We start from the raw sequence: 115,343 nt of genomic DNA, 5'->3' as shown, positions 1-115,343 counted from the left end.
CCAGTATCAGAGCCCGCAGGCGCCGGCTCCGCCTGCGGCGAGGGCTTGACCGGCTGCTCAAACGCACCCGGGAAGACCTCAAGGTCCGCCGCAGACAGAGCCGGTGCAGAGGGCGCAGCCTCGGGCGCATCAGGCACATCCGACCCAGGCTCAACTGCCCTCGCATCGCCCTCCGACTCTGAAGGCTCGCCGGCAACCGGCAGCGCGCTATCGGCGGCAGTCTCGCCGGCAACCGACGGCTCATCAGCAGCGTCAGCCCAATCCACGGTCGGCGACGCATCGGCGGCAACGGCCACCTCGCCCACAGCCGCAGGCTCCTCTGCTACCGACGACACCCCACCGACAGTCACGTCGTCCGACGTTGGCACCCCAGGGGCACCCGCCCCACTGGTCGCGCCCGTCTCGTCCGCCCGACGCGGCTCGTCCGGGTTGCAGCTCGCCTTCTCTTGCTCGTCCATCTCGGCCCCTTCACCACATGGCGGGCCCCACGGACCGCCGCTCATTGTGCCACCATCATAGCCAAAGCGTCTCCCGCTACCTGCGCAACGTGGCGGAATTCTGGCGGACGGCGCCGGCGCTGGCCCGCGCCCGCACGATGCGGTATCGTGGGAGCGCTCCAAACCACACCCCATCGGCGCCCCGCGCCGCAGAAAGCGAGACCACATGGCACTCACCGGACGCCAGATCAGGCAGCTGCGCAGCCTTGCGCACCACCTCGAGCCCGTCGTCATGATCGGCAAGGCGGACATCAACGACGGCATCGTCGCACAGGCCAACGACAACCTCGAGGCCCACGAGCTCATCAAGTGCTCCGTCCTCGACAGCTCCATGCTCACCGCTCGCGAGGCGGCCGACGAGCTGGCCGACCGCTGCGGCGCCGAGATCGTGCAGGTTATCGGGCGGCGTTTCTCGCTCTACCGTCTGAGTTCGCGCAAGAACGTGGAACACATCAAGCTCGACTAGAACCACTGATCAAGGGCTTCTGCTCCCCAGAATGGGTCACTTGGAACACGTCCCCCACCGACCCATTTCGCGAGAAGCCCCCGGGGACGCAGGGCAGCAGGGCGGCAGCAAAGGCGCGACGAGTTATCAGCTTCTGGCGCCAAGGTGTCAGGATGGCCGCGGGTGCCCCGGCGCCCGCGGCCGCACCCTATAATGGCGGCAACGCGTCCGTAGCCCCGAGGAGGACCCATGCTCGCCGATTACCACCTGCACACCGAGTTCAGCGACGACTCCGTTTATGCCGTCGATGACGTCTGCCGCGATGCCATCCGCCTCAACCTCAACGAAATCTGCATCACCGACCACGTGGATTACGGCATCAAACCCGACGTGGACCATCCCGAGCTTGCGCCCATCGTGGAGGGCGAGCCGGCGCTCAACGTCGATTACGAGCGCTACTTCCCCGCGCTCGCCGAGGCGCGCGACCGCTACGCCACCGACCTCACCCTCAAGCGCGGGCTGGAGCTCGGCGTGCAACGGCACACCATCCCCCGCTACGAGCAGCTCCTCGAGCGTTGGAGCGGCGAGATGGACTTTGCGATCCTCTCCGTCCACCAGGTGGATGACGCCGAGTTTTGGACGGGCGACTTTCAGCGCGGGCGCACGCAGCGGGAGTACAACGACGCCTACTACAACGAGCTGCTCGAGGTCGTCTCGCACTACTCGGGCTACAGCGTGCTCGGCCACCTCGACCTCATCAAGCGCTACGATCCGGCGGGCATCTACCCCTTTGAGAAAAACCGCGACGTTATCGCCGAGATCCTGACGCGCGTAATCGCCGACGGCAAGGGTATCGAGGTCAACACGTCGAGCTTTCGTTACGGCCTGCCCGATCTGCAGCCCTGCACCGAGATTCTCGCGCTCTACCGCGACCTCGGGGGGACGATCGTAACGATCGGGAGCGACTCGCATAAACCCGAGCACCTGGGCTCCTATCTCGCGCTCGTGCGCCGACGGCTCGCCGCACTCGGGTACACCTCCTGGTGCACCTTTGAGGGCTGGGAACCCGTCTTCCACCCGATGAACGCGTAAGGGGAGACGAGCGTGATTCCGCGACGGATTGCCCTGGTGAGCGCCATACCCGCAAGTGGAACGGCATGCGCGGGAGATGCGGGCGTCAGCGAGCACGATGGTGCCGCATCGTTGGATGCAACCGCGCGGTTTGTGCTGAGCGACCTCGCCGAAGCGTACACCGTCTACACAAGGATGGGTGCCGTGGACGGCAGTGCGCCCGAGGTGGATAGCGAGCTGCCGCCCGCTTGCCACCTGCTTGAGATTCGCGATGGGTACCAGGGCGGAGCTGGAGCTGGCTCCGCCCCCGCTTCCGCAGGCCACAGCGAGCCGTTCGACGCGCTCGTCGTCGCGCTCGCGCTTGACCTCCCCGATCCAGACGCACCCATCGCCGCACTCAGCAGCACCCTCGATCACCTTGGCAGCGGGCTCTTGTCAGGATCCCCGGTTTACGCCCTTCTCTTAACCCCATCCGCCCAGCTCGGCTCGCTCGACCACCTCTCCCCCGCTCTCAGCAGTACTTGCCAGGCCCACGGCCTTTCTTGGAACGGCGCCCTCGTCATAGCCGATGCCGCCATCCTCCCCGCACTCGCCCGCAGCCCTCGCATGGGCATGTTCCGCCGCCCCGTCTCCGAGGCCATCGACCGGCTCATCCTCGCCCTGCGCACCGGCTCCGCCAGCGCCGATGAGGTCGTTTGCACCCGCATCCCCTGTGTGGCACGCCACTGGTTCACGCGGCGGCGCTAGAGAAACAGACCGATTCTCCCCGCGCTCCAACCTACCACGGCCGGAGTCTCAGGCCTCCGGCCGCATCGGCGCAGCGCCACCGATTCCCGCCCTCAGGCCAATCCGCCGCGCCGCCACCTCCCCGGGCGCAACGGTCTTAAATCGGTATTTCCCGGGGCGAAATCTGCGGCCGAAAAAACTCGACCCCCGATGTGAGTGCATCTTTAGAAAAGGCGGAATAGACCACCCATATTCGGTCTATTCCGCCTTCAAAAGCCCAGTTGAGTGCTTTAGCGTACTACAGTGCTACTCGCCGATCCCAAAAGATGCACTCACATCAAGGGTCGAGATGTTCCGCGCCCGCAAAAACGCGCGCCGACGCTACTTAACCGCAAAGAACGCAGCGCTTGCCGGGGGCATGCGGAGCGTCCCGCCCGCGAGCTCGGGCGCATCGCCGAGCGTATAGAGCACGGACTTCGCCTCAAAGGCGCACGGAATCTCGACGGGCCGGCCCGCCGGGTTGAGCGCCACGAGCACGCGCTCATCGCCCGCCGTACGCAGGTACACGAGCGGATAGGCATCCTTCTCGCAGTAGACAAACTCGATTCCGGCCGTCACGCCGAGCGCCGGCGTGGCCTGACGCAGCGCGATCAGCTTCTGAACCTCGTGCCAGAGCGAGTGCTCGTCGGCCATCTCGGCCGCCACCGTGGGGGCGTCGGCCGCCGGGTCTTCCGGGATGTAGAGGTCGTCTGCCGCCGCGCCCGAAAAGCCGTGGTTGGCAGAGTCGTCCCACTGCATGGGCGAGCGCGCGCCCGTGCGCATGTAGCCGCCCTCCACCGAGGTAACGTCGAGGTGGCGCATGCCGATCTCGTCGCCGTAGTACACAAACGGGCAGCCCGGCATCGACATGATGAAGGCGAAGGCCATCTTCATCTCGTCCGGGTCGAGGTAGCGGCGCATGCGCTCCATGTCGTGGTTGCCCGAGGGGATGCACATGAGTCCACGGCCGTTGGTGAGCTCGAGGTTGCGCTTATAGGTGGCCACAAACTCGCTCGCATCGCCCTTACCCTCGCGGCTAAAGAACGGGTGCGGCTCGGCTGTGCTGTGCTCGGGGCGGCGGAACAGGTCCATGTAGTGCGACGTGCCAAACTGCAGCAGAAAGTCCATGTGAAAGCCCGCGCGGATGGTCTTGTCGGGCTCGCCCCACTCCGAGATGAGCACGGCCTCGGGGTACTTCTCGTCGAGGAAGGCACGCATGTCCTGCCAGAGCGCGATCGTGGCCTCCTGGCCGGGATCGTTCTTAACGAGCGAGCCCGCCATGTCGACACGGAAGCCGTCGACGCCGCGCTCGAGCCAAAACGCCATGACGTCCTTCATAGCCTGACGCGTGGCGAGCGCCTCGGGGCTGTCGACCGCGCTCTGCCAGGGCTCGGTGATCTCGGCAAAACCGTAGTTGAGCGCCGGCTGGAACGAGAAGAAGTTGACGCCCACCGCGCCGTTGCGCTCCGAGATGCCGCGCAGCACTCCCGAGATGCCCTTGACCTCCATGGGCGCCCAGACGTTGTCGTTCCACACGTAACGGCCGGTGCACTCGTTGGGCGCAGCCTTGCACGACTCCTTGAACCACGGGTGCTCGATGGAGGTGTGCCCGGGCACCAGGTCGAGTAGCACGTGCATGCCGCGCTCGTGGCACGCGTCAAAGAGGCGGACAAGGTCGTCGTTGGTGCCGTAGCGCGGTGCAACCTGACAGTAGTCGGCCACGTCGTAGCCGGCATCGCCAAACGGCGAGACAAAGCACGGGTTCAGCCACAGGGCGTTGCAGCCGAGCTCCTGGATGTAGTCGAGCTTTTCGATGATGCCCGGAATGTCGCCGATACCGTCGTTGTTGGTATCGTTGAAACTCTGGGGATAGATCTCGTAGAAGACGCCGTTATCGAGCCATGTGCCCATGTGCCGCTCCCTTCGCGCTGCCTCCCGCCCCGCAGGCGGGCCTGAGTGCATGGTACCCCCGCGGGGGCGGTCGGATGCGGGTGCATCGGCGGGCGAAACGTTTTTCGGGCGATTGGAAATCGTTGCCGGCGCGGGCCTGCGCTGCCGCCGCCGAGGACGGGTCCCACCGCGCGGGCGGATGGGGCCCTGCCGGGGCTCGACGGCCTGCGGGCTCGCTTCGCGACTCGCCCCGGTAGGACCCATCCGCCCGCGCTGCGGTGCCTGGGGCGCAGGGTGCGGGCCGGAGCGTTACCGGGGGAGGCGCTGGCCTTCGGCGCGCCCCCACATGGCGAGTGGAGGCGGACTTGGTTGATACTACCCCAATCAGGTAATGGTTACTTTGGGTCAGCTGGGGACGTGTTCCGTCTGCCCCATTTTTGAAAATGGGGCAGACGGAACACGTCCCCAACTGACCCATAAATGTGGAGGGATTGGTTGGTGTGGTTGGGAGCGGGCGCCTCAGCCTCGCTCGGGGCACAATGGGGCTAGCAATGTTGTTGAGAGGAGCACGTCATGGCAAGCCGCAAACCTTCTGCCCGCGCTAAGCGCGTCGAGGCGTTTCGGGCGGAGCTTGGTGGCTTTGACGACCTCTTTGCGCGCGAGGAAAAGCGCCACGATCAAGTTGCCGAGCGTCGCGAGCAGGCACGCTATGAGAAGGCCTGCGCCTCTAAGAACCGCTATGCCACGCGCGCCGAGGCGCTTGCGGTGATTGACGAGTGCGCCGCGCACGGCCGGCGCGGGCTCAGCTGCTACAAGTGCGACTACTGCGGCGGCTGGCACCTCACCTCGCACCCGTGGCACGACTGACGGGCCGCTCAACCACCATATAACCGTATGTTCACCACAACCGAACGAGCACCCCAGGGCATGCCAAATCGAGCGCCGCTGCCCACCTAGCTGCGCGGAGGCACGATCACGTCGTAGCGCACGGCCTTCCCCAAAATGGCGTAACTCGGCTTAACACCAGCGAGCACCGGACCCTTGATCGGGCGCTTGACCACAATCTTGCGCGGACCAGCTCCGAGTGCCGCCTCGATGAGCTCGGCCTCGTTGCCGCACGGGTGCTCGAGGTTGTGCAGAAGCTGGAACTTCTTCTTAACCGCCGCGCGCTTGCGCCGCTCGGGAAACATCGGGTCGAGGTAGACCACATCGGGCGCATTGCCCGCCTCTGCACGTTCGCGGAGCGCCACAAGACTGTCGCCCTGCGTTACGCGCATGCGAGCGACGATTGGTTCCAGCTCGGGTACCGCACGGGCACGCTCGAGCGCATCGCACAACAGCGCCGCGATCACCTTGTCGAGCTCGTAGAGCTCCACCGTAAAACCGGCGGCCGCCAAGAGCAGCGAGTCTTCGCCGAGCCCCGCCGTGGCATCGAGCACCGTGAGCGACCCGTCTCGCGGCATGCCCTTGATGCGCGCCGCCCGCACAAGCAGCTCGCGCGCGAGCGCTCCCTCGCGGAGACGCGGCAACAGCTCAGAAAAGTCCGCCCGGAGCTCCATGCCCTCGCCCACAAGCGTAAGCCCCTCGGGCCGGCGCATCAGCTCAAGGCCGGCGGGTGGCGTGGGCAGGCAATCGTGCATAGGGCCTCCTTACGAGCAATCGGGCGGTCAGATACGCCGCCCCACCATACCATGTGCAGCCGGAGCGCGCTTGTGTGACAATCGGAGCAAGCGCCCGCCGCGAGAAAGGACCGCCATGCCCACCGCCTCCGCACCCCTGAGCCCAACTGTCCAGCAGATCCTCGCGCACAACCGAACCTTTGTTGCGCGCGGCGCCGGCGAGGCGCGCCCCGCCTCCGGCCGGCCGGCGCGCGGACTCGCCATCGTCACCTGCATGGACGCGCGGCTCACGCGGCTTTTGCCCGAGGCGCTCGGCCTTGCGGACGGCGACGCCGCGATCATCCAGGTAGCCGGCGCCACCATCGTGGACCTCTACGGCGAGGCGATGCGCTCGCTCCTTGTGGCGGTCGCCGAGCTCGGCGTGCGCGACGTGATGGTCATCGGCCACACCGACTGCGGCACCTGCGGCATGGAGCCGGAACACCTGATGGAAGCGCTGGTAGATACCGGTGTCTCCCACGTGGCGATTGAGGAGGAGCTTAACCGCTCGTCCCAGGCAAACCGCGTGCTCACCGGTTTTGCCGTCTTGGAGGACGAGGTTGCCCGGAGCGTCCGGACCATCCGCGAGCACCCACTCATGCCTGCCAGCGTTGCGGTCGCAGGCTTTACCATCGACATCAAGACCGGCGAGCTCTCCCCCGTCGCCGTCTAAGAGTGGGTCATTTGGGGACGTGTTCCGTCTGCCCCATTTTTGAAAATGGGGCAGACGGAACACGTCCCCAAATGACCCATTCGCTATTAGCTGGCTTTGACCACCAGTCTCGAACCGGCAGAAGTGTCTTCGATGACGACGCCCATGTCGCGCAGCTGGTCGCGGATGGCATCGGCGCGGGCCCAGTCCCGGGCGGCGCGGGCCTCGGCACGAGCCGCGAGGATCTTCTCGGCCGCCTCGTTCACATCGTCGCCCGTGTAGCCCACAAGGCCCGCAGCGACGCCCAAGAGCCCCACGGGCAGTTCCTCTTCGACCTTGGGCAGCTCGATACCCAAGATGGTGAGCGCCCCCGCGATGCCCACCGCGCAGCCGGCGCACACATCCGCGTCCACCGCGGAACCCGCCTGGTCGAGATAGGTGTTGGCCTCCGTCACCAGCTGGAAGTAGGCGGCGAGCGCGCCGGCGGTGTTGAAGTCGTCATCCATCTGGCGCTCGAACTCGTCGCGCGCGGCGATGACCGCTCGGTCGAGCTTCGCCGCGAGCGCGGCGTCCGGCTCGCCCTCCGCGTGGCTCGCCGCCCACATGAGGTTCTTGACCGTGCCCGCAATGCGCGCGAGCGAGTTCTCGGCGCCCTCGAGGCGCTCCCACGAGAAGTCGAGCGGGCTGCGGTAGAGCGTCTGCAGCATAAGCAGGCGCAGCGCCGCCGCCGAGTGCTTCTCGAGCACCTCCTCGAGCGTAAAGAAGTTGCCGAGCGACTTGCTCATCTTCTCTCCGTCCACGAGGAGCATCCCCGTGTGCATCCAGGTGTTGGCAAAGCCCTCGTGCCAGGCGCACTCGGCCTGGGCGCACTCGTTCTCGTGGTGCGGAAAGGCCAGGTCGGAACCGCCACCGTGGATGTCGATGGGGCAGCCGAGGTAGCGGTGCACCATCGCGGCGCACTCGGTGTGCCAACCCGGGCGCCCCTCGCCCCACGGGCTCTTCCAGCTGGGCTCGCCGGGCTTGGCGGCCTTCCACAGGGCAAAGTCGAGTGGGTCGCGCTTCTCCTCGCCCGCCGCGATGCGCGCACCCACCATGAGCTCGTCCACCTTGCGGCCCGAGACCTCGCCGTAGGCGGGGTCGCTCCGCACCGAGAAGTAGACGTCGCCGTTCTCGGCCGCATAGGCGTGACCCTGCTCGATGAGCGTCTTAATCATGCCGATCATGGGACCGATCTCTTTGGTGGCGCGCGGGCGCACATCGGGGTCCATCACGTTGGCGGCGCGCATGACGGAGATGAACTTCTCGGAGAACTCGCCCGCCACCTCGGCCGCGGTGCGGCCCTGCTCGTTGGCGCGGTTGATGATCTTGTCGTCCACATCGGTGAGGTTCTGGGCAAAGGTGACCTCGTAGCCGCTCGCGATGAGCCACCGGCGGATCACGTCAAACGAAATGAACGTGCGCGCGTTGCCGATGTGGATGTTGTCGTAGACGGTCGGGCCGCACACGTACATGCGGACCTTGCCCTCCTCGATGGGGCGAAACTCCTCTTTGCGGTGCGTGGCGCTGTTGTAGATCTTCATGCAAAGTCCTCTCGGGAGGCTGGGGCGCGGCAGGCGTAGCGAGCAGCAGGGCTGCAGACGGTGTGCACGGCGCCGGGCGAACCTCCAAGCACGTCAAACCATACGGGTAATGGTACTCGACCGACGTACCCGCGGAAAGCGCGGCACCAAAAGCGCGCGCCCTCCCCAAAGAAGGCGCGCGCTGCATATCACAGAATGCTCGCTGCTCGGAAAGCTCGGCGCGACCCGGGCGCGGTTGGAGCACTCGGCCTAGGCGCGGTTGGCGCGCCAGGTGTTGACGAGCTCGGCCGCGGCGGCGTACGGATCGGGCGCACCGGCAACGGCAGATACCACAAAGAACCCGTCGACCCCGGTCCGCGCGAGCCCGGGGATGTCCGCCGCCTTGACGCCGCCGCCCACCACGATGGGCTTGGGCGAGACGCGGCGCAGTTCCGCGAGCTCCTCGAGGCTACGGGTGATGATGCGCCCGTCGTCGTCCTTGCCGCAATCGGGCTTGGTCGCCGTCTCGTGCAGCGGCCCCACGCCCAGGTAGTCCACCGTCGAGAGGTCGGCCGTCTCGATGTAGGCGCGCATCTCGTGCGCGGCGGCCGAGAGACCCACGATCGAGTCTTCGCCCAGATAGCGGCGGCAGACCTCTACGGGGATGTCGCTCTGGCCCACGTGCACGCCATCAACCTTGATGCCCATATCGCGCGCCGCGAGCACGGCGTCGAGCCTATCGTCGATGAGGAGCGGCACCTCGTCAGCCTTGCCAGCCGCAGCGATTACGTCGGCAACGCTCCGCGTGCACTCGATGAGCTCGCGGGCACCGGCCACCTTGGAACGCACCTGCACGATGGTAAAACCGGCGTCGAGCGCCTGCGCCACCACGTCCGCCACCGGGCGGCCAAGGGTGTTCTCGGGGCCGATGACGAGGTAGGCGGTGATATCGAGGTTGTCTCGGATGCTCATGGCTAGCACTCTCCCTTCGGGGCGGCGGGCTCGACCTCGGCGCCCGTGGCCTCGGCCTCCCCCGCACCCTCCAGCAGCTCGTCCACTACGCGTACCTTGCGCTCCATCATGTTCTCAAACCCGGGACGGATATCGGCCTTGAGCACGACCTCCGTGCGGATCCCGCGCTCGGCGAGCACAAACGTCGCGTCGCGCACCACGCGCATCACGTCGTCCCAATCGCCCTCGATCTCGGTGAACATGGAGTTGGTGCGGCACGAGAGGCCACTCGCGCGGATCACACGGATAACCTCCGCCACGTACTCCTTGAGCTCATCGCCCACGCCCACGGGGGCGATGGCGAGCGCAACTAGGGTGTTCATCTACGCCTCCTCGACGTCAAAGGGGTTGGCGGCAATCTCTTCGGGAGTGGCGCGGTAGAGCTCGTCCAAGAACGCCACCTGGAAGCTCCCCGGCGCGCCTACCTTGGCCTCGGCGCGCGCACCGGCCAGGTTGTAGACGTTCACGGCGGCGAGCGCCGCAGCGAGCGGGGTCTCGGCACAGGCGGCATAGACCGCGCAGACGCCACCCAGACTGCAACCCGAGCCCGTGATCTCGGCCATAAAGTGCGAGCCGCCATGGCTCTTGACCACGGTCTCGCCGTCGGTCACCAGATCCACCACGCCCGAGACCGCCACGGCGCCGCCCGTGTAGCGCGCAAGCGCCACCGCAGCCTCGCGCGCCTCGTCCACGGCCTGCGTGGAGTCGACGCCGCGCACCTGCGACTCACCGCCGTCACCCGCAACGCCCCAGAGGTTCGCAAGCGCGATGACCTCGGACGCGTTGCCGCGGATGATCGTGGGCTTCTGCTCCTTAAAACCGGCGAGGAGCTTGGTGCGCATCTCGCCGATGCCCACGGCCACCGGGTCGAGCACCCAGGGCTTGCCGGCCGCCGCGAGGGCGCGCGCGGTGCGCGGCAGGGTCTCCTCGTAGATGGGCAGCAGCGTGCCGACGTTGATGTAGAGCGCAGGGCCCGCGGCGGCCATGGCCTCGCCCTCGTCGGGCAGATAGACCATCGCGGCCGAGCCGCCCACGGCGATCTGCGCGTTGGCGACAAAGTTGATGGTCACCGTGTTGGTGATGGACGGCGCCATGGGGTTGGTCTCGCGCACGGCGCGGGCGGCGCGCTCGACCTGCTCGGCAAGCTTGGTTCTCTCGATCATGAGGGTTTCCTTTCCGGAGCCCGGGCACAAAAAAACGCTTCTGCGGCAACGCGGGTGGCTCGTGCGAGCCCCGCGCACCCGTCAGAAGCGCCTGCACTCGGTTCATGCTCCCTACGACAGTGTTAACTGACAGGTTCGAAGGGTTGGGCATGCGCCCTCTCAACTCGCGTCGCGCCGGCAGCTGCTCCGGCAAAGACGCGGGTACCCCTGCATCCGCCGTCTATGATAGCCCTGCCGCACGCATCTGGCGAGCGTTTTATCGGCGCAGGGCAAAACGTAACATCTGGCACAATGGAGTGGAAACACGGCCAGACAGTCAAAGAGAAAGGGAACGCGATGTCGCTGCATATCGGTCATGGGTACGACGTTCACCGGCTCGTGGAGGGGCGGCGCTGCATCATCGGCGGCGTGGACATTCCGCACACCAAGGGGCTTCTCGGCCATTCCGACGCCGACGTGCTCGCCCACGCGCTGGCCGACGCCATCCTCGGGGCCTGCCGCGGCGGGGATATCGGCAAGCTCTTCCCCGACGACGACCCCGCCTACGAAGACGCCGACTCGCTCGTGTTGCTCGGCCGCGTGATGGCCTACGCCCGCGAGCGCGGCTTTGAGCTGGTAGACGCCGACTGCACCGTGGCCGCACAGGAGCCCAAGCTCGGTCCGCACCGCGAACAGATGCGCGAGAACCTGAGCCGTGCGCTCGGCGTCTCGGTGGAGCAGGTGGGCGTTAAGGCCACCACGACCGAGCGCCTCGGCTGGGAAGGCGAGGGCCGGGGCATCGGCGCCTGGGCCGTCTGCCTGCTCGAGCGAGCGTAGAAGCAGGGCGGAACCTGGCACAGAACGCCGGACGAGCCGTACGCTAGACGCGTTGACTCGGCCGAGCGGAGCCTCGGAAGCGCTGATTATCGGCTTTAGCGTCCCGTGCGAAAACTCGACCCCTAAGTGAGAGCCTCTTTTCGGGGAACGGCAAGTGGACCGCCATAATCAGCCCTAAAACCTCAGCAAAAGCCCAGTTGAGCACTTCAGCATGATGCAGCGTACTCAACGGACTCCAAAAGAGGCTCTCACGTAAGGGTCAAGTTTATTCAGAGGCTCTCGTAGCAAAGGATAGCGGCCCTTCCCAGGGTGCCGCAGGCGTCCCTGGCACAAAGCCTCTGTCCCCTTGTAACGATCGCGCGGGGCGTCGCCCCGGCCGAGCGCAGCAATCTCAGCTACCGCCGCTCCCGCAGCAGCGCCTCCACGAGCGGCAGATCCTCCGGAACGGTCACCTTGATATTGGTGCGCGGCGCCTCAAATCCCAGCACTGTACCGCCCGCGTGCTCCACGAGCGAGGCGTCGTCGGTGCCAAGGTAACCGGCAGCGCGGGCCTCCTCGCAGGCGCGGCGGAGCTCCGCCGTCCAAAAGACCTGCGGGGTCTGCACGGTCCAGTAGCGCGCACGGTCGGGGGTGTCGGTAAAGCGGGTGCCGCGCTCCCCCACCTCGACGAGCTTGAGCGTGTCGATGGCGGGCTGACCGCAAACCACGCCGGCCACCTCGGGGCCCGCCGCGCGCAGCTCGGCCACCGCCGCATCGATAGTCGCGGGCTCAACGAGCGGACGGGCGGCATCGTGCACGGCCACCACGTCGCAGGCAGCCGGTACCGCCGCAAGGCCCGATATCGTGGAGTCCTGACGCTCCGCCCCCGCATCGGCAAAGGTGAGCGGGGTTGCGAGGTGCAGGGGCTCGATGGCTCGCGCGAGCATCTCGTCGCGCACCTCGGGCCGGCACACCACCACGATGTGCCCCACGCTCGCCGCGGCGTCAAACGCCGCAAGCGCCCAGCTCATAAGGGGGCGCCCCGCACACGGTACGAGGAGCTTCCCCCCGGGGTTGCCAAAGCGCCGGCCCACGCCGCCTGCCACGATCACCGCGCATGCGCGGCCACTGCTGCTAGCGCCACTATCCGCCACATCACCGCACGCGGCCCCGTCAGCACAGCAGCAGCCGGCACGCGTCTGCACCTGCTCATCCGCGCGCATCGCTAACTCCGCTTGCCCTTGATGCGATAGAGCGAATCGGCCAGGATGGTCGGGTTGTTAACGCCGATGTCCACGAGCCGCTCGGGGTTGGTGCGGATGTCGTCCATGAGGTCCTGGAGCGATCCGTACTCGTCCACGATGCGCTCGGCCACGCCGTCGCGCACGACCGAGACCTGCGAGAGCGTGCGCAGGCCCAGCGGCGTCATGACGGAGTCCTCGTCGAGGTCGTCGTACCCCAGCGCCTCGGCCACCTTCTGCGGGTTGGTGAGGTCCTGCGGCGTCATCTTGGCAAACTTGGCGCGGATCCGCCGCGCGTTCTCCTCCGACGAGTCGCGCGCGTAGTCGCGGATCATGAGGTCGTACTCGCTGTCAATGGCCTCGCCCGCCAGTTGCTCGAGCTGCATGCGCACGAGCTTGCCCTGCGTGCCGAGCTTGACGATGCAGAACTTGAGCTCGCTTTTGGCCTGCTGGAGAATCTCGAAGCTCGAGAAGATGTCGGTGATGTCGGCGAGGGTCACGTAGTCGTCGAGCTCCAGGCCCGTAAGGTGCAGCAGCTTGCGATCGAGCTGGGTGCGCGTGGTCTGTAGGGTCGAGACCAGCTGGTTGACCGTCGTCATGATCTCCGAGACCGGCTGGATCTGGTAACTCTTGCCGTGCACGTAGACGTTCACCACCGCGCGGCGCGCCGAAACCGACAGCACGATGGCGTCGGTGAGCACGCTCATGCGGGCGGCGGTGCGATGGCGCATGCCCGTCTCACTCGTGGCGAGCGACGGGTCGGGGTTGAGGTGAAAGTTGGCGCGGAGGATCTGGGTGACGTCGTCGTCGATGACGATGGCGCCGTCCATCTTGGAGAGCTCAAAAAGGCGGTTGGAGGTAAACGAGATGTTGAGGGGGAAGCCGTCGTTGCCGGCGGCGAGCACATGCTCAACGTCGCCCACGCAGATGAGGGCACCGAGGTGCCCGGCGATGATCATGTCGAGCGCGGCGCGAATCGGCTGACCGGGCGCGGTCAGGCGGATCGCGGCGTCCATACGTTTCTGCAACTCTTCCTTATCCAATGCGCTCCTCCATCTCACACGTCAGCACGCCGGGCGGCAACCGTCGGCGCTTAGCTCGCTTTGTCACAGTCGGGTTCATTTTCGCACGAATCTGCCCTCATCCGGCGCGCGCGTCCACTTTTGACAAAACGCCCCCACGGGGGCGACGGTGCGACGAGGTGAAGGGCTGGCCCATTTCGGCGGGCACAGCGCATCGTCGGCGGGGCGTACAGGGCCCTGCAAAAAACAACCGATTGTCCGTATCACATCTGCGGAAGGCCGAGTAGACGCCCGTTTTGGACTTCAGAATCCTGCGGGTTTGTTATTGGATAACCCCTTGCTACTCGGGCAGTCGCGAATTTGATACGGGCAATCGGTACTTTTGCGCAGGGCACCCTGAGCGAGGCGGGCCGCCGCAGCCTGTGCCGCGACGGCCCGCCCGTCACTCAATCATGTTTGCCAGGGCACGGCAGCCAAAAGCCCATCAGGGCGCGGTGCCCGTCTCCCGGTAGCTTACCGCGTGCCAACGCCCGTCTGGGCCATGCCGCCGGCGCCACCCGTGGTGAGCGCAGGTGCGCCGCCACCATTCCGCGGTGCGGGCTCAAAGCTCGCCCCGAGCGTGCCGGTCGCACGCGGCGCGGGAATCTCGCCCGTGCCGTGGCTAAAGACAAACTCGCCGTCCACCACGTCGCAGAGCACGGTGTCGCCCGCACCCCACTCGCCGGCGAGCAGCTCCTCCGAGAGCGGGTCCTCGATGAGCCGCTGGATCGCGCGGCGCAAGGGGCGCGCGCCGTTGGTGAGGTCGGTGCCCTCGGCCACGATCTTGGCCACGGCGGCGTCGGTAAGACGGATGTTCATGCCGTTGGTGATGAGCCGCTGACGCAAGTCGTCAACCAAGAGCTCGGCGATCTTGGTGAGCGAGTCGCCCGTGAGCTTCTGGAAGACCACAATGTCGTCCACGCGGTTGAGGAACTCCGGGCGGAACAGCCGCTTGAGCTCGCCCATCGCGCGGCTCTTGATCTCGGTCGCCGTGAGGCCGGCCTCGCCCGTGGTGCCAAAGCCCACGCTCGCGTCCTGCGCGATCTCGCGGGCGCCCACGTTGGAGGTCATGATGACCACCGTGTTGCGGAAGTCCACGGTCTTGCCCTGGCCGTCGGTCAGGCGACCCTCGTCGAGCACCTGCAGCAGGATGTTGAAGATGTCGGGGTGCGCCTTCTCGATCTCGTCAAAGAGCACCACCGAGTAGGGGTGCCGGCGCACGGCCTTGGTGAGCTGGCCGCCCTCCTCGTGACCCACGTAGCCCGGGGGCGAACCGATGAGCTTGGAGACCTCGTACTCGCTCGAGAACTCGGACATATCGAAGCTGATGAGCGCGTCCTTGCTGCCAAAGAGGTACTCGGCGAGCGTCTTGGCGAGCTCGGTCTTTCCCGTGCCCGTGGGGCCGAGGAAGATAAACGAGCCACCCGGACGGCGCGGATCCTTGAGCGGCGAGCGCGAGCGGCGGATGGCCTTGGCCACGGCGGCCACGGCCTCGTCCTGGCCGATGATGCGCGTCTTGAGCACGTTCTCGCAGTTGAGAAGGCGGCGGCTCTCGTCCTCGGTGAGCGAGCTCACGGGCACGCCCGAGGTGGCGGAGACGATGTCGGCGATCTCGGCCACGTCGATGACGAGCGGGCTCGCGTCCATCTCGGCGGTCCAGGCAGCGCGAGCCTCCGAGAGCGCGATCTCGGCGGCCTTCTCCTGCTCCTTGAGCTCGGCGGCGCGGTTCATGTCGTCGGCGTCGGTGGCCTCCTCGGCTGCCGCGGCAAGCTCGGCCACGTGTGCCTCGGCCGCCCGCACCGACTCCGGCGCGCGGTTCTTGGCGATGCGCGCCCGCGCCCCGGCCTCGTCCATAAGGTCGATGGCCTTGTCGGGCAGGTAACGGTCCTGGATGTAGCGGGATGAGAGGGTCACCGCCGCCTCAACGGCCGCACGCGTGTAGCGCACGTGGTGGTGCTCCTCGTAGCGCGGCTGGAGCGCCTCCAAGATCCGCACGGTGTCGTCGATGCTCGGCTCGGCCACGTCGATCGACTGGAAGCGCCGCTCAAACGCGGGGTCCTTGGTGAGGTACTTGCGGTACTCCTCGGCCGTGGTGGCGCCGATAATCTGAAAGGCGCCGCGCGCGAGGACGGGCTTGAGCATGGAGCTCGCGTCGATGGAGCCCTCGGCCGAGCCCGCGCCGATGAGTGTGTGCATCTCGTCGATAAAGAGGATGGCGTCGTCTGCCTCGGTGGCCTCCTGGATCACGCCCTTCAAGCGCTCCTCAAACTCGCCGCGGTACTTGGCGCCCGCCACCAGGCCGGGCAGGTCGAGCGACCAGATATTCTGGTTGATGAGGTTCTCGGGCACGTTGCCGGCCGCGATCTCCTGCGCCAGGCCCTCCACGAGCGCGGTCTTGCCCACGCCCGGGTCGCCTAGGATGAGCGGGTTGTTCTTGGTGCGGCGCGAGAGAATCTCCATCATGCGGCTGATCTCGTGCTCGCGGCCGATAACCGGGTCGAGCTCGCCGGCGCGCGCCTTCTCGGTGAGGTTGGTGGCGTAGCGCTTGAGGGCCGAAGTCTCCTCGTCGCCCTTGCCAGTCGACGCCATGCCCGAGAAGAACGGAAGCCCCGCGCCGGGACGGCCCGCACCGGCGCCCGCCATGGGGCGCTTGCCAGCGTTGTCTTTGGCGGTGAGGCGCTCCACCTGCTGGCGCACCGACGCCGCCGTAACGCCAAGGCGCATGAGGAGGTCGAGGCCGCGGCTCTGCGACTCGTCGAGGATGCCGAGGAGCAGGTGCTCGGTAGAGACGTAAGTCTGGTTGTTCTCGCGCGCAAGGCGGAAGGCCCGCTCCATGACGGAGATGACGCGCGGGGTAAAGGCGAGCTTCTGCTTGCCCTGGGTGGGGGCAGCGTCCGAGACGGGAGCGTCGTGCCCGGGCTCAGCGGCGACGTGCGCGGCCTCGGGCGTTGCGTCGCCGGCGGCGGGAGCGTCCTCGTCGGCAACCGTCGAAACGCCGCCCTCGTGCTCGGCAGCCTCGGGCCCGGCAGCCGCGGGGGCCGCGGTAGAGGCGCTGGCGACGGTGGTCGCGCTGTCCTTGAGCTCTTCGAGAATCTCGTCGTAGCTGATATCGAGGGCGCGCAGCGCCTCGGCTGCGATACCCTCCTCTTCTTTGGCAAGCGCGAGCAGCAGATGCTCCGTCCCCACCTTGGTGGTGGAGAGCGCGAGCGCCTCCTGCTTGGCGAGCGCCATGACGCGCCGTGCGCGATCGGTGAATCTATCCAACATAGGTACCTCTTTTACGTGCACAAGCCGCCCGCACAGGCGAGCGGCACCCATGCCTCGGTTGTATCTTGAACGTAGGCTGTGTACCCAGAGTTGTGGAATCATAACCCAACGCGTCACAATTACGCAACACAAACCCCGAGGTTGGAGCCGTGAGAATATGGGGACGGGTGCGTTTTTCTCACTTTTGGGAAAATGGGGACGGGTGCCATATTCCCAAAAGTGAGAAAAACGCACCCGTCCCCATATTCTCACGAGCGGCGTGTGTTCATGATGAGCATCTGCAGGCGGTTCTCCACGTTCGCAAAGCTCACATCTGGATCGTAGTCGAGCGGCAGGATCTGCGCATCGGGGTAGCGCTCCTTGAGCGCGCGCACCAGGCCGCGGCCCACCACGTGGTTGGGCAGGCAACCAAAGGGCTGCAAGATCACAAACGCCCGGCAGCCGCGCGCCGCGTGCTCCAGAATCTCCGCGGGGATGAGCACGCCCTCGCCCGCGTCAAAGGTGTGGTGGAGCACGTCGTCCGAGGCCTTAACGAGCTCGGGCATGCGCGTGGGCGGCTCATAGAGCGGGTGCGCGTGGGCGATACGGTCGCAGCGGTCGTGCGCGATGTCAAAGAGCCGGTCGACCGTGGCGTACCATACGCGCTCGGTGAGGGGCAGGTCCACGTGGTACTCGCGCACCTGGGCATGCTTGTAGAAGTAGCTTTTGCGAATGACGTCGGTCATGCGCGCCTCGATGACCTCCAAGCCGTTGGCCTCGAGGTAGCGCTCGATTTCGTGGTTGGCGCCGGGGTGAAAGTTCAGCAGGTACTCGCCCACAATGAGCACCGTCGGCCGCGGATGTGAGCGGTCGTAGGGCACCTCGCCCATGATCTTGATCGCCCGGCGGAAGCCCTCCTCGGCACCGCGCAGGCCGTGTGTCTCGATCCCGTGCATCACCTCGTCGAGCGCCTGCTCAAAGGCCTGATCGGCCGAGCCGGGTGTGAGCTCGTAAGGGCGGATGCGCCGCAGCAGCGCCTCGAGCGCGTCGATCATGGGCAGACCCCAGGCGATCTCCATGCTCGCGGCAAGCGAGAGCGTAAAGCCCGGGTGCACGCCGCGCGCGTCCACGTCGTCGTTGTCGAGGACCGGCACCTGCGGAAAGCCCGCGTCGTCGAGCGCCTTGCGCAAGAGCGGCAGGTAGTGCGTAAGGCGGCAATCGCCGATGTACTTGCCCGTGATGATGGCCACCTCGTCGGGATTGTAGCGCCCGCTCGTGAGCGCCTCGAGCGACTCGCCGATGGTAATCTGCGCGGGGAAGCAGATATCGTTGTGCACGTAGCGCTTGCCGAGGCGGATGGCCTCCTCGTGCCCCACGGGCAGGGGCTCGGTCCGCACGCCCTCGCGACGGAGCGCCGCCGTCATGAGCCGGCAGAACGCATGGCTCGTGTTGGGCACGAGCACCACCTTGGTCCGGCGCATCTCGCGCGTGTACTTGACCTCGTAGGGGTCGGGCAGCGGGCGCGGGCCGAGAGCCGCTGCGGGGCGGCCTGCCTCGGCGCGGCGCCGACGCTCGGTGGTCTCGATAAACGAGCGCACGCGAATCTTGAGCGGACCGGTGGCATCGGACTCATCGATCTTTAAGATGAGCGGCGCCTTGTTGCTCGTCTCGCGGAGCATGCGAGAAATCTCGTCCGAGAGGTAGGCGTCGTGCCCGCAGCCAAAGCTCACGAGCTGCACGTACTCCAGCTCGGGCGTGGCTGCGGTGATGAGCGCGGCGGAGAGCATGCGCGCGTGGAAGTTGTTGACGATGTCGAGCCGGCTCCGGGAGAGGTCCTGCTCGCGCACGCCGGGCAGGGCATCGGGCGTGAGCACGGCGATGCCCTGGCTCGAGAAGAGCTTGGGAACACCGTGGTTGACGAGCGGATCGTTGTGGTAGGGCCGCGACGCGATGACGACGGCGTAGCTCCCGCGGCGGCGCACCTCGGCGAGCACCTCCTCGCCGCGGTGGGTGAGCGCCTCGGTAAAGGCGCGCTGCGCCTCGTCAGCCTGGCGGATGGCGTCCGCCGCCTGCTCGGTCGTAACACCGTAGGTCTCGCTCAGGTACGCGCCGAGCTGGCGATCGCGGTCGCGCACGGTGTACCAGTGGAAGAGCGGCGCATCAAAGGGAATGCCAAAGCGGCGCTCAGGGTCATCGGAGTTCTTGAGCACGTAGGGGTAGCCCTTTACCACGGCGCACATCCACTCGCTGGTCTTGGCCGTGTTCTCGGTTGGGACGGTGGTGATGATGGGCATGAAGATGCGGTCGACGTGTGCATCCGCAAGGTCGCGGATGTGCCCGTGGACGAGCTTTGCCGGAAAGCACACCGTGTCGGACGTGACGTGGGCGAGCCCCCGCTCGAAGGTGCGGCGCGTGGACGGGCGCGAGATGCGCACGGTAAAGCCGAGCGAACGGAAAAGCGTCGACCAGAAGGGCATCTGGTCCCAGAACTCGAGCACGCGCGGGATGCCGACGGTCTCGCCGCGGGCCGGGGCCACGGGCTCGCACGGCCAGTTTTTAAAGAGGAGCCGCTCGCGCTCGTCAAAGAGGTTGGCGGAGGGCTCGGGGCGGCGCTCCTCAACGGCAGGGCCGGTGGGTGCGGCGGAGGCGCCGTCGGCGCGGGCAGATGCCGTGCGGGCGGACGGGGAGGGACGGACGCTCGCAGCGGGGCGCGCCTCGCCCCCGGACGTGGCGAGCTCGGGTGCGGCGGCGCCCGCGGCGTCGCTCCCCGCGGCAACGGGCGCATCGGCGGCGGGCCCAGCGCCGGCGGTTCCCTCACCCTCCCCCACGAGCGCCCCGGCCGGCGCATCGGCGGCAGCCTCGGGCACCTCGCGGATGAGCTCCATCCAGCTGATCTCCTCGCCGCGCGGGCAGCGGTTGCCCGTTACGTAGAGGGCGCCGTCGCTAAACGCCACCACGGAGCGCGCGCAGCGGTTGCCGCACCGACGGCAGGTCACGCCCGCGTACTCGGTGTGCGCAAAGCCCTCGAGCGCATCGAGCCCGATAAAGCTCGACGCCCCCTCGGCCCCGCGGCGTTCCTCAGACTCCTCGGCATGCTCCTGTGCAAGGAGCGCCACTCCGATGGCGCCCATAAGACCCGGGTGCGGCGCGCGGGTGACGCTCCGGCCCAAAAACTGCTCAAAGGCGCGCAGCACCGCGTCGTTGCGAAAGGTGCCACCCTGCACCACGATGCGCTCGCCGAGCGCGTCCAGGTTGGCAACGCGGATGACCTTGGTAAAGACGTTTTCGATGATCGAGCGGCAGAGGCCGGCCATGATGTCGTCCGGGCCCTTGCCGCGACGCTGCTCGGAGACCACGCTCGAGTTCATGAAGACGGTGCAGCGGCTGCCGAGCGCGGCGGGGTCGGTCGAGCGGAAGGCCGCCGAGGCGATATCCTCCACCGCCACGCCGAGGTTGGCCGCAAAGCCCTCCAAGAAGGAGCCGCAGCCGGCCGAGCAGGCCTCGTTGACCACGATATCGGTCAGAACACCGTGGTCGAGCCAGATGGCCTTCATATCCTGGCCGCCGATATCGAGCACAAAGGTCGCATCGGGCACGCACATCGCCGCGGCACGGGCATGCGCCACCGTCTCGACCGTGTGGTAGTCGGCGTGGAACGCGCGCGCAAAGAGCTGCTCACCGTAGCCGGTGGTGCCCACGGCGTCGATGACGAGCGCAACGCCCGCCTCGTCCCAGCGGCACTTGAGGTCCATAAGGCCCGCGCGGGCCACGTCGAGCGGTTTGCCCTCGTTAGAGGCATAGAAGGAGTCGAGCAGCTCGCCCGCGGCGTTGATGAGGGCAAACTTGGTGGTGGTCGACCCGGAGTCGATGCCCAGGATCGCGTGGACGGTGTCGCCGCGCGAGAAGGCGGCAGGGCCGGGTGCCGGCACCTCGGCGGGATGGCGCCGCGCAAAGTCGGCCCGCTCTTCCTCCGAGGCAAAGAACGGCTGCACGGCGGGCGAGCCGTCGTCTACGGGATGCTCGGCCAGGTCACGCAGGGCCGCGATGCCCGCCGCGAGGTCGATGGCAGCGGCGTGAGCCGCGGACTGCTCAGGCGCGTCGTCGGGCGAAGCAGCGGGCGTCGCAGGCGCGGACTGTTCGCCCTCTGCGCGGACGCCGCCGCCAGCCTGCGCGCCGGCGGCGTCGCCAGCCGCCTGGCCGGCCCCCTCGGCACCCTCCCCTGCGTGCTCGGCAAAGAGCCGGTCGAGCGAGAGCGCCGCGCCCCGGGCGATGATCACCTGCGGGTCGGCGGGCACCACGACCTCGCCGGGCGCAAGCTCCAGCTGCTCGGTAAACACGCGCACGAGCGTGGGGTGGTAGGCGAGCGTGCCGCCCTCAAAAATGACGGGCGCCTCGATATCGATGCCCTGCGCCAGGCCGCCGATGGTCTGGCGCGCCACGGCGTGCAGGGCCGAGAGCGCAAGATCGGCGCGCGAGACTCCCTGGTTGAGCAGGGGCTGGATATCGGTCTTGGCGTACACGCCGCAGCGGCCCGAGACCTCGTACACGCGCGTGCCCGCGGCGGCAAGCTCCTCAAACCCCTCGGGCGAGACGCCAAGGAGCTTGGCCATCTCGTCAATGAAGGCGCCGGTACCGCCCGCGCAGCTGCCGTTCATGCGCATGTCCGAGACCTGCGGCTCGGCATCCGGGCCCTCGGCGTGGAAGAAGAGCATCTTGGCATCTTGGCCGCCGAGCTCAACGGCGCAGCGGACCTGCGGATAGAGCTCGCAGATGGCGATGGCGTTGGCCACGACCTCCTGCACGTAGTCGGCCCCGAGGGCACGGGCGATGTCGCGTGCGCCCGAGCCGGTTACCGCCACGCGCGCCGGCACACCCGGAAAGCGCCGCTGAACCTCTTCGAGCGCCTCGGCCGCACTCGCCGCCTGCCGCGCCCCGTGGCGCTTGTAGCGCCAGTAGAGGACCTCGTGCGTGTCGGCATCGAGCACCACGACCTTGGTGGTGGTCGAGCCGATGTCGAGCCCCACGCGGATCGCGCGTGGCACCGGCGCCGAAGCCGGCTCGGTGGGCTCAGTGGACCCCGTTGCCTCGGGGTGCGCCGAGGCACCCTCCAAATCGGACCGTTCGTCCCGCAGCGGAACGTTCTTCTCTGCCATACCCTGCACCTGCATATCTACTATCTGCATGCAACCGGGCCTCACCTCCCCCGAGGCGGGCCCGGCTTGTTTGCTCCCCATGTGGCACTTGTTCTACCCGGTTGTAACACACGCAAACACCGCCCCGGAGGACTCCGCGGCCGATACCATGAATTTTCTATGGTACCTAACCAATAGCCACACGGGGTCTTTTATTCCCCTGAGCCTCGCCGGAATTGCCGCAAATCGGTACCTCGGCACCCGCTATATGCTGCGTGTATGACCATCCGCGGCAACGGCGGGGGGTACGCCCGGCCCACGGTTACCGGACGGCAAACGACACCGGGCAGCACGGCGCATCTTGCCACCGCTCGCCTACAATGGTGCTCACCAATAGCCCGGCTGAAGAGGACCCCATGCTATACCGCACCCCAACCGCATCCAACCTGCGCCCTCAACATGCCCGTTCAGCGCACCATACCCCGTGCGCCATCACCCCGGCGCAGACCGTGGCGCCGAGGCGCCCGGGCACCCGCCGCACGCCCCGCGGCCTCGCCCGCGCGCTCGCGGTTGCCCTCACCCTGCTCGCCGCGCTCGCGCTCCTCTCGCCCACGGCCGCCCGCGCGCTCACCGACCCGGCCATCGCCGCGGAGTCGGCCCTCCTCGTAGACCCCGCCACGGACACCGTCCTCTACGAGCTCAACGCCGACGAAACCCGCTACCCCGCCTCCACCACCAAGATCATGACCGCGCTCGTCACCCTCGAGAACGCCGACCTCTCCACGCAGGTCACCGTCGAACAGAGCGACTTTGACGAGGTCACGTCGGATAGCTCGGTTGCCGGGTTCCGCGCCGGCGAGGTCCTCACCATCGAGCAGCTGCTCTACGGGCTCCTCCTCCCCAGCGGCAACGACGCCTCGTACATCCTCGCGCGCGCCGTGGGCGGCGACGTGCCGACCTTTGTGCAGATGATGAACGACCGCGCCGCCGAGCTCGGCTGCACGGATACGCACTTTGCCAACCCCTGCGGCCTGCACGATCCCGATCACTACACCTGCGCGCGCGACCTCTACCGCATCACCCGCGCCGCCATGGACAACCCCACGTTTGCCAAAATCGTGGCGACCCCCAGCTACGAGCTGCCAGCCACCAATAAGCAGGGGGCGCGCCTCCTCACCAACTCCAACCTGCTGCTCGACGACGACTCGAGCGCCTATTACGCGCCGGCGATCGGCGTCAAGACCGGCAACACCGCCGAGGCGGGGCGCTGCCTTGTGGGCGCGGCGAGCCAGAACGACGTGACGCTCTACTCTGTGGTACTCGGCTGCGAAGATGCGGCCATCCCTACGAGCATCACCGAGACCAAGCGTCTCTTTGAGTGGGCCTACGCCGAGTGGTCGATGCAGGAGGTAACCGCCGCGCAGAACGTGCTCGAGACCGTTGACGTGGTGGATGCGCACCAAGGTGAGCAGCTCGAGGTCGCCGCGGCGGACGGGCTCGAGGCGCTTCTGCCCGTAGACACCGACCCCGCCGAGATTCAGGTGACCTACGATCTCCCCGACGAGCTCGTGGCACCCTTTGAGGCGGGCGACGAGCTGGGTACGGCAACCTTTACCCTCGGCGACCGCACGCTCGGCACCGTTGAGCTTGTGGCGGGTAACGATGTGCAGCTCGACGCACTCGCCCTGGTGCGCAACATCGTCCTCGCCGTGGTAACGAGCCCCATCACCTGGATCGTTGTGGTGGTCATCGTGGTGCTCGCCGTGTTCTCGGCCCGCCGCTCTCAGCGCCGGGCGCGGCGCCGTGGCCAATACCTGACGCACGCCCCGGTCTCGGGCAGGCCGCGCAGCGTGGCAGGCGCCCGACCGCGCGGCAGCGCGCCCGCAAAGCGCCGGCCCACGCCCGGCGGCCGCCCGCGGCCCGCGACCGCCGGCAAGCAGCTCACATCCGCAAGGCCCCGACCCGCGGGCGCGCAGGCCGGGCAACAGCCCGCGCGCGGCACGAGCCGCCCCCGGCCGACCGGCCCCGACGCCAACCGCGGCACCCATTTCCGCAAGTAAATGGGTCATTTGGGGACGTGTTCCATCTGACCCATTTTGCGCCCCCGCCCCGCCCCCGCGCCGGCGCCTACCGTTCGCCAAACTCTCAGCGCTGCCCCCGCCGCCCGGGTCTAGAGTGGACCTAGTGCGTTGTCTCACGGTCACCCGGGCGCGCCCTCCGCGCCCTCGTATACGGCAAACCGCGACGACGAGAGGAGGCAGAGGCTTATGGCTGGAAACCGTCTCCGCATCATGGACACCACCATCCGCGATGGTCAGCAGTCGCTCTGGGCGACGCGCATGACCACCGCAGAGATGCTGCCCATCCTGCCCAAGATGGATGAAGTCGGCTATTGGGCTATCGAGGCATGGGGAGGTGCGACCTTCGACACATGCCTGCGCTTTTTGGACGAGGATCCGTGGGAGCGTCTGCGCCTCATTAAGGAGCGTTGCCCCAACACCCGGCTCGCCATGCTCGTGCGCGGCCAGAACCTCGTAGGCTACAAGCACTACTCGAGCGACGTGGTGGAGCGGTTTATCGAGCGCTCCCACGCCAACGGCATCGACGTCTTCCGCGTCTTCGATGCCCTGAACGACATAGACAACATCCGTGATTGCGCGGCGGCCATCAAAAAGGTCGGCGCGCATTTTGAACCCGCGATCTCTTACACCAGAAGCCCTGTCCACACGCTCGACAGCTACATCGCCTATGCACGCCAGCTCGCCGAGCTCGGGGCCGACTCCATCTGCATCAAAGACATGGCCGGGCTCCTTGTGCCCTACCGCGCCGCGCAGCTCGTGAGCGCCTTGCGCACCGAGATCGGCCTGCCCGTGCACATGCACTGCCACTTTATCGGCGGCATGGCGAGCGCCAACTACCTGCGCGGTGCCGAGGAGGGCGCCGAAATCGTGGACTGCGCGCACGCCCCGCTCGCCTTTGGCAACTCGCAGCCCGCCGTCGAGATGACGGTCTCGTCGTTCTCGAGCTCGCCCTTTGACACCGGGCTCGACCTCGACCTCCTCTTTGAGATCGCCGACTACTGGGACGCCGTGCGCAAGGCCGGCGGCCATCAGCGCGGCATCACCACGCTCACCCACATGCGCATCTACAAGCATCAGATCCCCGGCGGCATGATGTCCAACCTCGTGGGCCAGCTCGACCTGCAGGGCATGCACGACCGCCTGCCCGAGATCGTGGCCGAGATCCCGCGCGTGCGCAAGGAGGTCGGCTACCCGCCGCTCGTGACCCCCATGAGCCAGATCGTGGGTACCCAGGCCGTCATGAATGTGCTCACCGGCGAGCGCTGGAAGATCGTCTCCACCGAGATGCGCGAGTACCTCATGGGCTTCTACGGCAAGACGCCGGCGCCCATCGACGAGTCCATCCGCGAGAAAGTCTTGGGCCACGTGGACGTGGCCAAGCTCCAGGAGGAGGCCAAGAGCACCCACCTGCAGACCTTTGACGAGGCCAAGGCCGAGATCGGCGACCTCGCCCAGTCCGACGAGGACGTGCTCTCCTACGCGCTCTTCCCCAACGAGGCGCGGGCGCTCCTCAAGAAGCGCGCCGAGGGGACGCTGCGCGACATCACCAAGCCCATCGACGCCGACGCGGCCGCGCCGGGCGCCGCCGACACCGAGGAGGATACCGACATGAACGTTTCACAGATCCGCGACCTCATCGAGGCGCTCGACCAGAGCTCCGTGGCCGAGGTGACCATCAAGGACGGCACGACCGAGGTCGCCATCAAGAAGCCGGCCGCGCTCGCTGCTGCCGCCGCGCCCGCCCCCGCTCCGGCGCCCGCCGCTGACCCTGCGCCCGCGCCCGCCGCTCCCGCACCCGCACCCGTAACGCCCGCCGAGACGCCCGCTCCCGCCATCGACCGGCCGGCCGGCTGGAAGGCCGTCGAGAGCCCCATGGTCGGCACCTTCTACCAGGCCCCCGCGCCCGACGCCGACCCGTTTGTGAAGGTGGGCGACGAGGTCAAGGTTGGCCAGACCCTCTGCATCGTCGAGGCCATGAAGCTCATGAACGAGATCGCGGCCGAGGAGGACGGCATCGTGCGCGAGGTCTGCGGCAAGAACGGCGAGCCGGTTGAGTTTGGCGAGCCCCTCTTCTACCTCGAGCCGACGGCGTAAGGGCAGGCGAGCCACATGTTCAAGAAGATCCTGATCGCCAACCGCGGCGAGATCGCCCTGCGCGTGGTGCGCGCCTGCAAGGACATGGGCGTGACCGCCTGCGTGGCCTACTCCACCGCCGACCGCAACACCGCGGCCGTTGAGGAGGCCGACGAGCGCGTGTGCATCGGCCCGGCCCCCTCGGCCCAGAGCTACCTCGACATGGCGCGCCTCGTGGGTGCCGCCGTCTCGCGCGGATGCGAGGCCGTGCACCCCGGCTACGGCTTTCTCTCCGAGAACGCCGAGTTTGCGCGCAAGTGCCTCGAGAACGGCCTCACCTTTATCGGCCCCGACCCCGACGTTATCGACCGCATGGGCGAGAAGTCCAACGCCAAGCAGACCATGAAGGCCGCGGGCGTGCCCACCGTGCCCGGCTCCGACGGCGCGGTGGAGTCGGTTGAGGAGGCCGCCAAGTTTGCCGAGGAGGTTGGCTACCCGGTGCTCATCAAGGCGAGCGCGGGCGGCGGCGGCAAGGGCATGCGCGAGGTGCACGACCCGGCCGACCTCGAGCACGAGTACAACGCCGCGCGCTCCGAGGCGCGTGTGGCCTTTGGCAACGACGAGGTCTACCTCGAGAAGCTCATCACGCGTCCCCGCCACGTGGAGATCCAGGTCATGGCCGACAACTTTGGCCATGCCGCCGCAGTGTGCGAGCGCGACTGCTCGGTGCAGCGCCGCCACCAGAAGCTCTGCGAGGAGGCCCCGAGCCCTGCGCTCACCCCGGAGCTCCGCCGCCAGATGTGCGAGACGGCCGTTAAGGCCGTGCGCGCTACCGGCTACACCAATGCCGGCACCATCGAGTTTCTGCTCGACGAGGACGGCAGCTTCTACTTTATGGAGATGAACACCCGTATCCAGGTGGAGCATCCCGTAACGGAGGAGATCACCCGCACCGACTTGGTGTGCGAGCAGCTGCGCATCGCCTCGGGCGAGCCCATGACCATCCCCGACGGCGGTATCGACACGCCAGACGGCCACGCGTTTGAGTTCCGCATCAACGCCGAGGATCCGGAGCACGCCTTCCGCCCGTGCCCGGGCACCATCACCAAGCTGCGCCTGCCCGGCGGCCCCGGCGTGCGCGTGGACACGCACGTCTACGAGGGCTACACGATACCTCCGACCTACGACTCGCTCGTGGCCAAGCTCATCGTGTGGGGCCCCACGCGCGAGCAGGCGCTCGCCCGTGCGCGCCGCGCGCTCGATGAGTTTGAGATCGAGGGCATCAAGACCACGCTGCCGTTCCACCGCGCCATCGTGCGCGAGCCCGACTACGCAGCGGGTATCGTCTACACCGACTTCATCCCCACGCACATGCCGCAGTACCTGGCATAACGCTGCGGCAGCAGCCCTGCGCTTACGAAGGAGGCCGCGCCCCCGGGCACCCGGGGGCGCGGCCTCCTTTGTGGTGCCTTGCGCTTTGGCTGCGCCTTGCGCGGCCAGCTACGGCTAGCCGTGGTTGCGCAGATGCGCGGCTGCCTTACGCCGCAACCTCAGCCGCGGGCTCCTCGAGCACCGTGCCGAGCGGGAACAGCTTGCGGAACGCCCAGCGCGAGAAGGGGCCGGCCACGAGCAGGTTCCACGGGAGCGCCACCACAAAGTTAAACGGAATGTTGCCGAGCCAGATGAAGGGGATGGCAGCGAGGTCGCCCGTGTGGGTCACGGCCTCAAACGCGCCGTAGAGCGACATAAAGAACACCATGGGAAAGACCATCGTGGTGCTGATGGCGAGCGTAATGGCGCGCGGCGAGCTCTTGCCCGGGGTCACGATAAAGCGGAACGCAAACCACTTGGCAAAACGGCTGGCCACCAGCACATCGAGGAGCATCGCGACGATGTAGGCCGGCGGAAAGCCCACCCAGGCCTCGACGATAATGCTGGGGCTAAAGGCCCAACCGTGGACGCGGAGCACGTTGTAGATCGACATCCCGAGCACCATGCAGAAGCACATGATGACGGTAAAGAGCAGGCTTTCGCGCTTGTTTGTGGGCATAAAGGAGTACCTTTCTCGACGAAGACGGGCGCCTCCGGGGGCGCGGGCGAAGCCGTGCAACGGCGAATATCGCACGGCAGCAGCGCATCATTTGAGCACTACCTACCGTTCACCGGCGATATTCGACCGTTCACGGGTTCTAAAACCACCCTAACGGATTGTGCGAATTCTCGTAAGCGAAGAGTTTGTGAAGACGCGCCGCGGTCGGCGCGGCCCGGTTGCGCGGGCACACACCGCAACGGACAATGCTCGCGCCCGAACCCCCTACGACCCGATCGAGGCCCCATGACCGCACCCTCGCCTAAACAGCCAATGGCAGACGCACCAGCTTCTGAACCGGCAGGCGCCGCGACCCAAAGCACGTCCGCCGACGCTAGCCCCGCCGCTGCCGGCCGCACCGCCGCCGGGCCTGCGACTACCAGCACCACCACCTCGCGGTCGCTGCTCACCCGCGGTTGGGTCGTCTGCCTGCTCGCCCTCGTGTGCTGCGCACTCTGGGGCAGCGCCATCCCCTGCATCAAGATCGGCTACGACCTACTGGGCATCGCCTCGAGCGACGTTCCCTCGGAGCTTGTCTTTGCGGGCCTGCGCTTTATGCTCGCCGGTGTGCTCGCCCTTGCCGCTGCCGCCCTCACCGAGCGCCGCATCCCGCGCATCGCGCGCGGCAACGGTCATATGGTCGTTAAGCTCGCGCTCGCCCAGACGATTGTGCAGTACGCCTTCTTCTACGTGGGCGTGTCGCACGCCTCGGGCGTTAAGGGATCCATCGTCAACGCGTCGAGCACCTTTCTCGCCATCCTCGTGGCGGCGCTCGTCTTTAGGCAGGAGCGGCTCACCGCGCGCAAGATCTGGGGCTGCGCGATCGGCTTTGCGGGTGTGGTGCTCGTCAATCTCACCGGCAGCGGGCTCGGCGGAGCGATGAGCCTTACCGGCGAGGGCTTTATCCTCGTGGCGGCGCTCTCCTATGCCACATCCTCTGCGCTGATCCGCATCTATGCGCAGCGCGAGGACCCTGTGGCGCTGAGCGGCTACCAGTTTGTGCTCGGCGGCGCCGTCCTCGCCGGCGCGGGGGCGCTTGCCGGCGGACGCCTGCCCGAGGTCTCGCCGGCGGGCATCGCCATGCTCGTCTACCTTGCCTTTGTCTCCGGCATCGCCTATTCGCTCTGGTCGATTCTCCTTAAGCACAACCCCACGTCGCGCGTGGTGATCTATGGGTTTATGAACCCGGTCTTTGGCGTGGTGCTCTCGAGCATGCTCCTTGGCGAGGCCGCCGCCCTCCCCTGGCAGCAGACCGCCTGCGCCCTGGCGCTCATCGTGGCCGGCATCATCATCGTCAACCGGCCCGAGCGGGGCGCGCTGCGCTAGGAAGACTCTGATTGGGTCAGTTGGGGACGTGTTCCATCTGCCCCATTTTTGAAAATGGGGCAGATGGAACACGTCCCCAACTGACCCATGTCTCGTTCCTTCTAGTAGGAGGAGTCGGTCACGGCGAAGCAAGCTAGGCCGTTACAGATGGCTCACGATGAGCGTCATGTCCCCCGTGAGGAGCAAATCACCGCAGCCGCACGGCGCGAGCAGGTGCGTCCCGCGCGCGACCTCCTCGCCGGCGATGGTGCCGGCGCCCTCAATCACCGAGAGGCACATAAAGGGATAGGGCTGCGCGAGCACGCGCTCGCCGTCCACGCGCACGCGCTCCACCGTGTAGTCGTCGTTGTGCTCGAGCGTGCATACGCCATCCACCTCGGGCGCCGTCACCGCACCGGAGGCAGGAGCCTCGGCCGCGTAATCGATTACATCAAGCGACTGCGCAAGGTGGAGCGAGCGCTTCTGGCCGGAGTCGTCCACGCGGTCGTAGTCGTACACACGGTAAGTGATGTCCGAGGACTGCTGCGTCTCCAAGATCAGCGTCCCCGCCTTGATGGCGTGAACGGTACCCGGGTCGATCTGGAAGAAGTCCCCAGCCTGGATGGGAATCTCGTTGAGGAGCTCACCCCAGCGGCCCTCCTCGACCATCTGGGCAAACTCATCGCGGTTTGCCGCGCGCTGCCCCACCACAATCGTGGCGCCGGGCTCCGCCGCGAGCACGTACCAGCACTCCCGCTTGCCGAGGCTGCCGTTCTCGTGCTCGGCCGCGTACGCATCGTCGGGGTGCACCTGGATGGAGAGGTCGCCCGCGGCGTCGATAATCTTGATGAGGAGCGGGAAGCGATCCCCGCCCGGGGCCGAACCGGGCTCGCCCGCCACCCCGCTAAAGAGCTCGGGATGCGCGTCCCACAGCTCAGAGAGGGTCATGCCCTCGTAGGCGGCGTCGAGCACCGGGCAGTCTCCATTGGGGTGCGCGGAGATGGCCCAGCACTCCCCCACCGGACCCTCGGGAATCTCGTAGCCATAGACGGTCTCGAGCTTGCGACCGCCCCAGATCTTGTTGTGAAATACCGGTTTTACGTGGATGAGCTGCGTCATGGTTAAACTCCTAACCGTTGGTCGCGTATCCATTACGGGTTGGCTGGGGACGCGCCCGCCTCGGCCCCTCGTGACGATGGGGCTGCGCACGGGTCCGGCCGCCCGGTCGCCCACTGCGCTAGAGCACGTTCACATCCTTGAGCTCGTAGCGCGTACCGACATTCCTCGACACAGAGTACTCAAACGGCGTGCCATCGTCAAAGAACTCCACCTGCGCAAGCTCGAGCAACGAATCGCCCGGCGCCACGTCCAGCCGCTCGGCCTCCTGCTCGGTTGCCGCCACCCGCGGATGATGCGGTGGGAGCGGCGCGTTTTGCCCTCCGCTGGACAAAATCCGGAGAAATCAGCGATTGCCTCCGTTGCACGGCTTTGAGCGTTCAGGCTTTCCTGCGGTTTTCTTGTCAAGCTGGCCAAATTCTCGAGAATTCAACGGTTGCTCGGACGTCCAATCGCTGATTTCTCCGGAATTTGACCACGACAGCAGCAAAACCGCTGGAACGTCGGTGCCGGCTCGTACCCGGGTGTGTCTTACTCCTTCTTTCCGCACACCCGGCGCGCAGCCGGCACCCGTCCTTTTGCATGAGTCATTTGGGGACGTGCTCCAAGTGACCCATGCGAGCGCGAGCGGCGGGGCGCTCCCCCGCTCTGGCCCCGCCTACAGCACCCGTTTGCTCACGATGAGCTGTACCAGCAGAAGGGCCGCCACAACGAGCCAGAGCCCCAGGTAGCCGCCCGCGGCGAGCACCGTACCACCCAGCATGGACCCCACGCCGCCGCCGGCAAAGACGCCAAAGCCGATAAGCCCCGTGCAGAGGCCAACACGCTCCGGGTCCGCCTCCATGGAGAGAGTGACGAGCGTCGGCTGCACCAAGATGTAGCCGAGTCCCAGACATGCGGCCGCACCGAGGGCCGGAAGCCACGACGACGTTGCCGCGGCAACGGCGAGAAGCACCGCCGCCGCAATGCCCGACACCTCTCCGATTGCGATCACGCCGGGCAGACCGCGCCGCGCCCCGAGCGCGCCGGAGAGCGAGCCTCCTACCAGACAGAACACTCCATAGAACATCATGAGAAGACCGGCTGCCGTTGAGCTCAGGCCGCAGACCTCGCTGAGGAACGTCCCCATAAACCCGTACGTCCCCAAAAAGAGGATCCCCGTTGCGAGTGCCAGCACAAAGACCGCTCGCCGCGGACCAAAGAAGATGTCGAGCGCGTTGCGAAAGAACGCGACGACGGGATTGGCTGCCGGGGCTACCGGCTGGAGAGGCTGCGACGAGGCAGGGGCAGCGGAGGCCGCCGAGCTGGGCGCATCAGGGACGCCAGGGGCAGCCGAGCCGGGAGCCGAGCTGGGAACCTCAGCGGCCTCGGGCGATTCAGCCTGCCCGAACGCCGCCGCTCCCGGGGCGAGCGCCGGCTCGCGGAGCGTCGAGAGTCCGAGCCACGCCGCAAACGCAAGCGCCCCAAACGCGGCAAAGGCGGCTCGCCAGCCCACGAGGTCGGTCAAGATCCCGCCGAGCCCCGCCGAGAGCCCTTGCCCGGTAAAGGTGATGCCCATGAGGATGCCCACCGCACCGGCGCGGCACTCGGGCCCCACGGCGTCACCCACAAACGCCTGCGAGACCGAGATGATTCCCGCAGCAAAACAGCCCGTCACCACGCGGGCGAGCACCAGTACGGCAAGGCTCGGCGCCACCGCGCACAAAAGCGTCCCCGCGCAGAGCCCGAGCACGATCACCCGCAGCAGGCGCAGGCGGCCGACGGCGTCGCCGATCGCGCCGCACACCGGCTGGAGTGCTCCATAGGGCAGCATGTAGGCGGTGAGGATAACCATCGCGGCCGTGGGCGCCACCGCGAGCGTCTGCGCGATGGCCGGCAGCGCCGGCGAGACAAACCAGTTGTCGGCCGCAGACACCAGCCCGCAGAATCCCAAGGTAACGACGGTGTGTATCTGCGCGGCAGAGAGCCGCGAGGTGTTGGTGCGCTGCATACGAAAACCTCCGCGCACCATTATAGGGATGCGCGGAGGCAATCGACGCGGCGGACGCTGGAGGAACAGGTACGAGCTGCTAGGCACCGCGGCGCAACGGCAATGCAAAGGCCGGAGCTCTCACGTTGGCAACCGCTATGCGGCGGCAGGCTCCTCGAGCACGGTGCCCACGGGGAACGCTCGGCGGAACAGCCAACGCGAGAACGGGCCGGCGACCAAAAGGTTCCACGGCAACGCCGCCACAAAGTTAAAGGGGATGTTAGCAAGCCACATGCCCGGAATGGCAGCAGGAACGCCCACATGCGTGAACGCCTCGATGGCTCCGTAGAGCGACATAAAGAGCACCATTGGGAAAACCATCATGGTGCTGATGGCGAGCGTGATGGCGCGCGGCGAGCTCTTGCCCGGGGTCACCAGGAAGCGAAACGCAAACCACTTGGCAAAACGGCTGGCCACAAACACATCGAGCAGCATAGCAACGATGTAGGCGGGCGGAAACCCGACCCATGCCTCGGCCACGATGCCGAGGTTGAGCCGCCATCCGTGGACGCGCATCACGTTGTAGAGCGACATGAAGAGCACCATGCAAAAGCACATGATGACGGTGAAGATAAGACTCTCGCGCTTGTTGGTGGGCATGAAGGGACCTTTCTCGACGTAGACGGGCGCCTCCGGAGCGAGCGACGCGGGTGGCTCACAGCCTAGATACCGTTCACCGGCGTTTTTCTACCGTTCACGGGCGCTTGTCTACCCTGTCGGAAAACGCGCGTCTTCGTAAGCGAAAAGTTTATGGAGGCGACCCGCTACAACTCGCGCACGAGATACACCATGTCGACAAGCTGCACGCCCGCCTCATAAATGGGGTGGTCGTAGTTGTCGGTGAAGAAATGGGACACCACGTGCGAGCGCTTGAAGCCGCAGCGTTCGTAAAAGGGAACGGTAAGCGGGCTGTCGCCGGTCCCCACCCGCAGCACGCGATAGCGCCCTGCATACGTACGCGCGACGTGCTCGATGAGCGCGCGCCCGTAGCCCCGTCCCTGATGCGCCGGCGCCACCGCGAGGCTCTTCATCTCAAGCACGCCCGCACCCTCGTCGGTAACAAGACACTCCGCAACGGCCGGCACGCCGTCCTTTGACGCATCCTTCGACGTGAGCACCCACATATCGCCCCGGTCGATGTAGCGAGCGACCATCTCCGGCTGCTCATCCGCCAGCAACAGCAAGGGCATATACCGCTTTCGATCACCTTGGACAAGTCGGATCATGGGCACCTCCGCCATCGGGGCAGTCCTGTAATCGTATCTGATCCACAAGACGTCGGGCGCAAAAACAAAACCAGCATGATTGGCGCCCTTCTCCCCGCCCAGCCCTCCGCCCTGCCCCCGTCGCACCACCTACGAGCCGCCCGTCTTACCGCTCACCGAATACTTCCGCCGTTCGCTGAATGCGCTCCCATACCGGAACGGCAGGAACGCCCCTCCCTAGCTGCCCGGTTAGACGCCTGTGCCCGCCGTGTCAGATTGGTGCGAGAGATGCGCGGAAAGCCGTTTGAACCGTCTGCTAGCGTTACGAGTCCGCCCGATAAAGCCGAAGGGAGATGAGGCAGTCGTGGATACGTCGCAGGTACGGCATGCGAGCGACGCCGAGATGTCGCGAGCGTCCGACCTCTCAGCTCAAGATGAGAAGGCCCGACAGGCCCTCGAGCATGCACTCGAGGAGGCTGAGAGCAACCAAAGATTCGTCTTTCCCCGCTCGGGGCACATACTCCAGCAGGCAAAACAACTTTCCATGAACGGCATTCTCGGAGAAGCCTACCCGGGCCACTATGCCCGCGCGACCTATCTTGAATCGCTCTCACCGCGAGGTGAAATGTATCACTTGATCCGCACGCTCGCCCACCGCCACCCCTCTTGGACATTCTGTCTGTACTCGGCAGCAGTCGTTCACGGCCTCCAGGTCCCCTTTGCACTGCTCACTAAGGCACATGTCGGCGTCACCCAGCCGCGCAATCGGCGGTCGGTATCGTCTTGCTATGCCTACCATGCCCTACCGTGCCTAGCATCGACCACCGTCAATGGCATACGCGTCACTCCCCTCGAAGCAACGGTCTTCGATTGCCTGTGCCATACGACATTCCGACAGGGGCTCGCCATTGTCGATTCGTCGCTGCACCATCAACTGACAACTGTTGAAAAGCTCCAGGCATACGCCGAAGAAAACGGGAGATACCGGCACGGAGCCGCCAAGGTCTGGCGTGCGCTTCGCTATGCGGACGGACGAAGCGCCAACGGAGGCGAGTCGGTCGTTCGCTCTGGAATCATCGAACTTGGATTCGTCATACCTGAACTTCAGGTTGAGGTCCCCGACCCTCTCAATCCTAACGTCACCATCACCGTCGATTACTATTGGCGACTTCCCGATGGCAGAATCATCATTTTGGAGCTCGATGGGTTACAGAAGTACCAGCGGGACGACCGCGGCAACGCGCTCACACTCGACGAGACGCAGCAGGTTCTCGCTGATGAACGCTGACGCGAATCGCATCTCAATCTTACGGAGGCAACGGTCGTTCGCCTGTCCTATAGGGAAGCAACGGATGACCTGAAGCTCGAAAGAGCGCTTTCCGTCGCAGGGGTGCCGAAACGGCTCTAAAGTCTTTGCTGCTACACGCCACCGACCCGGAGACATACAGGGACGTAAGCATAGCCGCCGTCGCGCAAGCAGCTCGACGGTACAAGAAATCACAAACGGCGCGAGATTGTGTATAGCGAAATAAATTGTGTGTACTGAAACTTTGCTGCGAAGTGTATGTAAAAGGCGCCTTGGGCCAGTGACCTGCAGAAATGTATAACGACCTTCGACGTGTGCTTCAGTTTCGGTATACACAATGTTTCGCTATACACAATTTCGGCGCTAGCTGTGCTCGAAAACGGGGCAGGACCGCAATCCGCGCCAAAAACACGACGGGCCCCGGGGTAAATCCCCAGGACCCGCCCTCGTTACAAAAGAATCGCTTGCCAGCGGCCACGCTACGCCGCTCGTTGTGCTAGCAGAGCTTGGCGCCCGCGGGGATGCGATCGTCGAGCATAAGGAGGTTCAGGCGCTCCTCGGCCTCTTCGCCCTCGCCCTCTGCGTGCACGGCAGAAATGAGCATGCCGCAGGAGTCGATGCCCATCATCTTGCGCGGCGGGAGATTCACGATGGCGACGCACGTCTTGCCCATCAGATCCTCCGGCTCGTAGAACGCGTGGATACCGGAGAGGATGGTGCGGTCGGTGCCCGAGCCGTCATCGAGCGTGAACCGCAGAAGCTTCTTGCTCTTCTTGACCGCCTCGCAGGCCTTGACCTTCACCACGCGGAAGTCGCTCTTGCTAAAGGTCTCAAAGTCGACATAGTCGGCAAAGAGCGGCTCCACGGCCACCTTGCTGTAGTCGATCGTGGGCACCTTGTTGGGGACGTAGCTAGCGGCGGCGCCCGCACCCGCGGCGCCCTCCTGTGCAGCCCGGGCAGCCGCGGCACCCGCGCCCGAGCCCTTCTCGGGCTTCATGTGCGGGAAGAGCAGCACGTCGCGGATGCTCGCCGAGTCGGTGAGCAGCATCACCACGCGGTCGATGCCGATACCGATGCCGCCCGCCGGGGGCATACCGTACTCGAGCGCACGCACGTAGTCCTCGTCGTACTCCATGGCCTCGTCGTCGCCGCCGGCCTTCTCCTCCATCTGCTTGCGGAAGCGCTCGGCCTGGTCAACGGGGTCGTTGAGCTCGCTAAAGGCGTTGGCGTACTCGTGCCCGGCAATGACGAGCTCAAAGCGGTGGGTGAGCCGCGGATCGTCCTCAAAGCGCTTGGCGAGGGGCGACACCTCCACCGGGTAGTCGCACACAAAGGTGGGGTTCACAATCGAGGGCTCGCCGATCTCGTCGTAGAGCTCGGCGATGAGCTTGCCGGCCGTCCACTCGGGCTTGACCTCAATGCCGGCCTCGCGCGCGGCGGCGGCGAGCTCCTCCACCGGCGTATCGAGCGTAACCTCGCGCCCAAGCGCGTCCGAGACGATCTCGGTCATGGGGCGGCTCGGCCACGTGCCCGACAGGTCAATCTGCGCACCCTGGTACTCAATGACCTCGGGGTTGCCGATCGCGGCGTTGGCGGCCTTGATTACGCCCTCAGCGAGCTCCTTCATGCCCTCGAGGTCGGAGTAGGCGCGATACGCCTCCATGGTGGTGAACTCGGGATTGTGGGTGAGGTCCATGCCCTCGTTGCGGAAGATGCGACCGATCTCGAACACGCGCTCAAAGCCGCCCACCAGCAGGCGCTTCAAGTGCAGCTCGGTGGCGATGCGCAGGTAGCACTCCTGGTTGAGCGCGTTGAAGTGCGTGATGAACGGCTTCGCGGTGGCGCCGCCCTGGATGGTCTGCAGGATGGGGGTCTCGACCTCCATGTAGCCGGTCTCCTCCATGTAGCGGCGGAAGGTCGAGATGATGGCGGAGCGCTTGCGGAAGGTCTCGCGCACGTCCTCGTTTACGATGAGGTCGACGTAGCGCTGGCGATAGCGGGTCTCCTTGTCGGAGAGGCCGTGGAACTTCTCGGGCAGCGGGCGCACCGCCTTAGAGAGCAGGGTGAGCGCGCGGGGCGCCACCGAGAGCTGGCCGCGGCGGGTACGCACCACAACGCCCTCGGCCGCAACGATGTCGCCAAGGTCGAGCTCGCCCAGGAGCTGCCAGGCGTCCTCGGGCATGTCGTTGATGCGGCAGAAGAGTTGGAGGTCGCCCGAGGGGTCGCGCAGCACCACGAACATGATCTTGCCCTGGCCGCGCTTGGCCACCACGCGCCCGGCAACCTTTACCACATCGGTGGTGTCCTCGCCGGCAGCGAGCTCGGCATAGCGGGCCTCAATATCGGCCGCGTGGTCGGTTACCTCGCAGTGCTCCGGATAGGGGTCGCGCCCCGCCTCGATCAGGGCGGCGCGCTTGGCCAAGCGGTGGGCGCGCTCATTGTTTAGCGTGTCGGGCGCAGCGGCGGGCGCGGCCGCGGCGGTCTGCTCGTTCTCGATATCGGTCATGGATCTAGCTCCTCAACTCTCAACAAAAAAGCTCCCCGAGGCCGCGTGACCCCGAGGAGCGTTCGCATCCGTGCGCGGGGCCGGCGGCCTTAGCGCGAGATCTTGGTGATGGTGTAGACGCGGCTCTTGCCGGAGGGCGTCACAACCTCAACGGTCTCGCCCTCGCCATGGCCGATGATCGCGCGGCCGACCGGCGACTCGTTGGAGATCTTGTGCTCGAGCGAGTTGGTCTCGGTGGTACCCACGAGGGTGACCTCCATGGCCACGCCGTCGACGTCCACGAGCTCAACAGTGCAGCCGATGGAGACGGAGAGCACGTGGTCGACGGCCTCGGCGTCCTTGGCGTTGGCGAGGATGGACTGGATCTCGGCGATGCGGGCGGCGTTTTTGGCCTGCTCCTCCTTGGCGTCGTCGTACTCGGAGTTCTCCGAGAGGTCGCCAAAGTCGCGCGCGACCTTGATGCGCTCGACGATCTGCTTGGTGAGGTCGCCCTCGCGCCAGGCAAGCTCATCCACGAGCTTCTGGCGGCCCTCAGCGGTAAGTACGATCTCGCTTGCTGCCATGTTGTGCTCCTTGCTCCTTGGTCTCGCGGCGCGCCCGGGGCGCGTCAGATAAAAAGGCGACCGGGCACCTGGTCGGATGCCGGCCGCCACACGCTCCACGTAAGAGCGGGACTACTCAGCGTCCTGCTCCTCTTTCTTCTTCTTGGCCTCGGCGAGCTGAGCCTCGAGCTCGCGGATCTTGGCGTCTTCCTCGCTCTCCTCCTCGGCCGGAGCCTCGTCGGAGCCCTTGGAGGCGTCGTCGCCCTCCATGCCCTCGCGAAGGTTCTTCACGGTCTTGCCAAGCGAAGCACCGAGCTTCGGGAGGTTCTTAGGCCCAAAGATGACCAGGACGATGATGAGAATGATGATCCACTCGGTACCCTTTGGCAGAAAACCCATGTTTTCCCTCCAGAACATTCAGTCGAAACAACTCGCAAGAGTATACCGCGCCCAATGGGGCGGAACAACCTCGCCACATTTTACACGCGAGCCGGCAACGCGACGGCAATAGAGCCCGGTAGCTCTGCAAACCGCGCGTCGAAGCGCGCGTGGGCGTGAGGCGGCGTGCTGCGGGCGTGCAAGGATTCGGTAAGCTCAGCGTCTGCTTGGGGCGAGGTGCCGCCTGGGGCCACGCTCGGGACGGGGTGTTGCCCGAGTCCACATCCGGGACGGGACTCGCTTGCGGGCTTCGCTTCACTCCGCCCCTGCTTTGTCGCCGACGGGCGGGCGGCCACCGCCCCTGCTTTGACACCGGCGGGCGTGCGGCCGCCACCCCCGTGCGTTTTTGCGTGCAATGAACCCGGTAATGAACCCATTTGTGCACCCTCGACAAAAGGGCAGGTAACGGGGCGTACGTTAAGCCACGTTGTGAACCCGACGCTTGCAGGGAACCCGAATTACGCATTATCGGGTTCATTGCACGCAATAATGCACGGACGATGCGGGTATCGAGCGTGAACGAATCCGACAAGCTCTTCGTCTGCTGGGCGCGCCCCAGCCGCATGCGGCGGATAGGTGAACATACAAGCGCAACTACGCGTAACCCTTTAGCACCCAATTCGCCCGCCGCAAAATAGCCCCATCGAGAGCCGACGCCGAGGCCGTGCCCAAGACCAAGAGGCAATCGTCCCTACCGGCCGCCCTTGGTGGCGCGGTAGGCGTTGGCGAGCTGAGCGCCCGAGTTGCCGTAGCGCGGCACGGACTCGATCGCCCCTTCGCTCCTCAGGCGCCTGATGGCCCGGTCGACGGAACGGATGCTGCACCCAAGCGCATCGGCGAGGTCCCGCTTGGTAAAGCACGACACGCCGTTGCGCGTGGTGTCGCGCTCGACGAGTTCGAGCACGCGCTCGTACACAAAGGTGTGCCGATCTCCACGGCGGGCGCTCACGCCCTCGAGGTCGATCATCGTACCCCCTTCTCTCTATGGCAAGCGGCCCGCCCGGATGCGCTCCAGACGGGCCGCGAACAACGGCGTCCTTGCCAGAATCGAGCCGCTAGCCCTCGACCGGCAACCTGCTTGCCTAGCGGCGGCGCTTGAGGGTCGCGCCGATACCGGCGGCAGCAGCGCCCGCAAACGCCACGGCGCCCGCCGTCATGCCGGCGATATCGCCCGTGCTCGGCAGGGTGGAGTCGCCATCCTTCTGCTCGGTCGTGTCCGCCGGCTTCTCCTCGACGGGCTTGGTCGGCTCCTCGACCTTCTTCCACTGGGCGTAGAGCACGTCATCGGCGTCGGTGAGGGTGTAGGGGTCGCCCGGGGCATACGCGGTGCCTGAGCCGTCGGCGGCGGTGTTCCAACCCGCGAACTCATAACCGTCGAGCGCAAAGCCGTTCTCGGAGACGGTCACCGTGGCGTACTCGTCGTCCGTGACAGACGGCGTTGCACCCGTCGCGCCCTCGGCGTTGGGCTCAAAGCGGAGAGCATCCTGTGCAGGCTCGGGCGTGGGCTCGGGCACGTTATAGGTCACCTGAGGCACCGGGAAGGTCTCGGTCACGTCCCCGCCCGTCGTGGGCTTGTAGGTGACCGTGGCCTTCTCGTTGATCTTGGCGGTGTGGTCGCCCGGCTCGGTCGACTTGTTCACAAGCGTGAGGTTGTAGGAGAGCGTCACGCCCGCCGCGGACTCGACCGGCCTGTTGATGGACCAGACGAGCGTCTCGGTATCGCCCGAGACCTGGTACTCCACGGAATAGGCACCGCTATCGAAGTACACCTTGTTGGGGTTCTCGGCATCGACGGTACCGGCATACTCCTGCCCGCCAACCGTCAGCGTAAATGTGTCGGCCGTGATGTTCCCGCCATCGGTCAGGTCAAAGTCGCTGCCGATCACATCGGTCACAGTTCCGGACTGGAACTCGTAGCGAATAACGTTCTCGATGCTGCTAAACACTTCAGCCGCATCGGCATTGGAAATCTCAGCCTTATCTGAACCGTTGGTGCTAAGGCCGGCGAGATACAGCATCAAATCTTTACCCCAGGGATACCAATCCCAGTTTGAGGTGTTATCGCTACCGTCGGATTTGGCCTCAGGCGCTGCAAAAGCAAAGCTATTGTCGAACTGCTTAACAAGCTCAGCGTAGCCCGTTGCCGACTCATAAAGTGCAAAGTCGGGACTAGTTGCAAATTGCTGATAGATTTTCTTCGTCTTTTAGAAAGCTCGCCCATCGCCACAAGGTTCCGAACATCGGCGTATTCCTGCGGCCGTGCCTTCTCCGGCCGGCCGAAGCGCACGCCGCGCGCCTTGGCCGCCGCGATGCCCTCCGCCTGACGCTGACGGATGTTCTCGCGCTCAACCTGCGCGACGTAGCTCAACAGCTGCAGCACCACATCGGCGATGAACGTGCCGGTGAGGTCGCGCGCGGTCTGGCGCGTGTCGAGCAGGGGCATATCGGGCACCACCACCTGCACGCCCTGCGAGCGCGTGAGGCGGTCCCACTGTGCCAGGATCTCGCTGTAGTTGCGGCCGAGGCGGTCGATGCTCTTTACCACCAGCACATCCCCCTGCTCGAGACGTCGCACGAGCCGCTGATACTCAGGACGCTCAAAATCCGCACCCGTGTAGTAGTCGATGTAGATGCTCGACCGCTCGAGCGGAAACCGCTCCAGCGCATCGAGCTGACGGTTGACGTTTTGGTCTTTGGTCGAGACGCGCGCGTAGCCGTATGTTGCCATGGGTCCTCCCTTACCTGCATGCTGTCGCAATCCAACGCTTGCAGCATGCCCGGAAGTCCCGCCAAGGAGGCTTTGCCCGTGCTTGAAGTGACGGCGACGGCCAGCTTTGGGCATCAACAGGGGGTCAGAATAAAAACTTCGCGCCAATGTAAGGATGGAATTGTCCCTTGCCGAGTAGAGAGGCAAAACACAGAAACAAACCCGCAGGTAAACGAGTTGGGCAAATCTGGTCTACTTCAGAAACTCCGATTCCATCCTTACATTGGCGCGAGGTTTTTATAATCACCCCCTATTTTCAGGGGGTTATCGATAATAACGCCCAAACGGACCGGCTCTTGAGGACATCGCCACTCATAGAGCGTCCCGACCTGCCGGCCACGCGCAGCCGAGATAGCAAAACAGGCCAGAGCGGATACCCACTCTGACCTGCATCTTTGCAATGGTCGGGTTGACTGGATTTGAACCAGCGACCCCCGCGTCCCGAACGCGGTGCTCTACCAAACTGAGCCACAACCCGAAGTGTTGGACATGATAGCACAAAGCCTGACGCAAATGCTAGCCCAAAATTCAGGAGAGAAGGCGCGCGTCAAGCCAAGCGACCCCGTCAGGGGTGGTCGCACCGCCCCAGCCGAGCCACCGCCGGCCACCGGGCAAAACCCGGCACCTACACCGGCGCGCGTCACCCCGCAGCGACAAACGGCCCCGACTTCTCCATCCGAGCCGCGTAACCCCACCAGCCACGCTCCTGCGCTGCAAGGGCAATGGCCTCCGCCGCCATCTGCGTGGTGCAGACGGCAAACACCGTAGAGCCCGAGCCTGCCACGTTGGCAGCGCGCACCTCCGGCTGCTCGCGAATCCACGCGAGGGCCTCGGCCATCTGCGGGTTGAGCTCGCAGCTCGCCGGAGCCAGGTTGTTGGCCACGTGGGCGAAAATCTGCGTCTCGTCATGCAGGCGCAACGCATCGAGCAGGGGCTCGAGCGGCGGCAGCGCGGGCGGGTTCTCGTCAAAACGCCGGTAGGCCTCGACCGTGGAGACACCGGGGCCATCGGCCCGCACGAGTGCCACCGGCGTGCCCGTGAGCGGCCGGAAGAGCTCACGCACCCGGTCGCCGGCACCGTCGCAGAACGCGGGTGGCCCGTAGAGGAAAAACGGCACGTCGGCACCGATGGAACGGGCGACCTCGTCGAGCCTGGGGTCACGCGCGTCGACCCCCCAGTACGTCGCGATGCCCAGAATGGTGGCGGCGGCGTCGGTGGAAGGGCCACCGAGGCCCGCCTGCTGCGGGATGCGCTTGTCAATCAGGATCGCAAAGTTGGCGTCGCGGCCAAACGCCTCCCCCATGGCGCGCGCCGCCCGATAGGCGGAGTTCTGGTCCATGGGAAAATCCGATGGCGGGACCGTATGCACCGAAAGCTCGTCGGCCGGCCCGATCGCAATAACGTCGGCAAGGTCGAGCGTGGTCATCACCGAGTCGACGCGATGGTAGCCCCGCTCGTCCTTCTCGTTGTGGACACCCAAGTACAGGTTGATTTTTGCCGGAGCCGAGATGAGGAGGAACCTGCCCGGCTCGCGGTGCGCGCTAGTGCTCATCGAGCTGGTTGTCGAGCGGCGTGAAGACCTGCTCGCCCGACTCCGGGTCAAAGAGCTCCACGGTGCCGGTCAGCACGTCGACGTACTGGTACGACTGACGCGACGTGCGGCCGCGGCGCTCGGTCGACTCCACCACGAAGACCGACGGGTGCACGGTCTTGATGGTGCCCACGCGCTCGACCACGCGCGTCCGGCCCATGTTGGCCTTAACGCGCACGCGCTCGCCCACCATATCGGCAAGCTTCTCTTTGATCTCGTCAACGTGATTGACCGGCATCTCTTCCATCAACGGCCTCCTGCAAGCAATAGGGCATAGGGCAAATCGATAGCATAACCCCAAGATAGACAAACAGATTAAGTTTAGCAGAAGAGGCTAGAACGTGCACGTTCAACCGCTTGCGGTGGGCTGGCGCAAGGATTTGTTAGGGAATATTGAGGAGCGTGCGCAAGCTGCTGCGCGGTATGGCGGGCGTGTCGACGCGAGGCGCGGCGGGCCTTGGCCAAGCGTTTTACATGTCACATTCGCACCCGTCCCCCTGTGACAGCTAGGCGAGGTCGGCCGTGTCGAGCACGATGGTAAAGGGTCCGTCGTTGACGAGCTCGACCTGCATGTTTGCGCCAAAGACGCCCGTCGCGACCTCGGCGACATCGGCGCGAGCGAGCTCGACAAAATGCTCGTAGAGCTCCGTTGCCAACGCGGGAGCGGCGGCCGCGCTGAACGAGGGGCGCCGCCCGCGGCGGCAATCGGCATAAAGGGTAAACTGCGACACCACGAGCAGCGCGCCGCCCGTCTGCAAAAGCGACAGGTTGGTCTTGCCCGCCTCGTCCTCGCAGATGCGGAGGTTCGCGATCTTGGCCCACAGGCGTTCGGCCTCGGCGCGCGTGTCGCCCTCGCCCACACCGAGCAAGATCAGGTAGCCCTGCCCGATTGCGCCCACAACCTCGCCCTCAACCGAGACGCTCGCCTGCGTCACACGCTGAATGACCGCCCTCATGGACCTCCCCCTTCTTCCTTGCCGCCCCGGCGACGCGGCTGCCACCCGTCTACCGGCACGCTTGTTGCCCGCACGTCGGCGGACGCCCCCGATCAAGCAGGCGCCACCCGGCCAAGCAGGTGCCACCCAATCACCTCTCTGCCGCTCGCCTATGCCTCGTCGGCCAGCTTAGAACACAGGTCTTTGAGCGCGTGGGAGCGGTGGCTGATGGCGTTCTTCTCCTCGGGGGTGAGCTCAGCCATCGTCTTGCCCGGCGTGTCGTTGGGCAGAAAGAACGGGTCGTAACCGAACCCGTACTCGCCGCGGCCCTCAAAACCCACGTGCCCCTCGCAGGCCCCCGTGCCCGTGAGCTCGGTGCCGTCGGCGCGCACCAGCGCCACCACGCTCATAAAGCGCGCCGTGCGCTCGGCCTCGGGCACGTCCGCGAGCTCGCACATTAGCTTGGCGTTGTTGGCCGCATCGTCTCCGTGTACGCCGGCGTAGCGCGCCGAGTAGACCCCTGGAGCGCCGTCGAGTGCGTCCACCACAAGGCCCGAGTCGTCCGCCACCGCCGCAAGGCCCGTCTCGGCCACGGCGGCGTGCGCCTTGATGAGCGCGTTTTCTGCAAACGTGGTTCCCGTCTCCTCGGGGTCGTCAAAGTCGCCGAGCTGCCCGAGCGCCACAAAGCGCGTACCCGGCAGCGCCTCGCTCAAGATCGCCTCGATCTCCACCAGCTTGTGGGCGTTGCCCGTGGCCACCACGATCGTCGCCGCCGGATCGAGCGTCGACGGGTCGATTTTCTCGAGCGCCATGCGTTCCTCCTCGCCTTTGATGTACGTTCGAGTCGCTATTGTGACCCAACTTGGCAGACTGCTGAGTACACACCCCGTTTTTCCAACAAAAGCGCAGGTCGCACGGAGCCAAAACATCGGGCTACTCGGCATTTCAAAAATGAGGGTCGCACTTGCGACTCAAACTTGGCTTGGGGTCTCTTCCGGCGCCGACGCGGGGCCCGCGCCGGCCCAACGTTGCCGAACCACCCCGCGTGCCACCCACTGCCGCTCCAGCAGCCGGGCCGCACGTCGCCGTCTGCCGCACGTCGCCGCCCGCACCCCGCCAGATGCCCACCGCGCCATTCGCAGCTCGCCGCGCCACCGACCGCCGCGCCGCACGTCATCACCCGTCGCCCGCAACTCGCCGCACCGCCGTCCGCAGCCCGCCGCGCCGCACCGTCGCCTGCGGCGCGCCACACCGTTGCACCCCGCCGCCCTCTCCAACAACCCACCGTCCGCGAAACGGCGTCCGCCGCTCGCCGCCTATCCCCGTTGCCGCTGCCGGACCGCGCGGATAGCATAGGCGGTGTCAGCACGGTCAGCCGGCGCACCCCGCGCGCCCGCGGCCACCCCAACCGCCCAAGAGAAGGGACTGTTCATGCACCGTCTGGGAATCTCGCTCTACCCCGAGCACACGACCCCCGAGCGCGACTACGCCTACATGGAGCTCGCTGCCAAATACGGCTTTACCCGCATCTTTACCTGCCTGCTTTCCGTCGACAAGGGCGCCGACGAGACCATCGCCGAGTTTGCCGACTTTATGAAGCACGCCCACGACCTCGGCTTTGAGGTAGCGGTGGACACCAACGAGCACGTCTTTGAGCGCCTTGGCGCCTCCCCCACCGACCTCACCCCCTTTGAGAAGCTCGGCGTTGACATCATCCGCCTCGACGGACACTTTGGCGACTACGGCGACATCATGCTCACCCGCAACTCCTCGGGCATCAAGATCGAGTTCAACGGCTCCGGCATGCTGCCCATCGCCATGCTGGCCGAGCGCGGCGCCGACAAGCGCAACATGGTGACCTGCGCGAACTTCTTCCCCGAGCCGTGGACGGGCATGAGCGAGGAGCGCTTTGTGGAGCTCACCGCCATGTACCACAACGAGGGCTTCCAGACGGCGGCGTTTGTCTCGAGCCAAGAGCCCAAGACCTTTGGCCCCTGGCCGGTCTTTGCGGGCCTGCCCACCTGCGAGGACGACCGTCGTCGCCCCATCGACCTGCAGGTTCGCCACCTTATTGGCACCGGGCTCGTGGACGACATCATCATCGGCAACGCCTACGCGAGCGAGGAGGAGCTCGCCGCGATGGCCGCCGTTGACCTGACGCGCACCACCATGCGCATCGACTTTGCCGACGGCGTGACCGAGGAGGAGCGCCAGATCGTCGCCCTCTCCCACACCGAGCGCCCCGATTGCTCGGCCTACCTGCTGCGCTCGAGCATGCCGCGCTTTATCTACCGCGACAAGTCCGTCCCCGCACGCGACGCCGGCACCGACACCTTCCACAGGGGCGACGTGCTTGTGGTGAACGACAACATGGCGCACTACCGCGGCGAGCTGCACGTGGCCAAGCGCGATATGCCCAACGACGGCACCCGCAACCTCGTGGGCCGCGTGCCGGCCGAGGAGCTCTTCCTCATCGACTACGTGCGCCCGGAAAACCCGTTTGGATTTGTGACGGAGTAGGCCGCACGCCGGTGCGGGCCCGCAGGCGTCCGGCCCGCACCGATCTTTGTGACGGGAGCGGAAGCCTGGCAGTGCCCCGCCACGCACGCAATCGCCCCGACCTATGCAGTACCGAGCTGCGCAGGTCGGGGCGTTGCTTGTGTACGGGTGTTATGGGGCGCGGTGCCACGCAGCCGAAGCTATTCCTCGTCGCGGAAGGCCGTGACCTCGTTCTGCAGGGCGATGAGTTTGCGGATGCCAGCATCGCCCAGATCGAGGAGCCGGCCCAGACGCTCACGGCTAAAGGGCGTCTGCTCGCCCGTGCCCTGGATCTCTACAATCTCGCCGGTGTCGGTGGCAACGAGGTTCATGTCCACCTCGGCGTGGCTATCCTCGCGGTAGTCGAGGTCGAGCAGCTCGGCGCCGTCCACCACGCCCATCGACACGGCCGCGACCTGCCCGGTCAGCGGCAGGCGCGCGATCTTGCCCGCCTCGACCCAGGTCATGAGCGCGTCGTGGAGCGCCACCCAGGCGCCGGTGATGCTCGCGGTGCGGGTGCCGCCGTCGGCCTGGATAACATCGCAGTCCACGGTGACGGTAAACTCGCCGAGCAGGCGCATGTTGGTGACGGTGCGCAGGCTCCGGCCGATGAGGCGCTCGATCTCCATCGAGCGGCCCTTGCGCTGGCCGGTCTCGCGCTTGGTGCGGCGGCCCGTCGAGGCGGGGAGCATCGCATACTCGGCGGTGACCCAGCCCTGACGGCTCGCGCGCCGCCACGCGGGCAGCCCCTCCTCAATGGTCGCGGCGCAGAGCACCTTGGTGTCACCAAACTCAACGTAGCACGAGCCGAGTGCGTTCTTGAGCACCTCGCGTGTGAGCTTGACGGGGCGCATCTCGATGGCGGCACGGCCGCCGGCGCGGTTGACGGGGATGATGTCCATGGGTTCCTCCTCAGATGCGGCGCCGCGCGGAGCTGGCGCCCGTGATCAGCGCACCAGTATAGCAAGAGGGTTTGGCGGCGGCATGAGACCAGGTGAGCCCACAGGACGACGCGGGTGCGAGGCGGACCGGCCGTGGACGCGGGACGGCCGGACCGGTGGCGGCGCGGGCGACGCGGGACGGTGGAGCCCGCAGGGTGAGCTGTTCGCGAGCCCAAAGCGTCACGGCCCGCGCCGAAGCACCAAAACTGTAACATCCCCAACCAATCTGCCGCCTCTTTTGGCCGCCCACCGCTTGCGCGGCACCGCCCCCAAGCATGAGGACTATACTTTGGCCGTTACGGCCTTGCGCCCTCAAGGTGCCCGTCCCAAAGGAGTCATCATGCTCAGAATCGGCCTGCTCACGAGCGGCGGCGACTGCCAGGCGCTCAACGCCACCATGCGCGGCATCGTCAAGACCCTCATCAACCGGAGCCCGGAGCCCGTGGAGATCTACGGCTTTGAGAACGGCTACCAGGGCCTCATCTACGGCCGCTACCGCCGCATGGCCGCACACGACTTTAGCGGCATCCTCACCCGCGGCGGCACCATCCTCGGCACGAGCCGCACGCCCTTCAAGCGCCTCGACATACCCGAGGCCGACGGCGTGGAGAAGGTCCCGGCCATGATCAAGACCTACCAGACCCTCGAGCTCGACTGCCTCTTTATGCTCGGCGGCAACGGCTCCACCAAGACCGCCAACCGCCTCTCGCAGGAGGGGCTCAACGTCATCGCGCTGCCCAAGACCATCGACAACGACACCTGGGGCACCGACATGACCTTTGGCTTTACGAGCGCCGTGGACATCGCCACCAAGTGCATCGACGACATCCACACCACCGCCTCGAGCCACGGACGCGTTTTTGTGATCGAGATCATGGGTCACAAGGTCGGCTGGATTCCGCTGTATGCGGGCGTAGCCGGCGGCGCCGACGTGATCCTCATCCCCGAGATTCCCTACGACATGAAGAACGTCATCGCCACCATCGAGAAGCGCATGCAGACCGGCAGCCGCTTTACCATCATCGCCGTGGCTGAGGGCGCCATCTCCAAGAAGGACGCCAAGCTCTCTAAGAAGGAATACAAGAAGAAGGTCGCGGAGCGCACGAGCCCCTCGATCGTGTACGACATCGCCAAGGAGATCGAGGAGAAGACCGGCCGCGAGACCCGCGTGGCCATCCCCGGGCACACCCAGCGCGGCGGCGCACCCGACGCTCAGGACCGCGTCTTTGCCACGCAGTGCGGCGTCGAGGGCGCACTCGGCTGCCTCGACGGGCAGTTTGGCTTTATGGTCGCGCAGGTCAACGGCAAGATGCGCCGCGTGCCGCTCGAGGAGGTCGCCGGCAAGCTCAAGTACGTCGACCCCAAGAGCGACCTGGTACGCGAGGCAAAGGCACTCGGCATCAGCTTCGGCGACGAATAGGCGTTGCCCTGACCTTGGAAAACACCGGTCAGCGGTCGCCTCGCCCCGGGGCGAGGCGACAGATGCGGTATGCCCGAGCCGGGCGTTGCCCAAGGTAGCGCCCGGCTCGGGCAACCACTCGGAGCGCAAAACCCACCGCAAGGCGGAGCGGAGATGGCATAAAGGCCCATCCCGCCCCGCCTCGCGGGGTTTTGGGCACGCCGGGCGGCCGTCTTTTCTCCAAATTGCCGACCTTTTCTGGGCAGTTCGGACCTTCCCCGGGCCTCCCGTTGACTTAGAGCGCGCTCTAGGCGGTATACCTTAGTAAAGACGCTGCGAAAGGACCGCCATGCGCATTGCCGAAGTTGCCGAGACGTACCAAATCACCCCCGATACCCTGCGCTATTACGAGCGCATCGGCCTCTTGCCCCGCATCCGCCGCAACGCCAGCGGCGTGCGCGACTACTCCGAGGCCGACTGCGGGCGCATCGAGTTCATCAAGTGCATGCGTGGCGCCAACGTCTCCATCGAGGCGCTCCAGGCCTATATGCGCCTGCTCGACCAGGGCGAGGACACCGTTGCCGAGCGAAAGGCCATCCTCGAGGAACAACGCGACCTTGCCGAGGCACGCATCGCCGAGATGCAGGCCGGGCTCGACCGCCTCAACTACAAGATAGAAAACTACGGCAAGATGCTCGAGAACGAGAAGCGCTTTAAGTAGCGCGGGTGCCCACTAGGTGCGGAATACGCTGACCAGCGTTCCCCTGGCGCTCGGCGCGCACCGAGCTAGCCGCAGCAAGCGGCTCAGCCCACGGCAGTGCCCGGCGCCAAGGCTCCAACAACGAGCGCAATCAGCCGATCGATGGGCATGCGGGGGTCCGTTGCCATCCATGTGGTGATGGCGGCAAGTAGGCCGGACAGGTAGAATTCGCGCATGATGGCTCGCTCGTCCTCCGCCAAACCCTGATCGAGCAGGATAAAGCGGTCGAGCAGGGGCGCGATGATGTCTTTCAACCTATCGCCAAACGAGGGGTCGCCCGTCATGAGGCGCGGCATATAGCCGTCAAAACGCTGCGCAAGGTCGATGATGAGCCCCATGTGCTCCGAGAAGTCGAGCGTCTCGCCCGCAAGCAGGCGCTCGTCCACCAAAGCGCGCACCTGCGCGAGCACCCCCTCCTCGAGCTGGGCAAACAGATCGTAGACATCACGGTAATAGAGGTAGAACGTGGCGCGGTTGTACCCAGCGCGCTCAGTGATCTCGCGCACGGTGATCTTCTCGATGGGTTTCTCGAGGTAGAGCGTCCAAAACGCCTCCGTGAGGTTTGCGCGCGTCTGCTCGGTGACCTTCGGCTGCTTGTTCATACCGGCTCCCCAAAAGATCGTCGACGGGCCTGTACAGCGCCCCTCGCAAGCAGGGCCGCGCGCCCATCGCTCGACAATTGGTGCGGCGGTGTCGAGTGCGCATCGCAACCCGTCTTGCGCCCAACTATACTGGGTAGACAACACGATGTCGAGTAATCGACGGTGCATGTTCGGCTTCTTCCGGCGAGGTTGCGCGCTATGGCATATATCGAGTTCCAAAACGTCATCAAGGCATACGGTTCCGGTGAGACCCTCATCCACGCCCTCGACGGCGCAAGCTTTGAGGTGGAGCGCGGCGAGCTTGCCGTCATCCTCGGCGCATCGGGCGCGGGCAAGACCACCGCGCTCAACATCTTGGGCGGCATGGACACCCTCACCTCGGGCGCTGTCACGGTGGACGGCCGCGACATCTCGCACGCGAGCGAGTCCGAGCTCGTGGAGTACCGCCGCACCGACGTGGGCTTTGTCTTTCAGTTCTATAACCTCGTGCCCAACCTCACCGCGCTCGAGAACGTCGAGCTCGCAAGCCAGATCTGCCCCGGCGCGCTCGACGCCGCCGAGACGCTCGCCAAGGTGGGCCTGAGCGGGCGCCTGGGGAACTTCCCCGCGCAGCTCTCGGGCGGCGAGCAGCAGCGCGTCTCCATCGCGCGCGCCATCGCCAAGAACCCCAAGCTCCTGCTCTGCGACGAGCCCACCGGCGCGCTCGACTACCAAACGGGCAAGCAAATCCTCCAGCTCTTGCAAGACACCTGCCGGCGCGACGGCATCACGGTCATCATCATCACGCACAACTCGGCGCTCGCCCCCATGGCCGACCGCCTCATCCGCTTTAAGAGCGGCAAGGTGACGGAGATGAGCCTCAACCCCGCCCCCACCCCCATCGCCAACATCGAGTGGTAGCGCGAGGCTCCCATGAAGGCGTTTACCAAAGACATCATCCGCACGATTGGCCACTCCAAGAAGCGTTTTATCTCGCTGGTGGCCATCACGGCGCTCGGCGCCACGATGCTGACCGGCCTCTCAATGGCCTGCATCGACCTGCGCGAGGCGGCGAGCGCCCTCTATACCCGTCAGCGCCTCTACGACATCTGCGTGCAGTCGACCTACGGCCTTTCGCAGGCAGACCTCGACGAGCTGAGCACGGTGGACGGCGTGGCGTGCGTTGAGGGCGGCTACCAGCAAGACACCTACACCCGCGTGGACGGCTCGCGCGCCACGGTAACGGTCAAGGCGCTCACGGGCACAAGCGAGCTCAACGAGCCGTATGTGGTGGAGGGACGCCTTCCCAAGGCTGCCGGCGAGGTAGCGGTCACCGAGAACTACCTGCACGAATCGGGCAAGAAGATCGGCGACACGCTCTCGTTTGAAAGCACCCCACAGGAGGACCCGACCGGTTTGGCCGACCTGGGCGACGAGGTTGCGGCCGACGACGCCGACACCGGGACCGAGGGCGATGCCGCCGACGCAGACGAGGGCGACCCTGTCATCGAGGGCGGCACGTACACCATCGTGGGTACCGTCATAGACCCCACCAACATCACGCAGCCCGAGGGGCCGGTGGCCTTCCGCGCGGCGACCTCGACCGACTACACCTTCTTTGTGGACGAGAGCGAGGTCGTGGACCCCGCAACCTACACCATCGCCTACCTGAGCGTCTCGGGCACCGAGGGGCTGGGCGCCTACTCCGCCGAGTACGAGGCGCGCGTGGCCGAGGTGCAGGAGCGTGTGGAGGACCTTGCTCCGCAGCGCGAGCGCGCCCGTACGCAGGAGATTCAGGACGAGGCGCTCGAGAGCATTGCCGAGAACGAGGCCGATGCCGAGCGGCAGCTCGCCGACGCCGCGCGCGAGCTCGATGATGCGCAGACGACGCTTGACGAGAGCCTGGCCGAGGCGCTCGACGGCCAGCGCGAACTCGACCGGCAGGAGTCCGATGCGCTTGCGCAGCTCGACAGCGCGCAGGCCGTGATCGACACCAACCGCACGAGCCTCGCCGAGGGGCTGGCCCAACTCGAGCAGGGCCGCGCCGACCTGGAGGCGGGCGTTACCGCCTACAACGCCGCCCTGCCGGACGCGGAGCAGCAGTTGCGCGACGGCCAGGCAGCGCTCGACGCCGCACGGGATGAGTTCTACAACACCACGATTGCGAGCCTCGAGGCGCAGCGCGACGAGGCCCAGGCGGTGGTAGACACGCTGCCGGGGCAGATTGACGAGCTGGACGCCGGAGTCGCGCAGCTGACGGACGGGCTCACGCAGCTTGCCGACGGGCTGGGGCAGTTTGGGGCGGCAGGATCGGGAGAGGCAGCCGGCGGTGAGAGTGAGGGCAGCGGCGATGCCGATACCGGCTCAAGCGCCGACGAAAACGCCGACGCGTCCGCCATGCTCGCAGCGCTTGCCGCGCAACTCCGCAACGCCGCCGCAAGCATAAGCACCACTTGGGACGCCGTTAAAAATGTTGACGCCACCGATGCGGACGCCGTCAATCAGGCAGTGCAGAACTTTGCCCAGGCGGTCAACAATGCGAACACCGTTGTAGAGCAGGCCGCCCCGAAGATTACCGAGGCACTCGACGGACAGCAACAGGTTCTTGCCGCCAAGATCGAGGAGACTCAATCCAGCATCGCGGCCCTCGACCAGCAGCTCCAAGAACTTGCTGCAAACATCTCCGTCACACAGGGCGAGCTCGACGACATCAACGCCAAGCTCGACGGCCTCGCCGAGGACGACCCCGACCGCGCCGATCTTGAGGCTGAACGCGACAAGCGCACTGAAGAGCTTAACCAGTTGCAGGTCAAGCAGGCAGACATGCAACAGTTGAGCGACACCGCCGCATCCGGCCTCGAACAGCTGAACAACGCCCTCGATGGAATCGCCAGCCTCAACAGGGGTCTTGCCAGCCTCACCGAAAACCTCGCCAACCTGGCCAGCCCCGAGTACGAGCAGAACGCCACCTTCCTCGCCAGCAGTCGCATCCAAGCTGCTTCGGGTCTTGCCCAGGCAGAGGCCGCCCTCCCCCAGCTCACCGCGGGCATCGAGCTGGCCACGCAGGCTGCCGAGCAGGAGTTTGCCAAGCAGCAGACCGCGATCGACGCCGGCTGGCAGAAGCTCTGGGACTCCTACGACCAGCTCGTGGCCGCCCGCGAACTCCTCGACGCCAACGCGGCCACCATCGCCGCCGGCCAGACGGAGCTCGCCCAGGGCCAGGCCGAGCTCAACCAGCGCCGCGCCGACACCCTCGCCCAGCTTGCCGAGGCGCGCGCCACGCTCGAGGACGGCCTCGCCCAGATCGCCGACGGCCAGGCCCAGATCGATGACGGCCGCGCCACGCTCGCCGAGGAGCGCCAGAACGCCGCCAACCAGATCGCCGACGCGCGCCAGCAGGTTGCCGACGTGGACCTCGCCACCTGGTACGTGCAGGACCGCTCGGGCCTCGGCAGCTTCTCGAGCGTCGACTCCGACGCCTCGTCCATCGAGACCATCGCCCAGATCATCCCCGTCATCTTCTTTGTCGTGGCCATCCTCGTGAGCCTCACCACCGCCACCCGCATGGTGGACGAGGAGCGCGGGCTCATCGGCCTCTACAAAGCGCTCGGCTACTCCAAGGCACGCATCCTCTCCAAATACCTCGTCTACGCCGTCTCGGCCGCCCTCATCGGCGGGATCATCGGCGACATCGCAGGCTTTGTGGTCATCCCCTTCATCCTCTTCTATATCTTCCAGGCCATGTACCTGCTGCCGCTCTTTAGCCTGCACTTCAACGCGTTCTACGCAGCGCTCGGCATCCTGGCCTTTGTGGTGGGCATTGGCGGCTCAACCTTCTTGAGCTGCCGGGCAGACCTCCGCGAGACCCCGGCCACCCTCATGCGCCCCAAGGCGCCGCGCGCCGGCTCGCGCATCTTCCTCGAGCACATCGGGCCCCTGTGGCGGCGGATGAGCTTCCTCAACAAGGTCACCGCGCGCAACCTCTTTCGCTACAAGAAGCGCCTCGCCATGACGATTTTTGGCATCATGGGGTGCACGGCGCTCCTTATCTGCGGCTTCTCGATCAAGAACACCGTTGAGTCGCTGGCGCCGCGACAGTACGAGCAGATCTACCGCTACGACCTTTTGGCCGCCACCACCCCAGACGACTACCAGACCTGCCTCGAGCGGCTCGAAGGCTCGAACGAGGTAACGAACATCGAGTCCATCGGCGTGGACAACATCACCGTGGAGCACAACGGCGCCAAGGAGAGCATGCAGCTCTACGTGATTCCCGCGGGCGCCTCCATCGACGACTACGTCTCGCTGCAGGAGCTCGACGGCAAGCCGATCAGCCTTGATGACGCGGGCGTGGTCATCACCAACAACGCGGCGACGGTGCTCGGGCTCAGTGCGGGCGACGAGGCCGAGCTCACCACGAGCGCGCTCGACAAGGCCGAGACCAAGATTGCCGCCATCACGCGCAACTACCTCGGCAACGCCGTTTACATGACCGAGGACGTCTACGAAAAGCTCTTTGGCCCGCTCGAGCTCAACGGCTTCTTTGCGCACCTTACCGGCTCGCGCGACGAGCAGGCCGCCTTTGCCGACACGCTCGACGCCGAGGAGGAGTGGCTCTCCATCACGAGCGTGGCCAAGATGCACGAGCAGTTCGAGCAGAGCTTCACGCTCATCAACGTGGTGGTTTACGTGGTGATCGGGCTGGCCGCGGGGCTCGCCTTCGTGGTGCTCTTTACGCTTTCGACAGTCAACATCGGCGAGCGCGAGCGCGAAATCGCCACCATCAAGGTACTCGGCTTCCGCAAGCGCGAGGTGCGCACCTACATCAACAAGGAGACCTTCGTGCTGACCCTTCTGGGGATCATCGTGGGTCTGCCCGCGGGCTGGGCGCTCTCCGAGAGCTTCACCTACATCCTCAAGATGCCGTCGATCTATTTTGACGTGATCGTAGACCCGTGGTGCTATGCCCTGGCGGCGGCGTTTAGCACGGTGTTTGCCATTGCGGTGAGCATGATCTGCAACCGCATGCTCGACCGCGTGGACATGGTGGGCGCGCTCAAGAGCGCCGAGTAACGGGCGCCCCCCTCGATGAGAAGCGCGCCCGTTCCCGTATTCTCAGGTTAGGGAAGGTCGTTGCCCGCTGCCTGATAGAGCTTCCACCACTGCTCGCGCGTGAGCTCGATGTCGGCACCGGCGGCCGACTCGCGGATGTGCTCGGGCGAGGTGGAGCCGCAGATGACCTGCATCTGGGCGGGATGTCGCAAGATCCACGCCGTTGCCACCGCAGTAGGCGTGGTGCCGTGCTCGGCGGCCACCTCATCGAGCGCCGCGTTGAGCTCGGGGAAGTCCGTATGGCCGATAAAGCACCCGGCAAAGGTGCCAAACTGGTAGGGACTCCAAGCCTGGATCGTCATACCGTAGAGGCGCGCGCACTCGATGCAGCCCGTTCCGCGCTCGGCGGCGGTGTCGTCAGCCATGTTGACGTGCAGCCCACTGCTGATGAGCTGTGTGTGGCCGAGACCAAACTGCAGCTGGTTGACCTCGAGCGGAGCGTCGATCGTTGCCTGCACAAGGTCGATCTGCCAAGGGTTCATGTTGCTCACGCCGAGGTGGCGGACCTTGCCCGACTCGAGCATGCCACCGAGGGTCTCGGCAAGCTCGTCGATATCGAGGAGCGGGTCGGGGCGGTGCAGCAGGAAGAAGTCCACGTAGTCGGTCTGGAGGCGCTCGAGCTCCGCATCGAGGGCAGCCTCGAGGTGCGCGCGCGAGAAGTCGTAGCGCGCCCCTGGCACGATGCCCGCCTTAGTCTGGAGGACGACCTCCTCACGCGCTACGCCGAGCTCGCCGAGGGCCGCGCCGAGCACGCGGGTGCTTTCGCCGCCGCCGTAGATGTCCGCCGTGTCAAAGAAGGAGATGCCCGCCTCGAGCGCTGCGGCAACCGATGCGGTGGCAGCCGGCTGCGGCATGCCCGCAAAGCGCATCACGCCGAGCGCCACGCGCGACGCCTCAAGCCCCGACTGCCCGATTTCCTGCGTTCTCATGTGCCATCCTTTCGTCCGCACGGCGAGGTGCACAGCCCGCGCTGCGTCGCGCCCGAATACCTACTTCTCTTTGTACCACGCCCCCACAACTCCCAACCCCCAGGCAAGGAAGACTCTCTACCTTTCCCCACGCGAACGAGCAGGTGAGCGCAGGACCGGCATGGGTCGGGCCCCGGTCTTCCCCGTGGACGCGAGTCGCACAGCGAGCCGAAGGCGCCGAGCGTCCTTGGGGAAGACCGGGGCCCGACCCATGCCGGTCCGCCGGGAGCAAACCTACTCAGTGAGCAACTTTGCGATTTGGACGGCGTTGGTCGCCGCGCCCTTGCGAATCTGGTCGCCGCAGCACCAGAAGGTGATGCCGCTGGCCGTATCGGGGTTGGAAATGTCGCGGCGCACGCGGCCGACCCAGATGAGGTCCTGGTCGGAAGTGTCGATCGGCATGGGGTAGCGGTCGTGCGCGCTCTCTGCCGTACGGTCGTCCACCAGGCGCACGCCCGGGGCCGCCGCAAGTGCCGCACGGGCCTCCTCCACCGAGATGGGCCGCCTAAACTCAAGGGTCACGCTCTCGGAGTGCGAGCGCAGCACCGGCACGCGCACGCAGGTGCAGCACACGGCGAGCTCGGGCAGGTGCATGATCTTGCGACCCTCGTTTTGAAGCTTCATCTCCTCGGAGGTGTAGCCCTCGTCGTCAAAGCCGCCAATCTGCGGGATAAGGTTGCTCACGAGCTGCGCGGCAAACGCCCGCGGCTCAGGGATCGCCTCGCCGCGGCCGAGCGCCTCGATTTGCTGCTCGAGCTCGGCCATGCCCGGAGCGCCGGCGCCCGAAGCGGCCTGATAGGTAGAGACGATCATGCGACGCACGCCCGCCAGCTGATGCAGCGGCCAGGTAGGCACAAGCGCGATGATGGTCGCGCAGTTGGGGTTGGCGATGATGCCGTGGTGCCACGCAACGTCGGACGCGTTGATCTCGGGGATGACGAGCGGCACCTCGGGATCCATGCGGAAGGCGTGAGAGTTGTCGACCACAACGGCCCCGGCCTCAACGGCCGTCGGCAGCAGGCGCTTGGCAACGGCGTCGTCGGCCGCGCCGAGCACGATGTCGCAGCCGGCAAACGCCTCGGGCGTGGCCTCCTCAATCACCAGCTCCTCGCCCCGGAAGGTCATGGTCTTGCCGGCCGAGCGCGCGCTCGCCAAGAGCTTGAGCCGTCCGACCGGGAACTCCTGCTCCTCGAGGCACTGAATCATCTGCGTGCCGACCGCGCCCGTCGCGCCCAAGATGGCAACCGTGTACTCCTTCATGGCACGTACCTCCCATCGGCGGGCGCCGGGCCCGCGTTCGCACTTGTTGGCGGGGCCTGCGCGCAGCAGCCGCTCCCCCACCTGCGCACCCTTGCCAGCGCCTCGGCTCGACGCCGGGTGCGCTACTCCTCCACGCGCGGGCGCGCGTCCTCCTCGGCCTTCTTGAGGTCCTTGAGCTCCAGTAGGTGGTCACCGTCAGAGAACGCCCGGTAGATCGCGCGGATGGCCCGCTCAAAGTCCACGTCGCGCACGCCCACGATGATGTTGATCTCGTCCGAGCCCTGGGCGATCATGCGGATCGAGATGCCCTCGCTGCCGAGCGCCGCAAAGAGCTGGCCCGAGATGCCCGGCCGACCGATCATGTTGCGGCCCACCGTAGAGATGAGCGCCAGGTCGTCCACGACCTTGATGCTGTCGACGTTGACCTCGCTCTTGATGTCGGCCACGATCGACCAGATGGCGTCTTTGACGTCCGCCCCCTGCACCACCACGGCAAACGAGTCGATGCCCGAGGGGATGTGCTCCACCGACACGCGGTAGCGCTCGAAGACCGAGAGCACCCGCCGCACGATGCCCACCTCGTTGGACATGTGGTCCTTCTGGACGTGCACGGCCACGAAGTTGCGCTTGCCCGTGATGCCCGTGATGATGGGCTCATCCTCCACGTAGTCCTCGCGGTCGGAGATGATGGTGCCCGCGTCCTCGGGGCGGTTGGTGTTGCGCACGGCGATGGGAATCCCGGCCTCCATAACGGGGAAGACCGCCTCCTCGTGCAGCACGCTCGCGCCCATGTACGAAAGCTCGCGCAGCTCGGCGTAGGTGATGCGGCTGATGGGCTGCGGGTTCTCCACGATGTGCGGGTCGGCCGAGAGAAAACCCGAGACGTCCGTCCAGTTTTCGTAGAGGTCGGCGTCGAGGCACTTGGCGAGGATGGAGCCCGAGATGTCGCCGCCGCCGCGATCGAGCAGCTTGACCTGCCCCTCGCGCGTGGCGCCGTAGAAGCCGGGCATCACAAAGCCGCCCGGGATCCCACGCTCCTGGATGAGCTCGTGGGTGCGGCGCATGGAGAGCGTGCCATCGTGATGGAAGGCCACCACGTCGGCCGCATCGAGGAAGGGCAGCCCCAGCCACTCGGCCATAAGCTGGGCGGTAAAGTACTCGCCGCGGCTCACCAGCTCGGCAGTAGAGAAGAGGCCCGCCTTGGCCTTCTCGGCAAACGCGGCAAACTCCTCGCGGATGGGGTAGCTGAGGCCGAGCTCGTCGGCGATATCGAAGTAGCGCTGGCCGATATCGGCGAGCAGGTCGTCACACGAAACGCGGTAGCGCACGTGGGCGGCCACGAGGTAGAGCAGGTCGGTGACCTTGGCATCTCCCGAAAAGCGGCGGCCGCACGCCGACACCACGATAAAGCGGCGGGCGGGGTCGGCCTCCACGATGAAGCGGATCTTGCGGAAGTGGTCGGCATCGGCCACCGATGAGCCGCCGAACTTTGCGATCTTTATCATGACGAAGCGGTTACCTTTCCCGGGCGCGACACGTGCTGCTGCGGAGGCTCTGATACCATGGGCCCAACGTACCGTCGCCGATGCCGCCGGCCGGGCATTTAAGGAGCTACCGATATGAGTTTGTACCATAGCACACGTTCGCGCGCGCAGGCGTGCTCGGCAAAGGCAGCCATCCGTCAGGGGCTTGCGCCAGACGGGGGGCTCTTTGTCTCGGACGCGCTGGGCGCAGAAAAACTCGACGTAACGGGCCTTGCCGAGATGTCGTACGCCCAGATTGCCCGTGCGGTGCTCGGTTTGTTACTACCTGATTACACGCCCGACGAGATCGCCGCCTGCGTGGACGAGGCCTATAGCGGCACCTTTGCGAGCGACGAGGTCACGCCGCTTGTGGCGCTTAGGGAGCGCGGGGGCGCGGGGGCCGAGGACGCCGGGTCGCTCGCGGGCTGCTACGTGCTGGAGCTCTTCCACGGGCCGACGAGCGCCTTTAAGGACGTCGCGCTCCAGATGCTGCCGCGCCTTATGGCGCGGACAAGCGGTGCGGGCGCGGGCGCTGCCACGGGCTCGAAGGACGTCCCGACCGAGCGCATCATGATCGTCACGGCCACCTCGGGCGATACGGGCAAGGCGGCCCTCGCCGGCTTTGCCGACGCCCCGGGCACGGGCATCACCGTCTTCTACCCCGAGGGCAAAGTGAGCCGCGTGCAGGAGCTCCAGATGACCACGCAAGAGGGCTCCAACGTGAGCGTGGCGGCCGTGCGCGGAAACTTTGACGACGCGCAAAGCGCCGTCAAGAGCATCTTTGCCGACCGCGAGCTCGCCGAGCGCCTGGCCGCGCAGGGCATTGTGCTCAGCAGCGCCAACTCCATCAACGTCGGACGCCTCGTGCCGCAGGTCGTCTACTACTTTGCCGCGTATGCCCAGCTTCTGCGCGCCGGCGCCATCGAGGCCGGCGAGGCGGTTGAGTTCTGCGTGCCCACCGGCAACTTCGGCGACGTGCTCGCCGGCTACTACGCCAAGCTCCTGGGACTCCCCGTGGCGCGCCTCGTGGTGGCGAGCGACAAGAACAACGTGCTCTACGACTTCCTCACCACGGGCGTGTACGACCGCAACCGACCGTTCTTTACCACCACCTCGCCGAGCATGGACATCCTCATCTCGTCAAACCTCGAGCGCATGCTCTACTACCTCTCGGGTGGCGACTGCGAGCTCATAGCGCGCCTTATGGCCGACCTTGCCGAGACCGGCCACTTTGAGGTGGGTCCCGAGCTGCTCGGACGCATCCGCGAGGTCTTTGCCTGCGGCTGGGCGGACGAGGACCAGGTTGCCGAGGCTATTGCCGACTGCTGGCGCGACCACGGCTACCTCATCGACCCGCACACCGCCTGCGGCTACCACGTGCTCGAGGAGCTTGCGCCTGCCGAGGGCGCCGCGGCGCGCGTGCTGCTCTCCACGGCGAGCCCCTACAAGTTCCCGCGCGCGGTGGCCGAGGCGATTGGCCTTGAGGTGCCGGCCGACGACTTCGACTGCCTGCGCACGCTGGAGGAGGCCACCGGCACGACCGCCCCGGCGCAGCTCACGGCGCTCGAGACGGCAACGGTGCGCCATGCGACAACCGTGGACATCGAGAGCATGGGGAGCTTCGTCGAGGAGGCTTGCGAGAAGCTGTAGCTCATGGGCTGTTGAGCGTCGCGCCGGCCCCGCCTTCATCCGGCGCTTCGGACAGTCCTCGCTCGGCGGGAGGCGCCACTGGCGCCTCCCGTTCGCTGCGGAACTCGCGGCGGACGAAGGCGGGGTCGGCGCGACGCGTGCACGGAGTACGGATTCCCCGATGAGCCTTGTCGCCGCTGGCTGAGAAAAGAGAAAGATGTTGCAGGGTTGCCGCACCTGCAACAGGTAACAGTGCAACATCTTTTCTTTTTTTAAGATACGGGGTTCACGCGTGTCGAGTATGTTGCCGTAGGGCCGGACGCATGGTTTGCTCGGCACGAGTTCTGCACGAGCCGAAGGCGCCTGTGGCGCCTTCGCGCGAGCCCAGGACTGTCCGAAGTGCCGAGCAAGCCATGCGCCCGGCCCGATGAGGAGAAAGGACCTAGAGCATGATTCGCATCACTGTTCCCGCTACCAGCGCGAACCTCGGTATCGGCTACGACACGCTGGGCATGGCGGTCTCGCTCTATGCGCAGATTCAGATGGACCGCGCCGATACACTCACCATCACCGGCTGCCCTGAGGAGTTCCGCAACGCCGATAACATGGTCTACCAGGCCTTTGTATACGCGCTCCGGGCGTGGGGCGAGGAGAGCTTCCCCGTCTCGATCGATATCCAGACCGAGGTGCCCGTCGCACGCGGCCTCGGCTCGAGCTCTACCCTAGTGGTTGCTGGCATCATGGGGGCCGCCGCGCTCACCGGCCACACCATCACCCGCGAGGAGCTTGTCGCGCTCGCCACCGCGCTGGAGGGGCACCCCGATAACGTTGCCCCAGCCATCTTGGGCGCGGCGGTCTGCTCCTTCACCCCCGAAGGCGAGCTGCCGCGCTGCCTGCGCTACGACGTGTCGCCCCGTCTGCGCTTCATTACCGTCATCCCGCCCTACGAGGTGCATACGTCCGAGGCGCGCAAGGTCGTGCCACAGGAGGTGCCGCTCTCCACGGCGGTGTGGCAAATGGGACGCATCGCCGGGCTCACCCGCGGGCTCGAGACGGGCAACCTCGACCTCATCGCCGCTGCCAACGACGACCGCCTGCAGGAGCCGTACCGTCGCGAGCTCATCCCCGACTACGATGCCATCCGCACCACCTGCCTTGCCGGCGGGGCCAAGACGCTCTGGATCTCGGGCTCGGGCTCGACCCTCATGGCCGTGACCGACGACACCATCGTGGCCAAGTTCTTGCAGGTACGCCTGCGCGAGCAGTTCCCGTCTTGCGAGACGCACATCCTCACCTGTGATACCGAGGGCGCCCAGATTGAATACCTCTAGCGTGACCGTGGGGACAGGTTATTTTGTCACGTGGCAAAATAACCTGTCCCCACGGTCACATGGCCGGGAGGGCGATTTTTCCGTTCACTCAGCTAAACGGCGGAATCGCGGCAAAAAGTGCACAACAGGTGAGTGAACGACGTTTTTAGCGTACGCCTCACGCGCCTGAGCGGCAAAACCGCTTGGTCGCAGCCCGACATGCTAGGATGAGGGCACCTTCGACCGAACCGGGAGCCGCACCCATGTCGCACCACAACCGCACCACCCCGCATAAGTCCAAGTCCGAGCGTTCTGGCGGCAAATCCAACTCAACCCGCCCCGCCGGCGGCGCCAAGCCCGGCAACACCCCCGCCCGCCCCAAGCTCGACCCCACCGGGCCCACGGCGCTCGGCTTTACCCGGGCGGACTTTCCCCCGACCACCCGCGCCGACATGCAGGAGCGCGACTGGGAGCAGTGCGACTTTGTCTACGTCTCGGGCGATGCCTACGTGGACCATCCCAGCTTTGGCACGGCCATCATCGTGCGGCTTCTCGAGGCGCACGGCTACCGCGTGGGCGTCATCGCCCAGCCCGACTGGCGCGACCCCGCAAGCGTCACGGTGCTCGGCGAGCCGCGCCTCGCCTTTCTCGTCTCGGCCGGCAACATGGACTCCATGGTGAACCACTACAGCGTGAGCAAGCACCGCCGCCGCACCGACGCCTACACCCCCGGCGGGGAGGCCGGACACCGCCCCGACCACGCCGCTGTAGTCTATGGCAATCTCATCCGTCGCACCTACAAAGAAACGCCCATCATCCTCGGCGGTATCGAGGCGTCGCTCCGCCGCCTTGCCCACTACGACTACTGGTCGGACAAGCTCAAGCGCTCGATCCTGCTCGACTCGGGCGCCGACCTCATCTCCTACGGCATGGGCGAGCGCTCCATCGTAGAGATCGCCGACAGTCTGGCCGCCGGGCTCCCCGTGGAGCAGCTCACCTACATTAACGGCACGGTCTATCGCACCCGCTCGCTCGACGAGGTCTACGACTACACGCTCCTGCCCAGCTGGGACGAACTCGAGGCCGACCGGCTCGCCTACGCGCGGAGCTTTAACATCCAGTACGAGAACATGGACCCCATCCGCGGCGGGCGCCTGGTGGAGCCCTACCCGCACGGCGTCTACGTGGTGCAGAACCCGCCTGCGCGCCCGCTGACCACCGAGGAGTTTGACCAGGCCTACGACCTCCCCTACACGCGCACCTACCACCCCGATTACGAACCGGCCGGCGGCGTGCCCGCCCTCGCCGAGGTCAAGATGTCGCTCATCTCAAACCGCGGGTGCTTTGGCGAATGCTCGTTCTGCGCGCTGACCTTTCACCAGGGGCGCATCGTGCAGGCACGCAGCCACGAGTCGCTGCTCGCCGAGGCGCGCAAGATCACCGCGGAGCCCGACTTTAAGGGCTACATCAACGACGTGGGCGGCCCCACGGCCAACTTCCGCGCGCCCGCATGCGCGCGCCAGCTCGAACACGGCGCTTGCCTGCGCAAACGCTGTCTCTGGCCCAAGGTCTGCCGCAGCATGAAGGTGAGCCACGCCGACTACGTCGCCCTCTTGCGCGAGCTCCGCGAGCTGCCGGGCGTAAAGAAGGTCTTTGTGCGGAGCGGCATCCGGTTTGACTACGCCCTCGCCGACCCGGACGACACGTTTATCCGCGAGCTCTGCGCGCACCACGTGTCGGGCCAGCTCAAGGTGGCCCCCGAGCACGTCTCGGACGCGGTGCTCAGCGTGATGGGCAAACCGAGCCGCGCGGTGTACGACCGCTTTGTGGCCAAGTACCGAGAGGTCAATCGGGAGTTCGGCAAGAAGCAGTACCTCGTGCCCTACCTTATGTCGAGCCACCCCGGCTCCACCCTCAAAGAGGCAGTGGAGCTTGCCGAGTACGTACGCGACATGGGCTACATGCCCGAGCAGGTGCAGGACTTCTACCCCACGCCGTCGACCATGTCGACCGCCATGTACTACACGGGCGTGGACCCGCGCACCATGAAGCCCGTCTATGTGCCGAGGTCGCCGCACGAAAAGGCGCTACAGCGCGCGCTCATTCAGTACCGCAAGCCCGAGAACTACGACCTGGTGCGCGAGGCGCTCGAGCGTGCGGGCCGCACGGACCTGATTGGCTACGGGCCCAAATGCCTTATCCGGCCGGTGCGCCCGCATGGGGTCAAGAGCGGCAAGCACGCCGGCGGCGTGGGCGGTGGACGCGGCGCGACCGCAGGGTCGGGGCGCGGCTCGAGCGGTGGCGCGGCATCCGGCAAGGGCGGCGGGCGCAGCGGCAACAATGCGCAGGGCCGCAACCGCAACGGTGGCAAGCGCGGCAACGCGGGTGGCAGCGGCTCCGGTAAACGCGGTGCCTACGCAGCCGGTCGCAACCGAGCAGGCCAAGGCCGCGAGGCCAACCGCGGCGGCCACCGCGGCTAACAGCCCTTTGGCGCATCGCGCCCCACCGCGCGCTAGCGATGTCTACAAGAAGCGTTCGGCCATGGCTCCGACCGGCGTAGCGCGCCTCGCCCCAGCGGCCTCTGCGCGGTTGTCGAGCTCCTTCTCGTGGCCGTCGGATTCCTTCTAGTAGAATCTTTCGGTCATGATCTCGTCCAAAAGTGACCTATTCCTTCTAGTAGATAGAATCCGACAGTGCGGGGCAGCCAGCTGCAACATGCAGCTGACGCCGACAGGGCCACGGACCCGCCCGGCCGCCGCCCATCGCGCCCGCCGGCAGCCCTACAGGCAGCGCTCGACGATGACGCCCTTGAGGTCGGCGATACCCGTGCCGTCCTCGGCAGACGTAACGATGATGTCCTCGGCCGGCACGTTGAGCTGCCGCTTGATGGCCGCCGCCTGCTGTGCGCGCTTGCCGCGGCTGAGCTTGTCGGCCTTGGTGAGCGCCACCACAAAGGTAAAACCGCCCTCCTGGAGGTACTCGATCATCTGGTGGTCGAGCGCGCTCGGGTCGTGGCGGATGTCCACGAGCGAGACCACGAGGTTAAAGCTGCGCTCGCTCTCAAAAAAGTCGCCGATGAGCCGCGCCCAGCGCTCGCGCTCGGCCTTGGAGCGGCGGGCGAACCCGTAGCCCGGCAGGTCGATAAAGTGCACGCCGTCCGCCTCAAAAAAGTTGATGTTGGCGGTCTTGCCCGGCGTGCTCGACACCTTGACGAGGCCCTTGCGCCCAAAGAGCTTGTTCATGATGGACGACTTGCCCACGTTGGAGCGCCCCACAAAGCTGACCTCGGGGCAGGTCGACGGCGGAATCTGCGAGACCGCGCCGTAGCTCGCCACAAAGTGGGCGAGCTGGTAGTTGATCGTGTCTGCCATGGCCTCCCCCTACATCTCGCGCTTGAGGCCGAGGCGCGCCGCCACGCGCCGCACGATGGCGAGCGTGAGCGAGCTTGCCGTGCGGGCGTACTCGTCGAGGTCGAACTCACGCGCGCTGAGGGCGTCGTAGGCCTCGTCGCAGTTGTCGCTGATGGCACGCAGCACCAGGCAGTCCACGCCGTTCTTGGCGGCGATGTGCGCCACGGCAGCACCCTCCATCTCCACGCAGTCGGCGTGGGTGGCCTCGAGGGCAGCGGCGCGCATCTCCGCACCCGTCACAAAGCGGTCGCCGGTGGCGATGGTCCCTACAAGATAGCGCGCCGGTTCGGCAGACTCCCCCTCACGGCGGAAGCGCTGGAAGGGCGAGCTCGCGGCGGCCTCGCGCGCGGCGGCAAGCGCGGTCTCGTCATCGGCAAGGCCAGCGTTGATAAAGCCCCACGAGGTCAGCGTCTCCTCGGCAACCTCAACAAGGTAATCGGTCGAGGTAAACTCCTCGAGCCCCGGTGCCGACTCGGCAATGAGCGGCGTGTCGGTGTCGAGGTAACGCAGGCGCGCGCCCACCACGATGTCGCCGATGTGAAGCGCCGGATTGAGCCCGCCCGCGATGCCGGAAAAAATCACGGCGTTGGCCCCATAGACGCTGATGAGGTGCTGCGTTGCCGCGGCAACGTTGACCGTGCCCATGCCCGCCGTGGTGGCCACAAGGTTAAAGCCCTGGTAGCTGCCGCCGACGATCTTAAGGCCGACCTCCTCGGTAACGGTGCCGTGCTCGACCTCGGCGTAAATCTGGCGAACTTCCTTCTCGAGCGCGCCGATGATGGCGATGGTTGGCGTCATGGGGACCTCCTCGGTTGCATCTCGCCCAACGATACCAAAAAACGCACCGCGCGGGCCGGCCCCAGACGCTTCTCCGGGCGTTCATGACAACTCGAGTCGATTCTGCAGTCCAAATTTGAGAAGTGTTGAGGTGGCCAGCCTGTTGCTCATTGTTGCCTGCGGTTTCTCTAGCCGGTCGAGCGGCCTGCATTGCGATTTGGAGTGTTGGGGCGTGGCATCGCTTGCGCGTGTCCGAGTGAGTCATTCCCTGTCGCCCCGGCGGCACGCTGCGCGGCGTACCGCGCCCCGCGCCTCCTAGCCCTCGGCGCCAACGCTTCGCCGCCGCCAGTAGGCAATGGCAATCTGCGTGCGGTTTTTGAGGTTGAGCTTGGAGAGGATCGAGCTGATATGGTTGCGTACCGTCCCCTCGCCCATGTAGGCCGCAGCCGCGATCTCTTTGTTGTCGAGCCCCGCCGCGATGCCGCGCACCACCTCGCGCTCGCGGTCGGTAAGGGCGGAGAAGGGGTCATCGTCTCCAGCCGCGCTCCCGTCGCTCGTCGCCGCGGACCCGCCGACGCGACGCGCCCCGAACACCGCCACGCGGGCGAGCACCTCGCCCTCGAGTACGCTCTGCCCGCCCATCACCGCACGCAAGGCAGGAGCTATCGTCGCAACGTCCTGCTTGATGAGGTAGCCGCGCGCGCCGAGCGCGAGCGCGCGAACGATGTACTCGTCGTCCGAAAACGTGGTCAAAAAGACGATGCGCGCCGTCGGGTCGTCGTCGAGAATGCGACGCGCGGCATCGAGGCCGCTCAGATCGGGCATCTGGATGTCCATAAGCATCACGTCCGGCCGCTGCTCGCAATAAAGCGCAACCGCAGCGTGCCCGCCCTGTACCGATCCCACAACCTCGATATCGTCCTGCGCGCTCAGGATAATCTCGAGCGAGTTGCAGATCAGGCCGTCGTCGTCCACGATCGCCACGCGCATGGCTACCTCCCGCCCGCAGGCTTGGGGATGCTCGCAAGCACACGCCATCCGCCAGCCGCATCGTCAAACCCAGCTCGAAACGTTCCGTTGAGTGCCCGGACCCGCTCGGCCATCGAGATCAGGCCGAGACCCCCGCTCGGCACCCCCTCGCCTTCCCGAGCATCGGCGTTGGCGCCGCGACGCCGCCCGCCCCGTCGCCCGACGAACGAGCCCTTCTCCGCGCTTGCCGCCGCGTCCCCAGAAGCGCCCGAGACGGTGGCACCGTTATCGGTAACCACAAGCTGCCAAAAGCCGGGCTGCTCACTCAGACGAATACGGGCCGCCGTTGCGTTGCCATGGCGCGCCGCATTGGAAAGCGCCTCGCGCACGATAGCCGTCAGACACGCGGCAACCTCGGGCGGAGCAACGACCGCCTCGACCTCGCACGAGACGTCGAGCGTGCTCTCCTGCGCGATACGCTCTACCTGCACGCCCACGTCAAGCGTGTCACGATGAAGATCGTGGACGCTCGTGCGCACCGAATCGAGCGCCGCGGACACGCTGGCCTCCACCGCCGCAAACTCCTCGGAGGTTGCGGCGTCGTCCGCATGGACCACCTGGTAAGCCCGCGTCTGAAGCACGGCCCGGGTGAGCAGGTGCCCCACGTTGTCGTGAATCTCGCGTGCGATCCGCGAGCGCTCCTCCAGCACGGCTAGACGAAGCTCGAGCTCACGGCGTGCGGCAAGGTCGCGATGAGCAGCCTCGAGAGCTTGCGAACGCTCGGCAAGGGCATCGCGCTCGGCATGGTTGCGCGCCCGCGCCTCGAGCGAGCGCGCGGCGCGGAGCGACATGAGGGCGGCGAGCGCCATGAGCGCCGCGATAAGTGCCGAGGTGGCAGGCGGCATCGCAAAGGCAGCCGAGGCGCGCAGCCACGCGGCTATCGGGAACAGCACGACGATGCGCCACGGCGCGCGAGCGGCATCGTACGTGGCGAGCGGCAGAGCCCACACGCCCTCAGTGAACACCGCAGCGGCGAACGAAAGCGCCCCGACGAGCACGGTTTGCCACAAGGCGCTGCGGCGCAGCGAGGTTACCGCCTCCGCCGCCAAGCTCAGAGCTGCCACGGCAGCAAGCGCGGCGACCGTCGGCCGCGCGGGCGTTGCGGCAAGCGCCATGGCAGCCGCTGCCGCGCAGGCCAAGAGCACCGTTTTGTCTACCAGTCGTTCCATGGTGCCAGTCTAACGTATGGCAGCGCAGCGAACAGCGTGGGCCGGGCGGGCGGCGGCACGCGGAACGCAAGTCATGACATTTGTCATGGTGGCGTGCACGCCGCACCTGAGCGACCCCGCCGCATGCGCCGCGCCCGACCGGCCCCGTCGCGCGCACTCGCCGCACGCGGCGCGAGCACTCCCGCCCTCGCCCCGAACGTTGTGACATTTGGCACTTCCGCCCGGCCCGCGCGCCCCGCATACTGGCACTATCGGCCGACCATCCGCCACGTTCCAAGGAGGGGCCATGGCAATCGTCTCCGTCCGCAACCTCGTTAAGCGCTATGGCGAGCTCACCGCCCTCGACCACTTTGACCTCACGGTTGAACAGGGAGAGATCTTTGGCCTGCTCGGCCCCAACGGTTGCGGCAAAACCACGGCCATCAACTGCATGCTGTCGCTCCTTGCCTACGACAAGGGCTCCATCGAGCTCTTTGGCGAGCCCATGGCACCCAACCGCTACGACCTCAAGCGCCGCATCGGCATCGTGCCGCAGCAGGTCGCCGTGTTTGACGAGCTCACCGTTGCCGAGAACATCGACGCCTTCTGCTCGCTCTATATCTCTAACCGCGCCGAGCGCCGCCGGCTCGTCAACGAGGCGATCGCCTTTGTGGGCCTCGAGGATTTCCGCGGCTTCCGGCCGCGCAAGCTCTCGGGCGGGCTGCTTAGGCGCCTCAACATCGCCTGCGGCATTGCCCACCGGCCAGAACTTATCTTCTTTGACGAGCCCACCGTCGCCGTCGACCCGCAGAGCAGAAACGCCATCCTCCAGAACATCCTGCGCCTGGTAGACGCGGGAGCGACTGTGGTCTATACAAGCCATTACATGGAGGAGGTCGAGCAGATCTGCAGCCGCGTGATGATCATGGACCGCGGGCGCGCCGTTGCCGAGGGTACGGTGAGCGAGCTCAAGGGCATGATCGACGTGGGCGAGAAAATCACCCTCGAGGTCGAGGAGGTGCCCGCACGCACGCTCGAGGCGCTGCGCTACCTACCCTGCGTGCTAAGTGCGAGCCACCGCGGGCGTGAGCTGCACGTGGCCTGCAGGCACGGCGGCAACGGTCTGACTGAGGTGCTCGAGGTGCTTGCCGCGGACGGCATTGTGCCCGTGCGGGTGTTCTCCGAGCCGCCGACCCTCAACGACGTCTTCCTCGCCATAACCGGGAGCGACCTGCGCGACGGCGATGGCAGTGGCGCAGACACTGGTACCTCCGCACGCGTTGGTGACCCCTCCGTGCGCTCCGGGAGGTGAGCGGCGTGCTTATGCAGGTCTGGTACGACATGCGCATGATGATGCGCAATACCGGGATTGTTATCTGGGCGTTTGCCTTCCCCATCATCATGGCGACCATCTTTATGACCATGTTCTCGAGCGTGGGGTCGGAGCTTGGCATGTTCTCGAGCGTGGGGTCGGAGCTTGGCGCGCACCGCATAGCCGTTGGCGTGGTCGAGAGCGAGGGTTGGGAGCAGGCCGGGGCGTTGCGTGCCACACTTGAAGCTCTCGGCGGAACGGCTGACGAGACGCAGGTTGAAGACGAGCCGGCCGCCAACACAAACCCCAACTCGGAGGACGATGCTCCTGCCAGCGATGTGGCAACCGCTAAGGACGCGAGCGCAGACGCCGCCAACGGCAACAGCGCGAACGGCGACACTGCGAGCCCCGAGCCCGATAACAGCGACACCGCAAACCCCGAATCCGACGCCGCCGTGTCCGTCGCCCTCGACATCACCGTCTACCACACCGAAGCGGACGCGCAGCGCGCCACCCTCGCCGACGACATCTGCGGCTTTATCACCGTCGACGATGCCGGCGCGCCTACGCTCCACGTCTCGCCCGTCAACGCCGGAACCACCAATCAGACCATCGTCCAGGCCATCATCGACCAGTCGCTTGCCGTCTCGGGCACGCTTACCGCCGCGGCCGAGCGCGACCCGGCCCTCGCCAATCCCAACTCACTCGCAACGCTCAGCACCCTCCTTACCGGCAGCAACGCTCAAACAACCGAGCTTTCCGTGCTGCGCGAGCCGCCGCAGCAGATGAGCCGGTTCTACTACGCGCTGCTGGGCTACTCATGCATCATGTGCTCAAACATCGCGCAGATTCTCATCGACCGCACGCGCATTGCCGTCACCCCCGCCGGCACGCGGCGCCAGGCGAGCGCGCTGCCACCCGCGCGCCAGCTCGGTGCCGCGCTTGCCGCAAGCTGGATCATCGCGTGGGCGAGCATGCTCGTTGCCGTCGGCTACCTTTGGCTCGTCGCCGGGGTTTCGTTTGGCGGGCGCATCTGGCTCGCGCCGCTTGCCTGCGCAGTGTGCGCACTCGTCTCGTGCGCGCTCGGCGCCTTTATCGGAGCGCTCCCCGGTGCAAACCCCAACGTCAAGGACGCGCTCATCACCATCGCCACGCTCGTGCTGTCGCTCCCCGCGGGACTCTTTGGCGAGCCGGCCATCGTCTTTGGCAACTTCCTCACGCAACATTTTCCCGTGCTGCAAAGCATCAACCCCGCTGTTCAGGCCACCGAATCGCTCTTTGCCCTCACCTACTACGACTCGCTCGAGCCCTTTGCAGCTTCCGTCGCCACACTGGCGGGAATCGCCCTTGCGCTCGGTGCGGGTGCGGCACTTTTTATGAGGAGGCAGCGCCATGCCTATTGTTAGGATCGCCTACCGGCTCGTCCGTGAGCATTGGGCCCTGTTTGTTATCTACGTCGTTGTGTTCTCGATCTCCGGCGCGCTCATGGGCGTGAGCGTTGGCGGCTCGGGAGGCTCTTACGAACCCGTCCGGCCAACGGCAGCGGTGATAGACCGCGACGGGAGCACCCTTTCGCGGGCGATTGCCGCCGAGCTGGCACGCACCTGCGAGCTCGTGGAGGTGGAGGACTCCACCTTTGCCCTCCAGGAGGCCGCGGCCAATTGTTTTGCCTCCTACGTGCTCGTTATCCCCGAGGGCTATGGGCGAGAGCTGGCGGAGACCGCCCGCACAGGTGCAGACGCCCCAGGGCTCGAGTGTATCGTGAGCTACATGAGCGCCCAAGGCTCGCTCGTCAACAGACGCGTCTGCGCCTACGCGCAGGAGCTCTACGCGCTCACCGCGGCGGGCTTTTCCGAGGCGGAAGCGGTTGCGATGACAGACGAGGCAAGCACCGAGAACGCTACCGTCGTCCCCATCAAAACGGATACGACGGGCATTCCGACCGGCTACCTCGTGTATTGCCAGTTTGCCCTCTACGCACTCTTTGGCGGCGTGTGCGTAATCGTGGGCACGGGGCTCAACTCCCTGCGTCAGGACGACGTGCGCCGCCGCATCGGCGCCTCGCCCGTTGCGGCGAGCTCGCACAGCTTGCAGATCGTCATGGCCATCTTGCTGTGCGGTGTTGCCGTGTGGGCCATCAACGCCGGCGTGGGACTCGCGCTCTACCATGGGGAGCTCTCCCAGACGGCGCCAACGTTTATTGGGCTTATGCTCGTTATCTTGTTTGCCCTTATGCTTCTGGGCACCGCATTTGGGTTTCTCGTTTGGCAGCTCGGCGTGCGGCACGAGCTTATCCACGCTATCGGCAACATCTCGGCCATGGTGCTGACGTTTTTGGGCGGCACGTGGATCTCTATCGACCACTTTGATCCCACGGTGCGCGCCGTTGCGCAGTTTACGCCGGGCTACTGGGCGGTCGATGCCATGCAGGCGCTCGCGCGAGCGACGGAGATCGACGCCGCGCTGGTGAGCGAGGTCGCGGCGAATACAGGCGTTGTGCTGCTCTTTGCCGCCGCCCTTGCTGCCGCGGGTTTGGCTGTGGGAGCCGCCCGGCGCGGCGTGGAGGCGCGGGCAGCTTGACGGCCTTGGGTGACATTTTGCGGCAACCGCAGCAGCGCTGTTCACAGTTGCCGCAGATCGTTGCGTAAGACCCTTGTCGGGCCGCCTTGCGTAACAAAATGCGGCAGCCGCGCAACCGGGGACCCCGCGGCTGCCGCAGTTCGTCATCTTAGGTGGTCTCACGACGGGTTTACGCGACAAAGTGTGGCAACCGGGGCGGTGCCTCTAGCTCCGGCCGGCACGGATACCGCGGAGCACCGCTGCACGCAGCTCCGGGATGCGCGCCTTGTCCATCTCGGGCACGCCGGCGAGCGGATAGTCCAGCCCCATCTGCTCGTACTTGACCACGCCGAGCGTATGGTAGGGCAGCATCTCGAGCCCGGCGACGTTACGCCACGGGGCGATGAGCCTGCCGAGCGCCTCGCACTCCTCGGGCGTGTCGGTGTAACCCGGCACGATCACATGGCGGATGACCACCGGCGTACCGCGGCGGGCGAGCTCGTCGCCAAACGCCAGAATGCGCGCAGGGTCGCGGCCCGTAAGCGCGCGGTGCCCCTCGGGGTCAGCGTGCTTGATGTCGAGCAGCACCAGGTCGCATTCGTCGAGCAGGCGCGCCGTGCGCTCGGGATGCGCCGGGTCGAAGGCGTAGCCACAAGTATCGAGGCAGGTGTGCACCCGTCCGCGCGGCCGGGCGTGCAACTCGGCAAAGAGGTCGGCCACAAAATCAGCCTGGAGCAGCGGCTCGCCGCCCGACACGGTCACGCCGCCGTTGCGGTAGAACTGCCGGTTGCTCTCAAACTCGTCCACCAGGCGCTCAACGGTTACCTCGGAACCCGCACCCTCGCCAGTGGCCCAGGTATCGGGGTTGTGGCAGTAGAGACAGCGCATGGGGCAGCCCTGCACAAAGACAACGAAACGGATACCCGGCCCATCAACCGTGCCCATCGTCTCCACCGAATGGATGCGGCCGAGGGCAAAGCGCGTTGGCTGGGCGCCGTCCTGCGGTGTGAGTTCAATCCGAGCCATAGCCACCCCTTTCGCGGGCGCACATGCCCGTTCCAGCATTGTAGCCCATGCGCGGAACGGGCCGAAGATAGCCGCGCGCGGGCCCCGCGACAACGCGTCGTCACGCACGGGGCGCTTCCGCCTCCGAGGAGCCTTTACGCCGCGCCACCGCGCGTCCCCAAAAAACTCGACCCCCGATGTGAGTGCATCTTTTGGGAAGGACGAGTAGCACTTTAGTTACATAAAGCGCTTTCCTGCGAGAACAAGAGGATTTTTGACGCCGAACGGGCTGTCTACTTGGAGCTGCCAAAAGATACACTCACATCGGGGGTCGAGTTGATTTCTGCACAGAGTGGGCTGCCCCAAGGCGCCTCAAGCGCCCCATTCGCACACCCGCTCCGGCCCAAACGATTGTGTCGCCGGGGTTTCGCAGCCGTATCCAGCCCTTTACGGCTCAGTTTCCATTCAAGGCGCAACATGGCCGAAAAGGGCCGGACACAAAGTCTTTCTACGATGGGGCCATCAAAACCCCAGAGAAGGGACCGACCATGACCACCACTGCCACGCCCACTCGCACCGCCTCTGCTCGCCAGCGCACCGCCGGCCGTCGCGGCGCCACCACGCCCGTCGCCGCCACCACCGCAGCTCCGGCGGCCGCCACCGCGCCGTCGCTCACCTCTCCCACTGCCGCCGGCACCGGCCTCTGGTCCCTCGTCGCCGAGCTCAAGAGCCCACGCTACCGCTGGGTCGACCTCACCCACACGCTTTCCGCCGAGACCCCGCACTGGTTTGGCTTTAGGCCGTTTGCCAGCAAGCTCCTCTTTGACTACCTGCCCGGCACACCCGAAAACATGATGGCACCCATGCGATGCTACGAGTATTCCGTCGCCTCGCAGTACGGCACGCACGTGGACGCGCCGCGGCACTTCTGGAGCAACGGCCGCGCGCTCGACGCTATCGAGCCTCTCGAGCTTGTCATGCCGCTCTGCGTGATTGACCTGCACGAGGAATGCGCCGCCGATCCCGACTACGTTCTCACCGTCGACGATCTCACCGCATGGGAGGCCAAGCACGGGTGCATCCCCGAGGGCGCGTTTGTGGCCTTCCGCTCCGACTGGTCGCACAAGGCCGACCTCGAGAACAAAGATCCCGCTGGTCAGCCGCACTATCCCGGCTGGGATCTCGAGGCCATCAAGTGGCTCGTGGAGGAGCGCAACATCGGCGCCATCGGGCACGAGCCGGCCGATACCGACCCGGCTCGCGTCACCACGCGCGCAGGCTTTTACCCCTACCCCGCCGAGCAGTACATTCTGGCGCAGGACCGTTTTCAGATTGAAGTCATGGACCACCTGGACGAGGTGCCCGAGACCGGCGCGCTCATTGTGTGCGCCTTCCCCAAGCTCCGCGACGGCGTGGGGTATCCTGCGCGATGCTTTGCCATCTGCCCAGTCGAGGACTAAGGTAGACCGGAGCTAGAAACGACAAGAGTGGCCCGGCGCCGCCCCAAACGGGCGCGCCGGGCCACTCCGCACGACCCGCGGACCCGCTAAGCCCGCGGAACCACCACAGAAAAGGAGATTCGCATGCAGATCGAGCGCGCCGCCATCGTGGGCAAAGGGGCCGTGGGGCTCATGTACGGGAGCCTCATCGCCCAGAACATCGGCCCCGACGCCGTGGAGTTTGCGATGGACGACGAGCGCTTCCGCCGCCACGCGGGCGAGGAGGTGCTCGTCAACGGCGAGCTGTGCCAGATCCGCACCGTCCCCATGAGCGAGGCCAAACCGGTCGATCTCGTGATCTTGGCCGTCAAGGCCGGCGGGCTCGACGCGGCGATCGAGAGCATGGCGCCGCTCGTGGGGCCCAACACCTGCATCGCCTCGCTCCTCAACGGCATCACGAGCGAAGAGCGCATCGCCCAGCGCTACGGCTGGGAGCGCGTGGTGCTCGGCATCGCGCAGGGCATGGACGCGGTCTTTCTTAACGGGGAGCTCACCTTTACCCACACGGGCGAAATTCGCTTTGGCGCGGCGGAAGGCACGCTCCCCGGCGTGTGCGACGCAATCGCTAACTTTTACGAGCGCGCGGGGATTGCGCACGTGGTTGAGCCCGACATCCGGCATCGCATGTGGGTCAAGCTCATGCTCAACGTTGGGATCAACCAGACCTGCATGGTCTATGGCGGCACGTACGGCAGCGCGAGCGAGCCGGCGAGTGAGCAGAACCGGAGCTTTATCGCCGCGATGCGCGAGACCCTCGCCGTGGGCCGGGCCGAGGGCGTGAACATGGGCGAGGCCGACCTCACCGAGATGGCCGAGCTGATCGCGAGCCTCGACCCGGCGGGCATGCCGTCGATGGCGCAGGACCGCATCGCGCAGCGGCGCACCGAGGTCGAGGAGTTCTCGGGCACCATCTGCCGCCTCGCCCGCCGCCACGGTATTCTCGTACCGCAAAATGAATGGCTCTACCAGCGCATTCGCGAGATTGAGGAGAGCTGGTAGCCCGGTAGCCCGCCGTTCGGCTGGTCGATGAGCCGGGGAGGCGATGCATCACCCGACAACCCCAGACCAGGCGCAGCGTAACCGCACCAAACGCAAAACCGGCGAGGCGCACCACCCCGCCGGTTTTTGCACAAGAAAGGCCGGCGGAGCTCTCGCACCGCCGGCCTGCACGCTGCCGTCGGCTCACCGCCGGCCGGCCGCGCCTAACAGCCGGCAAGCCCCAAGACCTGCCGACTGCGCATCCATACACCTACAGGCTACATCGCCTGGTGGAACGTACGGCTGATGACCTCGTCCTGCTGCTCCTTCGTGAGGTTGTGGAAGTTGACCGCGTAGCCCGACACGCGAATGGTGAGCTGCGGGTACTTCTCGGGGTGCGCCTGCGCATCGAGCAGCGTGTCGCGATTGAACACGTTGACGTTGAGGTGGTGGCCGCCCTTCTCGGCATACGCGTCGAGCATCTGCACGAGGTTATCGGCCTGGGCCTGGGGTACATCCTTGACCTGCATGGGAACTCCTTTCGGAAGGCGCGCTATCTGTTAGCGCAATCATAGCATTTTTGGCAACCGCCTAGTTGCGGCATCTGGGCCGGGGTCGAAGCGACAACTGCGATGCCATATTTCGACCCCGTCCCCAAATGAATCCCCAAATGAATCACCTAGCAGTCGGCGCACTCCGGTGCGTCGACCGAGAACTCCGCCGTCGAGAAGTCGAGGCTGTCGAGGTCGAGGTCGCCGAAGAACACCTCGTCCTCCTTGCCGAGCGCGCCCGGGATGATGGAGAACGTGTTGGAGATACCGTCCTGCGCGTCGCGGAAGGGCAGCTTGGACACAGAGCTCAGGCTCGCGATGGCGCCGTGCGTGTCGCGCTGGTGCATGGGGTTCGCGCCCGGGGCGAACGGCACGCCCTTCTTGCGGCCGTCCGGCGTGGCGCCGGTGTTCTTGCCGTACACGACGTTGGAGGTGATGGTGAGCACCGACGTGGTGGGGATCGAGTTGCGGTACGTATCGTTCATACGGATGAACTCCATGAACTCGTGCACGATGTCGTGCGCGATGGTGTCCACGCGATCGTCGTCGTTGCCGTACTTGGGGAACTCGCCCTCGATCTCAAAGTCCACGATCACGCCGTTCTCGTCGCGCACGGGGTGGACCTTGGCGTACTTGATCGCGCTGAGCGAGTCGGCAACCACCGACAGGCCGGCGATGCCCGTGGCGAACCAGCGCTTGACGTGCTTGTCGTGCAGCGCCATCTGAATGGCCTCGTAGCAATACTTGTCGTGCATGTAGTGGATGATGTTGAGCGCGTTGACGTACACGCCGGCGAGCCAGCGCATCATGTCGCGGAACTTGGCCATTACGTCATCGTAATCGAGCGTGTCGCCCACTACGGGACGGTACGCCGGGCCCACCTGCTTCTTGGTGATCTCGTCCACACCGCCGTTGAGCGCGTAGAGCAGGCACTTGGCGAGGTTGGCGCGGGCACCGAAGAACTGCATCTCCTTACCCACGCGCATGGAGGAGACGCAGCAGGCGATGGCGTAGTCATCACCGTGATAGACCCGCATGACGTCGTCGTTCTCGTACTGGATAGACGAGCTCGCGATCGAGGCCTTGGCGCAGAACTCCTTGAACTTCTGGGGCAGGTTGGTCGACCAGAGCACCGTCAGGTTGGGCTCGGGGCTCGTGCCCATGTTCTCAAGCGTGTGCAGGTAGCGGAACGCCGTCTTGGTGACGAGCGTGCGGCCGTCCACGCCCATGCCGCCGATGGACTCGGTCACCCACTGCGGGTCGCCGGAGAACAGGTTCTGGTACTCGGGCGTACGGGCGAACTTGACCATGCGGAGCTTCATGATGAAGTGGTCGACGAACTCCTGGATCTGCTCCTCGGTAAACGTGCCGCGGGCGAGGTCGCGCTCGGCGTAGATGTCGATGAAGGTCGAGGTGCGGCCCATGGACATGGCGGCGCCGTTCTGGTCCTTCACGGAGGCGAGGTAGGCGAAGTACATCCACTGGATGGCCTCTTGGACGTTCGTCGCCGGGCCGGAGATGTCGAAGCCGTAGAAGTCGGCCATCATCTTGAGCTGGCCGAGCGCACGGATCTGCTCGGTGAGCTCCTCGCGGTCGCGGATGTTCTCCTCCGTCATGACGACGGGGGTCGAGGCCTTCTGGGCCTCCTTGTCCTTGATGAGGTAGTCGACACCGTAGAGCGCCACGCGGCGGTAATCGCCGATGATGCGGCCGCGGCCGTAGCCGTCGGGGAGGCCCGTGATGATGTGCGACGAGCGGCAGGCGCGCATCTCGGGCGTATAGACGTCGAAGACGCCGGCGTTATGGGTCTTGCGGCGATAGGTGTAGGTCTCGACAACGTCGGGGTCGATCTGGTAGCCGTGCTGCGCCGCGGCCTGCACCGAGATGCGGATACCGCCGTTGACGTGCAGCGCGCGCTTGAGCGGCTTGTCGGTCTGGAGGCCGACGATGGTCTCGCGCTCGGGGTGCGCGGGGTCGATGTAGCCTGCCGGGTGGGCCACGATGCCCGTCACGGTCTTGGTGTCCATGTCGAGCACGCCGCCCTGCGCGCGCTCCTGCGCAAAGAGGTCCATGACCGTCGCCCACAGCTCGCGCGTACGCTCGGTGGGGCCGGCGAGGAACGACTCGTCGCCTTCGTAGGGGGTGTAGTTGCGCTGGATGAAGTCGCGCACGTCGACCTCGTCGGTCCACGTGCCGGGCTCAAAGCCCTCCCAGGCTTCCTGCATCGCATCTGCCATGTGCTAAACCACGCTCCTTGTGCCCGGGCAGGTGCAAGGCTGCCGGGGCGGTCGTCCCGGCAAGAAGCGAGGAAGGGCACGGCGCCGGCACGGGGCCGGTGCGGAAAAGTGTTGACATACCCACAATTTTCGCAGCTCACCGGGAATGTTTGACTAGGGCGCAAGCATACCATACGACCCCGCGGGCACACGGGGCCGCACGGCCGAAAAACCGCGCTTCAAGCGAAGCGCACAAGTTGGAGAAGGCTAACCGCCGCGCCGCGTGACGACCGCTATTGCTACGTTTCGCTGCTCCGATAAGCTGCGTCGTTCCTCGCGGCGCATATCGCCGCGAGCATCATGCGCCACAGCTAGCAACGCGAGCCCCTGCGCCGTCTGCCGGCGGTTGGATGCCGCCTGCCGACATCGCCGCACAATCGGTGAACGGTCGTTGACATGACCTCAATGTGATATCACAATGCGATCAACGCGCGCCACGAGGGCGCCCGCTCGGGGAGCACCCCCCCCCGCCACCACATCAGGGGTAGCGCCGTCTGGGCGGACCGATCTGCCGCCCAGACGGCACGGGTCGCATCGCGCGACCGATAGCGAGAAAGGAACTCTCATGAGTGCCGAGAAGAAGATCAAGGCTGCGTCCGGCTGGGGCATGCTCGCGGTGAGCATCATCGGCCTCGTGGTCGTCATCGCCCTGTTTGCCGGCGGAATCGGCATCGCCATTGCCACGGACGACTCGGGCGAATCCGCCACGCTCCCGGTCATCATGGTCATCGTAAGCGTCGTCCTCTTCATCGCCTGGTGCATCCTCGTCTCCGGCTTCTTCACACTGCAGCCGGGTCAGGCACGCGTCTGTATCCTCTTCGGCGACTACAAGGGTACTGTTCGCGACGAGGGCTTCCGCTGGGCGAACCCCTTCTACAGCCGCAGCATGGGTTCGAGCAGCGCCACTGAAAACGCCACGGCAGAGGTTATCAGCAAGAGCGGCCTCTCGCTGGGCAAGCAAATCGAGACCGCAACCAAGGCTACGTCTGCCCTCTCCACCAAGATCTCGGTCCGCGCCCGCACGCTCAACGGCGAGATCCTCAAGGTCAACGACAAGATGGGCAACCCCATCGAGATCGCCAACGTGGTGGTCTGGCACGTTAAGGACACCGCCAAGGCCCTCTTTGACGTGGACAACTACGAGCAGTTTGTGGCCACGCAGGCCGAGACGGCGCTTCGCCACGTGGCGAGCATCTACGCCTACGACCACGCCGAGGACAGCTCGGACTTCATGGACTCCATCACCCTGCGCTCCAACATCGAGGAGGTCTCGACCGCGCTCAAGCACGAGCTCACCCAGCGCCTGGCGCCCGCCGGCGTGGCGGTGGACGACGCGCGCCTCACGCACCTCGCCTACGCGCCCGAAATCGCCCAGGCGATGCTCCGCCGCCAGCAGGCTGAAGCCGTGATCGCCGCGCGCAAGAAGATCGTTGAGGGCGCCGTGACCATGGTCGAGATGGCCGTGGACGAGCTGGGGCAGCACGGCAAGATCGAGCTCGACGAGGAGCGCAAAGCCCAGATGGCCTCGAACCTCATGGTGGTGCTCTGCGGCGAGTCCGAGGCGCACCCCATCGTCAACGCCGGGTCGCTGTACTAGCGGCTGAGCGCGGACGGGCGCGGGCAGCGGAGCGGGTGCGGACGCCACGTGGGGCGGGCCGACCGATTTGGCCGCGCCGCCCACGCCATCCGCAGACCGCACCGCCCGCGCCCGCGCCCTACGCACGCACCCCTCCCCTCTGAAAGGATCACCATGATCGTTACCACCACCTCCACCATCGATAACTACGAGATCACCGAGTACCTGGGCGTTGTTGCCGGCGAGGCTGTTATGGGCATCAACATGTTCCGCGATATGGGCGCCGGGCTCCGCAACATGTTTGGCGGCCGCTCCGCCGGCTACGAGGAGGAGATGCAGCGGGCCCGCCAGGTGGTGCTCGACGAGATGCAGCAGCGCGCCGAGGCGCTTGGAGCCAACGCCGTGGTGGGCGCCTCGCTGGGGTACGAGACCTTTGAGGGCATGATCATGACGGTCGCCTCGGGCACGGCCGTGCGCGTTCGTCGTCGGTAGGCAGCAGCGCGCGGGGTCTGGTGCTTGGCACCGTCTTCCCGCGCGGCGCCGCCCCCGCTCCACCCCCAAATGACCCCCAAGCAGGTGACCGCCATGGCACGCAAACAATATCCGCTCCGCATCGACCCCGACATCTGGGCCGCCGTCCAGCGCTGGGCCGATGACGAGATGCGCAGTGCCAACGGTCAGGTGGAGTGGATCTTACGCGACGCGCTCAAGCGTGCCGGGCGCCTGCCCAAGAAAGGCGATGGCAACCAGGGTCCACCGCAGGAACAGGACGACGCGTAGTCTCTCACCCTCCTACTCTCAAAAACAAAAACCACCGATTGTCCGTACCATATTCCCGGTCCGCCGAATAGCTGTGAATTAGTCACCGGTAAAAACCGCAGGTCGCGCCAAGCCGCAAGGGCGGTCTACTCGGCCATGCGCAAATTTGATACGGACAATCGGCCAACATCTGCAAGCGCCCGCCGCGGCGGCGCGACATCGAGCCCAAACCGGGCCACAATCGCCGCCACAAATCTCAAGGAGCAACCATGCCCAACAGTAACCTCCCCGGCCGCACCCCGGTGCTCGAGGTCAGCCACTACCAGAAGCGTTACGGCAAGAAGATTGCCGTGCGCGACCTCTCCCTCACCGTCGAGCCGGGCGACATCTACGGCTTTATCGGCCACAACGGCGCCGGCAAGACCACGCTCATCCGCTCCATCGTGGGCGTTCAGACCATCGACGCCGGCAGCATCCGCATCTGCGGCGTCGACGTTTCGGCCGACCCCGTCGCGGCCAAGCGCCTTTGCGCCTACGTGCCCGATAACCCCGATGTCTACGACTTTATGACCGGACTCCAGTACCTCACCTTCATCGCCGATGTCTTTGAGGTGCCGGCCGATGTGCGCAGCCGCCGCATCACCGAGCTCGCCGAGCGGCTCGACCTCACCGCCGCGCTCGGCGACCCTGTGAGCAGCTACTCCCACGGCATGCGCCAAAAGCTCGTGCTCATCGGGGCGCTTGTGCACGAGCCTCGGCTGCTCGTGCTCGACGAGCCCTTTGTGGGGCTCGACCCGCTCGCCTCGCACGAGCTCAAGCAGATCCTGCACGAGCTTGCCGAGCGCGGCGGCGCGGTCTTTTTCTCGTCGCACGTGCTCGAGGTGGTCGAGCGCCTCTGCAACAAGGTCGCCATCATCCGCCGGGGCGAGCTCGTTGCCGCCGGCACCACCGACGAGGTCCGCGGCGACGACTCGCTCGAGGACGTCTTTCTCGAGCTGGCCGAGGTCCCCGCAGGCGCCGACGCTCCCGCAGCGCCCGCTGCCGGCGCCGCGGCGCCCGAGGTATCGCCCACACCCCACGCCGACAGCGCGCTCCGCACGCGCAGCCAGGCCTAGAAGGTGACGTGTATGCGCGCGTTCTTTCTCCTCCTCGGCGTCCAGGTTCGGAGCCTCCTGCACGCCCTCTCCCCCGCTGGCCGCGACGCGGCCCACAAGCGCACCGCTGGCCGCATGGTGCTTCTTGTGCTGGCGTTTGCCGTGCTCGCGCTCCTCGCCGTGGCCTATATGGGACTTCTTGGCATCATGCTCGTGAGCATGGGGCTTGCTAACGCCATCCCCGCGTTTGCCGTACTCGTGAGCTCGCTTGCCGGCGTGGTCTTTACCTTTATGAAGGCCAACGGCACGCTCTTTGGCCTCGTGGACTTTGACCTCGTGATGGCGCTCCCCATCCCGCGGCGCACCGTGGTGGCCTCGCGGCTCGTGGCACTCTTTGGCAGCGCCATCGTAACCGGCGCTGCCTTTGCCCTGCCGCTGTGGGCCGTCTACCTCGTGCTCGTCACCGCGAGCCCCTGGACCATCCTCTGCGCCGCGGCGGGCCTCGTGCTTGCGCCGGCCATCCCCACGAGCATTGCGATCTTTCTCGCCTTCTGCCTCTCCGCCGCCTCGTCGCGCTTTCGCCACGCCAACCTCGCCTACATCGTTATCTCGCTTGTTGCTTTCGCAGCTCTCTTCGTGGGGATGTACGCGTTCTCGTTCGCTGCCAACGCCAACGGTCACGAGCAGACGATGTCACAGGTTGAGGGCGCGCTTTCCACCGCAAGCAACGCGCTGTCGGCCGGGTGGCCGCCCGCTGCGTGGCTGTCGCGCGCCACCGCCACCGGCGATGCGGTGCCGTTTGCCCTCTTTGCGCTGAGCGCGCTCGCTGTAACGGCGCTTGCCGTAGAGATCGTGCAGCGCTGCTACCTCGCTATCAACGGGGCGCTCAGCGCCGGGGCGGGGCGGGGCGACCTCTCGGCCGAGCACCTCCGCAGCCAAAGCGGGCGCAGCTCAACGCCCTTCCGCGCGCTCGTGGTCAAAGAGTACCGCACACTCCTCGGCGTGCCGTCGTATGCCTTTAACTGCCTTTTTGGATACCTGCTCATGATTGTTATGGCGGTGGCGCTCAGCGTGGTGGGCGTGCGCGAGTTTGTGCTCTCCGGTGCCATCGACGGCGTGAACCTAACGTCCGAGACCTACGACGCCGTAAGCGGGATTGTGACCAACCTGCTGCCGTGGGCGTTTGTGTTCTGCGCGATTATGAGCCCGAGCGCGGCCTGCTCCGTCTCGATGGAGGGGCGGAGTGCCTGGCTCATGGCAACCGCGCCGCTCCCCGTGCGCACCGTGCTCGGCGCCAAGCTTGCCGCCAACGCGCTGCCCGTGGCGGGGTCGCTTGCGGTGAGCGCCCTCGTGCTCTTGGCCACGGGGCAGGTCGACGCGCTCGGAGCGGCAAGCGTGCTGGTCACGGGCTTTGGCGCGTTCTATTCCACGGTTAACATCGGCCTTAGCCTCGACGCGCGCCGCCCCAACTACAGCTGGACCTCGCCGGCCGAGGTTGTCAAGCGAGGCTTCCCCATCACACTGGTGGTTATCGTGGGGCTCGTGCTTACGGCCTTGGGCGCGCTCATCGGCTTTGGTCTCTCCGCCGCCGCGGGCGCGGCAGCGGGGCTCGCCTGGAACCTCGCGCTGGGCGCCGTCGGGGTGCTGGCAGGCCAGCTCATCTTCCGCCGGACCTGCGCCACCGTGCGGTTGATGCTCTAGCAGCGGAGTTGCCCCCAGCCGCCTGCGACCAGCCTTTGCTCGCTGGCCACGGGAGCCTGATCGCCCCCTCGCAGGAGAAACTGACGGGGTTGCGCGACGCCTAAAAACAACTCGACCCCCGATGTGAGTGTATCTTTTGGAAAGTCCGAGTAGACCGCCGAAAACACGGGCAATTCGCCATCATCTGCCCAGTTGAATGCTTTACTCAAGTGCAGTGCTACTCGCGACGTTCAAAACATACACTCACATCGGGGGTCGAATTTTCTAGAACGGCCGCTGAAGCCCTCTTGCGCCCCACTCACCGCCGAAAGAGGCGCGCAACAAGCCACACCACGGCGATGGCAACGAGCCATCCGATGAGCGGGAGCCAGAAGCCGGTGATGCTCGCAAGAACCCCGTGCAACGAGACGCTATGCGGCATCCGCCTCACCCCCTGGACCTGTAGCTGCAGGGGTATCGGACAGAGCGTCACCCGCGGCGGGCTTGTCCGCCGGCGGATCGAGCCGTTCCTGGGCCGCAGCGGGAATTTTGTCCCACGCGACCTCCTCCCAGCTCACCACTCCGCGCAGCGCAAGCGTCTTGAGCTGCAGGTAGGCCCCGTCGCGCAACTCGCGGCTCGTGTCAAAGCCGAGCGTCTCGGTCTTTCCCGCAGCGTTTGCAGCCGGCAGGTCGTAGTGATAGTCAAAGCCGTTGTTATTCTCGCCCGCGGCCGAGAGCCGCTCGCCGTCCACCTGCGCGTACCAAACATCGCCCGAGCCAAAAACCTGTCCGTAGCCCCACCACGCCGCACCGGCGGCAACACCGATGACCGCCAGGGCAATCAGAACCTTCAACATGCGTTTCATGAGGACTCCTTTCGATCGATGCCAGATTGATGCGGGGAATTCTTTCTACTAAGTGGATGGAAATTCTTTCTAATAGAAGGATTCGAACGATTTGAGGCCCAAATATGTCTGATTCGTTCTACTAGAAGAAATGGGACCGCAGAGGACTATGACTCATTCTGGGACGGAGTCGTTTTGACTCGCGTTGGGCTCGGAGCGCCGGCCCGGGCTTCTGCGGCGCCCTCCCGCCCGGGCCCGGACGTCCCAGGTGCCGCAGGTCGGGCCGAAGGAGGAGCGCCGCGTACTTAAGGTACGCAAGCAACCGCCGAGCCGCAGCGCCCCGCCGGACTGGACCCGGGCTTCTGTGGTGCGCCAGGTTGCCGCGAAAGAGGAGGGAGCACGCCTCGCGCGCGGCGGCCGACGATTGAGCGGCAAGATGGCGTGCCACAGGAGCCCGGGTCAGCGGGTGCGGACGAATTCGGCCACCATCCCTCGACTCATCAGGTAGGTCACCAAGAAGTACCCGCCATAGGCAACCACAAAGATCAGCGCCGTAAAGCCCACCGTGCCGCCAATGGACATACCGCCAAAGAGCGTCACGAGCTCAATGATCACCGAAAGCGCCACGCACGAGTGCGCAATGCCCACAGCCAGCGGGAACACGAAGAAGATCGACTGCTGCACCAGTACCGAATGGGAAATCTCGCGCTTGGAGGTACCGAGCTCGGCTAGGATCCGGTAGTTGCGCCCGGCGTCGGCCACGCCCGAAAGCTGCTGGATGGTGAGGATCGCCGCGCACGCCACCACGAGCACGAAGCCGATGTAGATGGCCAGATACGAGATGAGTCCGTTCATGGAGTCAACGCTCTCGTAGGTCGAGGTGCGCGTCGCCTCCACGCCGTGCCCGGCAACAACCTCGCCCGCAGCATTGGTGATGTCGCCGTAGAGGCGCGGCTCGGCCACGTAGTCATCGCCCTCGGCCACGCTCACGCCGTCGGCGTAATCGACCAGAAGGTAGCTGTTGTACGGCGGCAGGTCGAGCGTGGCGAGCAGGTCGTCGGGGATCACCACGATGCCGGAGTTCATGCCCATCATGGAGTTGGCAAAGGTGCTAGCGTCCTCGTTGACGCGGTCCTGCACCGGGCGCAGCGTGCACCCGCCCAGCTCAAGCTCCAGTCCCTCGCCCAGCACGGCGTTGTAGACCTTGTTCACCGCCTCGCCCATGTCGGAGAGAACGGTGTAGCCGTCCGAACCAAAATCGACCTGCGGCATGCCGCGAAACGCCAGGTACGCGTTGTAGCTGCTCGCGCTCATCACCAAAAGGCCCATTGACGCGGCGCTGCTGTCGTCCACGCCCTTGGGAAGCGGCAGGTCAACCCGGCGGCAGAGCTCATCGAGCGCGATGAGCGGCTTTGTGGCGCCGCGCGGGGTGGACTCGTAGCAGTCAACCTGCAGGTAGTCGCCCGCAATGCTCGCCAGGTCAAAGTGCTCTCCCTCGCGCTCGCCCTCCATAAACGTATCCGCCTCAAACGCCTTCATCACATCAACCGGACCGTCGGCCGCGGCGTAGCGCACCGGCTCGTCCCACGACGCGGCATCGGCGTTCATCTCGTCCACCGACTGCGGCGAGAAGTAGATCAGCGTTGCGGTGTAATCCACCGGCGTACCGCGCTCCACCGACTCGTTCATAACGCTCGCAAGCGACATGCCCGTGGTAACGGCGGTGATCGCCAAAAAGAGGATCATCGAGATCATGGCCATAGAGAACGACACAGTGTTGACCTTAGCGGCGAGCTGCCGCAGCGTAACCATGTTGAGGCCGCGCCAATAGAGGCCGTGCGCGCTCTGGAGCGCCTTGAGCAAAAAGCCCGAGAGCCCAAAGAAGAAGAGGATCGTGCCCACCACAACCGTGGCCGTGGTAATGAGGAAGGCCGTCATGCCCTCGGGTGAGCCGTCGTAGGGCAGGCCGTCGCTCAGCAGCCGCACGTAGGCCACCACGATCATGGCGAGCCCCACCGCAAAGACCGCGGCCGAGACCCAGGGATTGCGCGTGTGCACGACCTCGTTTTGCCGGCCCGCGCTCATAAGGTCGATCACGCGGGCACGCGCCACCACGCGCAGGTTAAAGACAAGCGTCACCAAAAAGATCGCCACCAGGCAACCCACGGTGGTCATAAAGGCGCCCACCGAGAAGAAGAAATGGAAGTCGGCAATCTGCGTCTTAAAGAGCGACGCGGTAAAGAACACCATGAGCTGCGAGAGCGCAATGCCGAGGAGCACCCCCAGCACGAGCGCCCCGCCCGAAACGATGAGCGTCTCGAGCGCCATGATGCGTGCAACCTGCCCGCGGCTCATGCCGAGCACCTGGTAGAGGCCGAACTCCTTCTTGCGGCGCTTCATGATAAAGTTGTTGGCGTACACCATGAGAAAGCCCATCACAAACGCCAGAAAGACGGTGAGCCCGGAGATGATGCCGCCGAGGAGGTCGCCCACGCCCGCGTTCTCGGCCGCCACGCCCGCGAGGTCAACCTGGATCGAGATGGTGTTAAAGGCGTAGAAGACGGTCACGGCAAGCGTGAGGGTGAGCAGATAGACGAGGTAGTCGCGCCCGGCTCGGCGGACGTTGCCCCATGCGATCTTACAGAGCATCGGAGCCCTCACCGCCCATCATCGCCACGACCTGCATGATGCGCTCAAAGAACTCCTGGCGCGAGGCGGCGCCGCGGCGGAGCTCGGTAAAGATCCGCCCGTCGCGGATAAAGAGCACCCGGTGCGTGTAGCTCGCGGCAAAGCTGTCGTGCGTGACCATGAGCACGGTGGCCGAGAGGCGCTCGTTCATGGCCTCGAAGCTCTCGAGCAGCAGGCGCGCGTTCTTGGAGTCGAGAGCGCCCGTGGGCTCGTCGGCCATGATGATGGTCGGGTCGGTTACGAGGGCGCGGGCCGCGGCGACGCGCTGCTGCTGGCCGCCGGACATCTGGTAGGGGTACTTGTCGAGGTTCTCGCGAATGCCGAGGCGCCCGGCCACCTCGTCCACACGGCGCAGGACCTCCTTGGCCGGCACGCGGCTGATGGTGAGCGGCAGAGCGATGTTTTCGCGCGCGGTGAGCGTGTCGAGCAGGTTGGAGTCTTGGAAGATAAAGCCGAGCTGCTCGCGGCGGAAGCGCGTGAGCTTGGCGGTCTTCATGCGGGTGACGTCGACGCCGCCCACGAGCACCTCGCCCGAGGTGACGGCGTCGATGGTAGAGACGCAGTTGAGAAGCGTCGACTTGCCGGAGCCCGACGCGCCCATGATGCCCACAAACTCGCCCTGGTTAACGGCAAACGAGACATCGTTGAGCGCGCGGGTAACGTTTTGGCGGCTGCCGTAGACCTTCTCGATATGACGCACCTCGAGCACCGGCACGGCCCCTCCAGATGCAGGGGTTTGGGGGAGCTTGCCTGAAGTGGCCCGTGCCGGGCTCGAGGTTTGGGAGGGGGCGGCGTGCGCCGGGGTGTGGGAGAGAGGCATGAGGGAGTCCTTTCTTGAGGGGCGGTTAGGAGCAGGGAACGGACGGGAGCGAAGGGGCAGAGCGGAGTCGAGGGGCGGTGCCGGCGGAGGCGGCTCCCGGGTGCGCGCCCGTCTACTTCGATACGTTCCAGAGCATCACGAGCATGCCGATGGCGAGGGCCGCCATGATAACGAGCCACATGACCATCTCGGCCACCGACATGCCGGCGCGTACGATGCGGTTGCGCGGGCGCTGCTCGTCGGCGGGCTCGGGGTCATAGGGGTTGCGCTTGGTCATTGCGTACATGGTACTCGGGTTACTGGTAGCCATGAAAAACACCTCCTGCGAGTATCTTCGCAGGTGGCATCGGGCGCATCCATCGATTTGGCTTACAGCTAGCTTGCAGTTCTGTAAGGTAGCCTTACGAGAGGCTTAAGCTGCGGTTTGGGCGGGTTGCACGAGCCTGCGGAGGGTCCGCCGGACGCGTCGTCACGCCGGACCCGCGACGGACAGACCGGGCGCGGGCCATCCGAGACCCGCGCACCATTCGGAACATGTGCAGTTGTCTGGCACACGCCATATGCGGCTACTCGGCCCAGGGGGCGAGCGAGGCCGCGGCGGACGAGAACACGTCGCTCTGCACGGTATCGAGGAGCGTGCGGCTGTAGGCGTAGGCCAGGTTGATAAAGCCCGCGTCGGCGGCGGCGATCATTGCGCGCGCCACGAGGCCGAGCATCTCGTCGGTCGGGGCGATCGGGATGTCCGTCGCCGCGAGCACGGCAACCGCGTCATCGGCGTCAAAGGGGTGCTCGATGTGCGCCTCGGCCATGAGCTCGTCCATCTCTTGCTTTGCAACCTGACGCAGTCGCGGGTTGGCCATCGCCCGCTCGTAGCAGACGAGTCCGACGCGCGGGTCGCCGGCGCGCCAGAGCACAAAGGCGAGCCGATAGTAGGTGTAGGTGTACGAGAGCGGCTCGAGGTCGTAGCGCAGGGCATCTTTGAGGAGGCTGGCCGCGCGCTCGAGGTTGCCTAGATCAGCGCAGGCCGTCGCTGCCACGATGTAGGCGCGCGGCGACGTGGGTCCGAGGTCGATGGCCTGCTCGGCATAGGCGAGCCCGTGGGCGGCATCGTGGTTGTCGATGCAGAGCCGCGCGAGGGCGAGCAGCGTGTCGTAGCGCGTGTCGTTAACGTAGCGGTAGCGCGCCTGCGGGTTGGGGTCGTCGAGACTCATGGCGAGGCGGGCCATGCCGCTCGAGCAGTAGAGGCGGCGCGGAGCCGCTGGGGCAGCGGGTGTGCCGGCCGCGGCGGGCTCGCCAGTTGTGGCGACGGCCGGGTCGGGGGCGGCGACACTTGCGTCAGACACCCCAGTCGCGGCATCGGCCCCAGGCTCTGCGGCAGGCGCCGGCTCCGTGGCAACCTCCCCTTCCGCAGCAGCCTCCACCTCGGCCGCAGGGCAGTCGCCGCTGACCTCATCCACCAGGTTCATGACCTCAAGCAGATCGGCGAGCTGCTGGGCCGCCTCACGCGGCTGCGGCTCGGAGAGCTTGATGGCCTCGGCCAGACGCTCCTTGTACGGGTCCTCGCCCAGGTGGTAAACGTCAAGCTCGCGGACCTCGTCGGCATGCAGAAGCTCAGCAAGCTCTGGGGTAAGGCGCCGCTCGTCGAGCCAGAGGGACTGCGTGCGCGCCGGATCGGGGTCAAAGGAAGACTGCACGAGCTCCAGGAGCTCGGGCGAGGCCTCTCCGGGTGCCGCAGAAAGCGCCGGGTTGGTAAGCTCCCCCACTCCGTCAATCGGCTCCAAGCCCAGGCGCTCGCCTAACCGGTAGAAGAGCTTGCCCGGCTGCAGAAGCTCAGCTAAACCGGTCGCGCCCCACGTGAGGCGCGGCTCGGAGAACGTGCCCTTACGGACGGCGTCGTAGATCGACATGATGTAGGCCGTGCGGTCGATCTCTGCAGCAAGCACGGGCTGCTTGAACGCGCGGTCGGTGCAGAGGCGCACGCGCACGCGCGCCACCCCCGCGCCCGAGCCAAAGCCCGCCGCGGCGAGCGCCGCCACCAGGCGCAGGGCATAGGCGCTCGCGGCCACCTCGGCATGGTCGCCGCAGGGGGCAAGGCCCTCGGCTGCCGCAAGCTTGGCGAGCGCGTCGTGCGGGGTCGACTCGCCTGCCGCAGCCGCGCCCGCGCCCGCCGCGGCACTGCCAGCAGCCACCACCTTCGCACCCGCGCCGGCAGCACCGCGCGCCCAGCGCGGCATCGTCTGCGCCGCCGGCACCTTGGCGGCCACCGTAATCTCACCCGCTGCGGCGTTCACCGCAAAGCGGTACGCAAGCCGATACGGCAGCGCAAGCCGCTCCAGAATTCCGGCAAAGCGCGTGCGCAGGTCCCACTCGCCGCCACGCGCACCCGCCACTCCATAGAGCGTCCGCAGCGAGTTTTCCCCATACGCGGCCCCCTTGAGCAGCGGCGCCGTCTGATTGGTGATGGAGCGGAGCGTCCGCCAGTCCTCGTCTGCGCAATAGGCCATCGTCGAGGCGCCGAGAGCGTTGGAATCGTTCTCGCGGGCGCGGCGCGCCATGAGCGCCAGCCGGTTGAGCGCCGCCTCCATGCCCATGAGCGTGTCGAACTCCTCGCCGTTGAGGGCCGACAGGTCGCACGCCAGCCAAAAGAGCCCCGTCGAGCCGAGCCGGCGGAGACTGACCTCGTTGCGGGCGGCAACCGCCCGGAAGGCCGCCGGGTCGGCGTCGGCCAAAATAAGCGCCGCGTAGCGCTCAAAACCCGAGGTACGCGCGCCGCTCACCACCTCGGCAATGAGCGCGTCAACGGCGTCTGCCGGCGGAAGCTGCGTGAATACGGTAAGCGCGTCGTCCATGGTGCGGCCGAGCGTATCGGTGCTGCCGGCGAGGGTCGGCAGGTAGGAGAACGCGAGGAACGAGATGGCCAGCAGCTCGCGGAAGGGCACACGCGCCGCGGTGTAGGCGCGCCCGAGGTCGCAGATCGGCTCCACAAACGAGTAGCCGGCTGAGCCGTGCTGATGGTACTCAGCCGCCTGGCGCACGTTTTCGTCCGAGAGCCGCACGGTGATGCGCCCCGAGTCGGCCTTGTTGCGCCAACGCGCAAGGCCGATCGCGGGTTCGGCATCGGGCACCAGCGAGATAATTCCGTCGACCGCATGGACAAACCCGCCGTCTTGCAGCCACGCGATGGGCCGGCCGGTACGCTTGCCCGACATGTCAAAGACGTAGCCGAGCCCGCCCTCCGGCTCGCGGATGCCGCCACCCCAGGCGACGATGTAGCGCGAGCCCTCGGGCTGCTGCGGCAACGCGTTGAGGTGGATAACCTGGCAGAGCAGGGGAAGCTTCATCTCTTGAGCAGGCATGGCAGAGCCTTTCTCGCAACGGGATGCAGGCGCCGGGGTGTGACGCCGTACGGGCGGCTGCGGGTCGCGGCGGCGAACGCGGGCGCGGGGTGCCCGAGCGGCACGACACACGAGCGGCCGTCTTTTTCTCTCTATGATACCGGCCCGCGGGGACAGGCGCCCTCCAAATGCGGAACGCGGGCGGCAGCGGGCGAGCCAGTGCAAGCCGCGGGCACGCCAGCAGCCGCAGCCCTCGACCCTGCCAACCGATCAACACCCGTAAACTCGGCTATCATGGTCGGGCCCCTGTCGTCATGGCAACGGGGCGCTTAAACAACAAAAACGCAAGGAGGTGCGCATGAAGGTCGTCCATGTGGCTGCGGGCATCATCCGCCGCGGCAACAGCGAGGTGCTCGCCGTCCAGCGCGGCTACGGGCAGATGCGCGGCCTCTGGGAGTTCCCGGGCGGCAAGGTCGAGCGCGGCGAGTCGCCCGAAGATGCCTGCCGTCGCGAGCTTGCCGAAGAGCTCGGCGTAGAGGTTGACCATCCGAGCGCCTGCTACACCGTTGAGTACGACTACCCTGACTTCCACCTTTCGATGGAGTGCTTCTTCTGCCACATCGCCGCAGGTGAGCCCACCCGCTCCGACCGTCAGCTCGACCTGCGTTGGGTTGCGCTCGCAGACCTGCCGAGCCTCACCTGGATGCCCGCCGACGAGGGGCTCGTTGCCGCGCTTGCCGCTATGGCCAGCGGGCAGGACGGTGCGCAAGACCCAAGCGACGGGGACGCCGCGCCCAAAACAGCCTCCACCGGCGAGGAGCCAACCGGCAACGGCGCCGGCCCCGTAGCGCTCGACGCCGCGCTCAACACTGCATCCGCCGCCGACACCGGTGACTCGACCAGCGGCCCCGGCACCGACCAGGAGCCCTCCCCTAACACCTCATCCGCACCGCGCGCCAAAAAGCGCACCGCCAAGTCCACCAAGAAGCGCTCCGGCACGCGCCGCGCCAAGCGCGTCAAACCCAATCTGCTCGACGGTGTCGATACCTCCGGCCTCTCCGAGGCCGAAGTCGAACTCGTGCGTCGCCGGGCTGCCATCCGCAAGTCCATGCAGGGCAACAAGCGTGCCAACACCAAGCCCGAGCTTCTGGTGCGTCAGCACCTACGCGCCGCCGGATACACCGGCTACCGCCTACAGTGGGCCAAGGCGCCCGGCCGGCCCGACATCGCCTTCCCCGGGCGCAAGATCGCGCTCTTTATCAACGGGTGCTTCTGGCATCGCTGCCCGCACTGCCACCCGAGCGTTCCCAAGCGCAACACCGAGTTTTGGGAGGCGAAGTTCCGCCGTAACGTCGAGCGCGACCGCGCGGCTGTGGCGGCGCTCGAGGATGCCGGCTGGACGGTCATCATCATCTGGGAATGCGAGCTCAAGCGCGACAAGATCGACGCGACAATGGAGCGCGTGCTCGGCCAGATCCGAACCGCCTGGTAGCAGACAGCGCAACTCCGATCCGGGTCGTTGTCAACTCAGGCCGGAAAACTGTGTATGATGCGTCGCCCACCGAGTAGGCGCAATACAGCCAATGCTCTGACCTGGGCTTTTCTTTTGCGAATCAGAACACCTACTCAGGCGGTCCCGTTTCTTACACGGTTTTCCGTCCCGAGTTGACCAGGCGACGCCAACGGCTGCTCGATGGCGCATTCCCGCGCCTGCGTTCCACGCGCTCGCCCGGCACGGCAAGGGCCCCGGTCACCCGAAGCCCCACCTGCCCAATCTATATGCTCAAACGGACAATGCTGCCACTCATTGCTCGGACCGCCAAACTAGGAGAGCTTCATCGTGTAGTAGCGATGATCGAAGATCATGCCCTCGCGCTCGTAGAAGCGGTGCGCGCCCTCGCGCCAGCCACCCGTCTCGAGCTCGATCTGCACGCATCCGGCAGCGCGGGCCGCCTCGCAACCCGCCGCAAAGAGCGCATGCCCCACGCCGCCCGACCGCACGGCCGGATCGACAACGAGCTCCAGAATCGCCGCGACGCGCTCCGCGTGGTGGAGCTGCTCCTCAAACCGCATGTTGATAACACCCACGGCCGGAGCCCCCGGCTCCTCGCGCGCCACCAGGCAGCACCACGCCGGGCTCGCCAGCTGCTCGGCAAAAATCCGCTGGCAGGCATCGTGGTCGAGCTCGGTATCCTCCAGGATGCACACGAGCCCCCACACGCGCTCCGCGTCTGCCGCCGTTGCCGCCTCAACGACCATCGCATCTCCTCTCAACATAGGATTTGGCCCATGGTAGCAATAGCGCCGCTCCAGGCGGACAGCCGCCCGGACTCCCCTACTCTGCCCAAAAATTGCCAGCTTTCTCGCTCGGCTGGTCAAAATCCGGAGAAATCAACGATTCGCCTCCCGGCAAGACCCAGCGGAGCAGACCGTTCCATCGGGTTTGTCATCAGCTTGGCCAAAATCTCGAGAAATCAACGATACGCCGTTTGCGCAATCGTTGATTTCTCGAGGTTTTGGCCACGGCACGCTCAAACCCGCAGGAACGCCCGCGGCGTTGAGCTCCGAGCGCGGGACGAATCGTTGATTTCTCTGGATTTTGGCCAGCGCGTGCCCCCGTGCCGATCATCGCGGTCGCTCGCCGGCCGCCCGCACACGGCCGCATCGGGGTAACCCGCACAAAACTCGCGAAAACCGGCGCAGGGGCCGGTTTTCGCGAGTCGCTGAAGAGGAGTGCAAATTGGGGAGTTACAGCATCGCCGCGTGCGCGAGAGGCTGAACGTTGAGCATATCGAGCAATGCGCGGCTCGAGCGCCTGAGGTTCACCACCTGATCGCGCGAACGCTGCGGTGCCAACGCGGAGGAACCAAGGAGACCGAGTCTCTGTGTTGGGGGGAAGGAGAGGTTCTCGGTGTAGGCGTCGCTGCCACGCAGTGACCGCACCGATGCTGCATGTTGGGAGCTATGCATTGCGGCCTCCTTGGTTGTCCGCCGGTACCACACGCGCCCCGGTGCTGCGATTCCGGTGCGCTGATAACAGTATGGCCGAGTAACCTCACGCAAAACTTATGACCGAATGAAGACTTTCTTACACCCTGTTAAAGATGCCTTTTTATGCCATTTACCAGCTCTTTTAATAACCATTGAGACACAGGTGCGGGTGGAGCATTTAGCAAAAGCCCCGCAACTGTGATGAATCTATGGACACTCTGTCAACAAACTCCCTACAAGCGTGTGACCCGCGTCCCTACTCCGCTCTTGAGGGGGCGCATCAAGCAAGCCCAACATGCGCTCAGCAAAAAGCCTCAACCTATTGACCACCCACACGTCCCCTGCGGGCTATGTACCAGGTCGGGCCGAGACGCGGAAGGCCCGGGGTTCCCGCAGGACGTTTCCCACAGCGCACGACGCGCAAAGCGCGATGTGCGCGAGGACCACGTCCGAAGGGAACCCCGGGCCTTCCGCGTCTCGGTCCGACCGGAGCGGGCTACATCAGCTCGCAGACGTTCTTTGCGAAGGCCACCGGATCCTCCGGTAGCAAGCCCTCAACCAGCAGCGCCTGGTCGTAGAGCAGCCCCGCATAGAGCTTGACCTTGTCGGCGTCGCCGGCCTCCTGCGCAGCCACGAGCTTGGCAAACACCGGGCTCTTGCCGTTGAGCTCGAGCACGCGAACGGCCTTAGGCATGCCCTCGACCTCGCCCTCGGGCCCGCGCTTGAGCACCTTCTCCATCTCAAGCGAAAGCGGCCCCTCGGTAGTGATGCACGCCGGCGTATCGCCCTCGCCGAGCCGCGCCGAAACCGCCACCTTCTCCACGTGGTCGCCGAGCGCCTCCTTCATGGCGTCAAAGAGGTCGCCGTGCTCCTTGGTGGTCTCCTCGGCCTCCTTCTTCTCGTCCTCGGAGGCAAGGTCGAGGTCGCCGGTCGCCACGTTCTTGAGCTCCAGGTGACGGTCCTCGGTCTCGGGCTCGGCGCCGTCGGCCACCGCCTTCTCGGCTGCCTCGCGGGCGGCGTCGTCCTCGTAGACCTTCGGGCAGTCGCGCGCCACGTACTCGCGCATGGCCTGGAAGGTAAACTCGTCCACATCCTGTGTGCAGAGCAGCACGTCAAAGCCGCGACCGAGCACACCCGTCACGACGGGCATCTTGGCCAGACGGTCGCGATCATCGCCCGCTGCGTAGTAGATGGCCTTCTGGCCCTCGGGCATGGCCTCAACGTACTCACGCAGCGTCACCATCTTCTGCTCCTTGGCGCTCCAGAAGAGCAAGAGGTCGGCCAGCCCAGAGGCCTTGGCGCCGTAGCTCGCGTAGATACCGTACTTAAGGCCGCGGCCAAAGTTCTCAAAGAACTTCTCGTAGGCCTCGCGGTCGTCGTCGCGCATGCTCTCGAGCTCGGAGGTGATCCGCTTCTCCACGCGGCGCGCGATGGCGTGCAGCTGGCGGTCGTGCTGCAGGGTCTCGCGCGAGATGTTGAGCGACACGTCGGCCGAGTCAACCACGCCGCGCACAAAGTTGTAGTAGTCGGGCAGCAGGTCGGCGCACTTCTCCATGATCATGACGTTGGAGCTGTAGAGCGCAAGGCCCTTCTCGTAGTCCTTGCTGTAGAGATCAAACGGCGCGCGAGCCGGAATAAACAGCAGCGCGTCGTACTCGAGCGCGCCCTCGGCGTGGAAGCTGATCGTGCGCGCCGGGTCCTCAAAATCGTGGAAGGTGCTCTTGTAGAACTCGTTGTAGTCCGACTGCTCCACGTCGCTTTGGCGCTTCTTCCAGATCGGTGTCATGGAGTTGATGGTCTCGAGCTCCTCGTAGTCCTCGTACTCGGGCTTGTAGTCGTCGCCCGCGTCCTCGGGCTTGGGCTTCTGGCGGCTCTTGGTGACCATCATCTGGATGGGATAGCGCACGTAGTTGCTGTAGCGGCGGATGAGGTCCTTGAGCGCCCACTCGCTGAGGTAGTGGCTGTAGTTCTCACCCGGCTCACCGTCGTGACCCGGCTCGTCGTCGCGAAGCGTCAAGATCACGTCGGTACCGTGGTCGGCGCGCTCACCCGGCTCGATGGTGTAGCCCTCGAGGCCGTCGGACTCCCAGACGTTGGCCTCGTCGGAGCCGTAGGCGCGGCTCACCACGCGCACGCGCTTGGCCACCATAAAGGCAGAGTAAAAGCCCACGCCAAACTGGCCGATGATGTCGATGGCGTCGCCCTGGCTGTCGGCGTTCTCGGCCTTGAACTCCTCGGAGCCGGAGTGCGCGATGGTGCCGAGGTTGCGCTCGAGCTCCTCGGCCGTCATGCCAATACCGTTGTCCGAGACGGTGATGGTGCGCGCGTCCTTGTCAAACGAGACGCGGATGGCAAGGTCTTTCTGGTCGACGTGCATGTTGTCGTCGGTCAGGCTCATAAAGTTGAGTTTGTCGACGGCGTCCGACGCGTTGGAGATGAGCTCGCGGAGGAAGATCTCCTTGTTGGTGTAGATCGAGTTGATCATGAGGTCGAGGAGCTTTTTGCTCTCTGTTTTGAACTTACGCATGTGCCGTCCTTCCCGTGCGGGCTCGCGCCCGCCTTGCGATAGATTCCGAGCACCATAGTACCCAGAATCGGACTCATAAAACCTGAGTGATAGAGACTTAGATTATTTCACACATGCGCAAGCGCGCGGCCACAGCGGGAGCGCACCGGTGCGGTCGAGACGCGGCGGCGCGGGCCCCGACCCCACCGCGCCGCGGTCGCCGTGCGCGCAGCCATGGCCGGCACCGTGCGCGAGCGACGCCGGCCGTTGAGCCTGTTGGACGCCTCGCCCCTATGGCGCGAGCAGGCCATCCGATCAGAGGCGCTTAGCCATCCAGCGGTGGGGCTGGCCCTCGTCCTCATAGTCGAGCGGCGTGACGGCCGCATAGCCGCAGGCCGCATAGAGGCCGCAGGCCCGCTCCTGAGCGTGGAGCATCATGGCGCGGGCACCCGCGGCGCGGGCGATGCCATCGCAGGCGTCCACAAGCGGGCGCGCGACGCCGCGCCCCCGGAAGGCCGGCAGCACGGCGACCCGTCCGAGCAGATACACCGTATCGCCCGGCGCGGCGACGCCCGGCACCGACGCCGGCGGAAGCGGGCTCTCCGGCGCGAGCTCGCGCGCGGCTGCAGCCGGATAGGCCCGCGCGCATCCGGCGAGCGCACCGTCCTCGTAGGCGGCAAGATGGACGCAGCGCGGGTCGTCGTCGAGCGCATCGAACTCCCGCTCATAGCCTTGCTCTTCCATAAACACCGCGCGCCGCACCGCGTATGCGTCCGTGCGCGCGCCGCGCACAATCTGGATGTCTCCCATATCCCCGTCTCTCCTAACCGCGCCCTCCCGGACACCGCGCCGCATCGCGACGCCCCCGGCCGGCAGCGCCCCCGAGCGTGCCCCTCACGCGCTCTGCGCGGCGAGGGGGGCGTCGGGAAAGACCTGCACCGGGAAGGTCACCGTGATGCGCGTGCCGCAGTCGGGCTCGCTCTCGAGCTCGATCGTCGCACGGTGAAAGGCCGCCGCGTGCTTGACAATGGCGAGCCCGAGCCCCGTGCCGCCGCGGGCCTTGGAGCGGCTCTTATCCACGCGATAGAAGCGCTCAAAGATCTTCTGCTGCTCCTCGGGAGCGATGCCGATCCCCGTGTCCTCCACGCGGATAAAGGGGCGGCCGTCCTTCATGATCCCGCAGGTCAGCACCACCGAGCCGCCGGGCCGATTGTAGCGGATCGCATTCGACGCCAGGTTGTAGGCGAGCTCGTCCAAAAGGCGCGGCACGCCGATCACCATCGAGGGGTGCGCGTCCAAAAAGAGCGCCACGTCGGCCTTATGCGCCACCGGCTCGAGGCGCTGCTCAACGGTCTCGAGCATGCGCGGCAGGTCCACCGGCTCCGTGGAGCCCAGCACGCTCGCCGCGTCGTTGGACTCAGAGCGCTCGGCCTCGTCGAGGTTGGAGAGGGTGAGGATGTCGTTCACGAGCGCCGTCAGCCGCCCCGCCTCGCGGTAGATGCGCGCGCCGAAGTCCTTGACATCGGCCTCGTCAGTCGCCATGCCCGACGAGATAAGCTCCGCGTACCCCGAGATGGCCGTGAGCGGCGTCTTGAGCTCGTGGGTGATGTTTGCGGTGAACTCGCGGCGCATGCGGTCGTTGTCGGCAAGGACCTTCACCTGCCGCTTGAGCTCCTGGCGCTGGCTCTCGATGCGCTCAAGCATGGGCACCATCTCGGAATAGGCGTTGTCCATGTTGCGCTTGGGGTGGTCGAGGTCCACGTCGAGCAGCGGTGCGATGATGGCGCGCGACTCGCGGCGCGCGGCAAAGAACGACACCACGATCACCACAGCCGCGATCACCAAGAGCGGCCCCACAAACGAAATCAAGATGGTGAGGAGCCCCGCCTGCGCCTGCGCGATGCGGATGACCTGCCCGTTGGCAAGCAGCACTGCCTCGTAGAGCATAACCTCGCCGAGCGTGGACGAGGCGCGCTCGTCCGAGCCGTGGCCCGTGCTGCGCGCGGCGACGACCTCCGGGCGGGTGTTGTGGTTCTCCATGGAGCCTGCCGGCTCCTGGTTGTCGTAGATAACGGTGCCGTTCTCGGCGATGAGCGTGAGACGCGTGTTCTGGATGTCGACGCGCTCGAGCACCGCGATGTCGTTGACGGTGCTGTCGAGCGCCGCGGCCACGATCTCGGCCTCGTCGTGCAGCTCGGTGCGGGTGACCTGCGCGAGGTTAGACTGCAGAAACGCCGAGCCCACCACGGTGAAGACCGCGATCGCCGCAAAGGCGACCACGAAGACCGTGCCGAACACCCGGCGCGAGAGCGTGTGCTTGGATCCCCAGGGGCTCATGCTGCCTCCGCGCGGCGCTTACTCGGAGCGATCGCGGTCGGCAAAGCGGTAACCCACGCCGCGTACCGTCTCGATGCAGCTCGCGTGATCGCCGAGCTTTTGGCGCAGCGTCTGCACGTGCACGTCCACGGTGCGCGAGCCGCCGTCGAAGTCCCAGCCCCAGACGCTCTGGAGGAGCGCCTCGCGGCTAAAGACCACGCCCGGCTTGCGCATGAGGTACTCGAGCAGGTCGAACTCGCGGAGCGTCAGCTTGACCTCCTCGCCGTCCACGCGCACCTCGCGGTGGCTCGGCGAGAGGACAATCCCGCCCGACGAGAGCTCGTCGGAGACCTTCTTGGTCATGCCGCCGCGGCGCAGGAGCGCCCGGCAGCGGCTCGTGAGCTCCATAAGGCTGAAGGGCTTGGTGAGGTAGTCGTCGGCACCGCCGTCGAGCGCCACGACCTTGTCGAGCTCGGTATCTTTGGCCGTGAGCATCATGATGGGCACCGTGGCGGTCTCTTGGTCGGCGCGGAGCCGACGCAGGATCTCGAGGCCGTCCGTGTCGGGCAGCATGATGTCGAGGAGGATCGCGTCGGGCACGCGACGCGCCACGGCGGCTTTGAACTCGCTGTCGGAGGCAAAGCCCTCGGCCTCGATCCCCTGCTGGTGCAGGGCGTAGAGCGTAAGGCCGCGGATGTTGTCGTCGTCCTCAACGTAATAGATCATGGCGAAGGTGCTCCTTGCTCAAACCGTGCTCAAACCGCAGGTACCGTCAGTCTCGCAACCCCCATCATACACCGCCCGCGGGCCCTCCTTCTAACGTAGCAACGGCGACGCTCCGGATTTATCGCGTCCGAAACCCGAGGGAACGCGCCCCACACGCCGCGACCGACGATCGAGGGCGAAGGTGCGGTGCCTAGGGAAGCCAGCCCGGGTTTCCCCAAGTGCGCCAGCTTGCCCCGAAAGCCTTTGGGATAAGCCTTTGCGCCATGCCCGAAGGCTTAAGCGGCAAGATGGCGTGCCTGGGAAACCGGGAATCAGCCAAAGCGGCCGGTTAGGTAGTCGGCCGTCCGCTGATCCTGCGGCGTGGCAAAGAGCTGCGCGGTGGGCGCGTGCTCCACCAGCTCGCCAAGCAGGAAGAACGCCACCGAGTCGGAGATGCGCGAAGCCTGCTGCATGTTGTGGGTCACCACCACGAGGGTATAGTGCTCCTTGAGCTCGAGCGCCAGCTGCTCGACCATCTGCGTAGAGATGGGGTCGAGCGCCGACGTGGGCTCGTCCATGAGCAGCACCTGCGGCTTGACGGCGATGGCGCGAGCGATGCAGAGGCGCTGCTGCTGGCCGCCGGAAAGGCCGAGGCCCGAGCTCTTGAGCTTGTCTTTGACCTCGTCCCAGAGCGCGGCACGGCGCAGGCTCTCCTCCACGATGCCGTCCAGCTCGGAGCGGCTCTTGATGCCCATGCCGCGCGGGCCGTAGGCAACGTTGTCGTAGATGCTCATGGGGAAGGGGTTGGGCCGCTGAAACACCATGCCCACCTGCTGGCGCAGGCTGGTGACGTTGTAATCGCGGTAGATGTCCTCGCCGTCGAGCTTGATGGTGCCCTCGATGCGGCAGCCCTTGACGAGGTCGTTCATGCGGTTGAGCGTCCGCAGGAGCGTGGACTTGCCGCAGCCCGAGGGGCCGATGAACGACGTGATCTGACGATCGCGGATGTCGATGGAGACGTCCTTGAGGGCGTGGAAGTCGCCGTAATAGAGGTTGAGGTGCTCAACGGACATGCGCACCGCGTGCTCGGACTCCGAGGCCGCGTCCGCAACCGGCACGGGAGCGCCCATCTCGCGCGTCTGCGCCGCCTCGATCGCCTGCGACCAACCTTGCTCAGCCGTATCCACCTGGGTACCTCCCCAACGTCATGCGCGGAGCGGCCGCCCGGTCGGCGGGTCGCGAGTCCGCGCGCATCATGCGTGATAGCTCACCAGATGGTACGCGCCCGAGTTCAGCCGGCTGAAAGAGACGTGTTAGGAGAGTGTAAGGCAGAAGCGGGGACTGGACGCATGGAGGCGTTGGGGCAAGGGGGCGCGGTGACGCGGCGGACGATGAGCCGAGCGTCCCGCCCCGCCTGCCCGCGCAATGACTCATAATAACCCCGTCCCCAAATGAATCATTGTGCTACACTGGCCGCGCCGACCGAGTGGGGCGTGTGCCCCGCAGTGCGTGTGGCGGCGCCATCGGATCGGCGGAAAGGCAGGAGCACGTGCGCATTCGCTAGACATCTCAGTTGGTTCCCCGGGGCCTCTCGGCTTGACCGGCCCGTCGCCGCATCGCGACACGGACCCACCACGCAAGCCCGAGCGCCCGCTACCAGGGCCCACCGCCACGGTACGGGTCCGCAAGGAGACGTCTTATGCAACTTGCGCTCTCTGGGGTGAGCTACACCTACCCTGCCGCCCCCTCCCCCATCCTCAGCAACATCTTCATCACGTTCCCGCAGGGCTGGACCGGCCTTTTGGGCGATAACGGCTGCGGCAAGTCCACGCTCGCGCGCATTGCCTGTGGGCTTCTTGCCCCCGACGCGGGCTCGGTCACGCGCGGGCTCGTGGCGGTCCTCTGCACGCAAGAGGTCGACGACCCGCCCGAGGAGCTCTTTGACTTTGCCGTCGACTATGAACGCGAGGCCCGCGAGCTCCGGCATATCTTTGCCCTCGAGGATGACATGCCCTGGCGCTTTGACGAGCTCTCGTGCGGTGAGCGCAAAAAGCTGCAGATTGCCGTGGCGCTCTGGCGCCGGCCCGACGTGCTCGTGGCCGACGAGCCCACCAACCACCTCGACGTGGACGCCCGCGCCGAGCTCGCCGCCGCGCTCGGGCGGTTCCGCGGGATCGGCATCCTCGTGAGCCACGACCGCGAGCTGCTCGACGCGCTCGTGAGCCGCTGCATCTCGTTTGAGCACGGCGGCCTTGTGGTGCGGCCGGGCGGCTACACCGCCGCGCACGGCCAGGCGGAGCTTGAGCGCGAGACGGCGCGCCGCGAGCGCGAGGCCGCCAAGGAGGACCTTGCGCGGCTTGCAGCCGAGAAGGACCGCCGCGCCCACGAGGCGGCACGCGCCCAGGCGCGGCGCAGCAAGCGACACCTCGATCCCAAGGACCACGACGCCAAAGGCAAAATCAACCTGGCCATCTTTACCGGCAAGGACGGCTCGGCCGGGCGGGCCTCGGCGCAAATGGACGCACGTCTTGCCGCAGCGCGCGAGCGACTCGCCGCAGCGCACGTGGCCAAACGCTACGACGGCGGCCTCTGGCTCAACGCTCAGCCGAGCCCGCGCAAGACCCTCGTGCACCTACCGGAGGGACGCATCCCCTGCGGGCCGGGCACGCTCGAGATGCCCGAGCTCTACGTGGACAACACCGACCATGTGGCCATCGTGGGGCCCAACGGCGCTGGCAAGACGACCCTCCTCAACCACCTGCGCACGCTCATCGCCCCCGACCTGCGCTTGCTCGACATTCCCCAAGAGCCGAGCGCCGAGGAGCGCGCTGCGGTGCTCACGCAGATTCGCGAGCTCGGCAAGGCGGAGCGCGGGCGGGTGCTCTCCACCGTGGCGCAGCTCAATTCCGACCCCGACCACATCCTCGTCGGCGCACGCACGAGCCCCGGCGAGCTCCGCAAGCTCATGCTCGCCCGCGGGCTGCTGGACCAGCCGGTACTCATCGTTATGGACGAGCCGACCAACCACCTCGACCTGCACTCAACCCAGGCGCTCGAGCGCGCGCTCGCGGCCTACCCCGGGGCGCTCGTGCTCGTCAGCCACGACCGCGCCTTTCTCGCAGCATGCACAAACCGCACCTGGGAAGTCCGCGACGGGCGGGTGCGCGAGGTGTAGCGGCGGTGGGCGAGCCAATGGGCCGCGACCATCCGATAGGCCGTAGCTCTCCGCCGGGTAGCCGCCTACCCCATCCAGCCAAAGAGCGCCTGAGCCATGTCCTGCCCCACACGGCGTGCCGCAATGCCCGCCAGATTGCCGAGCTCCTGCATGAGGACCTCGCGGTCGGACGGGTCGAGCGCACGCACGGCATCCATCGCCGCGCGTCCCATGTCGGGCCCACCGCTCAGCACGTCCACCGCACTCCGCGCCCCGCTCGCGGCAATGGCAGCAAAGAGCGCATCGACCACCTGCTCGCGGCGCGCGTCGTCCATGCTACCGAGCCACTCCAGGGCGATCGCCCGCAGCGCGAGCGAGGAGTCATTTGGCCGGTCGCGCCCCACAAAGTCATCGTCGGCCACCTCCCACGAGAACACCGCGTGCTGGTCGATTCCCTGCGCCCAACTCGTTACCGTGCGCTCGCCGCCCTCGTGCTCAAGGAGCATCCCCACGATGGAGTCTTGCGGCACGATCCGCGTGATGCGCCCCGCGAGCGGCTCGTAGTCCGCCGCGGTAAAGCGCCCCAGCTTAAAGCCCGGAGCGTCGAGCGCCCACACGTGCTGGATGCGCCCCTGCACCCGCGGGCTCACCGTAAGTGCGGCAAAGAGTGCCAGGTTGCCGCCCTTGGAGTGACCGCCCACATAGAGCGGGCACGGCAGATGTGCGGCCATAGTCTCGAGATAGCTCGCCGCAAGGCGCTGCGCGCGGACGGCGGGCTTGTAGGTCATATCAAAGTTCTCGCGCCAACCGGTGATGGAGGTGTCGGTACCGCGAAACGCCACAAAGGCCCAGCGGTCGCGCCACAGGTAGGTCGTGGCCGAGAACTGCGTGTGCGAGCCCTCGTCAAACACGGCGCGGTAGCCGCAGAGGCCGAGGTCGCGAAAACGCGGGCTCGCCACCAGCGCAAAGAGGAGCGCTTTGAGGTCGCCGGGCACAAAGCCGGTGAACATGGTGTCAAAGCGCTCGGTGCGGGCGAGCTCGTCAAAGCGCGCGGTGCGCAGGGTCTTGGGCGCCACGAGCGTGCGCAGGCGCGTGAGCGCGGCGGGGGTGCGCGGCGGAGCGGGAACGACCCCCTCGCCAACGATCATGCACGCCTGGGTGAGGATGGCCGCGTCGAGAGGGTTGAGCGGCCGGTCGTCAAAACTTGCGAGCTCGTAGCCCAGGTAGTCGATGATGTTTGCCATGTGCGGGCCTCCCCCTGCGCAGCGCGTTGGCAGTGATACGGCATATTGACGGCGGCCTGGCACGCGGCCACGCCACAGTTGGTGGAGATACTACCCCGTGGCGGGCATGCCGAGTCGCGGCGTGCGGCGTGCGGGGCGCGGCACTCCACCCGCCAACCCACTAGCCATCCGAGCCTGCGTGCTCCTCCTCAAAACGGGCGATCTCGGCCAAGAAGACGTCGCCAAAATCCTCGGCCTTCTTCTCGCCGATGCCCGGCACCTCGAGCAGCTCCTCGCGCGTAGTGGGTCGGCGGCGGCACATGCCGCGTAGGGCCTTGTCGCTCGCAACCATATAGGGCGCCCACTCGCGCTCGAGGGCAAGCTCGCGCCGAACGCCGCGCAGCCGCTCAAAGAGCTCGGCATCGTCGCCCACGCGCGGACGGCTGTCAGTGGCCGCCTCGGCGCGGAGCAGATCGACCGCGCGCCGCGAGCGCGCCGGCGAGCGACGGGCCGCGGCACGGCGCTTGATGGTAAAGCAGAAGGGCCGCTCCGGCGTCTCGGCCAGAACCTCCGCCGCACGCGGGCCGAGCCCGAGCGTGGGGAACTGCCCCTGCGATTGCACGAGGTAGCCGCGACCGACGAGCTGGCTCAGCACGTCCTTGATGCGAGCGGTGGGCTCGTCGCGCAGGCTGCCGTAGCCCGGCGCCTCATCGAGCCGGTACTGGCGGATGCGCTCAGTGTTGGCGCCATGGAGCACATCGGCCACGAGCGCGCGGCCAAAGCGCCCGCCCGTCGCCCGTACCAGCAGCACGGCCTCGCGCGCGAGCGGGGTAACGTCCTCGGCCTCGTAGCTCGTGGTGCAGTTGGAGCAGTTACCGCAGCCGGCCGGGTGCGCGACGGATGGGATCGCCGAGGGAGCGGCGGCCTCGCCCGCCGCCGAGACCACGCCGCCTACGCCATCCGCACCGGCCGTGCCGGCCGCGTCCGCAACTGCTCCGCCGGGCGCCTCCACGCCGAGCGCCCCCTCATCGCCAAAGTAACGGAGGATGTAGGCGCGCAGGCAGCCTGTGGTCTCGCAGTAGCCCTCCATCGCCTGGAGCAGCCGGTAGCGGTTCTGCCGCGCGCGCTCGGCCGCCTCGGGGTCTGCCTCCGCCTCGTCGTGCGTCTGGTCGATGAGATAGCGCCGCAGCCTAAAATCGTTGCCGTTCCACAGAAGGTAGCAACTCGCCGGATCGCCATCGCGGCCGGCGCGGCCCGCCTCCTGGTAGTAGGCCTCGATGCTCTCGGGCACGTTGTGGTGGATGACGTAGCGTACATTGGGCTTGTCGATGCCCATGCCAAAGGCGTTGGTCGCCACGATTACGGGCACGGTGTCGTCGATAAACGCCGCCTGGTTCCAGGTGCGCTCGTCGGCCGACATGCCCGCGTGGTAGCGCCCCACCTGGATACCGTGCGGTGCAAGCTCGCGGCCGAGCTCAAAGGCGAGCGCGTCCACGGCCTTGCGCGTCGAGCAGTAGATGATGCCGCTCTCGCGCGGGTGCGCGCAGGCGTAATCGCGAATCCACGCGGCCTTGGCCTTGTCGCCCATCTCCTCCACGCCAAAGTAGAGGTTCTGCCGGTCAAAGCCGGTCACCACGGTCTCGGGACGGCGGAGGCCCAGCATCTGGACAATGTCGGTACGCACGCGCTCGGTGGCGGTGGCGGTAAAGGCCGCCACGACGGGGCGCGAGGGAAGCGCATCGATAAACCGCGCAATCTCGAGGTACGAGGGGCGAAAGTCCTGCCCCCACTGGCTCACGCAGTGTGCCTCGTCCACCGCCACGAGCGGGATGCCGAGCCCGCCGGGCGCGGCCAAGGCCTGCGCAAACGCCAAGAAGCGCTCGTCGGCCAGACGCTCGGGCGCCACGTACATGATCTGGTACCAGCCCTCGCGCGCACGCTTGAGCACGGTGTTCTGCTGCGGCACGGTGAGGGTTGAGTTGAGATAGCTCGGGCGCGCGCCCGCGGCCTTGAGGGCGCGGACCTGGTCGCCCATGAGCGAGACGAGCGGGCTCACCACGAGGGTGAGGCCGGGGAGCACGAGTGAGGGCACCTGGTAGCAGATGGACTTGCCGGCACCGGTGGGCATAACGCCGAGCGCGTCGCGACCGGCGAGGATGGCCTCGACGAGCCGCTCCTGGCCGGGCCGGAACGACCGGTAGCCAAAGTATTGCTCGAGTGCCGTCCGAGCGTCTGCCATCTGAGCCATCGCCCACCCCCTTCGTAGTAGCGAGGATTATACGCCGCCCCCGCGTGACAAGGGGGACAGGTTGGATTGTCACGTGACAAATCAACCTGTCCCCGTTGTCACATGCCGGCTGAGGCGGAGGCTCCCGGTTCTATCCGATGCCGTAACGCTCACGCACTTGGTCGCGCACCTGCGGGAACGGAGTGATGGGCGGCTGGTCGCTGCGATGCTCCCCGATGTGCCGTTCCATCCAGATCATGTTCCACCAGCGGCCGTATTTAAAGCCGCACTGCCTAAACTCGCCCACTAGACGGTAGCCCATGCGCTCGTGAAAGCGCCAGCTGTCGTTGGTGAGGTGTTCGTCCTCCACGTCGGTCGTGGCGATGCAGGCCTCCATGTTGAGGATGCCCTGCGCGGCAAGGCAGCGCTCCATCGCATCATGCAGTGCACGGCCCACGCCGCCGCGGCGGCACGCGCGGTCGACGTAGATGGAGGTCTCGACCGCCCAGTCGTAGGCGGGACGCGCCTTAAAGGGGCTCACGTACATGTAGCCGACGATGCGGGCGCTAGCGTCGTGCGCGCCGGTATCCGTCTTTTCGGCAACAAGATAGGGGTAGCGCTCAAGGGTCTTTGCCATGCGGGCGCGAAACTCGTCGAACGTCGGGGGCTCGTACTCGAAGGTCACTGCCGTGTCGCGCACGTAGGGTACATAGATCTCATGGCAGCGAGCCGCGTCCGCAAGCGTCGCTACGCGGATGCGCAGCCCACTCGTCGGCACCGCCCGCTGCTCCGTGTCCCCCATCACGTCCGCCATCACTCCATCCTCCCGCCATCTGGGCATCTACCTGCTTATAGCAACTATAGCAAGCGTAGCAACTATAGCAAAAGGAGCAAGCGCCTCGGGAGCGTCATTCCGTTTGAATGCATGGGTATAATGGGTTTGCATGGCATTCCCATAGAAGGAGGTTCTCATGGCTCTCCTGCAGACCACCATTGATGACGATGTGAAGGCGCGCGCCGACAAGGTGTTCGCCCGCAGCGGCCTGACCTCGGCGATGGCGATGCGCGTCATGGTGACGCAGGTCGCCAACACCGGCATCAGCCCCTTCGACGGGCTGTTCCTCGGACCGACGGGCCAGCGATTCTCCGACGAGGTCCATCTCGCCATGCTCCGCGAGGAGGCCAAGGAGTACGGGCTCATCCCCGACGACGCGTTCGATGCGACGACGATGCCCGATGATGTCCTCGAGATGCTGGGCGTCGACGCCAGCGAGGTGGCGATCTGATGTGGCAGGTCAAGGCGACGAACGCCTTTTGGGAAACGGTGCGCCCGTTTAGGGACAAATATCCCCGGCGTGACTATCTCGCCATCATCAAGACGATCCGCGAAGCGATCCTCGAACTGCAGGAAAAGGGCCACATCGAAGAGACCGGCTGGGACGAGCACGTGCTCGCGCGCCAGCCGTTCGCCGATGGGAACCATTTCGAGTTCCACATCCACGATGACGACGTACTCGTCGTCTACTTCAAGCGCGAACGCCGCCACGTGATCCGCATGGTGGGCGTGTTCGACCACCGCTCGCTGCCGAGCTGCTGAGGTCCGCTCAGCGCTTGGGTCTGCGGAAGCAGCGCGTATTGGCATACCAGACCACGCCGCCAATGACAGAAACGAGCAAAAGTGCGCCCACCGTCCCCATGGTCGTCACGGCGCCCCTCGTCATCAGACCCTCCTGCGCGCACCAGCACGCCAGTGCCATTACGGTTGCGAAAACAGCACAGAAGACCATGAGGCAACCCACCGAGCGGCTGAGCCTCCTCTCATCGTACAGAGCGCGCTCCTCGGGAGTCGCCATATTGTACCCCGCCACCAGAAAGGCGCCCCGTCCGGTAAGCAGCACGATCGCCAGCGCTAGGCAAAGCACCGCGATAGCCGCACAGACAAATACTCCGGGCATCTCCGACCCCCTCATATCCGTAGACACGCATCGCTATTTCTATGTATCCATCCAATGCGCGGTTATTCAGCGCGTCGAAATGACAATCAGTCGTCATCCCCACTCGGTCCGAGTTGCTCGAGCACCTTGAGCGCCGCCGCCACGGGGCCCGCGGGGTCGTTGGCATCGAGCCCGCGGCCCACACCGGTACCTGACCCGGCACCTGCCTTGTAGGGCACCGAGAGCTTGCGGCTCTTGGGGAAATTGACGGCCGAGAGACGGCTCTTGAGGTCGAACGCCACTGTCTTGGGCACGTCGACGCCCTGGAACGTGAGGCGCCCCGCCGCAAGCGAGATGCTCTCCATCCCCAGACGGTCCGCCCGGATGCGCAGGCGCGCGCGGTCGAACAGGTTCTTGGCCGCGAGCGGCAGCGCGCCGAACTCCTCCTCGCAGGCCGCCTCAGCCGCATCGACCTCTGCCAAGGTCTCCGCCGCCGCAACCTTGCGGTACACCAGCACGCGCTTGTCGACAGCGGGCACGTACTCCTCGTCCAAGAAGAAGTCGGCCGGCAGGTTGATGGCAACCGTCGCCTGCTCGACCTCGCCGCCCTCGCCGCGCGCCTCGGCCACGGCCTGCCCCAGCATCTGGGTAAAGAGGTCAAAGCCCACGCTCGAGAGGTTGCCATGCTGCTCGGCGCCCACGAGCGAGCCGGCGCCGCGGATCTCGAGGTCGCGCATGGCGATGCGCATGCCGCTCCCCAGGTCCTGAAACTCCGCGAGCGCGGTCAGGCGCTCGGTGGCCTCGGGCGTGAGCGGAATCTCGCCGGGGAACATAAAGTACGCGTACGCCTGCGTAGCCGAGCGCCCTACACGGCCCTTGAGCTGGTAGAGCTGCGCCAGGCCCAGCCGCTGCGAGTCCTCGATGATGAGCGTGTTGGTGTGCGGGTTGTCGATGCCGCTCTCGATGATCGTGGTGGCCACGAGCACGTCGATCTTGCCCGTAGCGAACTCGATCATCACATCCTCGACCTCGCGCGCGCTCATCTTGCCGTGCGCCACGCCCACGCGCGCCTCGGGCGCCACCTCGTGCACACGGTCCACGGCGTCGTCGATGGTCTTAACACGGTTGGACACGTAATAGACCTGCCCGCCGCGCGAGAGCTCGAGACGGATGGCGGCGCTCACCACGTCGGGGTCGTACTCCCCCACGTGCACAATCACCGGGCGGCGCCCCGTGGGCGGCGTGGTGATGAGGCTCATGTCGCGCACGCCGCTGATCGCCATCTGCATGGTGCGCGGAATGGGCGTGGCCGAGAGCGTGAGCACGTCGATCTGCTCGCGCAGGTTCTTGAGCTGCTCTTTGTGCTGCACGCCGAAGCGCTGCTCCTCGTCGATGATCACGAGGCCGAGCTTTGCGGGGTTGACGTCGGCCGAGAGCAGACGGTGCGTGCCCACCAGTACGTCGACCTTGCCCTCGGCAAACGCCGCCAGGGCGCGCTTCTGCTGGGCCGGCGTGCGAAAGCGGCTGAGCACCTCAACCTCCACGCCAAACGGGGCGAAGCGCTCAAAGAACGTCTGGTAGTGCTGCTGCGCCAGGATGGTGGTGGGGCAGAGCACCATCACCTGCCGGCCGGAGTCGACGCACTTAAACGCCGCGCGCAGCGCCACCTCCGTCTTGCCAAAGCCCACGTCGCCGCAGAGCAGCCGGTCCATGGGCTTGGCCGACTCCATGTCGGCCTTGATGTCGTTGATGGCCTCCAGCTGGTCGTGCGTGGGCTCGTAGGGAAAGCTCGCCTCCATCTCGAGCTGCTCAGGCGTGTCGGGCGGGCAGGCAAAGCCGGTGATGGAGCTGCGACGCGTATAGAGGTCGACGAGGTCAAAGGCGAGCTTTTTGGCCGACTTGCGCGCCTTGGCCGTGGCGCGCGACCAGTCGGCGGTGTTGAGACGCGTGAGGCGCGGCTCATCACCGTCGGGGCCCACGTAGCGGGTGATGCGGTCGACCTGCTCGAGCGGCACGTAGAGCTTGTCGCCGCCGGCGTACTCCAGCAAGAAGTAATCGCGCTCCTTGCCCGCCACCTCCTGGCGCACAATAGCGGTAAAGTGCGCGATGCCGTGCGTGGCGTGGACCACGTAGTCGCCCGGTTTAAAGGGGAAGGTCACCTCGGTGATGTCCACGTGGCGGCGGGCGCTGCGGCCGCGACGGGCGTCGAGCCGGGCGTTGAGGTCGGCGATGGAAAAGACGGCGAGGTGCGCCTCGGGCACCACCACGCCCGACGGGAGCGCCAGATCGATAAAGGTCACGCGGCCGCGGGTGAGCGTGGGTACCGTATGGGTCATTTGGGGACGTGTTCCATCTGACCCATCCTCGATGGGGCGGGCATTGAGGCAGTCGGCATCGCGCTTGAGCAGCGTGACCGTTACCTCGCCCTCGCCCACCACACCCACGTTCTCGGGCGCGGCCTGGAGAGACTCCTCAAAGGGGATGGACTCATCGGTAAAGCTGAGCTCGAGCGACTCGCGCGCCCCGCGGTCGGGCGCGGCAAAGACCACGGCAAAGCGGTTGGAGACGCATTCGCGAATGCGCGTGATGAAGCGCGTGTCCGACCCGGCGATGGCCGGCTGCTCGATCTTGAGCTCGGCCGTTACCGCGCCGCCCGCACGGATGAGCGAGACGTAGTTGAGGCGCTGGCAGTGGCCAAAGTCGAGCTCGCGTGGGCTCACATAGAGCCCGTCCAGCCGGGCCACGCGGGCCTCACCGGCGCGGCGCTCGAGGTCCTCGTAGGCGCGCGAGCAGTCGTCAAAGAGCGAGCGCGGCTCCGAGAGCACCACAAGGGCGTTTTGCGCAACGTGCTCGAGCGGCGTGACCGTGCGCTCGTAGAGGAGCGGCAGAAAGCGGTCGAGCTCGGGCGTGGCCACGCGGGCCTCGGCAAGCTCCAACAAGGCGGCGAGCTCGGTGTCTTGCTGAGCGGGCTGGTAGAGGGCGGCGCGCAGGCGGCGCACCGCGTCATCGGTGAGGGCGAGCTCGCGGACGGGGTAGATGCGCACCTCCTGCTCGTCGCCGATGGTCTGGCCGGTAGAGGTGACCATGCGACGGATGCGGTCGATCTCGTCGCCAAAGAACTCGAGTCGCACCGGCTCGCGCCCTTGAGCGGGAAAGACGTCGACCGCGTCGCCATGCACCCGGAAGAGCCCCGGGGCGTCCGCAGCCTCGGAAGCGGTGTAGCCCATGCCCACCAGGCGACGCGGAACGTCATCAAAGGGGACCTCCTCCCCTACCGCAAAGCGGGCCTCCTGCCAATAACGGCTCTCGGGGCCGGGCACGCAACGCAGCAGCGCGCGAGCCGAGGCCACCATGACCACGGCCTCGCCGCGCGCGATGCGCCCGATGGCCTGGCAGCGCGCGGCCACCACGGCGTCATCGGGGTCGGCCTTGGCGCTCCAGGGAAGGTCGCGCCGCTCGGGATAGCGCACCACGCGCTCGAGCCCCAGGTAGGCGGCAAGCGCCCGGGCCGCGCGGTCGGCCGCCTCCTCGCCCGAGACCACATAGACCGTGGGCCGCGGCCGCCGCGCAAACTGCGCAGCGAGCAAAAGCGTTCGACCGGACTGCGAGACGGCGAGCGTCGCGTCTTGCCCGGCGTCGAGCGCCTCCTCAACGGTACGCGGGCCCTCGGCGGTAAACAGCTGTGCTGCGATGCGGTGGATGAGCATGCGGCGGCACCTTCCCACGACGAAAACCCGCCTGGAGCAGGGTCCGGGCGGGTAGTGACTTGCAATGGCTGTATCGTAGCACGGCGACGGCGCGCCGCCCCGACGGGGATTTGGGGGTCGTGCAAAACCCAGGTCGACGCGTCGGCGCGCCTCGCCCCGCCTGTCAGCCCCGTACGCGGTAGGCGTTGGCGAGCTGGCCGCCCGCCGAGTCGTAGCGCGGCACCGACTCGATCACGCCCTCGCGTCGGAGCCTGCGGATTGCCCGATCGATGGAGCGCGGCGAGCACTGCAGGGCCTGCGCCAGATCGTGCTTGGTATACGAGGCCGTGCCGATCTTCTGGTTGTCGCGCGCGATGATCTCGTACACGCGCTCGTACACAAACGCGTGCCGGTCGCCCTTGCGCACGCTCACGCCCTCGAGCGAAATCTCCTGTTGAGCTGCCATGTTTCACCACCTCGTGAGCAAAAAGCGGCTCCCCCGAACCACCAGGAGAGCCGCTCGCAACGTACGCTAGGCTGCCTTACTTGCGGCGCTTGCCAATGAAGGCGCCAATGCCTGCAACCGCGGCACCGAGCACGCCCGTGCCGGCCACCGCCACCGCAGCGATGTCGCCGGTCTGGGGCAGACCGTTCTCGTCGGTCGCCTCGTCTGCGGCCTGGGCGCCATCCTGCTCGTCGGCAGCGGGAGTCTCGGTGGACTCACCCGGCGTGGTCGGGGTCTCGCCCGGCTCCTCAGTACCCGGCTCGTCCGTACCCGGCTGCTCGTCGGCGTTCTCCTGCCACTTGGCATAGAGCGTCATGTCGGCAGTGATGGGGGTCGCAAAGTCGAACTCCTGCGTGAGCGCCGTGTCGCTGAACCATCCAAGGAACGTGTAACCCTCGCAGGTGGGGTCGGCCGGCTTGGCAACGGTCTTGCCGTCCTCGACCTCTACGACCTGGTTCTCGGTGGATTCGAGGCAGTCGTCGAAGGTCACCTTGTGGGTCTCGGTAGCCGGGGTCTCGATCTTCTCGTACGAGGCGTACACGTTGATGTCGCCCGAGATGATGTCGCTACCGAGGATCTTGTCGCCCGACTTCGTTACCCAGCCGGCGAAGATGTAGCCGTCCTTCTCGGGAACCTGAACGCCCTCGGCCAGCATGTCGGTGTACACGCTGAAGGGCTTGTCGCCCATGTTGGCGATGGTGCCAAGGCCCTTGCCGTCCTCATCGAAGAAGTTCACCGTGTGGACGGCGGCGTTCTTCTGATACGTTGCGTACACGTTGATGTCGCCGGCGATCACATCGCCCGCAAGGATGACGTCGCCCGACTTGGTCGCCCAGCCGGTGAAGGTGTAACCCTCCTTGTACGGAGCCTCGATACCGCTCTCGGCAAGCGTGTCGGTATACTCGCTAAACGGCAGCTCGCCGGACTTGGCAATCGTGGCCAGACCCTTGCCATCGGCATCAAAGAAGTTGATGGTGTGGGTCGCCGGAGCCTGCTTGAAGTTCACGTAGAGGTTTATCGTGCCCTGGATCACATCGGTCGGGAGCACGACGTCGCCCGACCTGGCGACCCACTCGATGGAGCAGCCGTCCTTGAACGGCACCTCGACGCCATCGGTCTCGTAGAGCGCATCGATGAAGTCCTGAAGCGGATGATCGCCCGCGAGCGCAATGGTGCAGAGGCCCTTGCCGTCCTGGTCAAAGAAGTTGACCGTGTAGATGGCGGGATTCTTCTCATACTGGGCGTACAGGTTCAGGTCGCCGGAGATCGTGTCGGTCGAAAGCACCGCGTCGCCCGACTTGGTCGCCCAGCCGGTGAAGGTGTAGCCCTCGACATAGGGGATCTCAACGCCCTCGGCGAGCCGATCCGTGTACGCAGAGAGCTGCTGGTCGCCAGCGAGGGCGATGGTGCCAAGGCCCTTGCCGTCCTTATCGAAGAAGTTCACGGTGTGGATGGCGTCCCAGCGCGCGTAGAGGTCAAGGTCACCCGCGACGATATCGCTCTCAAGCACCACATCCCCCGAGGCGGTCGTCCAGGTCAGGGCATGGCCCTCACGAGACGTATCGAACCCGCTCTGCTGGAGCATGCTGATGTACGCGCTCAGCGGCTGGTCACCCGATTTTGCAGTCGTGCAGACGCACTTGCCGTTCTCGTCGTAGAAGTTGACGGTATGGGTGGCCGCCTCCTGCTTCTTCGTGAAGACCGCCTTGACGGTGAGCGTATCTGGAGTCGCGGAGTCGCCGGAGTTGGTGATAACAAGGTTGTCGTCAACAGCGTTGCCGCTCTCGTCGACCCAACCCTGGAAGATGTACCCGTCCTTGAGCGTAGCCGTCGGGTAATCCTTCTCAAACTGATCAACGTACTCGCTGAAGCTCGAGCCCCAGTCGTTAGTCAGCGTGATGGTGTAGCACTGATCGTCTACATAGAAGTAGACCGTGCCGCTGGCCTGCTTCTCGTCCTCAGAGGGCTTATCGGTCCCGACGTACTTCCACACGGTCTCGAACGTCGAGTCCTCAATCACCACAAGACTGGACAGTTCGTTTGCGTGATACACGTTACCATCCGCGGCTTTCCAGCCAACAAACTCATAATCCTCGTACGTAGGGAGCTGCGGAATCTTATTGGCATCAACTTTTTCATTGCCGTCGGTCCGGTAATTCGAGTAATCAACCTGCGTGCCCGTCTTCGGATCGATTACGCTAAAACCAACAAAGTGGCCTTGCTGGTTGCCTTGGGCCGCCCGGACCGTACCATCCGTCGTTGCCGCAAACGCCGTGCTCACGGGCCCGACCACCGGGCTCAGGGCCAGCACGGCACCGAGGCCCGCTGTGATCGCAATGTGTTTGGTGTTGAATTTCATGCTTGCGCTTCCTCCTTGTGCCCTGCTACAAAAAGCAGACTTTTCTAACGCCGACAGGTACTTTCTCCGCTCTCCTTCCACCCGCTCGAATTCTCCCAGCTAACGCGATGTACGCGCAAGTGAGGGTAGGTCTCTCGCGAGCTTTAGGCAAGTCTAGCGCTCCTCTCAGAAAAAGTCTAGGTTTTTAGACAGTTTCTTCACGAAGC

Annotated in this window: 91 protein-coding genes, 1 tRNA gene and 1 riboswitch (1 of these 93 running past the window's edge); of the genes, 33 read left to right on the top strand and 59 right to left on the bottom strand. The window is 66.1% G+C overall.

Translation table 11 applies throughout. The annotated features are described in order from the left end of the window. Nucleotides 1-458: the beginning of a hypothetical protein gene (locus B5G20_RS00710; RefSeq protein WP_087353950.1), read on the bottom strand. It extends 961 nt beyond the left edge of the window; only the first 458 of its 1,419 coding nucleotides appear in the window; the start codon lies at nt 456-458; its stop codon lies beyond the left edge, outside the window. 205 nt (nt 459-663) lie between these two features. On the opposite strand from B5G20_RS00710, the gene yhbY reads away from it, so the two are divergent. The 3 genes from yhbY (at nt 664) to B5G20_RS00695 (ending at nt 2,760) form a co-directional block, all read left to right on the top strand. After that, nucleotides 664-963 carry a ribosome assembly RNA-binding protein YhbY gene (gene yhbY, locus B5G20_RS00705; protein WP_087353947.1) on the top strand — a complete coding sequence of 100 codons (300 nt, stop codon included), beginning with the start codon at nt 664-666 and terminating at the stop codon, nt 961-963. Nucleotides 964-1,191: 228 nt separating this feature from the next. Next, entirely contained in the window at nt 1,192-2,034 is an 843-nt protein-coding gene (locus B5G20_RS00700) for a histidinol-phosphatase HisJ family protein (RefSeq protein WP_087353944.1), read from the top strand. Between the two features lie 12 nt (nt 2,035-2,046). Beyond that, nucleotides 2,047-2,760 carry a hypothetical protein gene (locus tag B5G20_RS00695; RefSeq protein ID WP_087353942.1) on the top strand — a complete coding sequence of 238 codons (714 nt, stop codon included), beginning with the start codon at nt 2,047-2,049 and terminating at the stop codon, nt 2,758-2,760. Nucleotides 2,761-3,120: 360 nt separating this feature from the next. On the opposite strand, the gene B5G20_RS00690 is transcribed toward B5G20_RS00695, so the two are convergent. After that, nucleotides 3,121-4,689, bottom strand: a complete 1,569-nt coding sequence (locus tag B5G20_RS00690; protein WP_087353938.1) for an alpha-amylase family glycosyl hydrolase — start codon at nt 4,687-4,689, stop codon at nt 3,121-3,123. A gap of 552 nt (nt 4,690-5,241) precedes the next feature. Between B5G20_RS00690 and B5G20_RS00685 the strand changes: the two genes are divergently transcribed. Continuing rightward, on the top strand, nt 5,242-5,535 hold the full coding sequence (locus tag B5G20_RS00685) for a hypothetical protein (protein ID WP_087353935.1): 294 nt from the start codon (nt 5,242-5,244) through the stop codon (nt 5,533-5,535). Between the two features lie 86 nt (nt 5,536-5,621). Here the strand turns inward: B5G20_RS00685 and B5G20_RS00680 are convergent, their stop codons facing one another. Continuing rightward, the gene (locus tag B5G20_RS00680; RefSeq protein WP_087353932.1) at nt 5,622-6,308 is read right to left on the bottom strand and encodes a class I SAM-dependent methyltransferase; all 687 of its coding nucleotides are present in this window, start codon (nt 6,306-6,308) and stop codon (nt 5,622-5,624) included. Between the two features lie 115 nt (nt 6,309-6,423). Between B5G20_RS00680 and B5G20_RS00675 the strand changes: the two genes are divergently transcribed. After that, nucleotides 6,424-6,999 carry a carbonic anhydrase gene (locus B5G20_RS00675; protein ID WP_158094348.1) on the top strand — a complete coding sequence of 192 codons (576 nt, stop codon included), beginning with the start codon at nt 6,424-6,426 and terminating at the stop codon, nt 6,997-6,999. 86 nt (nt 7,000-7,085) lie between these two features. On the opposite strand, the gene cysS is transcribed toward B5G20_RS00675, so the two are convergent. The 4 genes from cysS to thiM all read right to left on the bottom strand — a co-directional run bounded on the left by cysS (nt 7,086) and on the right by thiM (nt 10,711). Continuing rightward, nucleotides 7,086-8,558 (bottom strand): cysteine--tRNA ligase, encoded by a 1,473-nt coding sequence (gene cysS, locus B5G20_RS00670; protein ID WP_087353929.1) that lies wholly within the window; start codon nt 8,556-8,558, stop codon nt 7,086-7,088. Nucleotides 8,559-8,807: 249 nt separating this feature from the next. After that, nucleotides 8,808-9,509, bottom strand: a complete 702-nt coding sequence (locus B5G20_RS00665; RefSeq protein WP_087353926.1) for a thiamine phosphate synthase — start codon at nt 9,507-9,509, stop codon at nt 8,808-8,810. A gap of 2 nt (nt 9,510-9,511) precedes the next feature. After that, nucleotides 9,512-9,871, bottom strand: coding sequence for an MTH1187 family thiamine-binding protein (locus B5G20_RS00660; RefSeq protein ID WP_239286807.1), 360 nt, complete (start codon nt 9,869-9,871; stop codon nt 9,512-9,514). After that, the gene (gene thiM, locus B5G20_RS00655; RefSeq protein WP_087353923.1) at nt 9,872-10,711 is read right to left on the bottom strand and encodes a hydroxyethylthiazole kinase; all 840 of its coding nucleotides are present in this window, start codon (nt 10,709-10,711) and stop codon (nt 9,872-9,874) included. Between the two features lie 91 nt (nt 10,712-10,802). Then, nucleotides 10,803-10,930: riboswitch (TPP riboswitch) on the bottom strand. 117 nt (nt 10,931-11,047) lie between these two features. On the opposite strand from thiM, the gene ispF reads away from it, so the two are divergent. Further along, entirely contained in the window at nt 11,048-11,527 is a 480-nt protein-coding gene (gene ispF / locus B5G20_RS00650; protein WP_087353919.1) for a 2-C-methyl-D-erythritol 2,4-cyclodiphosphate synthase, read from the top strand. A gap of 395 nt (nt 11,528-11,922) precedes the next feature. On the opposite strand, the gene B5G20_RS00645 is transcribed toward ispF, so the two are convergent. The 4 genes from B5G20_RS00645 to B5G20_RS10430 form a co-directional block, all read right to left on the bottom strand. After that, complete coding sequence (locus B5G20_RS00645) at nt 11,923-12,612, bottom strand: IspD/TarI family cytidylyltransferase (protein WP_255376935.1); 690 nt, start codon at nt 12,610-12,612, stop codon at nt 11,923-11,925. Nucleotides 12,613-12,731: 119 nt separating this feature from the next. Beyond that, nucleotides 12,732-13,790 carry a DNA integrity scanning diadenylate cyclase DisA gene (disA, locus tag B5G20_RS00640; RefSeq protein ID WP_087353914.1) on the bottom strand — a complete coding sequence of 353 codons (1,059 nt, stop codon included), beginning with the start codon at nt 13,788-13,790 and terminating at the stop codon, nt 12,732-12,734. 492 nt (nt 13,791-14,282) lie between these two features. Next, entirely contained in the window at nt 14,283-17,075 is a 2,793-nt protein-coding gene (locus tag B5G20_RS00635; protein ID WP_087353911.1) for an ATP-dependent Clp protease ATP-binding subunit, read from the bottom strand. Between the two features lie 248 nt (nt 17,076-17,323). After that, nucleotides 17,324-22,207 (bottom strand): acyl-CoA dehydratase activase, encoded by a 4,884-nt coding sequence (locus B5G20_RS10430; RefSeq protein ID WP_204207605.1) that lies wholly within the window; start codon nt 22,205-22,207, stop codon nt 17,324-17,326. A 359-nt stretch (nt 22,208-22,566) separates the two neighbouring features. Between B5G20_RS10430 and B5G20_RS00625 the strand changes: the two genes are divergently transcribed. The 3 genes from B5G20_RS00625 to accC all read left to right on the top strand — a co-directional run bounded on the left by B5G20_RS00625 (nt 22,567) and on the right by accC (nt 27,732). After that, on the top strand, nt 22,567-24,246 hold the full coding sequence (locus tag B5G20_RS00625; protein WP_087353905.1) for a D-alanyl-D-alanine carboxypeptidase family protein: 1,680 nt from the start codon (nt 22,567-22,569) through the stop codon (nt 24,244-24,246). Between the two features lie 207 nt (nt 24,247-24,453). Continuing rightward, complete coding sequence (accB, locus tag B5G20_RS00620) at nt 24,454-26,361, top strand: acetyl-CoA carboxylase biotin carboxyl carrier protein (RefSeq protein WP_204207604.1); 1,908 nt, start codon at nt 24,454-24,456, stop codon at nt 26,359-26,361. A 15-nt stretch (nt 26,362-26,376) separates the two neighbouring features. Then, nucleotides 26,377-27,732, top strand: a complete 1,356-nt coding sequence (accC, locus tag B5G20_RS00615; RefSeq protein ID WP_087353903.1) for an acetyl-CoA carboxylase biotin carboxylase subunit — start codon at nt 26,377-26,379, stop codon at nt 27,730-27,732. A 145-nt stretch (nt 27,733-27,877) separates the two neighbouring features. Here the strand turns inward: accC and B5G20_RS00610 are convergent, their stop codons facing one another. Next, on the bottom strand, nt 27,878-28,390 hold the full coding sequence (locus tag B5G20_RS00610; RefSeq protein WP_087353898.1) for a DUF2798 domain-containing protein: 513 nt from the start codon (nt 28,388-28,390) through the stop codon (nt 27,878-27,880). 312 nt (nt 28,391-28,702) lie between these two features. On the opposite strand from B5G20_RS00610, the gene B5G20_RS00605 reads away from it, so the two are divergent. Then, entirely contained in the window at nt 28,703-29,755 is a 1,053-nt protein-coding gene (locus B5G20_RS00605) for a DMT family transporter (protein ID WP_087353895.1), read from the top strand. 141 nt (nt 29,756-29,896) lie between these two features. On the opposite strand, the gene B5G20_RS00600 is transcribed toward B5G20_RS00605, so the two are convergent. The 5 genes from B5G20_RS00600 to B5G20_RS00580 form a co-directional block, all read right to left on the bottom strand. Next, the gene (locus B5G20_RS00600; protein WP_087353893.1) at nt 29,897-30,853 is read right to left on the bottom strand and encodes a type I phosphomannose isomerase catalytic subunit; all 957 of its coding nucleotides are present in this window, start codon (nt 30,851-30,853) and stop codon (nt 29,897-29,899) included. 118 nt (nt 30,854-30,971) lie between these two features. Continuing rightward, nucleotides 30,972-31,136: a UTRA domain-containing protein gene (locus tag B5G20_RS00595; RefSeq protein WP_158094347.1), complete on the bottom strand. Its 165-nt coding sequence runs from the start codon at nt 31,134-31,136 to the stop codon at nt 30,972-30,974. 372 nt (nt 31,137-31,508) lie between these two features. Beyond that, nucleotides 31,509-32,840 carry an MFS transporter gene (locus B5G20_RS00590; protein WP_158094346.1) on the bottom strand — a complete coding sequence of 444 codons (1,332 nt, stop codon included), beginning with the start codon at nt 32,838-32,840 and terminating at the stop codon, nt 31,509-31,511. A gap of 135 nt (nt 32,841-32,975) precedes the next feature. Beyond that, a complete protein-coding gene (locus tag B5G20_RS00585; protein ID WP_087353884.1) occupies nt 32,976-33,479 on the bottom strand; it encodes a DUF2798 domain-containing protein in 504 nt (167 codons plus the stop codon). A gap of 164 nt (nt 33,480-33,643) precedes the next feature. Continuing rightward, entirely contained in the window at nt 33,644-34,069 is a 426-nt protein-coding gene (locus B5G20_RS00580) for a GNAT family N-acetyltransferase (protein ID WP_239286806.1), read from the bottom strand. A 379-nt stretch (nt 34,070-34,448) separates the two neighbouring features. Between B5G20_RS00580 and B5G20_RS00575 the strand changes: the two genes are divergently transcribed. Then, nucleotides 34,449-35,372 (top strand): hypothetical protein, encoded by a 924-nt coding sequence (locus B5G20_RS00575; RefSeq protein WP_087353878.1) that lies wholly within the window; start codon nt 34,449-34,451, stop codon nt 35,370-35,372. A gap of 514 nt (nt 35,373-35,886) precedes the next feature. Here the strand turns inward: B5G20_RS00575 and lysS are convergent. The 11 genes from lysS to rdgB form a co-directional block, all read right to left on the bottom strand. Beyond that, on the bottom strand, nt 35,887-37,896 hold the full coding sequence (lysS, locus tag B5G20_RS00570) for a lysine--tRNA ligase (RefSeq protein ID WP_087353875.1): 2,010 nt from the start codon (nt 37,894-37,896) through the stop codon (nt 35,887-35,889). An 89-nt stretch (nt 37,897-37,985) separates the two neighbouring features. After that, nucleotides 37,986-38,459: a transcription elongation factor GreA gene (gene greA, locus B5G20_RS00565; RefSeq protein ID WP_087353869.1), complete on the bottom strand. Its 474-nt coding sequence runs from the start codon at nt 38,457-38,459 to the stop codon at nt 37,986-37,988. Between the two features lie 111 nt (nt 38,460-38,570). Next, entirely contained in the window at nt 38,571-38,837 is a 267-nt protein-coding gene (gene tatA / locus B5G20_RS00560) for a twin-arginine translocase TatA/TatE family subunit (RefSeq protein ID WP_204207603.1), read from the bottom strand. A 730-nt stretch (nt 38,838-39,567) separates the two neighbouring features. Further along, a complete protein-coding gene (locus B5G20_RS00555) occupies nt 39,568-39,843 on the bottom strand; it encodes a helix-turn-helix domain-containing protein (RefSeq protein WP_087353864.1) in 276 nt (91 codons plus the stop codon). A 115-nt stretch (nt 39,844-39,958) separates the two neighbouring features. Beyond that, nucleotides 39,959-40,894 carry an InlB B-repeat-containing protein gene (locus tag B5G20_RS00550; RefSeq protein WP_087353861.1) on the bottom strand — a complete coding sequence of 312 codons (936 nt, stop codon included), beginning with the start codon at nt 40,892-40,894 and terminating at the stop codon, nt 39,959-39,961. Then, nucleotides 40,894-41,604 (bottom strand): recombinase family protein, encoded by a 711-nt coding sequence (locus B5G20_RS00545; protein ID WP_087353858.1) that lies wholly within the window; start codon nt 41,602-41,604, stop codon nt 40,894-40,896. The genes B5G20_RS00550 and B5G20_RS00545 overlap by 1 nt, the downstream gene beginning before the upstream one ends. Nucleotides 41,605-42,044: 440 nt before the next feature. After that, a tRNA-Pro gene (locus B5G20_RS00540) sits at nt 42,045-42,121 on the bottom strand. A 162-nt stretch (nt 42,122-42,283) separates the two neighbouring features. Further along, nucleotides 42,284-43,195, bottom strand: coding sequence for a 4-(cytidine 5'-diphospho)-2-C-methyl-D-erythritol kinase (gene ispE, locus B5G20_RS00535; protein WP_087353855.1), 912 nt, complete (start codon nt 43,193-43,195; stop codon nt 42,284-42,286). Beyond that, complete coding sequence (locus B5G20_RS00530; RefSeq protein ID WP_087353853.1) at nt 43,185-43,481, bottom strand: Veg family protein; 297 nt, start codon at nt 43,479-43,481, stop codon at nt 43,185-43,187. Before B5G20_RS00530 ends, ispE begins: the two co-directional genes overlap by 11 nt. 259 nt (nt 43,482-43,740) lie before the next feature. Next, nucleotides 43,741-44,190: a D-aminoacyl-tRNA deacylase gene (gene dtd / locus B5G20_RS00525; protein ID WP_087353850.1), complete on the bottom strand. Its 450-nt coding sequence runs from the start codon at nt 44,188-44,190 to the stop codon at nt 43,741-43,743. Between the two features lie 149 nt (nt 44,191-44,339). Beyond that, nucleotides 44,340-44,981 (bottom strand): RdgB/HAM1 family non-canonical purine NTP pyrophosphatase, encoded by a 642-nt coding sequence (gene rdgB / locus B5G20_RS00520; protein ID WP_087353848.1) that lies wholly within the window; start codon nt 44,979-44,981, stop codon nt 44,340-44,342. A gap of 619 nt (nt 44,982-45,600) precedes the next feature. Here rdgB and B5G20_RS00515 point away from each other — a divergent pair. Further along, complete coding sequence (locus tag B5G20_RS00515) at nt 45,601-46,689, top strand: MupG family TIM beta-alpha barrel fold protein (RefSeq protein ID WP_087353845.1); 1,089 nt, start codon at nt 45,601-45,603, stop codon at nt 46,687-46,689. Nucleotides 46,690-46,868: 179 nt separating this feature from the next. Here B5G20_RS00515 and rph read toward each other — a convergent pair whose 3' ends face one another. Continuing rightward, on the bottom strand, nt 46,869-47,609 hold the full coding sequence (gene rph / locus B5G20_RS00510; protein WP_087353842.1) for a ribonuclease PH: 741 nt from the start codon (nt 47,607-47,609) through the stop codon (nt 46,869-46,871). A 379-nt stretch (nt 47,610-47,988) separates the two neighbouring features. Here rph and B5G20_RS00505 point away from each other — a divergent pair, with 379 nt between their 5' ends. Both B5G20_RS00505 and B5G20_RS00500 read left to right on the top strand, forming a co-directional pair. Next, a complete protein-coding gene (locus B5G20_RS00505) occupies nt 47,989-49,068 on the top strand; it encodes an ATP-dependent 6-phosphofructokinase (RefSeq protein WP_087353839.1) in 1,080 nt (359 codons plus the stop codon). Between the two features lie 328 nt (nt 49,069-49,396). Beyond that, nucleotides 49,397-49,768 (top strand): MerR family transcriptional regulator, encoded by a 372-nt coding sequence (locus B5G20_RS00500; RefSeq protein WP_087353834.1) that lies wholly within the window; start codon nt 49,397-49,399, stop codon nt 49,766-49,768. 83 nt (nt 49,769-49,851) lie between these two features. Here the strand turns inward: B5G20_RS00500 and B5G20_RS00495 are convergent, their stop codons facing one another. Further along, a complete protein-coding gene (locus B5G20_RS00495; protein WP_087353831.1) occupies nt 49,852-50,409 on the bottom strand; it encodes a TetR/AcrR family transcriptional regulator in 558 nt (185 codons plus the stop codon). Nucleotides 50,410-50,607: 198 nt separating this feature from the next. Between B5G20_RS00495 and B5G20_RS00490 the strand changes: the two genes are divergently transcribed. Both B5G20_RS00490 and B5G20_RS00485 read left to right on the top strand, forming a co-directional pair. Continuing rightward, the gene (locus B5G20_RS00490; RefSeq protein ID WP_087353828.1) at nt 50,608-51,309 is read left to right on the top strand and encodes an ABC transporter ATP-binding protein; all 702 of its coding nucleotides are present in this window, start codon (nt 50,608-50,610) and stop codon (nt 51,307-51,309) included. Between the two features lie 12 nt (nt 51,310-51,321). Then, on the top strand, nt 51,322-55,461 hold the full coding sequence (locus tag B5G20_RS00485; protein WP_087353825.1) for an FtsX-like permease family protein: 4,140 nt from the start codon (nt 51,322-51,324) through the stop codon (nt 55,459-55,461). A gap of 47 nt (nt 55,462-55,508) precedes the next feature. On the opposite strand, the gene B5G20_RS00480 is transcribed toward B5G20_RS00485, so the two are convergent. The 3 genes from B5G20_RS00480 to B5G20_RS00470 form a co-directional block, all read right to left on the bottom strand. Next, nucleotides 55,509-56,429 (bottom strand): aldo/keto reductase, encoded by a 921-nt coding sequence (locus B5G20_RS00480; protein WP_087353822.1) that lies wholly within the window; start codon nt 56,427-56,429, stop codon nt 55,509-55,511. Between the two features lie 273 nt (nt 56,430-56,702). After that, entirely contained in the window at nt 56,703-57,728 is a 1,026-nt protein-coding gene (locus B5G20_RS00475) for an aspartate-semialdehyde dehydrogenase (RefSeq protein WP_087353819.1), read from the bottom strand. A gap of 122 nt (nt 57,729-57,850) precedes the next feature. Then, nucleotides 57,851-59,233: an aspartate kinase gene (locus tag B5G20_RS00470; RefSeq protein WP_087353817.1), complete on the bottom strand. Its 1,383-nt coding sequence runs from the start codon at nt 59,231-59,233 to the stop codon at nt 57,851-57,853. A gap of 114 nt (nt 59,234-59,347) precedes the next feature. Here B5G20_RS00470 and thrC point away from each other — a divergent pair, with 114 nt between their 5' ends. The 3 genes from thrC to B5G20_RS00455 all read left to right on the top strand — a co-directional run bounded on the left by thrC (nt 59,348) and on the right by B5G20_RS00455 (nt 64,670). After that, on the top strand, nt 59,348-60,901 hold the full coding sequence (gene thrC / locus B5G20_RS00465) for a threonine synthase (protein ID WP_087353814.1): 1,554 nt from the start codon (nt 59,348-59,350) through the stop codon (nt 60,899-60,901). A 428-nt stretch (nt 60,902-61,329) separates the two neighbouring features. After that, on the top strand, nt 61,330-62,211 hold the full coding sequence (gene thrB, locus B5G20_RS00460; protein ID WP_087353813.1) for a homoserine kinase: 882 nt from the start codon (nt 61,330-61,332) through the stop codon (nt 62,209-62,211). A 242-nt stretch (nt 62,212-62,453) separates the two neighbouring features. Then, the gene (locus B5G20_RS00455) at nt 62,454-64,670 is read left to right on the top strand and encodes a YgiQ family radical SAM protein (RefSeq protein WP_087353810.1); all 2,217 of its coding nucleotides are present in this window, start codon (nt 62,454-62,456) and stop codon (nt 64,668-64,670) included. Between the two features lie 300 nt (nt 64,671-64,970). Here the strand turns inward: B5G20_RS00455 and yihA are convergent, their stop codons facing one another. The 4 genes from yihA to B5G20_RS00435 form a co-directional block, all read right to left on the bottom strand. Continuing rightward, entirely contained in the window at nt 64,971-65,561 is a 591-nt protein-coding gene (gene yihA / locus B5G20_RS00450; protein ID WP_087353807.1) for a ribosome biogenesis GTP-binding protein YihA/YsxC, read from the bottom strand. Nucleotides 65,562-65,570: 9 nt separating this feature from the next. Further along, nucleotides 65,571-66,398, bottom strand: a complete 828-nt coding sequence (locus tag B5G20_RS00445; protein WP_087353803.1) for a 5'-methylthioadenosine/S-adenosylhomocysteine nucleosidase — start codon at nt 66,396-66,398, stop codon at nt 65,571-65,573. A gap of 294 nt (nt 66,399-66,692) precedes the next feature. Continuing rightward, the gene (locus B5G20_RS00440; protein ID WP_087353801.1) at nt 66,693-67,367 is read right to left on the bottom strand and encodes a response regulator transcription factor; all 675 of its coding nucleotides are present in this window, start codon (nt 67,365-67,367) and stop codon (nt 66,693-66,695) included. 2 nt (nt 67,368-67,369) lie between these two features. Beyond that, nucleotides 67,370-68,575 (bottom strand): histidine kinase, encoded by a 1,206-nt coding sequence (locus B5G20_RS00435; RefSeq protein ID WP_087353798.1) that lies wholly within the window; start codon nt 68,573-68,575, stop codon nt 67,370-67,372. 286 nt (nt 68,576-68,861) lie between these two features. Between B5G20_RS00435 and B5G20_RS00430 the strand changes: the two genes are divergently transcribed. From B5G20_RS00430 to B5G20_RS00420, 3 genes are read left to right on the top strand one after another with little or no spacing between them, the layout of a single operon-like run. Then, nucleotides 68,862-69,866: an ABC transporter ATP-binding protein gene (locus tag B5G20_RS00430; RefSeq protein WP_087353793.1), complete on the top strand. Its 1,005-nt coding sequence runs from the start codon at nt 68,862-68,864 to the stop codon at nt 69,864-69,866. Between the two features lie 11 nt (nt 69,867-69,877). Next, nucleotides 69,878-71,272, top strand: coding sequence for an ABC transporter permease (locus B5G20_RS00425; RefSeq protein ID WP_239286825.1), 1,395 nt, complete (start codon nt 69,878-69,880; stop codon nt 71,270-71,272). Further along, on the top strand, nt 71,259-72,446 hold the full coding sequence (locus tag B5G20_RS00420; protein ID WP_087353787.1) for an ABC transporter permease: 1,188 nt from the start codon (nt 71,259-71,261) through the stop codon (nt 72,444-72,446). Before B5G20_RS00425 ends, B5G20_RS00420 begins: the two co-directional genes overlap by 14 nt. A gap of 204 nt (nt 72,447-72,650) precedes the next feature. Here the strand turns inward: B5G20_RS00420 and pflA are convergent, their stop codons facing one another. After that, on the bottom strand, nt 72,651-73,451 hold the full coding sequence (gene pflA / locus B5G20_RS00415; protein ID WP_087353782.1) for a pyruvate formate-lyase-activating protein: 801 nt from the start codon (nt 73,449-73,451) through the stop codon (nt 72,651-72,653). Between the two features lie 527 nt (nt 73,452-73,978). Here pflA and B5G20_RS00410 point away from each other — a divergent pair. Together B5G20_RS00410 and B5G20_RS00405 are read left to right on the top strand one after the other, a co-directional pair. Next, nucleotides 73,979-74,890, top strand: a complete 912-nt coding sequence (locus tag B5G20_RS00410; protein ID WP_087353777.1) for a cyclase family protein — start codon at nt 73,979-73,981, stop codon at nt 74,888-74,890. 123 nt (nt 74,891-75,013) lie between these two features. Continuing rightward, the gene (locus B5G20_RS00405) at nt 75,014-75,928 is read left to right on the top strand and encodes a ketopantoate reductase family protein (RefSeq protein WP_087353774.1); all 915 of its coding nucleotides are present in this window, start codon (nt 75,014-75,016) and stop codon (nt 75,926-75,928) included. Nucleotides 75,929-76,185: 257 nt separating this feature from the next. Here the strand turns inward: B5G20_RS00405 and grcA3 are convergent, their stop codons facing one another. Together grcA3 and pflB are read right to left on the bottom strand one after the other, a co-directional pair. Continuing rightward, complete coding sequence (grcA3, locus tag B5G20_RS00400; protein WP_087204725.1) at nt 76,186-76,437, bottom strand: autonomous glycyl radical cofactor GrcA3; 252 nt, start codon at nt 76,435-76,437, stop codon at nt 76,186-76,188. Between the two features lie 149 nt (nt 76,438-76,586). Continuing rightward, nucleotides 76,587-78,683, bottom strand: a complete 2,097-nt coding sequence (pflB, locus tag B5G20_RS00395; RefSeq protein ID WP_087354584.1) for a formate C-acetyltransferase — start codon at nt 78,681-78,683, stop codon at nt 76,587-76,589. Between the two features lie 616 nt (nt 78,684-79,299). Between pflB and B5G20_RS00390 the strand changes: the two genes are divergently transcribed. From B5G20_RS00390 to B5G20_RS00370, 5 genes are all read left to right on the top strand, one after another. Then, on the top strand, nt 79,300-80,331 hold the full coding sequence (locus B5G20_RS00390) for an SPFH domain-containing protein (RefSeq protein ID WP_087353769.1): 1,032 nt from the start codon (nt 79,300-79,302) through the stop codon (nt 80,329-80,331). 153 nt (nt 80,332-80,484) lie between these two features. After that, a complete protein-coding gene (locus B5G20_RS00385; protein WP_087353767.1) occupies nt 80,485-80,802 on the top strand; it encodes a YbjQ family protein in 318 nt (105 codons plus the stop codon). 93 nt (nt 80,803-80,895) lie between these two features. Further along, complete coding sequence (locus B5G20_RS00380) at nt 80,896-81,090, top strand: Arc family DNA binding domain-containing protein (RefSeq protein ID WP_087353765.1); 195 nt, start codon at nt 80,896-80,898, stop codon at nt 81,088-81,090. A gap of 248 nt (nt 81,091-81,338) precedes the next feature. Continuing rightward, nucleotides 81,339-82,184: an ABC transporter ATP-binding protein gene (locus B5G20_RS00375; protein ID WP_087353762.1), complete on the top strand. Its 846-nt coding sequence runs from the start codon at nt 81,339-81,341 to the stop codon at nt 82,182-82,184. A gap of 12 nt (nt 82,185-82,196) precedes the next feature. After that, nucleotides 82,197-83,864 (top strand): hypothetical protein, encoded by a 1,668-nt coding sequence (locus B5G20_RS00370; RefSeq protein ID WP_087353761.1) that lies wholly within the window; start codon nt 82,197-82,199, stop codon nt 83,862-83,864. Between the two features lie 298 nt (nt 83,865-84,162). Here the strand turns inward: B5G20_RS00370 and B5G20_RS10625 are convergent, their stop codons facing one another. The 6 genes from B5G20_RS10625 to B5G20_RS00350 all read right to left on the bottom strand — a co-directional run bounded on the left by B5G20_RS10625 (nt 84,163) and on the right by B5G20_RS00350 (nt 91,537). After that, nucleotides 84,163-84,285, bottom strand: coding sequence for a hypothetical protein (locus B5G20_RS10625; RefSeq protein ID WP_255376932.1), 123 nt, complete (start codon nt 84,283-84,285; stop codon nt 84,163-84,165). Continuing rightward, the gene (locus tag B5G20_RS00365; protein WP_087353758.1) at nt 84,275-84,709 is read right to left on the bottom strand and encodes a YxeA family protein; all 435 of its coding nucleotides are present in this window, start codon (nt 84,707-84,709) and stop codon (nt 84,275-84,277) included. The genes B5G20_RS10625 and B5G20_RS00365 overlap by 11 nt, the downstream gene beginning before the upstream one ends. 438 nt (nt 84,710-85,147) lie before the next feature. Further along, on the bottom strand, nt 85,148-87,337 hold the full coding sequence (locus B5G20_RS00360; RefSeq protein ID WP_087353755.1) for an ABC transporter permease: 2,190 nt from the start codon (nt 87,335-87,337) through the stop codon (nt 85,148-85,150). Then, entirely contained in the window at nt 87,327-88,196 is an 870-nt protein-coding gene (locus tag B5G20_RS00355) for an ABC transporter ATP-binding protein (protein ID WP_087353752.1), read from the bottom strand. The genes B5G20_RS00360 and B5G20_RS00355 overlap by 11 nt, the downstream gene beginning before the upstream one ends. Nucleotides 88,197-88,308: 112 nt before the next feature. Next, complete coding sequence (locus B5G20_RS10055; protein WP_143750181.1) at nt 88,309-88,506, bottom strand: hypothetical protein; 198 nt, start codon at nt 88,504-88,506, stop codon at nt 88,309-88,311. A gap of 256 nt (nt 88,507-88,762) precedes the next feature. Beyond that, nucleotides 88,763-91,537 (bottom strand): hypothetical protein, encoded by a 2,775-nt coding sequence (locus B5G20_RS00350; RefSeq protein ID WP_143750180.1) that lies wholly within the window; start codon nt 91,535-91,537, stop codon nt 88,763-88,765. Between the two features lie 352 nt (nt 91,538-91,889). Between B5G20_RS00350 and vsr the strand changes: the two genes are divergently transcribed. Beyond that, entirely contained in the window at nt 91,890-93,023 is a 1,134-nt protein-coding gene (vsr, locus tag B5G20_RS10520) for a DNA mismatch endonuclease Vsr (protein ID WP_239286805.1), read from the top strand. 332 nt (nt 93,024-93,355) lie between these two features. On the opposite strand, the gene B5G20_RS00335 is transcribed toward vsr, so the two are convergent. From B5G20_RS00335 to pstB, 6 genes are all read right to left on the bottom strand, one after another. Further along, complete coding sequence (locus tag B5G20_RS00335; RefSeq protein ID WP_087353746.1) at nt 93,356-93,790, bottom strand: GNAT family N-acetyltransferase; 435 nt, start codon at nt 93,788-93,790, stop codon at nt 93,356-93,358. Nucleotides 93,791-95,018: 1,228 nt separating this feature from the next. Next, nucleotides 95,019-97,049, bottom strand: coding sequence for a molecular chaperone HtpG (htpG, locus tag B5G20_RS00325; protein ID WP_087353740.1), 2,031 nt, complete (start codon nt 97,047-97,049; stop codon nt 95,019-95,021). Between the two features lie 294 nt (nt 97,050-97,343). Next, nucleotides 97,344-97,838 (bottom strand): GNAT family N-acetyltransferase, encoded by a 495-nt coding sequence (locus B5G20_RS00320; protein WP_087353737.1) that lies wholly within the window; start codon nt 97,836-97,838, stop codon nt 97,344-97,346. A gap of 84 nt (nt 97,839-97,922) precedes the next feature. Then, nucleotides 97,923-99,365 carry an ATP-binding protein gene (locus B5G20_RS00315; RefSeq protein ID WP_087353734.1) on the bottom strand — a complete coding sequence of 481 codons (1,443 nt, stop codon included), beginning with the start codon at nt 99,363-99,365 and terminating at the stop codon, nt 97,923-97,925. 18 nt (nt 99,366-99,383) lie between these two features. Next, complete coding sequence (locus tag B5G20_RS00310) at nt 99,384-100,070, bottom strand: response regulator transcription factor (protein WP_087353731.1); 687 nt, start codon at nt 100,068-100,070, stop codon at nt 99,384-99,386. A gap of 311 nt (nt 100,071-100,381) precedes the next feature. Then, nucleotides 100,382-101,179, bottom strand: a complete 798-nt coding sequence (gene pstB, locus B5G20_RS00305; RefSeq protein ID WP_087354580.1) for a phosphate ABC transporter ATP-binding protein PstB — start codon at nt 101,177-101,179, stop codon at nt 100,382-100,384. Nucleotides 101,180-101,748: 569 nt separating this feature from the next. Between pstB and B5G20_RS00300 the strand changes: the two genes are divergently transcribed. Then, a complete protein-coding gene (locus B5G20_RS00300) occupies nt 101,749-103,224 on the top strand; it encodes an ATP-binding cassette domain-containing protein (RefSeq protein ID WP_087353729.1) in 1,476 nt (491 codons plus the stop codon). Between the two features lie 65 nt (nt 103,225-103,289). On the opposite strand, the gene B5G20_RS00295 is transcribed toward B5G20_RS00300, so the two are convergent. The 3 genes from B5G20_RS00295 to B5G20_RS00285 all read right to left on the bottom strand — a co-directional run bounded on the left by B5G20_RS00295 (nt 103,290) and on the right by B5G20_RS00285 (nt 107,467). Next, entirely contained in the window at nt 103,290-104,447 is a 1,158-nt protein-coding gene (locus B5G20_RS00295; RefSeq protein WP_087353726.1) for an Mbeg1-like protein, read from the bottom strand. Between the two features lie 160 nt (nt 104,448-104,607). Next, the gene (locus B5G20_RS00290; protein WP_087353722.1) at nt 104,608-106,674 is read right to left on the bottom strand and encodes an ATP-dependent DNA helicase RecQ; all 2,067 of its coding nucleotides are present in this window, start codon (nt 106,672-106,674) and stop codon (nt 104,608-104,610) included. Nucleotides 106,675-106,804: 130 nt separating this feature from the next. Next, nucleotides 106,805-107,467 carry a GNAT family N-acetyltransferase gene (locus B5G20_RS00285; protein ID WP_239286804.1) on the bottom strand — a complete coding sequence of 221 codons (663 nt, stop codon included), beginning with the start codon at nt 107,465-107,467 and terminating at the stop codon, nt 106,805-106,807. A 157-nt stretch (nt 107,468-107,624) separates the two neighbouring features. Between B5G20_RS00285 and B5G20_RS00280 the strand changes: the two genes are divergently transcribed. Both B5G20_RS00280 and B5G20_RS00275 read left to right on the top strand, forming a co-directional pair. Continuing rightward, complete coding sequence (locus tag B5G20_RS00280; protein WP_087353719.1) at nt 107,625-107,939, top strand: type II toxin-antitoxin system RelB/DinJ family antitoxin; 315 nt, start codon at nt 107,625-107,627, stop codon at nt 107,937-107,939. Next, nucleotides 107,939-108,250, top strand: coding sequence for a hypothetical protein (locus tag B5G20_RS00275; RefSeq protein ID WP_239286803.1), 312 nt, complete (start codon nt 107,939-107,941; stop codon nt 108,248-108,250). Before B5G20_RS00280 ends, B5G20_RS00275 begins: the two co-directional genes overlap by 1 nt. A 7-nt stretch (nt 108,251-108,257) precedes the next feature. Here the strand turns inward: B5G20_RS00275 and B5G20_RS00270 are convergent, their stop codons facing one another. From B5G20_RS00270 to B5G20_RS00255, 4 genes are all read right to left on the bottom strand, one after another. Beyond that, nucleotides 108,258-108,608: a DUF3784 domain-containing protein gene (locus B5G20_RS00270; RefSeq protein ID WP_158094345.1), complete on the bottom strand. Its 351-nt coding sequence runs from the start codon at nt 108,606-108,608 to the stop codon at nt 108,258-108,260. Between the two features lie 86 nt (nt 108,609-108,694). Beyond that, nucleotides 108,695-112,294, bottom strand: a complete 3,600-nt coding sequence (gene mfd, locus B5G20_RS00265) for a transcription-repair coupling factor (protein ID WP_087353711.1) — start codon at nt 112,292-112,294, stop codon at nt 108,695-108,697. 163 nt (nt 112,295-112,457) lie between these two features. Beyond that, nucleotides 112,458-112,739: a helix-turn-helix domain-containing protein gene (locus tag B5G20_RS00260; protein WP_087353706.1), complete on the bottom strand. Its 282-nt coding sequence runs from the start codon at nt 112,737-112,739 to the stop codon at nt 112,458-112,460. Between the two features lie 76 nt (nt 112,740-112,815). Continuing rightward, entirely contained in the window at nt 112,816-115,137 is a 2,322-nt protein-coding gene (locus B5G20_RS00255; RefSeq protein WP_087353702.1) for an InlB B-repeat-containing protein, read from the bottom strand. Between the last annotated feature and the right edge of the window lie 206 nt (nt 115,138-115,343).

The sequence above is a fragment of the Collinsella sp. An7 genome (assembly GCF_002159335.1).
Classification (GTDB): Bacteria; Actinomycetota; Coriobacteriia; order Coriobacteriales; family Coriobacteriaceae; genus Coprousia.
Note: the sequence above shows the minus strand (reverse complement) of the source record. Positions and strands in the feature narration are given on the sequence as shown.

Excerpts from the sequence above, each read along its gene's own strand:
- yhbY (WP_087353947.1), top strand. The coding sequence starts at position 664 with ATGGCACTCACCGGACGCCAGATCAGGCAGCTGCGCAGCCTTGCGCAC.
- B5G20_RS00700 (WP_087353944.1), top strand. The coding sequence starts at position 1,192 with ATGCTCGCCGATTACCACCTGCACACCGAGTTCAGCGACGACTCCGTT.
- B5G20_RS00690 (WP_087353938.1), bottom strand. The coding sequence starts at position 4,689 with ATGGGCACATGGCTCGATAACGGCGTCTTCTACGAGATCTATCCCCAG.
- B5G20_RS00685 (WP_087353935.1), top strand. The coding sequence starts at position 5,242 with ATGGCAAGCCGCAAACCTTCTGCCCGCGCTAAGCGCGTCGAGGCGTTT.
- B5G20_RS00680 (WP_087353932.1), bottom strand. The coding sequence starts at position 6,308 with ATGCACGATTGCCTGCCCACGCCACCCGCCGGCCTTGAGCTGATGCGC.
- B5G20_RS00675 (WP_158094348.1), top strand. The coding sequence starts at position 6,424 with ATGCCCACCGCCTCCGCACCCCTGAGCCCAACTGTCCAGCAGATCCTC.
- cysS (WP_087353929.1), bottom strand. The coding sequence starts at position 8,558 with ATGAAGATCTACAACAGCGCCACGCACCGCAAAGAGGAGTTTCGCCCC.
- B5G20_RS00665 (WP_087353926.1), bottom strand. The coding sequence starts at position 9,509 with ATGAGCATCCGAGACAACCTCGATATCACCGCCTACCTCGTCATCGGC.
- B5G20_RS00660 (WP_239286807.1), bottom strand. The coding sequence starts at position 9,871 with ATGAACACCCTAGTTGCGCTCGCCATCGCCCCCGTGGGCGTGGGCGAT.
- thiM (WP_087353923.1), bottom strand. The coding sequence starts at position 10,711 with ATGATCGAGAGAACCAAGCTTGCCGAGCAGGTCGAGCGCGCCGCCCGC.
- ispF (WP_087353919.1), top strand. The coding sequence starts at position 11,048 with ATGTCGCTGCATATCGGTCATGGGTACGACGTTCACCGGCTCGTGGAG.
- B5G20_RS00635 (WP_087353911.1), bottom strand. The coding sequence starts at position 17,075 with ATGTTGGATAGATTCACCGATCGCGCACGGCGCGTCATGGCGCTCGCC.
- B5G20_RS10430 (WP_204207605.1), bottom strand. The coding sequence starts at position 22,207 with ATGGCAGAGAAGAACGTTCCGCTGCGGGACGAACGGTCCGATTTGGAG.
- B5G20_RS00625 (WP_087353905.1), top strand. The coding sequence starts at position 22,567 with ATGGTGCTCACCAATAGCCCGGCTGAAGAGGACCCCATGCTATACCGC.
- accB (WP_204207604.1), top strand. The coding sequence starts at position 24,454 with ATGGCTGGAAACCGTCTCCGCATCATGGACACCACCATCCGCGATGGT.
- accC (WP_087353903.1), top strand. The coding sequence starts at position 26,377 with ATGTTCAAGAAGATCCTGATCGCCAACCGCGGCGAGATCGCCCTGCGC.
- B5G20_RS00610 (WP_087353898.1), bottom strand. The coding sequence starts at position 28,390 with ATGCCCACAAACAAGCGCGAAAGCCTGCTCTTTACCGTCATCATGTGC.
- B5G20_RS00605 (WP_087353895.1), top strand. The coding sequence starts at position 28,703 with ATGGCAGACGCACCAGCTTCTGAACCGGCAGGCGCCGCGACCCAAAGC.
- B5G20_RS00600 (WP_087353893.1), bottom strand. The coding sequence starts at position 30,853 with ATGACGCAGCTCATCCACGTAAAACCGGTATTTCACAACAAGATCTGG.
- B5G20_RS00590 (WP_158094346.1), bottom strand. The coding sequence starts at position 32,840 with ATGCAGCGCACCAACACCTCGCGGCTCTCTGCCGCGCAGATACACACC.
- B5G20_RS00585 (WP_087353884.1), bottom strand. The coding sequence starts at position 33,479 with ATGCCCACCAACAAGCGCGAGAGTCTTATCTTCACCGTCATCATGTGC.
- B5G20_RS00580 (WP_239286806.1), bottom strand. The coding sequence starts at position 34,069 with ATGCCCTTGCTGTTGCTGGCGGATGAGCAGCCGGAGATGGTCGCTCGC.
- lysS (WP_087353875.1), bottom strand. The coding sequence starts at position 37,896 with ATGACCGATATCGAGAACGAGCAGACCGCCGCGGCCGCGCCCGCCGCT.
- greA (WP_087353869.1), bottom strand. The coding sequence starts at position 38,459 with ATGGCAGCAAGCGAGATCGTACTTACCGCTGAGGGCCGCCAGAAGCTC.
- tatA (WP_204207603.1), bottom strand. The coding sequence starts at position 38,837 with ATGGGTTTTCTGCCAAAGGGTACCGAGTGGATCATCATTCTCATCATC.
- B5G20_RS00555 (WP_087353864.1), bottom strand. The coding sequence starts at position 39,843 with ATGATCGACCTCGAGGGCGTGAGCGCCCGCCGTGGAGATCGGCACACC.
- B5G20_RS00550 (WP_087353861.1), bottom strand. The coding sequence starts at position 40,894 with ATGCTGTATCTCGCCGGCCTTAGCACCAACGGTTCAGATAAGGCTGAG.
- B5G20_RS00545 (WP_087353858.1), bottom strand. The coding sequence starts at position 41,604 with ATGGCAACATACGGCTACGCGCGCGTCTCGACCAAAGACCAAAACGTC.
- ispE (WP_087353855.1), bottom strand. The coding sequence starts at position 43,195 with ATGAGCACTAGCGCGCACCGCGAGCCGGGCAGGTTCCTCCTCATCTCG.
- B5G20_RS00530 (WP_087353853.1), bottom strand. The coding sequence starts at position 43,481 with ATGGAAGAGATGCCGGTCAATCACGTTGACGAGATCAAAGAGAAGCTT.
- dtd (WP_087353850.1), bottom strand. The coding sequence starts at position 44,190 with ATGAGGGCGGTCATTCAGCGTGTGACGCAGGCGAGCGTCTCGGTTGAG.
- rdgB (WP_087353848.1), bottom strand. The coding sequence starts at position 44,981 with ATGGCGCTCGAGAAAATCGACCCGTCGACGCTCGATCCGGCGGCGACG.
- B5G20_RS00515 (WP_087353845.1), top strand. The coding sequence starts at position 45,601 with ATGCACCGTCTGGGAATCTCGCTCTACCCCGAGCACACGACCCCCGAG.
- rph (WP_087353842.1), bottom strand. The coding sequence starts at position 47,609 with ATGGACATCATCCCCGTCAACCGCGCCGGCGGCCGTGCCGCCATCGAG.
- B5G20_RS00505 (WP_087353839.1), top strand. The coding sequence starts at position 47,989 with ATGCTCAGAATCGGCCTGCTCACGAGCGGCGGCGACTGCCAGGCGCTC.
- B5G20_RS00500 (WP_087353834.1), top strand. The coding sequence starts at position 49,397 with ATGCGCATTGCCGAAGTTGCCGAGACGTACCAAATCACCCCCGATACC.
- B5G20_RS00495 (WP_087353831.1), bottom strand. The coding sequence starts at position 50,409 with ATGAACAAGCAGCCGAAGGTCACCGAGCAGACGCGCGCAAACCTCACG.
- B5G20_RS00490 (WP_087353828.1), top strand. The coding sequence starts at position 50,608 with ATGGCATATATCGAGTTCCAAAACGTCATCAAGGCATACGGTTCCGGT.
- B5G20_RS00485 (WP_087353825.1), top strand. The coding sequence starts at position 51,322 with ATGAAGGCGTTTACCAAAGACATCATCCGCACGATTGGCCACTCCAAG.
- B5G20_RS00480 (WP_087353822.1), bottom strand. The coding sequence starts at position 56,429 with ATGAGAACGCAGGAAATCGGGCAGTCGGGGCTTGAGGCGTCGCGCGTG.
- B5G20_RS00475 (WP_087353819.1), bottom strand. The coding sequence starts at position 57,728 with ATGAAGGAGTACACGGTTGCCATCTTGGGCGCGACGGGCGCGGTCGGC.
- B5G20_RS00470 (WP_087353817.1), bottom strand. The coding sequence starts at position 59,233 with ATGATAAAGATCGCAAAGTTCGGCGGCTCATCGGTGGCCGATGCCGAC.
- thrC (WP_087353814.1), top strand. The coding sequence starts at position 59,348 with ATGAGTTTGTACCATAGCACACGTTCGCGCGCGCAGGCGTGCTCGGCA.
- thrB (WP_087353813.1), top strand. The coding sequence starts at position 61,330 with ATGATTCGCATCACTGTTCCCGCTACCAGCGCGAACCTCGGTATCGGC.
- B5G20_RS00455 (WP_087353810.1), top strand. The coding sequence starts at position 62,454 with ATGTCGCACCACAACCGCACCACCCCGCATAAGTCCAAGTCCGAGCGT.
- yihA (WP_087353807.1), bottom strand. The coding sequence starts at position 65,561 with ATGGCAGACACGATCAACTACCAGCTCGCCCACTTTGTGGCGAGCTAC.
- B5G20_RS00445 (WP_087353803.1), bottom strand. The coding sequence starts at position 66,398 with ATGACGCCAACCATCGCCATCATCGGCGCGCTCGAGAAGGAAGTTCGC.
- B5G20_RS00440 (WP_087353801.1), bottom strand. The coding sequence starts at position 67,367 with ATGCGCGTGGCGATCGTGGACGACGACGGCCTGATCTGCAACTCGCTC.
- B5G20_RS00435 (WP_087353798.1), bottom strand. The coding sequence starts at position 68,575 with ATGGAACGACTGGTAGACAAAACGGTGCTCTTGGCCTGCGCGGCAGCG.
- B5G20_RS00430 (WP_087353793.1), top strand. The coding sequence starts at position 68,862 with ATGGCAATCGTCTCCGTCCGCAACCTCGTTAAGCGCTATGGCGAGCTC.
- B5G20_RS00425 (WP_239286825.1), top strand. The coding sequence starts at position 69,878 with ATGCAGGTCTGGTACGACATGCGCATGATGATGCGCAATACCGGGATT.
- B5G20_RS00420 (WP_087353787.1), top strand. The coding sequence starts at position 71,259 with ATGCCTATTGTTAGGATCGCCTACCGGCTCGTCCGTGAGCATTGGGCC.
- pflA (WP_087353782.1), bottom strand. The coding sequence starts at position 73,451 with ATGGCTCGGATTGAACTCACACCGCAGGACGGCGCCCAGCCAACGCGC.
- B5G20_RS00410 (WP_087353777.1), top strand. The coding sequence starts at position 73,979 with ATGACCACCACTGCCACGCCCACTCGCACCGCCTCTGCTCGCCAGCGC.
- B5G20_RS00405 (WP_087353774.1), top strand. The coding sequence starts at position 75,014 with ATGCAGATCGAGCGCGCCGCCATCGTGGGCAAAGGGGCCGTGGGGCTC.
- grcA3 (WP_087204725.1), bottom strand. The coding sequence starts at position 76,437 with ATGCAGGTCAAGGATGTACCCCAGGCCCAGGCCGATAACCTCGTGCAG.
- pflB (WP_087354584.1), bottom strand. The coding sequence starts at position 78,683 with ATGCAGGAAGCCTGGGAGGGCTTTGAGCCCGGCACGTGGACCGACGAG.
- B5G20_RS00390 (WP_087353769.1), top strand. The coding sequence starts at position 79,300 with ATGAGTGCCGAGAAGAAGATCAAGGCTGCGTCCGGCTGGGGCATGCTC.
- B5G20_RS00385 (WP_087353767.1), top strand. The coding sequence starts at position 80,485 with ATGATCGTTACCACCACCTCCACCATCGATAACTACGAGATCACCGAG.
- B5G20_RS00380 (WP_087353765.1), top strand. The coding sequence starts at position 80,896 with ATGGCACGCAAACAATATCCGCTCCGCATCGACCCCGACATCTGGGCC.
- B5G20_RS00375 (WP_087353762.1), top strand. The coding sequence starts at position 81,339 with ATGCCCAACAGTAACCTCCCCGGCCGCACCCCGGTGCTCGAGGTCAGC.
- B5G20_RS00370 (WP_087353761.1), top strand. The coding sequence starts at position 82,197 with ATGCGCGCGTTCTTTCTCCTCCTCGGCGTCCAGGTTCGGAGCCTCCTG.
- B5G20_RS10625 (WP_255376932.1), bottom strand. The coding sequence starts at position 84,285 with ATGCCGCATAGCGTCTCGTTGCACGGGGTTCTTGCGAGCATCACCGGC.
- B5G20_RS00365 (WP_087353758.1), bottom strand. The coding sequence starts at position 84,709 with ATGAAACGCATGTTGAAGGTTCTGATTGCCCTGGCGGTCATCGGTGTT.
- B5G20_RS00360 (WP_087353755.1), bottom strand. The coding sequence starts at position 87,337 with ATGCTCTGTAAGATCGCATGGGGCAACGTCCGCCGAGCCGGGCGCGAC.
- B5G20_RS00355 (WP_087353752.1), bottom strand. The coding sequence starts at position 88,196 with ATGCCTCTCTCCCACACCCCGGCGCACGCCGCCCCCTCCCAAACCTCG.
- B5G20_RS10055 (WP_143750181.1), bottom strand. The coding sequence starts at position 88,506 with ATGGCTACCAGTAACCCGAGTACCATGTACGCAATGACCAAGCGCAAC.
- B5G20_RS00350 (WP_143750180.1), bottom strand. The coding sequence starts at position 91,537 with ATGAAGCTTCCCCTGCTCTGCCAGGTTATCCACCTCAACGCGTTGCCG.
- vsr (WP_239286805.1), top strand. The coding sequence starts at position 91,890 with ATGAAGGTCGTCCATGTGGCTGCGGGCATCATCCGCCGCGGCAACAGC.
- B5G20_RS00335 (WP_087353746.1), bottom strand. The coding sequence starts at position 93,790 with ATGGTCGTTGAGGCGGCAACGGCGGCAGACGCGGAGCGCGTGTGGGGG.
- htpG (WP_087353740.1), bottom strand. The coding sequence starts at position 97,049 with ATGCGTAAGTTCAAAACAGAGAGCAAAAAGCTCCTCGACCTCATGATC.
- B5G20_RS00320 (WP_087353737.1), bottom strand. The coding sequence starts at position 97,838 with ATGGGAGACATCCAGATTGTGCGCGGCGCGCGCACGGACGCATACGCG.
- B5G20_RS00315 (WP_087353734.1), bottom strand. The coding sequence starts at position 99,365 with ATGAGCCCCTGGGGATCCAAGCACACGCTCTCGCGCCGGGTGTTCGGC.
- B5G20_RS00310 (WP_087353731.1), bottom strand. The coding sequence starts at position 100,070 with ATGATCTATTACGTTGAGGACGACGACAACATCCGCGGCCTTACGCTC.
- pstB (WP_087354580.1), bottom strand. The coding sequence starts at position 101,179 with ATGGGCGCTCCCGTGCCGGTTGCGGACGCGGCCTCGGAGTCCGAGCAC.
- B5G20_RS00300 (WP_087353729.1), top strand. The coding sequence starts at position 101,749 with ATGCAACTTGCGCTCTCTGGGGTGAGCTACACCTACCCTGCCGCCCCC.
- B5G20_RS00295 (WP_087353726.1), bottom strand. The coding sequence starts at position 104,447 with ATGGCAAACATCATCGACTACCTGGGCTACGAGCTCGCAAGTTTTGAC.
- B5G20_RS00290 (WP_087353722.1), bottom strand. The coding sequence starts at position 106,674 with ATGGCTCAGATGGCAGACGCTCGGACGGCACTCGAGCAATACTTTGGC.
- B5G20_RS00285 (WP_239286804.1), bottom strand. The coding sequence starts at position 107,467 with ATGGCGGACGTGATGGGGGACACGGAGCAGCGGGCGGTGCCGACGAGT.
- B5G20_RS00280 (WP_087353719.1), top strand. The coding sequence starts at position 107,625 with ATGGCTCTCCTGCAGACCACCATTGATGACGATGTGAAGGCGCGCGCC.
- B5G20_RS00275 (WP_239286803.1), top strand. The coding sequence starts at position 107,939 with ATGTGGCAGGTCAAGGCGACGAACGCCTTTTGGGAAACGGTGCGCCCG.
- B5G20_RS00270 (WP_158094345.1), bottom strand. The coding sequence starts at position 108,608 with ATGCCCGGAGTATTTGTCTGTGCGGCTATCGCGGTGCTTTGCCTAGCG.
- mfd (WP_087353711.1), bottom strand. The coding sequence starts at position 112,294 with ATGCTCATCCACCGCATCGCAGCACAGCTGTTTACCGCCGAGGGCCCG.
- B5G20_RS00260 (WP_087353706.1), bottom strand. The coding sequence starts at position 112,739 with ATGGCAGCTCAACAGGAGATTTCGCTCGAGGGCGTGAGCGTGCGCAAG.
- B5G20_RS00255 (WP_087353702.1), bottom strand. The coding sequence starts at position 115,137 with ATGAAATTCAACACCAAACACATTGCGATCACAGCGGGCCTCGGTGCC.